Source organism: Terriglobia bacterium, assembly GCA_020072785.1.
Lineage (GTDB): Bacteria > Acidobacteriota > Terriglobia > Acidiferrales > UBA7541 > Acidiferrum.
Genome location: JAIQGG010000003.1, coordinates 1 through 115,343 on the forward strand (window position 1 = coordinate 1; position 115,343 = coordinate 115,343).

At 63.4% G+C, this 115,343-nt stretch carries 97 protein-coding genes and 5 tRNA genes (1 of these 102 running past the window's edge); 42 read left to right on the forward strand and 60 right to left on the reverse strand.

All coding sequences use genetic code 11. The features are described from left to right. The 5 genes from LAN61_10265 to LAN61_10285 all read right to left on the reverse strand — a co-directional run. Nucleotides 1-552, reverse strand: a 552-nt coding sequence (locus tag LAN61_10265; GenBank protein ID MBZ5540891.1) for a GTP-binding protein, incomplete at its 3' end; no start/stop codon positions are given. A 51-nt stretch (nucleotides 553-603) separates the two neighbouring features. Next, nucleotides 604-678: transfer RNA gene (locus LAN61_10270), tRNA-Gly, on the reverse strand. A 44-nt stretch (nucleotides 679-722) separates the two neighbouring features. After that, nucleotides 723-798, reverse strand: a tRNA-Thr gene (locus tag LAN61_10275). Between the two features lie 165 nt (nucleotides 799-963). Next, nucleotides 964-1,052 (reverse strand) — tRNA-Tyr (locus LAN61_10280). Between the two features lie 192 nt (nucleotides 1,053-1,244). Then, nucleotides 1,245-1,317 (reverse strand) — tRNA-Thr (locus LAN61_10285). A 296-nt stretch (nucleotides 1,318-1,613) separates the two neighbouring features. Between LAN61_10285 and LAN61_10290 the strand changes: the two genes are divergently transcribed. Both LAN61_10290 and LAN61_10295 read left to right on the forward strand, forming a co-directional pair. Further along, complete coding sequence (locus LAN61_10290) at nucleotides 1,614-2,690, forward strand: hypothetical protein (GenBank protein MBZ5540892.1); 1,077 nt, start codon at nucleotides 1,614-1,616, stop codon at nucleotides 2,688-2,690. A 1,374-nt stretch (nucleotides 2,691-4,064) separates the two neighbouring features. Then, nucleotides 4,065-4,550 carry a nuclear transport factor 2 family protein gene (locus LAN61_10295; GenBank protein MBZ5540893.1) on the forward strand — a complete coding sequence of 162 codons (486 nt, stop codon included), beginning with the start codon at nucleotides 4,065-4,067 and terminating at the stop codon, nucleotides 4,548-4,550. A 99-nt stretch (nucleotides 4,551-4,649) separates the two neighbouring features. Here LAN61_10295 and LAN61_10300 read toward each other — a convergent pair whose 3' ends face one another. Both LAN61_10300 and LAN61_10305 read right to left on the reverse strand, forming a co-directional pair. Further along, a complete protein-coding gene (locus tag LAN61_10300) occupies nucleotides 4,650-5,144 on the reverse strand; it encodes a VOC family protein (GenBank protein ID MBZ5540894.1) in 495 nt (164 codons plus the stop codon). A 173-nt stretch (nucleotides 5,145-5,317) separates the two neighbouring features. After that, the gene (locus LAN61_10305) at nucleotides 5,318-6,211 is read right to left on the reverse strand and encodes a M23 family metallopeptidase (GenBank protein MBZ5540895.1); all 894 of its coding nucleotides are present in this window, start codon (nucleotides 6,209-6,211) and stop codon (nucleotides 5,318-5,320) included. A gap of 352 nt (nucleotides 6,212-6,563) precedes the next feature. Between LAN61_10305 and thiL the strand changes: the two genes are divergently transcribed. After that, nucleotides 6,564-7,589 (forward strand): thiamine-phosphate kinase, encoded by a 1,026-nt coding sequence (gene thiL / locus LAN61_10310; GenBank protein MBZ5540896.1) that lies wholly within the window; start codon nucleotides 6,564-6,566, stop codon nucleotides 7,587-7,589. 9 nt (nucleotides 7,590-7,598) lie between these two features. Here thiL and LAN61_10315 read toward each other — a convergent pair whose 3' ends face one another. From LAN61_10315 to LAN61_10330, 4 genes are all read right to left on the reverse strand, one after another. Further along, entirely contained in the window at nucleotides 7,599-9,803 is a 2,205-nt protein-coding gene (locus LAN61_10315; GenBank protein MBZ5540897.1) for a PBP1A family penicillin-binding protein, read from the reverse strand. A 126-nt stretch (nucleotides 9,804-9,929) separates the two neighbouring features. Then, nucleotides 9,930-10,505 (reverse strand): TraR/DksA C4-type zinc finger protein, encoded by a 576-nt coding sequence (locus LAN61_10320; GenBank protein ID MBZ5540898.1) that lies wholly within the window; start codon nucleotides 10,503-10,505, stop codon nucleotides 9,930-9,932. A gap of 165 nt (nucleotides 10,506-10,670) precedes the next feature. Further along, nucleotides 10,671-11,180, reverse strand: coding sequence for a DoxX family membrane protein (locus tag LAN61_10325; GenBank protein MBZ5540899.1), 510 nt, complete (start codon nucleotides 11,178-11,180; stop codon nucleotides 10,671-10,673). Nucleotides 11,181-11,203: 23 nt separating this feature from the next. Further along, entirely contained in the window at nucleotides 11,204-11,848 is a 645-nt protein-coding gene (locus LAN61_10330; protein MBZ5540900.1) for a thioredoxin domain-containing protein, read from the reverse strand. A gap of 389 nt (nucleotides 11,849-12,237) precedes the next feature. Here LAN61_10330 and dnaK point away from each other — a divergent pair, with 389 nt between their 5' ends. The 12 genes from dnaK (at nucleotide 12,238) to LAN61_10390 (ending at nucleotide 24,594) form a co-directional block, all read left to right on the forward strand. Continuing rightward, complete coding sequence (dnaK, locus tag LAN61_10335; GenBank protein ID MBZ5540901.1) at nucleotides 12,238-14,193, forward strand: molecular chaperone DnaK; 1,956 nt, start codon at nucleotides 12,238-12,240, stop codon at nucleotides 14,191-14,193. Nucleotides 14,194-14,251: 58 nt separating this feature from the next. Beyond that, complete coding sequence (locus LAN61_10340) at nucleotides 14,252-14,632, forward strand: hypothetical protein (GenBank protein ID MBZ5540902.1); 381 nt, start codon at nucleotides 14,252-14,254, stop codon at nucleotides 14,630-14,632. 85 nt (nucleotides 14,633-14,717) lie between these two features. After that, nucleotides 14,718-15,863 carry a molecular chaperone DnaJ gene (gene dnaJ / locus LAN61_10345; GenBank protein ID MBZ5540903.1) on the forward strand — a complete coding sequence of 382 codons (1,146 nt, stop codon included), beginning with the start codon at nucleotides 14,718-14,720 and terminating at the stop codon, nucleotides 15,861-15,863. Between the two features lie 17 nt (nucleotides 15,864-15,880). Further along, nucleotides 15,881-16,264: a helix-turn-helix transcriptional regulator gene (locus LAN61_10350; GenBank protein ID MBZ5540904.1), complete on the forward strand. Its 384-nt coding sequence runs from the start codon at nucleotides 15,881-15,883 to the stop codon at nucleotides 16,262-16,264. Between the two features lie 161 nt (nucleotides 16,265-16,425). Next, on the forward strand, nucleotides 16,426-17,250 hold the full coding sequence (locus LAN61_10355; GenBank protein ID MBZ5540905.1) for an ATP-binding protein: 825 nt from the start codon (nucleotides 16,426-16,428) through the stop codon (nucleotides 17,248-17,250). A 184-nt stretch (nucleotides 17,251-17,434) separates the two neighbouring features. Then, nucleotides 17,435-19,318: a 30S ribosomal protein S1 gene (locus LAN61_10360; GenBank protein ID MBZ5540906.1), complete on the forward strand. Its 1,884-nt coding sequence runs from the start codon at nucleotides 17,435-17,437 to the stop codon at nucleotides 19,316-19,318. A 162-nt stretch (nucleotides 19,319-19,480) separates the two neighbouring features. Then, nucleotides 19,481-19,834 (forward strand): integration host factor subunit beta, encoded by a 354-nt coding sequence (locus LAN61_10365; GenBank protein ID MBZ5540907.1) that lies wholly within the window; start codon nucleotides 19,481-19,483, stop codon nucleotides 19,832-19,834. Between the two features lie 154 nt (nucleotides 19,835-19,988). After that, complete coding sequence (locus LAN61_10370) at nucleotides 19,989-20,474, forward strand: HIT domain-containing protein (GenBank protein ID MBZ5540908.1); 486 nt, start codon at nucleotides 19,989-19,991, stop codon at nucleotides 20,472-20,474. A 154-nt stretch (nucleotides 20,475-20,628) separates the two neighbouring features. Then, nucleotides 20,629-20,808: a glutaredoxin family protein gene (locus LAN61_10375; GenBank protein MBZ5540909.1), complete on the forward strand. Its 180-nt coding sequence runs from the start codon at nucleotides 20,629-20,631 to the stop codon at nucleotides 20,806-20,808. Nucleotides 20,809-20,918: 110 nt separating this feature from the next. After that, entirely contained in the window at nucleotides 20,919-22,061 is a 1,143-nt protein-coding gene (locus LAN61_10380; GenBank protein ID MBZ5540910.1) for an acyl-CoA dehydrogenase, read from the forward strand. Nucleotides 22,062-22,169: 108 nt separating this feature from the next. Further along, complete coding sequence (locus LAN61_10385; protein ID MBZ5540911.1) at nucleotides 22,170-23,381, forward strand: hypothetical protein; 1,212 nt, start codon at nucleotides 22,170-22,172, stop codon at nucleotides 23,379-23,381. 91 nt (nucleotides 23,382-23,472) lie between these two features. Further along, on the forward strand, nucleotides 23,473-24,594 hold the full coding sequence (locus LAN61_10390) for an aldo/keto reductase (GenBank protein MBZ5540912.1): 1,122 nt from the start codon (nucleotides 23,473-23,475) through the stop codon (nucleotides 24,592-24,594). Between the two features lie 76 nt (nucleotides 24,595-24,670). Here LAN61_10390 and LAN61_10395 read toward each other — a convergent pair whose 3' ends face one another. Both LAN61_10395 and LAN61_10400 read right to left on the reverse strand, forming a co-directional pair. Next, a complete protein-coding gene (locus LAN61_10395; protein ID MBZ5540913.1) occupies nucleotides 24,671-25,330 on the reverse strand; it encodes an alpha/beta hydrolase in 660 nt (219 codons plus the stop codon). A 25-nt stretch (nucleotides 25,331-25,355) separates the two neighbouring features. After that, nucleotides 25,356-25,976 (reverse strand): PilZ domain-containing protein, encoded by a 621-nt coding sequence (locus tag LAN61_10400; GenBank protein MBZ5540914.1) that lies wholly within the window; start codon nucleotides 25,974-25,976, stop codon nucleotides 25,356-25,358. A gap of 157 nt (nucleotides 25,977-26,133) precedes the next feature. Between LAN61_10400 and LAN61_10405 the strand changes: the two genes are divergently transcribed. From LAN61_10405 to LAN61_10420, 4 genes are all read left to right on the forward strand, one after another. After that, on the forward strand, nucleotides 26,134-26,457 hold the full coding sequence (locus LAN61_10405) for a PilZ domain-containing protein (protein ID MBZ5540915.1): 324 nt from the start codon (nucleotides 26,134-26,136) through the stop codon (nucleotides 26,455-26,457). Nucleotides 26,458-26,636: 179 nt separating this feature from the next. Then, a complete protein-coding gene (locus LAN61_10410; GenBank protein MBZ5540916.1) occupies nucleotides 26,637-27,323 on the forward strand; it encodes an HAD family hydrolase in 687 nt (228 codons plus the stop codon). Between the two features lie 101 nt (nucleotides 27,324-27,424). Then, the gene (locus tag LAN61_10415) at nucleotides 27,425-28,585 is read left to right on the forward strand and encodes an aminotransferase class V-fold PLP-dependent enzyme (protein MBZ5540917.1); all 1,161 of its coding nucleotides are present in this window, start codon (nucleotides 27,425-27,427) and stop codon (nucleotides 28,583-28,585) included. Nucleotides 28,586-28,608: 23 nt separating this feature from the next. Then, the gene (locus LAN61_10420; GenBank protein ID MBZ5540918.1) at nucleotides 28,609-29,502 is read left to right on the forward strand and encodes a ketopantoate reductase family protein; all 894 of its coding nucleotides are present in this window, start codon (nucleotides 28,609-28,611) and stop codon (nucleotides 29,500-29,502) included. A gap of 240 nt (nucleotides 29,503-29,742) precedes the next feature. Here the strand turns inward: LAN61_10420 and LAN61_10425 are convergent, their stop codons facing one another. The 3 genes from LAN61_10425 to recG all read right to left on the reverse strand — a co-directional run bounded on the left by LAN61_10425 (nucleotide 29,743) and on the right by recG (nucleotide 34,495). Then, nucleotides 29,743-31,458, reverse strand: a complete 1,716-nt coding sequence (locus LAN61_10425) for a TonB family protein (protein MBZ5540919.1) — start codon at nucleotides 31,456-31,458, stop codon at nucleotides 29,743-29,745. A 100-nt stretch (nucleotides 31,459-31,558) separates the two neighbouring features. Then, a complete protein-coding gene (gene rsmD / locus LAN61_10430; protein ID MBZ5540920.1) occupies nucleotides 31,559-32,140 on the reverse strand; it encodes a 16S rRNA (guanine(966)-N(2))-methyltransferase RsmD in 582 nt (193 codons plus the stop codon). Nucleotides 32,141-32,143: 3 nt separating this feature from the next. Further along, on the reverse strand, nucleotides 32,144-34,495 hold the full coding sequence (gene recG / locus LAN61_10435) for an ATP-dependent DNA helicase RecG (protein ID MBZ5540921.1): 2,352 nt from the start codon (nucleotides 34,493-34,495) through the stop codon (nucleotides 32,144-32,146). Between the two features lie 75 nt (nucleotides 34,496-34,570). Between recG and LAN61_10440 the strand changes: the two genes are divergently transcribed. From LAN61_10440 to LAN61_10465, 6 genes are all read left to right on the forward strand, one after another. Beyond that, entirely contained in the window at nucleotides 34,571-37,846 is a 3,276-nt protein-coding gene (locus LAN61_10440; GenBank protein MBZ5540922.1) for a CPBP family intramembrane metalloprotease, read from the forward strand. A gap of 223 nt (nucleotides 37,847-38,069) precedes the next feature. Then, nucleotides 38,070-38,747, forward strand: a complete 678-nt coding sequence (locus tag LAN61_10445; GenBank protein MBZ5540923.1) for a sigma-70 family RNA polymerase sigma factor — start codon at nucleotides 38,070-38,072, stop codon at nucleotides 38,745-38,747. Next, nucleotides 38,744-39,895 carry a zf-HC2 domain-containing protein gene (locus LAN61_10450; protein MBZ5540924.1) on the forward strand — a complete coding sequence of 384 codons (1,152 nt, stop codon included), beginning with the start codon at nucleotides 38,744-38,746 and terminating at the stop codon, nucleotides 39,893-39,895. The genes LAN61_10445 and LAN61_10450 overlap by 4 nt, the downstream gene beginning before the upstream one ends. A gap of 21 nt (nucleotides 39,896-39,916) precedes the next feature. Further along, on the forward strand, nucleotides 39,917-41,737 hold the full coding sequence (locus LAN61_10455) for an energy transducer TonB (GenBank protein MBZ5540925.1): 1,821 nt from the start codon (nucleotides 39,917-39,919) through the stop codon (nucleotides 41,735-41,737). Nucleotides 41,738-41,829: 92 nt separating this feature from the next. Next, nucleotides 41,830-42,597, forward strand: a complete 768-nt coding sequence (locus tag LAN61_10460; GenBank protein MBZ5540926.1) for a DUF4097 domain-containing protein — start codon at nucleotides 41,830-41,832, stop codon at nucleotides 42,595-42,597. Between the two features lie 46 nt (nucleotides 42,598-42,643). Continuing rightward, complete coding sequence (locus LAN61_10465; GenBank protein MBZ5540927.1) at nucleotides 42,644-43,687, forward strand: PDZ domain-containing protein; 1,044 nt, start codon at nucleotides 42,644-42,646, stop codon at nucleotides 43,685-43,687. 26 nt (nucleotides 43,688-43,713) lie between these two features. On the opposite strand, the gene LAN61_10470 is transcribed toward LAN61_10465, so the two are convergent. From LAN61_10470 to LAN61_10485, 4 genes are all read right to left on the reverse strand, one after another. Then, nucleotides 43,714-44,952, reverse strand: a complete 1,239-nt coding sequence (locus LAN61_10470; GenBank protein ID MBZ5540928.1) for a nucleotidyltransferase family protein — start codon at nucleotides 44,950-44,952, stop codon at nucleotides 43,714-43,716. A 206-nt stretch (nucleotides 44,953-45,158) separates the two neighbouring features. Next, nucleotides 45,159-46,340 carry a tetratricopeptide repeat protein gene (locus LAN61_10475; GenBank protein ID MBZ5540929.1) on the reverse strand — a complete coding sequence of 394 codons (1,182 nt, stop codon included), beginning with the start codon at nucleotides 46,338-46,340 and terminating at the stop codon, nucleotides 45,159-45,161. Nucleotides 46,341-46,595: 255 nt separating this feature from the next. After that, the gene (locus LAN61_10480; protein MBZ5540930.1) at nucleotides 46,596-46,898 is read right to left on the reverse strand and encodes a hypothetical protein; all 303 of its coding nucleotides are present in this window, start codon (nucleotides 46,896-46,898) and stop codon (nucleotides 46,596-46,598) included. Between the two features lie 82 nt (nucleotides 46,899-46,980). Beyond that, entirely contained in the window at nucleotides 46,981-47,400 is a 420-nt protein-coding gene (locus tag LAN61_10485; GenBank protein MBZ5540931.1) for a hypothetical protein, read from the reverse strand. A 488-nt stretch (nucleotides 47,401-47,888) separates the two neighbouring features. Here LAN61_10485 and LAN61_10490 point away from each other — a divergent pair, with 488 nt between their 5' ends. After that, complete coding sequence (locus tag LAN61_10490) at nucleotides 47,889-48,179, forward strand: hypothetical protein (protein MBZ5540932.1); 291 nt, start codon at nucleotides 47,889-47,891, stop codon at nucleotides 48,177-48,179. Nucleotides 48,180-48,523: 344 nt separating this feature from the next. Here the strand turns inward: LAN61_10490 and LAN61_10495 are convergent, their stop codons facing one another. From LAN61_10495 to LAN61_10555, 13 genes are all read right to left on the reverse strand, one after another. Next, entirely contained in the window at nucleotides 48,524-48,742 is a 219-nt protein-coding gene (locus tag LAN61_10495; GenBank protein ID MBZ5540933.1) for a hypothetical protein, read from the reverse strand. A gap of 47 nt (nucleotides 48,743-48,789) precedes the next feature. Continuing rightward, nucleotides 48,790-48,981: a hypothetical protein gene (locus tag LAN61_10500; protein MBZ5540934.1), complete on the reverse strand. Its 192-nt coding sequence runs from the start codon at nucleotides 48,979-48,981 to the stop codon at nucleotides 48,790-48,792. A 20-nt stretch (nucleotides 48,982-49,001) separates the two neighbouring features. Beyond that, the gene (locus LAN61_10505) at nucleotides 49,002-49,163 is read right to left on the reverse strand and encodes a hypothetical protein (protein ID MBZ5540935.1); all 162 of its coding nucleotides are present in this window, start codon (nucleotides 49,161-49,163) and stop codon (nucleotides 49,002-49,004) included. Next, on the reverse strand, nucleotides 49,160-49,435 hold the full coding sequence (locus LAN61_10510; protein ID MBZ5540936.1) for a hypothetical protein: 276 nt from the start codon (nucleotides 49,433-49,435) through the stop codon (nucleotides 49,160-49,162). The genes LAN61_10505 and LAN61_10510 overlap by 4 nt, the downstream gene beginning before the upstream one ends. Before the next feature lie 94 nt (nucleotides 49,436-49,529). Further along, entirely contained in the window at nucleotides 49,530-49,751 is a 222-nt protein-coding gene (locus tag LAN61_10515) for a hypothetical protein (GenBank protein ID MBZ5540937.1), read from the reverse strand. 108 nt (nucleotides 49,752-49,859) lie between these two features. Then, complete coding sequence (locus LAN61_10520; protein MBZ5540938.1) at nucleotides 49,860-50,045, reverse strand: hypothetical protein; 186 nt, start codon at nucleotides 50,043-50,045, stop codon at nucleotides 49,860-49,862. Beyond that, the gene (locus LAN61_10525) at nucleotides 50,042-50,824 is read right to left on the reverse strand and encodes a site-specific integrase (protein MBZ5540939.1); all 783 of its coding nucleotides are present in this window, start codon (nucleotides 50,822-50,824) and stop codon (nucleotides 50,042-50,044) included. The genes LAN61_10520 and LAN61_10525 overlap by 4 nt, the downstream gene beginning before the upstream one ends. A gap of 8 nt (nucleotides 50,825-50,832) precedes the next feature. Next, the gene (locus LAN61_10530; GenBank protein ID MBZ5540940.1) at nucleotides 50,833-51,036 is read right to left on the reverse strand and encodes a hypothetical protein; all 204 of its coding nucleotides are present in this window, start codon (nucleotides 51,034-51,036) and stop codon (nucleotides 50,833-50,835) included. 101 nt (nucleotides 51,037-51,137) lie between these two features. Beyond that, nucleotides 51,138-52,019 carry a 7-cyano-7-deazaguanine synthase QueC gene (gene queC, locus LAN61_10535; GenBank protein ID MBZ5540941.1) on the reverse strand — a complete coding sequence of 294 codons (882 nt, stop codon included), beginning with the start codon at nucleotides 52,017-52,019 and terminating at the stop codon, nucleotides 51,138-51,140. Further along, nucleotides 51,935-52,630, reverse strand: a complete 696-nt coding sequence (locus LAN61_10540; protein MBZ5540942.1) for a radical SAM protein — start codon at nucleotides 52,628-52,630, stop codon at nucleotides 51,935-51,937. Before LAN61_10540 ends, queC begins: the two co-directional genes overlap by 85 nt. Nucleotides 52,631-52,635: 5 nt before the next feature. Beyond that, the gene (locus LAN61_10545) at nucleotides 52,636-52,824 is read right to left on the reverse strand and encodes a hypothetical protein (GenBank protein ID MBZ5540943.1); all 189 of its coding nucleotides are present in this window, start codon (nucleotides 52,822-52,824) and stop codon (nucleotides 52,636-52,638) included. A gap of 19 nt (nucleotides 52,825-52,843) precedes the next feature. Next, complete coding sequence (queD, locus tag LAN61_10550; GenBank protein ID MBZ5540944.1) at nucleotides 52,844-53,224, reverse strand: 6-carboxytetrahydropterin synthase QueD; 381 nt, start codon at nucleotides 53,222-53,224, stop codon at nucleotides 52,844-52,846. Nucleotides 53,225-53,303: 79 nt separating this feature from the next. After that, nucleotides 53,304-55,397, reverse strand: a complete 2,094-nt coding sequence (locus tag LAN61_10555) for a DEAD/DEAH box helicase (GenBank protein ID MBZ5540945.1) — start codon at nucleotides 55,395-55,397, stop codon at nucleotides 53,304-53,306. A 326-nt stretch (nucleotides 55,398-55,723) separates the two neighbouring features. Here LAN61_10555 and LAN61_10560 point away from each other — a divergent pair, with 326 nt between their 5' ends. Next, a complete protein-coding gene (locus LAN61_10560) occupies nucleotides 55,724-57,166 on the forward strand; it encodes a DUF4382 domain-containing protein (GenBank protein ID MBZ5540946.1) in 1,443 nt (480 codons plus the stop codon). Nucleotides 57,167-57,263: 97 nt separating this feature from the next. Here the strand turns inward: LAN61_10560 and LAN61_10565 are convergent, their stop codons facing one another. The 3 genes from LAN61_10565 to LAN61_10575 all read right to left on the reverse strand — a co-directional run bounded on the left by LAN61_10565 (nucleotide 57,264) and on the right by LAN61_10575 (nucleotide 63,110). After that, complete coding sequence (locus tag LAN61_10565) at nucleotides 57,264-58,928, reverse strand: zf-HC2 domain-containing protein (GenBank protein MBZ5540947.1); 1,665 nt, start codon at nucleotides 58,926-58,928, stop codon at nucleotides 57,264-57,266. After that, nucleotides 58,925-59,509 carry an RNA polymerase sigma factor gene (locus LAN61_10570; GenBank protein ID MBZ5540948.1) on the reverse strand — a complete coding sequence of 195 codons (585 nt, stop codon included), beginning with the start codon at nucleotides 59,507-59,509 and terminating at the stop codon, nucleotides 58,925-58,927. Before LAN61_10570 ends, LAN61_10565 begins: the two co-directional genes overlap by 4 nt. Before the next feature lie 217 nt (nucleotides 59,510-59,726). Further along, nucleotides 59,727-63,110: a TonB-dependent receptor gene (locus LAN61_10575; protein MBZ5540949.1), complete on the reverse strand. Its 3,384-nt coding sequence runs from the start codon at nucleotides 63,108-63,110 to the stop codon at nucleotides 59,727-59,729. A 259-nt stretch (nucleotides 63,111-63,369) separates the two neighbouring features. Between LAN61_10575 and der the strand changes: the two genes are divergently transcribed. From der to surE, 4 genes are all read left to right on the forward strand, one after another. Next, nucleotides 63,370-64,806: a ribosome biogenesis GTPase Der gene (der, locus tag LAN61_10580; protein MBZ5540950.1), complete on the forward strand. Its 1,437-nt coding sequence runs from the start codon at nucleotides 63,370-63,372 to the stop codon at nucleotides 64,804-64,806. 67 nt (nucleotides 64,807-64,873) lie between these two features. Continuing rightward, entirely contained in the window at nucleotides 64,874-65,260 is a 387-nt protein-coding gene (locus LAN61_10585) for a MerR family transcriptional regulator (GenBank protein MBZ5540951.1), read from the forward strand. 64 nt (nucleotides 65,261-65,324) lie between these two features. Further along, nucleotides 65,325-65,401, forward strand: a tRNA-Pro gene (locus LAN61_10590). Nucleotides 65,402-65,558: 157 nt separating this feature from the next. Continuing rightward, the gene (gene surE, locus LAN61_10595; protein MBZ5540952.1) at nucleotides 65,559-66,329 is read left to right on the forward strand and encodes a 5'/3'-nucleotidase SurE; all 771 of its coding nucleotides are present in this window, start codon (nucleotides 65,559-65,561) and stop codon (nucleotides 66,327-66,329) included. A gap of 129 nt (nucleotides 66,330-66,458) precedes the next feature. Here surE and LAN61_10600 read toward each other — a convergent pair whose 3' ends face one another. Beyond that, complete coding sequence (locus LAN61_10600; GenBank protein MBZ5540953.1) at nucleotides 66,459-69,494, reverse strand: glycosyl hydrolase; 3,036 nt, start codon at nucleotides 69,492-69,494, stop codon at nucleotides 66,459-66,461. A gap of 223 nt (nucleotides 69,495-69,717) precedes the next feature. Here LAN61_10600 and solA point away from each other — a divergent pair, with 223 nt between their 5' ends. The 4 genes from solA (at nucleotide 69,718) to LAN61_10620 (ending at nucleotide 75,496) form a co-directional block, all read left to right on the forward strand. Beyond that, on the forward strand, nucleotides 69,718-70,872 hold the full coding sequence (solA, locus tag LAN61_10605; GenBank protein ID MBZ5540954.1) for an N-methyl-L-tryptophan oxidase: 1,155 nt from the start codon (nucleotides 69,718-69,720) through the stop codon (nucleotides 70,870-70,872). A 164-nt stretch (nucleotides 70,873-71,036) separates the two neighbouring features. Next, the gene (locus LAN61_10610) at nucleotides 71,037-72,071 is read left to right on the forward strand and encodes a hypothetical protein (protein MBZ5540955.1); all 1,035 of its coding nucleotides are present in this window, start codon (nucleotides 71,037-71,039) and stop codon (nucleotides 72,069-72,071) included. A 531-nt stretch (nucleotides 72,072-72,602) separates the two neighbouring features. Next, nucleotides 72,603-74,063 carry an insulinase family protein gene (locus LAN61_10615; protein ID MBZ5540956.1) on the forward strand — a complete coding sequence of 487 codons (1,461 nt, stop codon included), beginning with the start codon at nucleotides 72,603-72,605 and terminating at the stop codon, nucleotides 74,061-74,063. A 17-nt stretch (nucleotides 74,064-74,080) separates the two neighbouring features. After that, a complete protein-coding gene (locus tag LAN61_10620) occupies nucleotides 74,081-75,496 on the forward strand; it encodes an insulinase family protein (GenBank protein MBZ5540957.1) in 1,416 nt (471 codons plus the stop codon). A gap of 21 nt (nucleotides 75,497-75,517) precedes the next feature. Here LAN61_10620 and LAN61_10625 read toward each other — a convergent pair whose 3' ends face one another. After that, nucleotides 75,518-76,834, reverse strand: coding sequence for a GGDEF domain-containing protein (locus tag LAN61_10625; protein ID MBZ5540958.1), 1,317 nt, complete (start codon nucleotides 76,832-76,834; stop codon nucleotides 75,518-75,520). Between the two features lie 194 nt (nucleotides 76,835-77,028). On the opposite strand from LAN61_10625, the gene LAN61_10630 reads away from it, so the two are divergent. From LAN61_10630 to LAN61_10640, 3 genes are all read left to right on the forward strand, one after another. Beyond that, entirely contained in the window at nucleotides 77,029-78,465 is a 1,437-nt protein-coding gene (locus tag LAN61_10630) for an APC family permease (protein MBZ5540959.1), read from the forward strand. Between the two features lie 107 nt (nucleotides 78,466-78,572). Continuing rightward, entirely contained in the window at nucleotides 78,573-80,096 is a 1,524-nt protein-coding gene (gene glpK, locus LAN61_10635) for a glycerol kinase GlpK (protein MBZ5540960.1), read from the forward strand. Nucleotides 80,097-80,115: 19 nt separating this feature from the next. Next, nucleotides 80,116-80,844: an aquaporin family protein gene (locus LAN61_10640; protein MBZ5540961.1), complete on the forward strand. Its 729-nt coding sequence runs from the start codon at nucleotides 80,116-80,118 to the stop codon at nucleotides 80,842-80,844. Between the two features lie 85 nt (nucleotides 80,845-80,929). Here LAN61_10640 and LAN61_10645 read toward each other — a convergent pair whose 3' ends face one another. Beyond that, the gene (locus tag LAN61_10645; GenBank protein ID MBZ5540962.1) at nucleotides 80,930-81,379 is read right to left on the reverse strand and encodes an Rrf2 family transcriptional regulator; all 450 of its coding nucleotides are present in this window, start codon (nucleotides 81,377-81,379) and stop codon (nucleotides 80,930-80,932) included. A gap of 203 nt (nucleotides 81,380-81,582) precedes the next feature. Between LAN61_10645 and LAN61_10650 the strand changes: the two genes are divergently transcribed. The 4 genes from LAN61_10650 to LAN61_10665 all read left to right on the forward strand — a co-directional run bounded on the left by LAN61_10650 (nucleotide 81,583) and on the right by LAN61_10665 (nucleotide 87,792). Further along, complete coding sequence (locus LAN61_10650; GenBank protein MBZ5540963.1) at nucleotides 81,583-82,071, forward strand: Rrf2 family transcriptional regulator; 489 nt, start codon at nucleotides 81,583-81,585, stop codon at nucleotides 82,069-82,071. Between the two features lie 180 nt (nucleotides 82,072-82,251). Next, nucleotides 82,252-85,029 (forward strand): tetratricopeptide repeat protein, encoded by a 2,778-nt coding sequence (locus tag LAN61_10655; protein ID MBZ5540964.1) that lies wholly within the window; start codon nucleotides 82,252-82,254, stop codon nucleotides 85,027-85,029. Beyond that, complete coding sequence (locus tag LAN61_10660) at nucleotides 85,026-86,738, forward strand: CRTAC1 family protein (GenBank protein ID MBZ5540965.1); 1,713 nt, start codon at nucleotides 85,026-85,028, stop codon at nucleotides 86,736-86,738. The genes LAN61_10655 and LAN61_10660 overlap by 4 nt, the downstream gene beginning before the upstream one ends. A gap of 124 nt (nucleotides 86,739-86,862) precedes the next feature. Continuing rightward, nucleotides 86,863-87,792, forward strand: coding sequence for a proline dehydrogenase family protein (locus LAN61_10665; protein ID MBZ5540966.1), 930 nt, complete (start codon nucleotides 86,863-86,865; stop codon nucleotides 87,790-87,792). Nucleotides 87,793-88,240: 448 nt separating this feature from the next. On the opposite strand, the gene LAN61_10670 is transcribed toward LAN61_10665, so the two are convergent. The 21 genes from LAN61_10670 to LAN61_10770 form a co-directional block, all read right to left on the reverse strand. Then, nucleotides 88,241-88,852, reverse strand: a complete 612-nt coding sequence (locus tag LAN61_10670) for an SIS domain-containing protein (protein MBZ5540967.1) — start codon at nucleotides 88,850-88,852, stop codon at nucleotides 88,241-88,243. 24 nt (nucleotides 88,853-88,876) lie between these two features. Beyond that, nucleotides 88,877-89,641 (reverse strand): class I SAM-dependent methyltransferase, encoded by a 765-nt coding sequence (locus tag LAN61_10675; protein ID MBZ5540968.1) that lies wholly within the window; start codon nucleotides 89,639-89,641, stop codon nucleotides 88,877-88,879. Between the two features lie 187 nt (nucleotides 89,642-89,828). Continuing rightward, nucleotides 89,829-90,467: an HAD-IIIA family hydrolase gene (locus tag LAN61_10680; protein MBZ5540969.1), complete on the reverse strand. Its 639-nt coding sequence runs from the start codon at nucleotides 90,465-90,467 to the stop codon at nucleotides 89,829-89,831. A 130-nt stretch (nucleotides 90,468-90,597) separates the two neighbouring features. After that, nucleotides 90,598-91,668 carry a galactokinase gene (locus LAN61_10685; protein ID MBZ5540970.1) on the reverse strand — a complete coding sequence of 357 codons (1,071 nt, stop codon included), beginning with the start codon at nucleotides 91,666-91,668 and terminating at the stop codon, nucleotides 90,598-90,600. A 69-nt stretch (nucleotides 91,669-91,737) separates the two neighbouring features. Further along, complete coding sequence (locus LAN61_10690) at nucleotides 91,738-92,697, reverse strand: NAD-dependent epimerase/dehydratase family protein (protein MBZ5540971.1); 960 nt, start codon at nucleotides 92,695-92,697, stop codon at nucleotides 91,738-91,740. Between the two features lie 14 nt (nucleotides 92,698-92,711). Further along, the gene (locus LAN61_10695) at nucleotides 92,712-94,214 is read right to left on the reverse strand and encodes an exopolysaccharide biosynthesis polyprenyl glycosylphosphotransferase (GenBank protein MBZ5540972.1); all 1,503 of its coding nucleotides are present in this window, start codon (nucleotides 94,212-94,214) and stop codon (nucleotides 92,712-92,714) included. Between the two features lie 27 nt (nucleotides 94,215-94,241). Beyond that, complete coding sequence (locus LAN61_10700; GenBank protein ID MBZ5540973.1) at nucleotides 94,242-94,949, reverse strand: transaldolase; 708 nt, start codon at nucleotides 94,947-94,949, stop codon at nucleotides 94,242-94,244. 207 nt (nucleotides 94,950-95,156) lie between these two features. Next, nucleotides 95,157-96,353: a glycosyltransferase family 4 protein gene (locus LAN61_10705; GenBank protein ID MBZ5540974.1), complete on the reverse strand. Its 1,197-nt coding sequence runs from the start codon at nucleotides 96,351-96,353 to the stop codon at nucleotides 95,157-95,159. 7 nt (nucleotides 96,354-96,360) lie between these two features. Beyond that, nucleotides 96,361-97,491 (reverse strand): glycosyltransferase family 4 protein, encoded by a 1,131-nt coding sequence (locus tag LAN61_10710; GenBank protein MBZ5540975.1) that lies wholly within the window; start codon nucleotides 97,489-97,491, stop codon nucleotides 96,361-96,363. Between the two features lie 55 nt (nucleotides 97,492-97,546). Beyond that, complete coding sequence (locus LAN61_10715) at nucleotides 97,547-98,557, reverse strand: NAD-dependent epimerase/dehydratase family protein (GenBank protein MBZ5540976.1); 1,011 nt, start codon at nucleotides 98,555-98,557, stop codon at nucleotides 97,547-97,549. A gap of 268 nt (nucleotides 98,558-98,825) precedes the next feature. Beyond that, nucleotides 98,826-99,785 (reverse strand): glycosyltransferase family 2 protein, encoded by a 960-nt coding sequence (locus LAN61_10720; protein MBZ5540977.1) that lies wholly within the window; start codon nucleotides 99,783-99,785, stop codon nucleotides 98,826-98,828. A gap of 74 nt (nucleotides 99,786-99,859) precedes the next feature. Further along, nucleotides 99,860-101,419: a polysaccharide biosynthesis C-terminal domain-containing protein gene (locus LAN61_10725; GenBank protein ID MBZ5540978.1), complete on the reverse strand. Its 1,560-nt coding sequence runs from the start codon at nucleotides 101,417-101,419 to the stop codon at nucleotides 99,860-99,862. Further along, complete coding sequence (locus tag LAN61_10730) at nucleotides 101,416-102,873, reverse strand: O-antigen ligase family protein (GenBank protein ID MBZ5540979.1); 1,458 nt, start codon at nucleotides 102,871-102,873, stop codon at nucleotides 101,416-101,418. The genes LAN61_10725 and LAN61_10730 overlap by 4 nt, the downstream gene beginning before the upstream one ends. Nucleotides 102,874-102,959: 86 nt before the next feature. Continuing rightward, entirely contained in the window at nucleotides 102,960-103,403 is a 444-nt protein-coding gene (locus tag LAN61_10735) for a UpxY family transcription antiterminator (GenBank protein ID MBZ5540980.1), read from the reverse strand. 225 nt (nucleotides 103,404-103,628) lie between these two features. Beyond that, nucleotides 103,629-105,020, reverse strand: a complete 1,392-nt coding sequence (locus LAN61_10740) for a lipopolysaccharide biosynthesis protein (GenBank protein ID MBZ5540981.1) — start codon at nucleotides 105,018-105,020, stop codon at nucleotides 103,629-103,631. A 129-nt stretch (nucleotides 105,021-105,149) separates the two neighbouring features. Continuing rightward, on the reverse strand, nucleotides 105,150-107,633 hold the full coding sequence (locus LAN61_10745) for a phosphatase PAP2 family protein (protein ID MBZ5540982.1): 2,484 nt from the start codon (nucleotides 107,631-107,633) through the stop codon (nucleotides 105,150-105,152). Nucleotides 107,634-107,645: 12 nt separating this feature from the next. After that, nucleotides 107,646-111,137, reverse strand: coding sequence for an SLBB domain-containing protein (locus LAN61_10750; GenBank protein MBZ5540983.1), 3,492 nt, complete (start codon nucleotides 111,135-111,137; stop codon nucleotides 107,646-107,648). Then, entirely contained in the window at nucleotides 111,134-111,514 is a 381-nt protein-coding gene (locus LAN61_10755) for a hypothetical protein (protein ID MBZ5540984.1), read from the reverse strand. The genes LAN61_10750 and LAN61_10755 overlap by 4 nt, the downstream gene beginning before the upstream one ends. A gap of 179 nt (nucleotides 111,515-111,693) precedes the next feature. Next, nucleotides 111,694-111,867 (reverse strand): LuxR C-terminal-related transcriptional regulator, encoded by a 174-nt coding sequence (locus tag LAN61_10760; GenBank protein ID MBZ5540985.1) that lies wholly within the window; start codon nucleotides 111,865-111,867, stop codon nucleotides 111,694-111,696. A gap of 79 nt (nucleotides 111,868-111,946) precedes the next feature. Beyond that, nucleotides 111,947-112,603, reverse strand: coding sequence for a PEP-CTERM sorting domain-containing protein (locus LAN61_10765; GenBank protein MBZ5540986.1), 657 nt, complete (start codon nucleotides 112,601-112,603; stop codon nucleotides 111,947-111,949). Between the two features lie 479 nt (nucleotides 112,604-113,082). After that, a protein-coding gene (locus tag LAN61_10770) for an efflux RND transporter permease subunit (protein ID MBZ5540987.1) crosses the window boundary here: on the reverse strand, nucleotides 113,083-115,343 show its 3' portion. 832 nt of this gene lie beyond the right edge of the window; 2,261 of the gene's 3,093 nt are visible here — the last part of the coding sequence; the start codon falls outside the window, past its right edge; its stop codon occupies nucleotides 113,083-113,085.

Consider the following 115,343-nt stretch of genomic DNA (forward strand, 5'->3'; position numbering starts at 1 on the left):
GGCGTCCCCGTTCAGCGCCCCCAGCGCCGACCCGCGCACCACCGGAATCTTGTCCCCCGGAAACTGGTAGCTCTTCAGCAGCTCGCGCACTTCCAGCTCCACCAGCTCCAGCAGCTCCGGATCCTCCACCATGTCGCACTTGTTCAGAAACACCACGATCGCCGGCACCCCCACCTGCCGCGCCAGCAAGATGTGTTCCCGCGTCTGCGGCATCGGCCCGTCCGTCGCCGCCACCACCAGAATCGCCCCGTCCATCTGCGCCGCGCCCGTGATCATGTTCTTGATGTAGTCCGCGTGCCCCGGACAATCAATGTGCGCGTAGTGCCGGTTCGCCGTCTCGTACTCCACGTGCGACACCGCAATGGTGATCCCGCGCTCCCGCTCTTCCGGCGCGTTGTCGATCGAATCGAACGCCCGGAACTGCACCTTCGGGTTGTGCTTGCTCAGCACCTTGGTGATCGCCGCCGTCAGCGTCGTCTTGCCGTGATCAATGTGCCCGATCGTCCCTATGTTCACGTGCGGCTTGCTGCGCTCGAATTTCTCCTTGGCCATGTTCTTGTATCCTCTGCTTCTGTCTTCGTTCCGCGCGTTCCGCGCAATTTCTGGAGCGGGGGACGGGATTTGAACCCGCAACCATCGCCTTGGAAGAGCGAGACTCTACCGTTGAGTTACCCCCGCCCGGTTGCTCCCGAAATCCGCCGCTACCCCGCACCTGCAATTTCTGGAGCCTGGGACCGGGATTGAACCGGTGACCTCGTCCTTACCAAGGACGCGCTCTACCAACTGAGCTACCCAGGCCGAACTCAGCGCATCCTCCGTTGACCGCTTCGCGGTCACAAAGTTCAAAGAAACGCTTTCCGCTGCGGCGCACAATCGCCTATCGGCCTTGCGCCTCGTCTTGCACCCGCATCCGAAGATCACTTCGAGCGATTGCCCTGCGGTTTCTTGCGCTCAACGAAACCATGGTGGACGGGGGAGGATTCGAACCTCCGTAGCCCGCAAGGAGCGGCAGATTTACAGTCTGCTGGTTTTAGCCACTCACCCACCCGTCCCGCGAATACTGCATCCGTCGCCGGCTCGCGTTGACCGCTTCGCGATCAAGCGAACAAACGTTTGCCACCTGGCGCCGCGTCTGCAAGGGACGCGAAGGAACGCAAAAACGGACTCGTGTCAAAAGACACCAGCCCGTCCATTTGTCCTGCGAGGTTTCGCTCCGCCTCACTCCCCTACGTAATTCATGGCTGAGCTGGCGGAGGGAATCGAACCCCCGACCCTCTGATTACAAATCAGATGCTCTACCAGCTGAGCTACGCCAGCACTGCTCAAACCACGCAAGATTACCAGAGAAGGCATAAAGATTGCAAGGACCCTCTGCGGCTTTCAAAGCACGTTAAAGACCAGCCTTGTGGATATCTTGCGGAAAGCTTTGGCTTCAGCAATACTCAACCTAAACAGTCTACCATAATCCAGTATCTCCTCGAGCTTCGGCTCATCGGCCGCCAGGGGGGCCGCCGGGAGGAAGTCCCTGCAGGCCGCGTCGCGCATTTTCATCTCGCGCCAGCCGTCGCGGAATGTAAGAATGGCGCTTCCGCAAATCACACGGAAGCCCTGGGGTGGAACACGCTATGCGGCTCGGCGGAAAAATCGCGATCACGGCCGGCGCCGCCGCACTCGCCCTCGCTGGATACTGGTTCTACCGGCAATCCGCGACCAACCGCGTGGAGCCCCCCGTGGAGCTGGTCCGTACCCTGCCGCCCGACGCTAGCACACTCATCTATATCGATCTCGCGGCCCTGCGCCAGTCTCCCCTGCTGGCCAGCCTGCGCGCCCTGGCGCCCAATCCGCAGGCCGACGCCGACTACGCGGAGTTCGTGCGCGAGACCGGCTTCGACTACGAACGGGATCTCGACCGCGCCGCCATCGCTACCGTAATGCGCGGCGGAACACGCATCCTCTTTGCCGTGGCCGACGGGCGTTTCGACGCCCGCAAAATCGTCGCCCAGGCGCTGCGCACCGGCACGCGCGAAACGCGCGGCGGCCGCGAAGTCTTCACCGCGCCAATCAGCGGCAGCGCGCGGAAGATCACCTTCGCCTTCCTGAAAAAAGACCGCATCGTCCTGACCGACGGCGGCGATCTTAGCCCGTTCTTTTCCGCGCTGGCCGCCCGCCCGGCCGGCGGCGAGCTCGAAGAACGCGCCCTGCGCCTCGCCGGCTCGCCCGTCTTCGCCGTGCTGCACCCCGAGCCCGGAACCCTCGCCGCGCTGGCCGCGCAGATTCCCGGAGGCCTGCGTTCGGAGCAGCTCGTGGCCCTCGCCGGAAGCCTGCGCTGGATCACCCTGGCGGCGCGCCCCGATGGCGAGCAGACGCGCCTGGTCGTCGAAGGCGAAGCGCTCTCCGAAGATGCCCCGCGGCAGATCGCGGAATTGCTGGATAACCTGCTGCTGCTCGCCCGCATGGCCCTGGACGACCCCAAAGCCCGCGCCCGCCTGGACCCCGCCGAGCGCGCGGCGCTTCTGGAAACGCTGAAAAGCGCCGACGTCTCGCGCCTGGACCGCGGCGACACCAAAGCGGTGCGGCTGATGCTCTTTGCCGGCCCCAGCCTCCTCGCGGCGCTGCAGAACTCCACGCCGCACGCGACCGCCGTTGCTCCCCTGCCGGCAACCCCCGGCGCAAATCCCCGGCGGCCCTGAAGCCCGCGCAACGAAGCGCCTGGCGCGGGCCGGGAGTTAACATAACAGCCCCCACCCCCCGGCACTTTTCTGTAATTGCAGATGGCAAAGGACTTTAAGTCCAATGATTTGTAAGTGCGGATTCTACGGGGCTTGCGGACGGGTTTTTCGGAACTGCAGATTCTGCAAGGGTTAGCGGGCGAGGGGTGGCGCGCGCAGAGTGGCTGCTGCGTAATCACGGCACATGTTAGCACAGTAGTACATGCGCTTCAAGAAGGGATGGGGAGAAATTGCGAGGGCGGGGAGGGGCTGGGCATTCGAATGACATTGTGCGCGGCATTGCCAGGCGTAAGAAGAAACCGCACCCAGTCCTTGCCAACTCATCAAGGGGCTGCCACCCGCCCTTGTGTGAATCAAACGCGATATACTCAGCCATGCGCGACTCCTTTCTTTCCGGTCTTCCCACCGACAGCGTATCGCTGTGAGTAGGAGTCGCGCTTTCATATTTTCATTCTGAACGAGCACAGTACACTTCCCTGCTGATTGAGGGGAGGAGACCACTCATGGCGTTGTGGGTGTGCTTGATGCCGTCTGCCGCTTTCTTCTGATCCAGTACCAGAGGCCTAGCCCTAGTGTCACAACCACAAACCACGAAATTAGATGATGCCAAAAGTAATAGGGGAAGTAGTTCAAGCTAAGACAGGTAGGTTTAGTCCAAGGGACTCGCCACCAACACCAAATATGAGTAGAAACCTCAACTCCGACCGCCAAGACTCCGGCAAGCAGCCAGAGCACGATTGGGGGAACGCGAGTGCGCATCGTGTACCAGCAAACGAGCCAGACTGACGTTCCAATCAAAAAGCACATCGCCCAGTATGGCAGCCGTGGTAATTCGAAGTCCCAGAAGTGAAGCGGTCCGCCATTCCAGTCGATCGGAGTACCACACCAGATCGAACCTGATGCGAGTACTTCGGCCACCCAGAGAAAACCGGCACACTTGAGGACTCGGAATGCCATGATGTCTTTCACTTCTTCCACCAGAACCGGGCGGGGGCCTGAACGGTAACAGCAAGCGAGAATCGGCTTGGAGGAGGGGCGGGTGGCGCATTCTTCCGAGCGCATTTCGGCCCTCGCGGCCCACGGCGAGGATACCACTGTCATACGTCACCCCGGAGTGATAAAAGGGCACATTCGCGGGTGGGCTTCGATAAGAGCGGAGCCACCACGAAATCGCTCTGTACTCCAGGTTTGGGAACTTCGTTCGTTCGCGCTGCATGGTTCTTGCAGCAGCAAACAAACGCCAAGTTTCAATGCGCTTTCCGCCCTGCGGAATTGCCGAAGCAATGGACACACCCTGTTGCGTGGGGTTACTCTCCCTCCGACGGAGAAAAAGAGATGAGTTCCCTGGAAGCCCGCCTGCAAGCGGTGGAAGAACGCCTGCAGCATCTCGAAAATTTGGACACAATCCGCCGGGTCATGGCCGGATATTGCCGGGCGATAGACACCGGGGATATCCAGAGCGTCGAGGCGCTCTTCAGCCGCGACGCCGAAGTGACCGTGGTTCCCTGGGGTCTGGAGTGCAAGGGCCGCGACGCCATCGTGGAATTTTATCGTCAGTTTTTCCAGTCAGAGATGAAGAATGGCCGGCACTATTTGGCCAACGAGATGATCGAACGCGATGGCGACGGCTATCGTTCGTTCTGCTATTTTCACGAAACCGTGGAACGCGGCGGAGACTCGCTGGTCGGATGGGGCACCTACGAGCACACCTTCCTGCACGAAGATGGCGCGTGGAAGATTGGCAAGAAGCGAGTCACCATCCTGGTGCTGGCCTCAATCCATAAAGGCTGGGCAGGGCCGGAAAAGATCGCCACCCTGTAAGAGAGGGTGGGCACTGCGAATCGAGCAGGCCTTTCGGCCGGCAACCAATCTCTTTCTATTTGCGTCCTTGCAAGCCGCTGAGGGAATGCTACGCCGATGTCACTTGCCGGCCGGATAGGTCGCTTCCGGCTCCGGCAAGGCGAAGTCCGGGTTGGTCTTGAAGATCTCCACAATCGTGCCTAATTGTTTGCGCGCATCCACATACATGAAAGTGGCGCCGCGCCAGGTGCCGCCCATCAGCGGCTGCATCCCCGCGGCCTTAAAGCCCGCGAGCGCCCGGTCGTAGTCGTCCACTACCGACAGCACGTGGTGGACTCCCTCGCCGCTTTGCTCCAAAAACTCCTTGTAGATGCTTTGTCCGGTGAGAGGCTGAATCAGCTCCCACTGGATATTGCCCACCTGCGCGAGGGCGATCCGCATGCTGTAGGGTTCCGGCTTTTCCCGGATGGTCATTTCGGTCATGAGGGGCGGAGCCATCGTGTACACCTGCCACGGTCCGATGCCGAACGTTTTCCAGTAACGCTCCATCGCTTCCTGGACATCCCGCACAACCACGCAGATCTGCGGTATCTGCTTCAACTCCACACTGGGCATGAAATTTCCTTTCTGCTCCGGCTCTCCCAGCAGGGCTCCAGACCGCGGTCGGCCCTGCTTTCTTGCACCAGATTCACAGAGAAAGTCTACATCACGGACAGGGGCTGTGAAATTGGATTTGGCGGCACGAAGGGCTACCGCCCGTCGTTACAAGATCTGGGAAAAGAAAGGGATCAGTCGCCGCCGGCGGAGGTGGGGACGGCGCGGAGGTAGCGCCAGGGATTGACCGGGGCGTTGTTCATGCGCACTTCGTAGTGCACGTGGGGGCCGGTGGTGCGGCCGCTGATGCCGGTGTAGCCGATGACCTGACCGCGCTTGACGTGGGCGCCGGTCATGGTGGCGAAGGCGGAGAGGTGGGCGTACCAGGTGGTGATGCCGAAGCCGTGGTCCACGACGACCAGGCGGCCGTAGCCGGCGTGATTTTCGGCGATGGTGACGAAGCCGTCGGCGGAGACGTGCACCGGGGCGCCGTAGTCGGACCCGATGTCCACGCCGGTGTGGAAGGCGCCTTCCCCGCTGAAGGGGTCGAGGCGCTCGCCAAAGGCGTCGGTGATGTGGCCAAGGACGGGCCAGATGGAAGGCGTATAGGCCGAGTCGGCGAAGCTGAGCGCGGGCATGAGGCGCAGGCCGTTGCTGGAGACGGTGATGGCGGAGGCGTTGCGCTTGAGAAAGGTGAACTGCTCGAGGGAGCGTTCAAAGACGGCTTCCGGGGTGGAGGCGGTGTCGCGCAAGTCGAACATGGCCGGCTTGTAGCGCAGCACACCGTAGGTCATGGCCACTTCCGTGGCCAGAGACTGCAGCGAATCGATACGCTGGTTGGTGTCGTTGACGGTGGTCTGCAGTTGCCGATACTGGAGCTTGAGGGTGTCCTGCTGGTGGCGCAGGGCGTTGTAGTTGCCGACTTTCCAGAGCATGCGGCTGTAGGAAGCGACGGCGGCGGCTACGGAAATGGAGCCGATCAGCGCGAGGACAGCGACGCCCTGCAGCACGTACGCCGAGACGGTCATCTTGCGGAGATGGCCCGGCGACGAGGCAACGTAAAATGTGTATGACTTTCCCTTGAACATGGCGCTTCAGGCCCCTCAGCCTTCTGCTGGATATCGCGCTTCTCCGAAGCAGCGGACGCAACCCCTATTTCTGTGACCGCGAAGCGGTCAACAAGTTGCCCGCGGTTGGCACACCGGAGGAGCTATCCTACCAGAAAGAGGCCGTCTTGCTCCTGCCACATATTAGTTTTTGTAGATTTGCGAAGTCAACCCTCGGATGGCCAGTTTCGGGGCAGGCGACCCGGAGTAGTCTCCTGTCCGGAAGGACAGGAGGCAGGAGGCCCAAAGCTCGCGCCGGGGGGCGGCGCTGGTTATACTGCCCGCAGCAGACGTGAAAAGAGAAAATAACGCAGAGACACAGAGAAGAGTAAAGTTGTCCAAGGCGATGAAAAGCGGGCACAAAGCGGGGAAAGGACGCGCGACGGGGGCGGAAGATGCGCTGCTGCGGCGGATCGCGGGCGCCGCCTGGGTGGGGAAAAACGCGGGGTTGCGCGTGGGCATCGGAGACGACGCGGCGCTGTTCGCGCCGTCGGCGGGGCACGAAACGGTGCTGACCTGCGACTGGTTCCTGGAGGGCGTGCATTTCCTGCGGGAAAAGCATCCCGCCAAGGCGGTGGGCTGGAAATGCCTGGCGCGCGCGGTGAGCGACATTGCGGCGATGGGCGGGGTGCCGCGCTGTTTCCTGTTGGGGCTGGCGCTGCCGGAGACACATACGGGGCGGTGGCTGAAAGAGTTTCTGGGGGGATTGCGGCGGGCTTCGCGGCGGCTGGGCTGCACGCTGGCGGGCGGGGACACGACGCGGACCGGGCAGATCCTCATTCACGTGACGGCGGTGGGCGAGGTACGGCGCGGCGAGGGGGTGTTGCGCGCGGGAGCGCGGCCGGGGGACACGATCTTCGTGAGCGGAGCGCTGGGCGGGGCGGAACTGGGGCTGCGGTTGCTGCAGAGCAAGAGGCAGCGGATAGAGAGCAACGACCCGCGGCTGCGGAGACACCTCTATCCGGAGCCGCGGCTGGCGCTGGGGCAGTGGCTGGCGGAAAAGCGGCTGGCCACGGCGATGATGGACATTTCCGACGGGCTGTCCACAGATCTGACGCGGCTGTGCGCGGCGAGCCAGGCGGGAGCGCGGATTGCGGCGGGGCAGATTCCGCTGGGCGCGGCCAGCGCGGAGGCGCGAGAGCTGCGGGTGGATGCGCTGGAGCTGGCGCTGCATGGCGGGGAGGATTACGAGCTGCTGTTCACGGCGCGCAAAGGGCAGGAGATTCCGCGGGCGTACCACGGAGTGCCGCTAACGGCCATCGGAGAGATTACGGCGAAGCGGGAGATTGTGCTGGTGCGCCGCGATGGCAAAATCGCCGCGCTGCGGGCGGGAGGCTGGGACCCGTTTGCGCGGAGATGAAGCAGGCGGCTAGTGAGCCGGAGGACGCTCGGGGGGCTCGTCCTCGGTGGGGGCGGTGTCCGGGGTGTCCACGATGACGTGATGCTCGCCCGCCTGCTGCTCGAGCGGGGTGACATTGGCGAAGTCGAGGACGGGCATGCCGGCCAGGGCGCCCTGCATGAACTGGAGCCAGATGGGGAGGGCGGCGCGCGCGCCGGTCTCCGCCTTGCCGAGGGAGATGGCCTTGTCGTCGTAGCCCACCCAGACTCCGGTGGTGATCTGCGGAGTAAACCCCATATACCAGGCGTCGGTGTAATCCTGCGTGGTGCCGGTCTTGCCGGCGCTGGGACGGCCGAGCTGCTTGGCCTGCACGCCGGTGCCGAACTGCACAACCTCTTCCAGCATGGCGGTCATAGTGCGGGCCACGTCGGGGGAGACGACGTCATGGACTTCGGGGTGGGCCTCCTCGAGGAGCGCGCCTTCGTAGGTGGTGACGCGGCGGATCAGGTGCGCGTCGATGCGGATGCCGTCGTTGGGGAAGGCGGTGAAGGCGGAGACATGCTCGAGCAGGCGCAGGTCGGCGGAGCCCAGCGCCAGGGGGAGATAAGGAGGCAGCGGCGAAGTGATGCCGAAGCGGCGGGCCATGTCCACGACAGTGTTGATGCCGATTTTTTCGGCGAGCTTGACGGCGGGAACGTTGCGCGAGCCGGCGAGGGCGCGGCGCAGGGTGATCATGCCTTCGAACTTTTCGTCGTAGTTGCGCGGGGAGTAGGGATTGCCGCCGCTGACGGTGGTGAAGGGAGCGTCGAGAATGGTGTCGAAGGGGGTGAGGCCCTTTTCGATGGCGGCGGCATAGACGTAGGGCTTGAAGGAGCTGCCGACCTGGCGGAGGGACTGCGTGGCGCGGTTGAACTTGGAGTCCTCAAAGCTGTAGCCGCCGACCATGGCTTTGATCTCGCCGCTGGAGTTGTCGATGGAGACGAGGGCGGCCTGGGCGGTGGGCTGCTGCTCGAGCTGGACGCGTGCGGTGGTTGCGCGCAAGTCGAGAATAGCGAACTGGGCGAGGTCGCCGGGCTGGAGGAGTTCGTTGGGGCGCTTGCGGCCGGTCCAAGCGAATTCGGAGGGGGAGAGAAAGGCGCGGTAGGGACCGATCTTGATGAGGGCGGTCTTGTCGTCGGAAGAGAGGACCAGGCCGGTGACGTAGCTGCCTTTTTCGATGGGGCGGCGCCAGTCGTCGTCTTCGTAGGAATCGAGCTTGCCGAGATGGTCCCGGAGGATGTTGGGGAGGCCGCCGCGCCAGCCGTGGCGGCGGTCGTAAGCGTGCAGGCCGTCGCGGACGGCCTGGTTGGCGGCGCGCTGCATGGGAACGCTGAGGGTGGTGTAGACGCGCAGGCCGCGCTCGTGGACGGCTTCGGTGCCGTAGGTAGACTCGAGATACTTGCGGATCTCTTCGAAGAAGTAGGGCGCGAGATCGTTGCGCGGGTACTGGATGTGCAGGCCCAGGGGGGATTTGCGGGCGGCGTCGGCTTCGGCGGGGGAGATCTTCCCTTCCTCGGCCATGCGCGAGAGGACGAGATTGCGGCGCTCGCGGGCGAGGTCGGGATTGTTGAGCGGGGAATATTTGGGGCCGTTGACCAGGCCGGCGAGGAGCGCGGCTTCGGGGAGCTTGAGGTCGGTGACGGGCTTGCCGAAATAGAAGAGCGAGGCGGCGGCGAAACCGTAGTTGCCGTGGGCGAGATAGATCTGGTTGGCGTACATGGTGAAGATCTGGGGCTTGGTGTAGCGGCGCTCGATCTGCAGGGCCAGGAGGATCTCCTGTATCTTGCGGCGGAAGCTGCGGTCGGAGCGGTCGAGGAAGAGAGTGCCGGCGAGCTGCATGGTGATGGTGCTGGCGCCTTCGGCGATGCGGCGGCGGCGGATGTTGCGCAGGGCGGCGCCGGCGACGCGGGGGAAATCGATGCCCCAGTGCTCCTGGAAGTGCTGGTCCTCGATGGCCACGACGGCGTTGAAGAGCACCTTGGGGGTCTGCTCCCAGGTCATCAGGACGCGGCGCTGCAGGGCAAAGCTGCCGACGAGCTGGCCGTCGTCGGCGTAGATTTCGGTGACCACGTTGGGGCGGTAGGTTTCGAGCGCGCGGATTTCCGGGAGGTCGCTGGCATAGACAAAGAGCAGGCCGCAGGCGGCGCCGAGGGTGATGGAGCAGAAGAGGAGAAAGGCGAGGGCGACGCGGTCCATCAGCTTCCAGCCGCGGAGGTGCAGGGTGATCGGAGGCAGGCTCAGCATCGAAAGCCGAGTTTATCGCAGATGAAGTGGATTGCGGAGAGGCGATGCGCGGGGGAGTTTCTATGTCGAGACGGGCGCCTACAGGCGCTCGTAATAGTGTTCGCCGGAGCAGGCACGGCAGAGAGTGCGGCCGTCCTTGACGATTTCGCGCTTGAAGTTGATGCCTTCGCCGCATTGCGCGCAGACGACGCGCGGGCCCTTGAAGCCGGGAAGATCTTCGGGGCGGACTTCGACTTTTACCCATTGTTTGGAGAAGAGGACGTCATCGGGAAGCGCGGCGTAGGCTTTCTGCTGGGCGGCTTCGCGTTGGAGATCGGGGAACATGGCGCGGGCGGCGTCTTTGGAGGATTCCCTGGCGGCGATGCGCACGGCGCGGCCGGTTTGCAGGTCCACGAAGGTGGCGGCGACCTTGCCCCAGTCGCGGAATTTGAGCGCGCGCTTGCCGAGGCGGCAGTTGGCGACAAGGGCGACGGCGTCGGTGACGCAGCGGTCGATTTCCACATAGGTGACGATGCGCTTGCGTTCGGCGATGGGGTCGGTGATGCCGAGTTCGCGCAGGCCGTGCATGGCCAGGCGCACGCCGAGGACCTGGCCGGCGCAGATGTGCCCGTGGGTCTGGGCGGCGAGGGCGAGGTATTCGTCGAGGGATTTCATGGCCAGAAGAAGTTTACAGTTGAGAGTTGAGAGTTGAAAGTCGAAAGAAAGAGCAAGAGATCCTGAGGGCGAAGGAGCGCAGCGCAAGAATTGAACCTGGCGGGGATTCAGTCGAGATCCTTCGCTTCGCTCAGGATGACAAAACCATCCAAGCTGAGCGGTCAACTATTGCGCTGGTTTCTCCGGTCCCGACCAGGGGTGGGGGGAGCGGGCTTCGAGGAAGGCCAGGACGGTCATGGCCAAGGAGAGGGCGAGAAGGAGGCCGTCGCGGAAGACGGTTTTGATGGTGAGGGGTTCGGGATTGGCGAAGCAGCCGCAGTTGATCGACAGGCCGAGGGCGTAGGAGCGGACGACGACGACAAAGAAGCCGAGCATGATCAGGCTGGCGAGGGAGGCCCAAATGCGCAGGCGCCAGCCGAGGAGAAGCAGCAGGCCCAAGGCGATTTCCGCGAAAGGCAGAGTGTGGGCGACGAAGTTCACGCCCCACGGGGGCAGCATCTGGTAGGAATCCACCTGCATGGCGAAGAAGGAGAGAGCCAGGGCGATGGGCGGACGGGGATGCATGGTGGGCAGGAAGATTTTGGCGTAGCCGGCGTAAATGAAGATGGCGGCGAGGACCAGGCGGCCCAGCCAGATGATGGAGCGGCGCAGATTGAGGGGAAAGGATTGCATCATGAATTTATCCTGGCTGCACCAAACTATTTCTGGTTGAGGAGCTGGTTAAGGAACTGGCGGAGGATGTCATAGCTCATGACCCCGCCGTAGGGATAGGTCTGGCCGTTGGCGAAAAAGACGGTGGTGGGCGTTTGCGAGACGTTGTAGAAATGGCCGAGGGCGATGTCTTTCTCGATGGCCTCATCGAGGGTACCGCTCTTGACCAGGGCGCGGACCTTGACCATCTGCGCAGGAGTGAGGACTTTGGCGACCGTGCCGTCGATGTCGCCGCTGGCCGCCCAGGAGTCCTGATTCTCGAAGAGCACGCGCTCGACCTGCTCGTATTTGCCGAGGCGCGCGGCGGCGCTGGCATATTGCGCGGCGACGCGGGAGTGGGCGTGCATGGGCAGCGGGAAATCGCGATGGATGAGATAGACCTTGCCGGTGCTGACGTAATCATCGAAGAGCTGGCGCCAGATGGTCATGTAGAGGGTGCGGCAGGCCGGACATTGAAAATCGCTGAAGACCTCCATAGTAATGGGAGCGGACTTCGAGCCGAAGGCCTTGTGAGGATCGACAGGGGCGGCGGCGGATTTGGCCTGCGGCAGAGCGGCGGTGTAGGCCAGTGAGCCCGCCAGACCCACAACTACCGTAAGAATGATTGCCGGCAACAGTCGCAGTCGAAGCACGCACGCCTCCCGAAAGTTCCTCGCTGCTTAGACCAAGGCAAGCAAGGTAATGATAGCAAAGGCCGAAATTGTACCCCGAAACCGGGGCGGATGGAGCGGTCGAGGAGAAAAAGCCGCCCGGGGGGCCAGCCAGTTGAAGGTGAGATGCAGAAAATGGATGGGAGTTTGCGTAGAGGTGGAAGAAGATAATAGGGGAGTCAGAAATATTTTTTAATCTGTAAGTATAAGAATATAATAATCTTACAACTGCAATCAACCATCTTGACAAGAAGACACTCAACTCGTATACTCGCGCAGGACTGAGGGCGTAAGAGGTACAGGGGTTCCCGGGCGGCATGGCCGCCGCACTGTACTGGCAAAATTATAGAGATTTCGGAGGGCAAGGGGCAATGAGCAAGATTATAGGTATTGACCTGGGGACAACGAACTCGGTGGTGGCGGTGATGCAGGGCGGCGAGCCGGTAGTGATCCCGAACCAGGAAGGCGGGCGGACGACGCCCTCGGTGGTAGCCATCACCAAAACCGGGGAGCGGCTGGTGGGGCAGGTGGCCAAGCGCCAGGCGGTAACCAACCCGGAGAATACGGTCTATTCGATCAAGCGCTTCATGGGCCGGCACTACAACGAAGTGAGCGAAGAGATGAAGCGGGTACCCTACAAGGTGGTCAAGGGCACGCACGACGACGCCCGCATCGAGATTTTCGACAAGGTGTACAGCGCGCCGGAGATCTCCGCGATGATCCTAACCAAACTGAAGACCGCGGCGGAAGATTTTCTGGGCGAAAAGGTGAGCAAGGCGGTGATCACCGTGCCGGCGTATTTCAACGACGCGCAGCGGCAGGCCACCAAGCAGGCGGGAGAGATCGCCGGGCTGGAAGTGGTGCGGATCATCAACGAGCCGACGGCGGCGGCGCTGGCCTACGGGCTCGACAAGAAGAGCGACGAGACGATCGCGGTCTATGACCTGGGCGGCGGGACGTTCGACATCTCGGTGCTGGAAGTGGGCAGCGGGGTGGTGGAAGTGAAGTCCACGAACGGGGACACGCACCTGGGCGGGGACGACGTGGACCAGCGGATCATGGACTGGATGATCGAGGTCTTCAAGAAGGAAGACGGAATTGACGTGAGCAAGGATCGCATGGCGCTGCAGCGGCTGAAGGAAGCGGCGGAGAAGGCCAAGATCGAGCTCTCGCAGCTGATGGAGACGGAGATCAACCTGCCGTTCTTGACGGCGGACGCCACGGGGCCGAAGCATTTCCAGAAGAAGCTGACGCGCATCCGGCTGGAGCAGATGATCGGAGACCTGCTGGACCGCTCGATGCGCCCGGTAAAGCAGGCGCTGGAAGACGCGAAGATGTCGCCGACGAACATCCAGGAAGTGGTGCTGGTGGGCGGGTCGACGCGGATCCCCAAGGTGCAGGCGCTGGTGCGCGAATTCTTCGGAGGCAAGGAGCCGCACAAGGGAGTGAACCCGGACGAAGTGGTGGCCGTGGGCGCGGCGATTCAGGGCGCGGTGCTGGCGGGCGAGGTGAAGGACATCCTGCTGCTGGACGTGACGCCGCTGTCGCTGGGCGTGGAAACGCTGGGCGGGGTGATGACGGTGCAGATCCAGCGAAACACGACGATCCCGACGCGCAAAGTGGAGACGTACTCGACCGCTTCGGACAACCAGTCAGGGGTGGAGATCCACGTCATGCAGGGGGAGCGTAAATTCGCCAAGGACAATCGCTCGCTGGGGACGTTCAAGCTGGACGGGATTCCGCCGGCACCGCGCGGGGTGCCGCAGATCGAAGTGACGTTTGATATCGATGCCAACGGCATCCTGAACGTGACGGCGAAAGACAAGGCCAGCAACAAGGAACAGAAGATCACCATCACCGCGTCCACGGGGCTGACCAAGGACGAAGCGGAGAAGATGCGCGTGGAAGCGGAATCGCACGCCGAAGAAGACCGGCGGCGGCTGGAGGAAGTGGACGCGCGCAACCGCCTGGACGGGCTGCTCTACCAGGCCGAGAAGATGCTGCGGGAAAACCGCGAGAAGCTGGCCGAGGGGGACGTGAAGGCGGCGGAAACGGCCATCGAAGAGGCCAAGAAGGCCATGGCCGTGACCGACGGTGGCACGGCGGCGCTGCGGACAGCGACAGAAAACCTGGAGCGCGCCCTGCACAAGATCGCCGAGACGCTGTACCAGGCGGGACAAGCGGCGGGAGCGGCGGGCGGCGCGGAACCTGGCGCAGCGGGTCCGGCGGGCGGGGCCGCACCCGGCGCGGCGGCGGGCGGAAAGAAGGAAGGCGAAGTGATTGACGCCGAGTACGTGGACGTGGATGAGAAGAAGCGGCCGAATTGAAGGCGGCTTGCGCGAATTGGTGTGACAAGGATTTAGAAATTGGGTAGAGGAGACGCGAGTGACGGCGATTGACGGGGTAAAGCGCGTGGGGCCACCGCAGGCAGTGCAGAAGCTGCGGGAGAATTTCTACCTGGTGCAGGTGCCGGTGAACGAAGTGCCGACGGCGGACTGGAAGCGGCTTTTTTATGATACGCAGCAGGCGCCGCCGGCGGATTTTCCGCCCCGGTCGGTAGAAATGCTGGGGTTGTCGCTGCGTTTCCGCTCCGAGGGTACGCTGGTGGAGCAACGGATCACGCTGATCGACAAGTGGATCGAGCGCGCCAACCAGAAAGAAGCGGCGATGGGCGGGCGCAGCGAAGAGCGGCAGAAGCGGCGCGAGGAACTGGGGCGGGAACAGACGGAGCTCGCGGAGTGGAATGGAAAGTGGGCGAAGCTGTGAAGCGAGTGGAAAGCGGGCGCGCAGCGGGAAGGTTCTCTTCCCTTTCCACTTTTGACGGTTAATTTTTGCCGCGGTCCGGACATCGATGCCGCCAACATCTAAAACCGATTTCTACGAACTGCTGGGGGTCCCGCGCAAGGCGGGAGCCAAGGATATTCGCGCCGCGTTCCGCAAGCTGGCGCGCAAGTACCATCCTGACCTGAATCCCGGCGACAAAGCCGCAGAAGAAAAATTCAAGCAAATCCAGGAAGCCTACGACGTTCTCTCCGATACGAAGAAGCGGCAGATGTACGACCAGCACGGCTTCTACAGCGAGAATTATCAGGGCGGGCCGGGGCCGGGCGCGGGGGAAGGACCGGGCGGAGTGCAGTTCGATTTCGGGGGCTTCGATTTCGGAGGCGCGGGCAGCGGCGCGAGCTTTCGCGATCTGTTCAGCCAGTTTTTCCGCGGCGGCGCGGGGGTAGAACACGCAGAAGCAGGGCGCGAGCCGGGCGGAGACCTGGAATACCAGCTGGAGATCGACTTCCGGGATGCGGTGCGCGGGGTAGTAAAGAAGCTGTCGATCGTGCGCCTGGACGGGTGCGAGATCTGCCACGGCACGGGGGCCATCGGCACGCCGCAGACGTGCACGGGGTGCGGGGGCACGGGAGTGATCCAGCAGGCGGCGGGCAAGATGCGCTTCAACGTGCCGTGCACGCGGTGCGGAGGCACGGGCAAGCTGCACACGGCGTGCCGCGCGTGCGGCGGCGAAGGGCGCGTGCGGCGCACGGAAACGATCGACGTGCGCATCCCGGCGGGTGTGGCCAGCGGGTCGCGGGTGCGCGTGCCGGGCAAGGGCAATGCCGGAACGATGGGGGCGCCGCCGGGCGATCTGTATTTGCGGGTGGTGGTGAAGGAGCATGCGGTGTTCGAACGGCAAGGCAACGATCTGTACGTGAAAGTGCCGGTGACGGTGGCGGAGGCGACGCTGGGAGCGAAGATCGAAGTGCCCACGATCGACGGGCGGGCGCTGGTGCGCATCCCGCCGGGCACGAACAGCGGGCAACGGCTGCGGCTGCGGGAGAAAGGCGTGGCCAGCGCGCGGAGCGGGGCGCGGGGGGACCAATACGTGGAAGTGCAGGTGGTGGTGCCGCAACCGACGGACGAGCGGGTGCGCAACCTGATGAAGGAACTGGAGAGTATTGCGCCGGAGGATCCGCGGAAGGAATTGTTCGGCAAAGCAGGCGTGTGAGAGGCGAAAAGAGAACGATGTCGCCGCGCGGAAAAAAACGGGCCAAGGCCGGGTACATGATCAGTGCGGTGGCGGAGCTGTATCAGCTGCACCCGCAGACGCTGCGGCTCTACGAGCGAGTGGGGCTGTTGAAGCCGTCGCGCTCGCAGGGAAATACGCGGCTGTACACGGACCGGGACCTGCAGCGGCTGGAAGTGATCCTGACGCTGGCGCGGGACATGGGCGTAAACCTGGCGGGGATCGAGATCATCCTGAACATGCGCGAGAAGATGGTGGAGATGGAGCAGCAGATGATGGAGTTCGCGCAGGTGGTGCAGGAAGAGCTGGGACGGATGGCGTCGGGCGTGGCGGAACGCGCGCCCCGGAACGCGATCGTGCCGGCGCGGCAGCGCGCGCGGTAGTGTTGCAACGCGGGGCGCCAGCCCCGCGGTTGGCACGCTGCCCAATACCAATAAGAAAAGCCGCAGGGCTTGCGCCCTGCGCTACAGGGCCGAACCCTTTCCACACATTTCCACACGCGAGGGAGCTTGCCGGGCGGGCGGCGGGCCCGTATGCTGTGGCCATGGCGAAGAAGGAAGAGTGCGCGAAGTGCCAGGGGACGGGCTGGCGGGTGGTGCCGCGGAACGACGGGACGCCGGGGAAAGTGGCGGTGGCGTGCGACTGCAGCGTGGCGGACCGCGCGGCGCACGTGGTGGAGCGGGCGCACATCCCCAAGCGCTACGAGCACTGCGATTTTGAAAGCTACGAGACGAATCTGGCTGGCGGCGCGTATACACCCGAGGCCGAGCGCGCGCTGAAGCAGGCCAAGCTGCAAGCCGAATGCTTTGCGCGGGACTATCCCGTGGTCGAAGAATCCGGCCTCCTCTTCATGGGCAATGCGGGCGTCGGAAAGACGCATCTGGCGGTAGCTATTTTGAGAGAGCTGTTGAAGCGCGGTCATAGCGGATACTTCTGTGAATACGGAAAACTGCTCCGAGAAATTCAGAACAGCTACAACGCCACCAGCCAGGCCACGGAGATGTCCATTCTTGAACCTGTGCTCAAAACAGAAGTCCTGGTTATCGACGACCTCGGAGTGATCAAGCCTTCGGATTGGGTTCGCGATGTAATCGGATTCATTCTGAACACTCGATATTCCGACGCCTCACGGGATCTCAACCACCGCCGCTGCACGATCATTACCACGAATTACCTGGACGAACCCCGGGACAAGAAGGCACCTGCCAAAGATCCTTCCGGCCGGTCCGTAGAGATTCGCGAGGACAAGCTGGCGGATCGGATCGGCGTACGTACGCGCTCACGCCTCTACGAAATGTGCAAGACGGTCGAAGTGGCCGCACCGGATTTCCGCCGGGAAGTCCGCCAAGCCGGCCACGTGAAGGCCTGACGGCGCGACGGGGCGGTTGATTGACAAGCTGAGCGAGCGGCGGGTATTCTTTATCCTGTTGTTGCAGCGTTTTTGACGCCCGCAGCACTTCTCTCCTTGCATAAGACCCAAGACGGGATACCGCAAGGGTATTTATCGTTAACTGACGCAAACTAACGCACGGATCATCCGGAGGCCATTAACCATGTCACACGACCACGACAACCCCACGTCGGCGGCTGCCGCCGAGCCCGCACCCGAACCCGAAACGAGTCCGGCTCCCAGCGCACCCGAGGCCACCCCCGAAGAGACTGCCAGCGCAGCGGCGCATGCGGCCGCCGCGGTGGAAGCCAATGCCGTCGAGACGCAAGCCGCGGAAGAAGCGGCGGGCGCGGAGGAACTGAGCAAGCTGATCGACCAGTACGGCGAGCAGCAGGAAGCGCACGCGCAGAACGAGATTGTGGAAGTGAAAGTGGTGGCGTACACGGAACACGGCGTGGTCGTGGACCTGGGCACGAAGACCGAGGGGCTGATCCCCGCGGCGGAATTTACGGAGACGGACGTGCCGCGGCCGGAGCCGGGCGCGACGATCGAAGTGCAGCGCACGGGCGAGCACAAAGAAGGCTACGTGGTGCTGTCGTACCAGAAGGTGCTGCGGCGGCGGATGTGGGAAAAGATCGACGCGGCGCACAAGGCCAAGGAGACGGTCACGGGCAAGATCGTGGACCGCATCAAGGGCGGGCTGGTAGTGGATATCGGAGTGCGGGCGTTTCTGCCGGGATCGCAGTACGACCTGCGGCCGACGCAGAATCTGGACGGCCTGGTGGGCCAGGAGATCCCGGTACGGATCACCAAGCTGAACCGGCGGCGCGGAAACGTGGTGGTGAGCCGGCGGGCGCTGCTGGAAGAAGAACAGCAGGCGAAGCGCGCGGCGCTGCTGGAGCAGTTGAGCGAAGGGCAGATCGTGCACGGGCACGTGAAGAACATCACCGATTACGGGGTGTTCGTGGACCTCGGAGGGATCGACGGGCTGCTGCACGTGACGGACCTGAGCTGGGGCCGGGTGAAGCATCCTTCGGAAGTGGTCAAGCCGGAGCAGGAACTGGACGTGCAGATTCTGAAGTTCGACAAGGAAAAGCAGCGGGTGTCGCTGGGGCTGAAGCAGCTGACGGTGGATCCGTGGCTGACGGCCGTGGAGAAATACCCGGCGGGAACGAAAGTGCAGGGCAAGGTCGCGGGCGTGGTGGACTACGGCTGCTTCGTGGAGCTGGAGCCGGGCGTGGAAGGGCTGGTGCACGTCACGGAGATGAGCTGGTCGAAGAAGCAACAGCATCCCTCGAAAGTGGTGAAGGTGGGCGACGGAGTCGAGGCGGTGGTGCTGGACATCAAGCCGAGCGACCGGCGAATTTCGCTGGGAATGAAGCAGGCGCAGCCGGATCCGTGGCTGCAGCTGGCGGCGAAGTATCCGGTGGGCACAGTGGTCACCGGGAAGGTGCGCAACATCGCGGAGTTCGGAGCGTTCGTGGAGATCGAGGACGGCTTCGACGGGCTGGTGCACGTCGGGGACGTGAGCTGGACGGGGCGGGTGAAGAATCCGCACGAGGTGTTCAAGAAGGGCGAGGCGGTAACGGCGCGAGTGCTGAAGATCGAGCCGGAGAACCGGCGGGTGTCGCTGGGAATCAAGCAGGTCAACGACATCTGGGGCGACTGGTTCAAGCAGCACAAGGTCGGGCAGGTGGTAAAGGGCAAGGTGTCGCGCATCGCGACCTTCGGGGCGTTCGTGGAGCTGGGGGAGAACATCGAAGGGCTCTGCCACAACACGGAGATCGAAGAGCGCAAGCGGCGCGATGAAGGGCCGGCACCGATGCACCGCACGGGCGGGCCGCTGAAGAGCGCGGGACCCCTGGAACCGGGCAAGGAATACGAGTTCAAGATCGTCAAGCTGAGCCCGGAGCAGCGGCGGATCGGGCTGAGCTACCGGGCGGCGGTGCGCCAGGCGGAGCGGCGGGAGATCGAGGAGTATCGCACGACGAAGTCGTCGGCAACGGCGACGATCGGGGATGCGATCAAGTCCAAACTGAAACAGTAAGCTGTCTGGCGCGAGCCAGATAGGGTGGAAATTTCGTTTTACCTACGGGTCAATTTAATGATATGGAGTGAGGCAGCGCCAGCGGGCGAGCGCTTGCTTTACTGCATTTGCCGGGGATTTGCGTCAAACGGTTCTACTGTGATGGAATGAGGCGCACGGACGATGACCAAACAACCCACATTAACGAAGGCCGACCTCATCGCCGAGGTCGAGCGCATCACCGAGCTAAAACGCACGGAATCGGAAACGATCGTGGAAACCATCTTCGAGAGCATCATTGAGGCGCTCCAGAAGGGGGACAAGATCGAGATTCGGGGCTTTGGCAGCTTTCGCACACGGCAGCGGCGCGGGCGCATCGGGCGGAACCCTAAGACCGGAGCAAAGGTGGAAGTGCCGCCGAAGAAGATCCCGTTTTTTAAGCCCAGCAAAGAGCTGAAGGACTTCGTGAACAACCCGGAGAATGCAGCGGCGGCGCAAGTCCCTGCGCCGGCTGCGGGCGAGACGCCGGGCAGTTGAAGGTCCACACAATTCGCAAGGATGGGAAACGCCGGCTGCTTGCCGGCGTTTTTCTTTGGGCCGCGAGAAAACACGGCCGGCAAGACACGGCCCTTGGGGCTGCGATTTTGCGATATGCTGTGCGGGCAGATTGCGCAGAGAGGCTGACGACGCGATGGATTACTTGTGGACACCGTGGCGGTTCAAATACATAACGGAGGCCGGGAAACAGCCGGAATGCTTTCTGTGCACGGCGCCCGCAGAGAGGAAGGACGCGGAGAAGCTGATCGTGCTGCGCGGGGCGAGAAATTTCGTGATTTTGAACCGCTACCCCTACACCTCGGGGCACGCGATGATCGCGCCGTACGCGCACGTGGCGGACTTGCAGGGCTGCGACGCGGAAACCCTGGCGGAGATGATGCAACTGGCGCGGCGCACGGAGGCGGCACTCACGGCCAGCTACAAGCCGGACGGGATGAACCTGGGGATGAACCTGGGACGGGCGGCGGGAGCGGGGGTGGCCGGACACGTGCACCTGCACATTCTGCCGCGCTGGTTCGGGGACACCAACTTCATGACCGTCACCGGCGAAACCCGCGTCCACCCGGAAGACCTGGCCACCACCTATCAGCGCCTGCGGAAAGCGCTGGCATCCGCATGAGGCGCTCTTCCCGGCTGCGCAAACAGAGACGCCCAGTTCCGTTTGCATTCCGGGAGAACCCTTCGGATTCTTGGAGGAAGGGCAGTTCAGAGGAGTTGCGCATATGCAAAAACCGATCGTCTACTCTCAGCCAGGCTGAATCTTTTGTGAGCGCGTGAAAGAGTATCTTTCACAGAAAAACATTTCCTTTGAAGAGCGCGATGTCGCAACCAATCCCATTGCTCTCGAAGATCTCAAACGCCTCCGGGCGATGACGACACCCGTGACGGTCATCGGCGACCAGGTCGTTATTGGGTTCGATCCTGAAAAGCTGGATGCGGCATTGGGGAATTAGGGGAACGCGAGGATCGTTTCCGGCACCAGTCCGTGCGTGCAAAGAAGCGTAAATCGCGATAAACTGGCTCGTTCAAACAACTGTTTGGTAATCGCCCAGGGAGAACCACAGTGAACCTGCAACTGACGGAAGAACAGCAATTACTGCAGAAGAGCGTGCGGGATTTCGCGGAAGCGGAAGTGCGGCCGCTGGCGAAAGAGCTGGACGAGACGGGTCACTTCCCGCGGGGACTGTTCCAGAAGGCGGCGGAGCTGGGGCTGACCGGCGTGGCCCTTCCGGAAGCGGAAGGCGGCGCGGGTTTCGACCACATCGCCTACACCATCGTGATCGAGGAGATTTCGCGCTGCTGCGCGTCGACGGGAGTGATCCTCTCCGTGCAGAATTCGCTGTACTGCGACCCCATCCACCGCGCGGGGACGGACGAACAGAAGAAGCGCTTGCTGGTGCCATTTGCACGCGGGGAAAAGATCGGGTGCTACGCGCTGACCGAGCCGCAGGCGGGGTCCAACGCTTCGGCGCTGCAGACCAAAGCGGTGAAGAAGGGCGACAAGTACATCCTCAACGGCACGAAGGCGTGGATCACCAACGGCGGGGCAGCGGATGCGGCGATCGTGTACGTGAACACGGACCCGGCGAAGGGCGAAAAAGGGATCACTGCGCTGGTGGTGGAAAAGGGCACGCCGGGGTTCCAGGTGGGCAAAGAAGAGAAGAAGCTGGGAATCAGCGCAACGGCGTGCAGCGAGCTGATCTTCACGGATTGCGAAGTGCCGGAGTCGAACCGCATCGGAGTGGAGGGCGAGGGCTATAAGGTGGCGCTGTCGACGCTGGACGGCGGGCGGATCGGGATCGCGGCGCAGGCGGTGGGGATCGCGCAGGGCGCGTTCGAAGCCGCGGTGAAGTACGCGCAGGAACGCATGGCCTTCGGGCACCCCATCGCGCAGTTCCAGGCGATTCAGTTCATGCTCGCGGACATGGGGACGGAGATCGACGCGGCGCGACTGCTGGTGCGCAAGGCGGCGTGGAAGCAGGACACGGGCGGGCGCTTCAGCATGGAAGCGGCGATGGCCAAGCTGTTCGCCAGCGAGATGTCCACGCGGGTGACGCACAAGGCGATCCAGGTGCACGGGGGGAACGGCTATAGCCGGGAGTATCCGGTGGAGCGGGCTTACCGCGACGCGCGGATCACGGAGATCTACGAAGGAACCAGCGAAATCCAGCGGCTGGTGATTTCCGCGTGGGTATTGAAGGGCTAGTTGGCGTGACGCGTGGCCGGTAAGACATCGAGCTATGCGCATGCGCCGGTTGTTCCAGTGGCCGGCCGCTCATCACCAGCCGCATTCCTCCCGTAGTATGCTGACGGAGTGCTGGAACTGGACTGCGGGCTCGAATTTGAAGCGGGACGCGACGCGGAGTTCTTCCCTGCCCTGCCGGCGCGCGCGGCCGTGTGCCTGATCGCGCCGCGCGACCCAAATGCCGAGGCATTTCTGATCCGCACAGCGGACCTGCGGCGGCGCCTGCAGCGGCTGCTGGGACCGCCGGATGCCGCGAGCAAGCGGCTGAACCTGCGGGAGTTTGCACGCGGGGTGCGCTACCGGCTGACGGGCTCGCCATTCGAACAGACCCTCACTTATTACCAGCATGCGAAAGAGCTGCTTCCGAAGCGCTACCGCGCGCTGCTGCGCCTGCGGCCGCCGGCAGTGCTGAAGGTGAGCCTGCGCAACGCCTACCCGCGCTGCTACGTGACACGGCGGATTTCCACGGACGCCGCGGGGGCGCCCATCGCCGGGGTGTACTACGGGCCGTTCGCTTCGCGGCGCGCGGCCGATGCGTTTGCGGAGAGCGCGCTGGATTTCTTCAAGGTGCGGCGCTGCCAGATCAAGATCCGGCGCGACCCAGCGTTTCCGGGGTGTATCTATTCGGAGATGAAGATGTGCCTGGCGCCGTGCTTTGCGGGCTGCACCAAGGAAGAGTACGACGCGGAGGTGGCGCGGCTGGTGCAGTTTCTGGAGACGAATGGGGGGTCGCTGCGCGCGGCCATCGAGCAGGAACGAGGGCAGGCCAGCGAAGCGCTGGACTTCGAGCGCGCGGCGGCGCTGCACAAGCGGCTGGAAAAGCTGGACGGGGTGCTGCGCGGGCGGCCGGAACTGGCCCGGCGGGTGCAGGACCTGGACGCAGTGATCCTGCAGCGCGCGGCGGAGGAACAGACGGTGGGGGCGTATCCCGTGCGCGAGGGCCGGCTGGGAGAGCCGTTTTTTCTGCGCTTCGGGGAGATGGCCAGCGAGCCGCGGTCGGCGGAGGAGCTTCTGCGCGAGCACCTAAATCTTCCAGATGGCACATACAAATCGGGAAATAGCGCGCAGAGCGGTTTCTCGACTGCAGCCCCGAATGCGTCCGGGCCTTCGTCCGGAATGGCCGAAAAAGGGGACTTGGGAGAGCACCTGGCGCTGCTGGCGCGGTGGTATTACGCGAACCCCAGAGTGGGGGAGATTTTCTTCCGGGAGAAGGAGTGGCCGTACCGGCGGATCTTGCGGGCCTGTGCGCGGCTGCTCGCGCCGGCGGTGGAAGAAGGCTAAGTCGCGCGGGGATGGCGGGCGGCAGGCCTGCTATACTGCGGCGCGGCGCCGCGCAGCGATGGTGCACATTCCCACGAGAGCCACACTTACGATGAACGCCTACGCCACACACGAAGGAACGCTGCACTACGCCGAACGATTTCGGGAGACGGCCGCGGACGGGCATTTCCGGCAGACGCCGGAATCGACGGGGCAGCTGATCCTGTCTTCGATCGGGATGGGGACGTATCTGGGGCAGCCGGATGCGGCCACGGATGCGGGGTACACGGCGGCAGTGGTGGCAGCGGTGGAGAGCGGGATCAACGTGCTGGACACGGCGATCAACTACCGCTTCCAGAAGAGCGAGCGGAACATCGGGGCGGCGCTGGCGCAACTGCGCGAGAACGGGTACGGGCGCGAGGAACTGGTGCTGTGCACGAAAGGCGGCTACCTGACGCCGGACGGGGCGATCTCCGGCGACCCGAACGAATATTTTTTCCGCGAGTACATCCAGAAGGGCGTGTTTACGGCGAAGGAGATCGTGGCGGGGTCGCACTGCATGACGCCGCGCTATCTGGAGGACCAGTTGGGGCGCAGCCTGGGGAATCTGGGGGTGCAGGCGATCGACGTCTATTATCTGCACAACCCGGAGACCCAGCTGGGGGAGATGCCGCGCAAAGAGTTTCTGGCGCGGGTGCAGGCGGCGTTCGCGTTTCTGGAATCGGCGGCGGCGGCGGGAAAGATTCAGTATTACGGCATGGCCACGTGGAACGGATTCCGGCAAGAGGCGAAGGAGCGGGACGCGATGCAGCTCGCGGAGATCGCGCAGCTGGCGCGGGATATCGCCGGGGAGAAGCACCGTTTCCGGTTCGTGCAGCTGCCGTTCAATCTGGCGATGACCGAGGCGCTGACGCTGGGCAACCAGACGGTCGAGGGGAAGGCGAGGACCATGGCGGAAGCGGCCGACGAGCTGGACGTAACCCTGATCGCCAGCGCGTCCCTGCTGCAGGGGCAGGTGGCGCGAAACCTGCCGGGGTTTGTGGGCGCAGCGTTCGGGCTGGGGAACGATGCGCAATGCGCGCTGCAGTTCGCGCGGTCGTCGCCAGGAATCACCACGGCGCTGGTGGGGATGGCCCAGGTGGAGCACGTGCGGGCCAACGCGCGGCTGGCGCAGGTGGCCTCGGCAACGGTGGATCAGTTCAGCAAGCTCTTCGAACGCGGGGACAGCAAATAAGAGGTCGCGCGGGGCTCCTGCCGGCGGTTTTCCAAGGAACCACGATAAAGAGAAATGCGCGGGCGGGAGACCGGCGCTACGCGCGGGATTCCGGGTGGCGTGTGCGGAACCACGCGGCGAGGGCCGCACTCATCTTTTCGAGGTGGCCGGCGAAGAAATGATCGGCGTGGTCGATGACGACGACGCGGTTTTCTCCGGGGAGCGCGGCGGCCAGCTGCTGGAGCTTCTCGGGGGCGCCGAATTCGTCGTTGGCGCCGTGCAGGAAGAGCTTGGGTTTGGCGCACGTCTGCAGGTAAGAAAAATCGGAATCGTTGACCGGGGCGCCAAGGGCGACGAGTTCGGTGACCCGGGGATCGGCGCAGCCCGCGCGCAAGCCCACCCAGCAGCCAAAACTGAACCCCGCAAGGAGCAGCGGCAGGCCGGGATATTTTCCGGCGAGGTAATCGAGAGCGGCGCGCACGTCGTCCAGCTCGCCGCGGCCCTTGTCGTGGGTACCGGCGCTGAGGCCGGCGCCGCGAAAATTGAAGCGCAGAACGGGCAGGCCCAGGCTGTCGAGAGTTTTCGCGGCCTGGTAGACGACTTTATTGTGCAGGGTGCCGCCGAAGAGCGGGTGGGGGTGGCAGACCAGCGCAGCCAGCGGCGGCGTGGCGCCGGCGGGCGGGGCCCAGAGGATGGCTTCGAGGCGCCCTGCGGGGCCGTCGAGAAACAGAGACTGCACTTCGTGTCGAGGGGTCATGGAGTGGCGGCCTGAATTTAGCAGTTTAGCGCAGGCGAGACGGAAGGTCGAAGGAGCCGATGCGGCAGACGGAAACGGTCACGGCGCCTGTGCCGTTCTCCGGTTGGACACGGACGACGCGGAACTCCTGGGCCGGGGCGGGTGCGGCGGGAGAGGTGGCGAAAGAGAGGAAAAGGCGTGCGCCGGGCTGGTAGTCGCGGGTGCTGCGAAAGCGCAGGCCCGCGGCGGAAACGTCGAGGGTCATGGCCTCTTCGAACCAGGGGAGATAGTCAGGGCGGACGCGCACAGGAAGGGCCAGCGGGCGGCGCGGATTGGCGCGGCGTTCTTCGGCGCGGGGGCGGCCGTTGCGCAGGGTGACGAATTCCAGGTGCACAGCGAGGGCTGCAAGGCCCTGTGGGCGGGGCTCGCAACGCACGACGCGCGCGGGCATTTCCGGCTGGCCGTCGGGCAGCGCGGAATCGTAAGGAAAAGTGACCCAGATGCGCGTGCCCGGAGAGAGCGAGGAAGAAAGGGTGAAGCGCAGGCCGCCGCGGGAAGCATCTTCGCTGGCGCGGAGTTCCGTCCGCTGCCCGAAGGGAGTGATCCAACGGATGCGTGCGGGCAGTTGCAGGCGCACCCGGCGATGCTGGCGGCGCTCCATCGGCACAAAGCCTCTTTCCGGCCATGCGCGGGGTAATTGAAATGTTACTCCCGGGGCGAGAACCCCGCAAGAAAAGAGGTAAAAAGTACTATAACCGACTTCAGCGTTGCAGTTTGCGCGGGCCGGTGCTAGCGTTGCCGGAAACCTGCAAGCCGAGGGCATTATGAATGAAGACTCCGAGCGCCGCGAAGCACGGCGATTCACGATGGCTTTGCCGATGCGAATTTTCCCGCAGAAAGCGGTGGAATCCGAGTTCCGGGGGCAGACGCAGGACGTCAGCTACCGCGGACTGTACTTTCTCGCGGATGCCCGGAAATTTACAGTAGGCAGCGAGATCGAGTTCATCATCACCCTGCCGGAACAGGTGCGGCAGAGCGGGGACGTGAACATCCGGTGCCGCGGGCAGATCGTGCGGGTGGAAGAGGTGAACGACCGCACGGGCATTGCCGCGAAGATCGACCGCTACGAATTTCTTCAGACCACCTGAGCATCCCAGGCCGCCGGAACCCGCCGAAACAAGAGCCGCGCGCGGCGCCAAGCTCCCCGCCCCGATTTCCGGCAGCGCCGCGGTTCCCTCCTGCATCCAATCAGCGGTACACTGTACTGCACGACCGCAAAGCGGTCGAAACGGTGCGCTTTTTACAGGGGCGCGCCACGCGGACCGCCATGCGACGCCACACACTGCTGATCGACGCCGACGACACACTCTGGGAGAACAACGTTTTTTTCGAGAAGCTGATCGAAGACTTCATCAGCTTCGTGGAGCCCTGCGGATATCCGCGCGCGTTCATCCGGCACGTGCTGAACGAGACAGAACGCAAGAACATCCGGCAGCACGGCTACGGGGTGCGCAGCTTCGGCCGCTCCCTCGAGGAGACCTACCTGCAGCTCGCCGGGGAGATGGTGCAGCACGAAACGCTGGCGCGGATCCACGAACGCGTGGTGGACCTGGAACGCACGCCGCCGAAGATTATGGATGGCGTCCCGGATACGCTGGCCTACCTGGTGCAGAAGCACCGGCTGATCCTGTTCACCAAGGGCGAGCCGGCGGAGCAGGCCGCGAAGGTGCAGCGCTCCGGACTACAGGGCTTTTTCGAGGCTATCGAGATCGTGCCGGAGAAGGACCAGGCCACCTACCACGGCCTGGTGCACAAACACAAAATCGTGAAAACGCAGGGCTGGATGATCGGCAACAGCCCGCGCAGCGACATCAATCCGGCAGTGCGCGTGGGATTGAACGCCGTCTACATCCCGCACGCCAACACCTGGGAGCTGGAGCATGAGCCAGTGGTCGGCGGAAGCGGCAAGCTGATGATCCTGCCGGCGTTCCGCGAGCTGCGCACGCACTTCTGAAGCGTCTTTCCCTGTTCCAATTTGGATGTTGTACCGGGACGGTTTCACTCGACATAGTCACACTTTCCCCGAAGAACGCGAACGGGAGGATGGTTTTGGCCATGGCAACAGCAACCGAGCCGAAAGCAACGGACTGGCGGCAGGAGTGGTTTGAATTCGAGGATGTCACCTATCTGAACACGGCGACGCACGGGCCGATGCCGAAGGCTTCCGTGCGCGCCACGCAGGCCGCTCTGGAATGGAAGAAATTTCCGCAGCTCATGCAGGATGCGGCCCTCTTCGAGACGCCCAACCGCGTTCGCGCCTCCCTTGCACGATTGATCGGCGCAAGACCCGAGGAGATCGCGCTGACTACCGGCGCCAGCAGCGGGATGGCCGCGGTGGCGTACGGACTCTCCTGGAAGCCGGGCGACGAAATCGTCACCGGGAGGAGCGAGTTTCCCGCGCAGTTCACCGCCTGGAAACCGCTGGAGGAACGCGAGGGCGTGCGGCTGCGGGTTGTCGCGCCCCGGGAGAGGTTCCACACGGCAGACGATTTCATCGCGGCGCTGACAGCGAAGACAAAACTCGTTTCGGTGAGCCTGGTGCGCTTCGACGATGGCTCGCTGCTGGACGCGGCGCGCCTCGCGGCGGCGTGCCATGCGCAGGCAGCGTACCTGATGCTCGATATCAGCCAGTGCTGCGGGGCGATTCCGCTGGATGTAGCGCAACTGGGCGCCGACTTCCTCGCCTGTGCAGGCTATAAATGGCTGCTCAGCCCGTACGGCACGGGATTTTTCTGGATCAAGAGCGCGCACATCGAAACGATGCGTCCCGGCCCCTTCTATTGGCAGGCGCTGCCCGGGGCGGACCGCTTTGCGACGCTGACCTTCGACGATCCGAAGCCGGGTCCGGGGGCGCGGCGGTGGGACTCGCCGGAAACAGCCAGCTATTTCAATCTGGCGGCGATGGACGCATCACTGGAGTTTGTGCTGCGGGTGGGGCCGGCGACGATCGCAGCGCACAACGCCAAGCTGATCGCGCAACTCTTCGAACGGCTGCCGCGCGACCGGTGTGTTGTGGCGAGCCCGCAGGATGCGGGGCGGCGCGGGCCGTACGGCTGCTTCGCGGCGCGCACCGCGGAGAAGACCGCGGCGCTGTACGAGCGGTTACGGGCGGAGAAGATCGTGGTGAGCCTGCGCGAGGGAAGCCTGCGCGTTTCGCCGCACCTGTTCAATTCGGAGCGGGACATCGACCGGCTGATCACGGCGGTGACGGCGTGACGCGCTGGCCGCGGATTGCGGTGATCGGCGCGGGAGCGGTGGGCGGGTATTTCGGCGGGTTGCTGGCGCGCGCAGGCGCGCCGGTGGTGTTCGTGGGGCGGGCGGGATTTGCCGAAGCCGTGAAGAAGAACGGGTTGATTCTCGACACGCTGAGCTTTCAGGAAAGCGTCCGGGTTGAGGCTTCCAGCGAACTGAGTGCGGCGCGCGGCGCGGAACTGGTGCTTTTCTGCGTGAAGACGACGGACACCGAGGCGGTGGCACGGGAGCTGGCTCCGCTGCTGGCGGCGGAGGCGATCGTCGTCAGCATGCAGAACGGAGCGGACAACGCGGAGCGCATTCGCGCCGCCTCCGGCATCGCGGCTTTGCCCGCTGCCGTCTACGTAGCAGCCGCGGTGCCGGAGCCCGGCCGGGTGAAGCACGCCGGGCGCGGCGATCTGGTCGTCGGGCCGCGCGACGCGCGCACGGAAAAGGTCGCGGCGGTTTTCGAACGCGCCGGAGTTCCCTGCCGCATTTCGGAGAACATCGAGGGCGAACTGTGGACGAAGCTGCTCATGAACTGCGCGGGCAACGCGATCTCGGCGCTGGCGCGCGTGACATACGGAACGATCGCCGCGGATGAAGATGCGCGCACGCTCGTCGCCGCGGTGGTGCGCGAAGTGCTGGAGGTCGCGCGGGCGGCGGGAGCGCAGGTGCCGGGAATGGAGACGCCGGAAGCGGTCATTGCCACAGCGCTGAAACTTTCCGCGCAGATGAGCCATGCGACGTCCTCGACGGCGCAGGACCTGGAGCGCGGCAAGCGCACGGAGATTGCTTCGCTGAACGGCTACGTGGCGCGGCGCGGGGCGGAGCTGGGCGTGGCCGCGCCGGTGAACCAGGCGCTATATGCGCTGGTGAAGCTGGCGGAAGCGCGCGGCTGAGCGGGCGGCGCGGGACGCACGGTTAACTGCAGGATTCATTCTGAACAACGAGCTGCTGGAGAAGATTGGGGCTAGGTGTGTGTTTGCAGATGGTTTCCCCGCGGTGACGGTGCAGCTGAGATCCTTCAGCGAACTTCGGTTTCGGGAGTCCGAGGGACTCCACCGGGGTCCTGACACCGGACCTCATCGATTCGCTTCAGAATGACAGCAGCCGATGGTTACGAGTCAAGCGACGCGGTTTCAGTAGATGGGGGCGATGGCGCGGAAGGGGATGCGCACGATGGCTTCGAGTTCAACGGGAGAGCCGGCGCGCTGCGCGGGATGGAAACGCCAATGGGCGAGGGCGTCCACGGCGTTGGCATCAAGGCGCCGGTCGATGCCGCGGACGAGCTGGATGCTGTCCACGGAGCCGTCGCGGCGGATCACTGCATAGAGAATCACTTCCCCTTCGATGCGCTCCTGAATGAGAGAGGGGGGATATTTCGGATCGACCTTGTGCAGGGGCACAGGGCCAACGAGGTCGCCGGCGGGCAGAGCGGGCGGGGCCTCGGGATCGCGGTGCAATTCGGAAAAATTGAGGACCCAGCTTCCAGTCACGCTGTTCAGGTTGGGCATGTTCACGTACAGGGTATAGACGCGCTTGGGACCGAACACCGCTTCGGGTTTGGCGCCGGGCGGGAGCGCGGCGAAATTGGGCGGGGTGTAGCGCGGCGGCGCAGCGGCGGCGTCCGCGCGCGGCTGGAGATGGCCAGGTAACGCGTGCACCGGCAGGACGCGCAAGGAAAGCGCCTTGCCGCCAAGGCCGGAAACGACGCTGGATTTTTCCGGATGGCCGCCGCTGATGCTCACGGCGGGCGAGTTGCCCGCGGCTGTTGTGCCGGCGGAGCCGTTGTTGCCGGGTGCGGCAGAGGAGCCGTTTATCGCCGTGGGGCGCGCGGCAGAGGGCGAGCCTTCCGGAGAGATGGACACGCGCGCCGAGAGATTCCCCTCGGGTACAAGGAAGGCCGGTGCGGGCGCCGCCGGGGTTGCGGAGAGCGCAATCAGCGTCTCGGAGTCACCCCCGGCAGCGCCGGGGAGAGCCGGGGCGAGTTCCGGTGCGGGTGCGGTGTCTCCGATTTGTCTGCGCGGGGCTGCGCGCGGCGCGCTGGCCGGGTTGATCTGCAGCTTGGGCCTCTGCGGAGCGGCGGAGGAGGCAAAACTCAGGTCACCGAGCTTCGGTTCGAGATTGGGAAGATCCGGCGCGGGCGCGTTTACCGTGGCCGCCGGGGCGCGCTGCTCGCGCGGGCGGAGCCTGGCAAGCGCCTCCGCGCTGATGGCGATGCGCGGACGCGCGGGCTGGGCGGCAGGAGCGAGCTGCACGATGTTGGGCAGGTTGGGGAGAAACTTCGGGGCCTCAGGTGGCGCGGCGGGACGCATGAGCGTCTGCCGCGGATGCGTGGGATGGGACGAATCGGTGAAGATGCGCTGGCGCGGATGAAAGGCGCCGGCGTGCTGCGGCGCTTCCGGCGCGGAGCGCGGACTGGGCCGGGGCTTTTCCGCAGGCCGCGCGGAGCGCTCCGGGAGATCGAGGAGCGGCAGGTCGTTGATGGGGCCGGACCAGACGAGCTGGGCGTTTTCAAATTCGGGCGAGTGGCGCCGGGCGGCGGGCAGGTTGGGCCACGGAAAAATAAAGAAGACCACGTGCCAGAGCGCGGCAGCCAGCACGGCGATAAACGGAATGCGGCGTTCGATCCAGCAATCGCGGAAGAATTCTCCGGAGAGAAACTTTCTGGGGGCGGCGGGTCCGGCCAGAAGAGCCACGACGCTGCTGGCAAGGCTTTGATGGAAACTGCCCCAGGGGACGTCGAACTGCGGCGGGGCGCCGGCGGGGAGAGACACGGCCGCGACGGGCTTCTGCGCCAGCCCGAGAAGATCGAACGCGCCGTGAACCTGTTGCCAGACCATTCCTTCGTTCATTATACCTTGCGGGATTAGACGCCCGGGCACGGCCAGATGCTGCCCGCATGACGCGTCTGCGGAAATCCAAAAAAGAAAGATGCCGGCCTAAAGGCCGGCGCTATACGGAGAGCGCCTCCATTTGGTAGAAGCTGAGGGCGGCGTCGCCTTGCTCGAGGAGACGCGTGCGGCGAAGCTTGCCAAAGCGCTCGGGGAGCGCGAGTTTGTTGCGGTGCTCGACGACGACGCGGGCGTCCGGCGCCAGGAAATTCGCGGCGCCGAGAAGCGCGAGGACGCGGGCGTATTCGGCTTCCTCGGCCCAGGGGGGATCGAGAAAAACGATGTCGGCGGCCCAGGCGGGATCGGCGGCGTGGCGCGCGGCGAGCATCTCGATACCGCGCAGGGCATCCACGGCTAGGACGGTGGCTCCGGTGGTGACGCCCAGGGCGTCGAGGTTCTGGCGGATGAGCGCGGCGGCGGGCGCATGCTTCTCGACGAAGACGGCGTGTGCGGCGCCGCGGCTGAGGGCTTCGATGCCCACGGCACCGGTGCCGGCGTAGAGGTCCACGAAGCGCGCGCCGGCGGTCTGCGGGCCGAGGATATTGAAGAGCGTTTCGCGCAGGCGGTCGCTGGTGGGACGCAGCTTCATCCCCCGGGAGCTCTTCAGGACACGGCTGCGATATTTTCCGGCGATGATGCGCATGGCCTAACCGATGCGAGCAAGATGATAGCGCTGATGCCAGTGCGGCGGGAGAACGCGCAGGACGGACTGCAGCGCGGCAGCCTGCGCGTGGTCTTCGACGAGAGCGAAGGCTTCGCCGCGCGCGAGTTCGAGCAGCTCGCGGTCGCGCAAGGGGTTGGCGATGTGGAAGCCGAGGTCGCCGTGCTGCCGGGTGCCGAAGAATTCGCCGGGGCCGCGGAGCTGCAGGTCGGTTTCGGCGATTTCGAAGCCGTTGGTCGTGCGCACCAGGGTCTCGAGGCGGAGGCGGGCCTCGTCGCTCATGCGCTGCGGGCCGACCAGGATGCAGAAGGATTTTTCGCCGCCGCGGCCGATGCGCCCGCGCAGCTGGTGGAGCTGGGAGAGGCCGAAGCGCTCGGCGTGCTCGATGACCATGACCGAAGCGTTGGGGACGTCCACGCCGACCTCCACGACAGTGGTGGCCACGAGGATCTGCAGCTCGTTGGCGCGGAAGCGCTGCATGACGCCGTCTTTCTCTTCGCTGGAGAGGCGGCCGTGGAGCAGGCCGAGGCGCAGCGTGGGGAAGACCTCTTTGGAAAGGCGCGCGTATTCAGCGATGGCGGCCTTCAATTCGAGCTTGGACTCCTCGATAACCGGATAGACGACGAAGGCCTGGCGCCCGCGGGCGATTTCACCGCGGAGAAATTCCCAGACGCCGGGGAGATGCGGCTCGCTGGTGAGGCGGGTCTCGATGGGGGTGCGGCCCGGGGGCAGCTCGTCGAGAAGCGAGACGTCGAGATCCCCGTAGAGGGTGAGGGAGAGCGTGCGCGGGATGGGCGTGGCGGTGAGGACGAGGACGTGCGGGGCGTGGCCGTGGCTGGCGGCTTTGTCCATCAGGCGCTTGCGCTGCAGGACGCCGAAGCGGTGCTGCTCGTCGATGCAGGCGAGGCCGAGGCGGGCGAACTCGGCGTCCTCCTCGATAAGGGCGTGGGTGCCGATGACCAGCTGGGCTTCGCCGCTGCGGATGCGCTCGCGGGCCGCGGCTTTTTCCTTGGGCTTGAGGCCGCTGATGAGGAGCTCGACGCGGTAGCCGGCACGGGCGAGGATGCGCCGCGCGGAGAGAAAATGCTGCACGGCGAGAATTTCCGTGGGAGCCATAAGCGCGGCCTGGCAGCCGTTTTCGATGGCGATCACCGCGGCCTCCAGGGCCACGATGGTCTTGCCGCTGCCGACGTCCCCCTGCAGGAGGCGGTTCATGGGGGCGGGCTTTTCGAGGTCGGCGGCGATCTCCGCGAGAACACGCTTCTGCGCGGCGGTGGGCTTGAAGGGGAGAATGCGCTTGAGGGCTTCGCGGACGCGCTCTTCGCGGACGGCGAAGGCGATGGCGTTTTGGCGGCGAGTGGCGCGGCGGTCAAGGGCCAGACTGAGCTGGTAGAGAAAGAACTCGTCGAAGATGAGGCGCCGCTGCGCGGGCGAGGAGAAGGCGTTGAGGGCGTCGATGGACTCCGTCGCGGGGGGGAAATGCGCGGCGATGAAGGCTTCGCGGCGTGGCGGGTAGCCGAGGCGCTGGCGCAGCGGGGCGGGGAGCGGATCGGGAAAATCCGCGGCGAGCTGCTGCAGGGCCATATACATGGCGCGGCGGATGCCGCGCGAGCCGAACGTGCCGATGGCTTCGTAGATGGGCACGATGCGCCCGACTTCCGTGGAGTCCTCACCCTCGCCGCTGAGCAGCTCCATCTGCGGGTTGACCATCTCGATGCGCGCGGGGCGCAGGCGGTCGATTTCGGCCTTGCCGTGGAGGATGACCAGCTGGCCCGGCTTGAGGCGGCCTTCCAGGTAGCCCCCGTGAAAAAACTTGCAGGGGAGCGAACCGGTGTCGTCCTGCACGAGGAGGTGATAGACGGCGTCGGCTTTGTGGAAGCCGCGGAGGGATTGCACGGCGCCGCCGCTCGCGACGCGGGCGCGGATGGTGTAGGTGCCGCCGGGCTGGATCTCGCGGATGGTGGAAAAGTGGATGCGGTCTTCGTAGCGAAAGGGGAGATAGGCGAGGAGATCCTCGAAGGTGCGGATGCCGCGCTTGGCGAGCATCTCGGCGCGCTGCGGGCCGACGCCCTTGAGCATGCGCACTTCGGTGGTGAGAGGCAGCGGCATGGCCCTGCATTTATACCATTGCCGCGGCCGGAACCCACGCTGCGGCGCTGCGGGCGCCAGGGATACTTGCGCGGCGCGGCTGCGTATAGCTAGAGTGGGCTGTCTGCGCCGCGCGCGGCGAGGAGGATTTTTGTGTCCAATGACCGACTGACGGGTTCGGACCGCCGGGCGCTGCTGCTGTGGCTGGTGCTGGCGGTGGTGGGCACGCTGTTCGCGTGGAAAAACTATTTCGCGGCGTTCCCCGAGGCCGCGGTGAATTTTCAGGTGTCGCGCGCGGAGGCCCTGGGACGCGCGCGGAGCTTTGTGAGCGGGCTGGGCGAAGACGTGAGCGGCTACCAGTCGTCGATCGTGTTCGAGGTGGCGGACGGCGAGGAGGACGGGCACGCCAAGACGTATCTGGAACGCGAGCTGGGGCTGGAGCAGGCGAACCGGTTGATGGCCGGCGAGGTCAGCATCTGGTACTGGCAGGTGCGCTTCTTCCGGCCGCAGCAGAAGGAAGAGTTTGAAGTGCGCGTGAGCCCGGCGGGGAAGATCGTGGGCTATGAGCACGTCATCGAAGAGGCGCGGGCGGGGGCGGCGCTGGAGCGCGCGGCGGCCGAGGCGGTGGCGCGGCAATTTTTGACGGCGCGCTACGGAGCGGTGTTGAGCGCCTGGGATTTTCTGCCGGAGGAAGCCAACTCGAACCAGCGGCCGAATCGGTTGGACTGGTCGTTCACCTGGGAGAAGCACGGGTTCCGGGCCAAGGACGCGCCGTACCGGCTGCGGGTGACCTTGCAGGGCGACCAAGTCGGCGGTGCCGAGGAGTATCTGCAGGTGCCGGAAGCGTGGCGGCGAAGCTACAAGGAGCTGCGCTCGAGCAACGAGTTCTACAACGTGGTGGCCATCGTGCCGTACGCGCTGCTGCTGGGCGGCGCGCTGTGGCTGGGCGTGGCCCTGACGCGGCGCGGGCAGACCAGCTGGAGCGGCGCGGTAAAGCTCGGGCTGGTGGTGGCGGCGCTGCTCTTTTTGATGCAGTTGAACGAATGGCCGCTGGCGCGGGCCGGCTACGACACCAAGGAGTCCTACGCAAGCTTCGTGGCGCTGAAGCTGGCGGGCGCGGTGCTGTTCGCGCTGGGCTCGGCGCTGACCGTGGCGCTGATTCTGCCCGCGGCGGAGCCGCTCTACCGGGTATCGCAGCCGGGGCGGCTGCGGCTGGCGGAAACGGTGACGCTGCGCGGACTGCGCAGCAAGGAATTCTTCAACGCGGCGTTTGTGGGGCTGTGCATGGCCGCGGCGCACATCGGGTTCATCGTGGCGTTTTACATGTACGGGCGGCGGGTGGGCGTGTGGGCGCCGCAGGAGCTGAACTACACGGACGCGGTGAACACGGCGTTTCCGTGGATCTCCGGAGTGGCCATCGGGCTGCTGGCGGCGACGAGTGAGGAATTTCTCTTTCGCCTGTTTGCGGTGCCGTACCTGGAAAAACTGACGCGTTCGCGCTGGCTGGCGGTGGTGCTGCCGGCGTTTGCCTGGGGCTTTCTGCACAGCGCCTACCCGCAGGAGCCGGGCTACATCCGCGGAATCGAAGTGGGAATCGTCGGCGTAGTGGCCGGGGTGGTGATGCTGCGCTGGGGCATTCTGGCGACGCTGATCTGGCACTACACGGTGGATGCGCTGCTGGTGGGCCTGCTGCTGATCCGCTCGGACAGCCTCTATTTCAAGGTTTCGGGAGCAGTAGTGGGGGCGGCGGCGGTCGCACCGCTGGTCTTCGCAGGGATCTCCTATCTTCTGCGCGGGCGCTTCGAGGAGGACGAAGGGCTGCTGAACCGCGCAACGCCGTTGCCGGACGTGCGAATTGCCAGCGAAGCCGCGCCGGAAAGCGCGGCGGCGCCGGTCTGGCGCTATGTGGCGCTGACGCCGGGGATGATCGCGTTTCTGGCGGTGTGCCTGGTGGCGGGCGGAGCGGCGGCCTGGAAGCTGAAGTCGGAAAGCATCGGCGACTACCTGCAAATGAACATTCACGCGCGGGAGGCGCGGGCCATCGCGGACGATGTGCTGCGCGCGCACGGCGTGCACCCGGAGGGCTACCGGACGGCAACCACGTTTGTCTCGGTGAGCGATCCTGTCACCAGCGAATATCTGCGGCGCACCGTGGGCATCGCGGAAGCCAACCGCATTTATGGCCAGGAGACGCCCGGCGCGCTCTGGCGCGTGCGTTACTTCCGCGAAGGGCAGGCCGAGGAGTACGCGGTGATCCTGCGGCCGGACGGCACGGTGCATTCGCTTCGGCACACGCTGGCGGAGGCCGCGCCCGGCGCGTCACTGAGCAAAGAGGAAGCAGTGGCGCGCGCGGAGAAGTTTTTGCGCGAGACGAAGAAGCTGGATCTGAGCCAGTGGCATCTGGTAGAGGCCACCAGCGACAAGCGGCCGCACCGCATCGACCACACCTTGACGTGGGAGCGTACGGCGGGCTTTGTGCCCCCTGCGGGCGCGCCGGGCGGATTGGCGGCCGAGCCACCGGCGCACGCGCGGTTCGAAGTGCAGGTGCTCGGGGAGGAAGTGGCCAACTACCGCACGTTCATCAAGATTCCCGACGAATGGCGGCGCGCGCAGGAAGAACTGACGCTGCCGCGCACGCTGTATATGATCGGACGGGGCGTCTTTCTGGGAGGGCTGGTACTCACGGCGCTGATCTTCTTCCTGATGCACCTGCGCGCGGCCGCCACCGGCGTGCCCTGGAGGACGCTGAAGATTTTGGGCCTCGCGGGGCTCGGGGCGTTTCTGCTGAAGTTCGCGTTGGGCACATCCATTCCGGATCTGCTGGCCAACTACCGAACGGAGGTGCCGTTTCCTTACGCGGCGGGAATCAGCGCCGTGGGGGCGCTCTTTGGCGCGATGTTTGTCTTCGGGGCGATTCTGCTGACTTTCGGCTTGGCCTGGGTGTATGCCAGCCGGGCCTTTGGCGCCGAACAACTGCCTGCGCTGAGCGGCTCGGGAGCGCCAGTGAGCCGGATGCCAGGAGCGTACTACCGGGATGCGCTGTGGGTCGGAATGGGGGGCACGGCGGCGCTCACCGGCCTGCACCAGGTCCTGGCTGTGGCCGCCGGGCACTGGCCGACGCTGCACCGCTCGCTGGCAGCCGCAGTGGGAGAGAGTTTTGACGCGGTTCTCCCGGCGGCCGCGGTGCTAAGCGGAGGGATTCTGCGCGGGCTGCTGCTGACGGGGTTGATTGCACTGGCGGCGGCGTTTGTGGCGGCGGAGGTTCGCCCCCGATGGCTGCGCGCGGCGCTGTTCCTGCTGACCGCGCTGTTTCTGGTGGGTGACTGGGGCAGCCCCGGGGACTTTGCGGGGCAGTTCCTGGCCCGGGGCATTCTGCTCGGGGTGCTGGTCTGGGGGGTGTGCCGGGTCGTACGGTTCAATCTCCTGGGCTATTTCCTGGTGGCGGCCAGTGGGATGCTCTTCAGCGGGGCTGTGGAGCTGCTGGCGCAGCCGAACCCTTTCTACCGGGCCAACGGCTATGCGCTGCTGCTGGCGCTGGCCATGCTGTACGCCTGGCCGTTTGTGAACTGGCGGTTACGCGCTGATTCTACAGGCACTTAAGAGAACTTCGCGGGACCCTGGAGAAAACCCAAGCAACCCCCGGGAAAGTCCCGGAGTCTAGAAACATTGCACCGCGAATTTGCGTTCTTATAAGGGGGGAAGGTTGCTCACTCCCGGGGGAATCAGCCGTCCATAGAGGGTGATGTTCGCGGGGCCAGCCCATGGGAAGGCGGGCGGGCACTTCTTCGGAGGGTTTTCGAAAACCGCGAATCGAAAGCGAGCTATGCCGCTTCCTCATTGGACCTTCGCTCTTGCGGATACATCTGGCCGGGCGGGCACGACCGAGGCCGCCCTGCCCACGGTGGCATCTTTGCCGGAACTCGACGAACGGTCGCTGGTGGCCGAAGCGCAAGCGGGCAGCCGTGCCGCGTTTGAGGAATTGGTGCGGCGCTACGACCGCGACGTGCTGCGCCTGGCGCTCAACCTGATGCGCCGGCCGGAGGACGCGCGCGATGTCTACCAGGAAAGTTTTCTGAAGGTCTACCGCAACCTGCACCGCTTCCGCTTCGAAAGCAGCTTCTACACCTGGCTCTACCGCATCGTCACCAACGTCTGCCTGGACCACCTGCGCCGGCGGCAGGCGCGCCCCGAGGACCAGGCGCCGGAGAGCAGCGCGGAGCTGCGCGAGGACGGCATCACGGACTTTTTCGAGAGGCAGCGGGAACATCGCGCCACGCTCGATCCGGAGCGGCAGCTGATGGGCAAAGAGATCCAGAGGCGGCTGGCGGCGGCCATGCTGAGGCTTTCGCCGCGCGAGCGGGTCGTTTTCGAAATGAAGCATTACCAGGGATTGAAGCTGCGGGCCATCGGCGACGCGCTGGGCACGACGGAGGAGACAGTGAAGAACTCGCTCTTCCGGGCGACACGCAAGCTGCGCAGCCAGCTGGGAGAATTGCGATGAGCCGGCCGGAAGAAAACGAGGCCGGACGCACGATGCCGTGCGCGGAAACGGCGCCGCTGCTTCCCTTCTACGCCTGCGACGAACTGGAGGCGCAGGAACGCGAGCGGGTGGCGGGGCACGTGGCAACCTGTGCACGATGCGCGGCGCAACTGGCGGAAGAACGCGCGTTACTGGACGCGCTGGCCGCGATGCCGCAGCCCGCGGACCGGCTGAACCCCTCGGACATGCTTCTGTCGCAGTGCCGCAGCGAGCTGGCCGAGTCGCTGGACGATCTGGCGGCGCCGCCGGAAAGGGTGCACTGGCAGCCGTTCGGATGGTTGCGGCAGCTGATCGTCTTCCGGCCGGCCTGGAGTGCGGCGGCACTGGTGCTGCTGGGAATCCTGGCGGGCACGCAGGCGCCGGATCTGCTGCACACCGGCGGCGCGCCGAATCCGGGGCGCATCGTGCGCGCCACGCCGCGGCTGAGCGACGAGCAGTTGTCGAAGATGGCCGTGGCGGGAATCAATTTTGCGCCGTCGCCGGACGCCGCGCCGGGCACCGTGCAGGTGCAGTTGCGCGCGGAAGAGCCGCTGGTGCTTTCCGGAAGCGTTGAGGATGCGGACGTGCGGCGCGTGCTGACGTACGTCGTGGAGAACGGGCAGCGTTTCGATGCCGGGGTACGGCTGGACTGCCTGGACGCGCTGAAGACGCACTCTGGCGATGCCGACGTGCGCCGCTCGCTGCGGGCCGCGGCGCGCCGGGACGCGAATCCCGCGGTGCGGCTGAAAGCGCTGGATGCGCTGCGCCTGGCGGTAGACGACGCCGAAGTGCGCGAGACGCTGCTCGATGCTCTGGAGAACGACCGGAACCCGGGCGTGCGCGTGGAAGCGGTGAATCTGCTGGCCGGTTCGCTCCAGCCGCAGGAAAAGGAATTTGCCGCGCTGCCGGTACCGCCTGTGCCGCCAGCGCCGCCGCGGGCTTTGCGTCCCCCGCGGCCGCCGCTCCCGAGCGGCACGAACCTCGTCATCGCCGCACCGCTGCCGGTTGATCCGTCCGTGGCGCGCGTGCTGCGTGCACTCGAGGAGCTGGCGCGCAAAGATCCCAATCCCTACGTCCGCCTGCGCAGCGCCGCGGCGCTGCGGCAGATCGGGCCGCGCGAGACACACTGAACTCCGGACACTGGCCCTGGAATGAGGACGCTATCTCCAAACCGCCCCTTTGCTCTCCGGAAAAAAAGAACCGCTTTTCCGCGCGCACTCACCGCGCTGCTGGCTGGCGTTCTGCTGGGCGCGGCGCCTGCAGCCTTCGGTGAGCCCGAGCCACGCGACCCGGCACCCGCTCCGGATTGGCCGCGCGCCTTCGTGGAGCGCCGGGGCGCGCTGCCGACCGAGGACGGGCTGAAGCTGCGGATCTCGGCGGATCTCGGCTCGGTACATGTCTTCACGCAGGGGCCGGGGGAAGCGCCTGCCGTGCGCTACCTGGTGCGCGTGGAAACCGATGTGCCGGAGCCGCTCGCGCAACAACTGCTGGCGCAGTATGCGCTGGCGGCGAAATCCACGCCGGGAGGCGTGCAGATCACGGGAGCGCTGCCGCCGCACAGCGCGCACGGACCCGCTGCGGAGGCGCAGTTCTGGGTGCGCTTCGAGGTGCGTGTGCCGCGAGGCTACAGCGTGGAGGTCACGACCGGAGCGGGGGACATCGAAACCGAGGACCTTGGCGGCACGGCAAGCTTGAGCACGCAGGGCGGGAACATTCGCTGCGGACGCATTGGCGGAAACGGCGGGCGCAGCGCGGGCGCAGGAAAGGTGGCGGCGCGGCTGGAAACCCAGGGCGGGCACATCCGCGTGCTGGACGTGGCGGGGGACCTCGAGGCCTCCACGGGCGGGGGGCACATCAACGCCGGCATTATCGCGGGGGATGCCAAACTGCACTCCGGCGGTGGCCACATCCACGCGGCGCAAATCGGCGGGCGGGCGGATCTGAGCACGGACGGCGGAAACATCGCCGTGGGCCAGGCCGGGAACACGGTAGCGGTGCGCACGGGCGGGGGACAGATTGATTTCGGGGAAGTGCGCGGGTCGGTGCACGCGCAGACCGCGGGCGGCGGAATCCGCATCGCCTATGTGGCCGGGCCGATGGAAGTGGAGACGAGCGCGGGCAGCATCTGCCTGACGCGCGTGGCCGGCGCCGTGCGCGCGGAAACCGCGGGGGGCACGATCACCGCGTTCATCAATCCGGATGCGCCGGCACAAGGCGGCGCGGTGCGGCTGGCCGCGGCTTCGCAGCTCATTTCCGGCGCCGGCGACATTCTGGTGTACCTGCCGCGGAATCTTGCGGCCACCATCGAGGCCACCGTGGAATCGGGCGGAGAGAACCGCATCCAGGCCGATCCCGCGCTGGCGCTGAAAATGCAGAGGGAGGACCCCTCCGGCGCGGGGCCGGTGCGCGCCAGCGCCACGCTCAACGGCGGCGGAGCGCTGCTGCGGCTGCGCACGGGAATGGGCAAGATCCGCCTGCAATATCTGGATGCGGACGTGGCGCTGCGCCAAGCCCTGCTGCGCGAGCAGGCCGGGCGGATGCAGGAGCGGATGCAGGAAATGCAGATGGAAACCGTGGCGCAGATAGAAGCGGCGCGCGCGGCGGCCGACGCACAAGCCGCCGCGGCCGACGAGACAAGCGGCTGGTTCGACGCCTGGATGGAAGCGATCGAGGAGAGACTGCGCGGCGGGGTGGGAGAAGATCCCGCGGAGCTGCAAAAACGCGCCAGCTATGCCCCTCCGCCGGCCTACCCGGCCCTGGCCAAGCAGGCCGGCGTGCAGGGAATCGTGCGGCTGCAGGTGCGCGTGGGGAAAGACGGACGCACTGAAGTGCTGAAGATTCTGGAAGGCGAGCCGGTGCTGGCGGATGCGGCGATTGCCGCGGTGCAGCGGTGGACCTACCGGCCGCGGCTGCTGAACGGCCGGCCGGTGAACGTGATTTCGGAAGTGACGTTCAACTTCCAATTGCGCTGACGGCGCCGCGCGCCGCGGACAGATTTCGGGGCCCCTCCTGCGCGCCTGCCGGGCGCGCGGGAAAAGATATTCGACGGAGGAGGATCGCGTCCATGTCACGAAACGTGCTTCGCGGGTCTCTGCTGCTAACCGTGGTTCTGAGCGTGACGCTGCTGGCCACGCCGTGCTTCGCCTTGCAGGACGATTTCGAGCGCACCTACCCGCTGCAGCCGGGCGGCTCGTTCGAGCTGCAGAACGTCAACGGCATGGTGCAGATCCAGGGCTGGGAGCGCAACGAGGTGGAAATTCACGCGGTGAAGACGACGCGGAGAAAACTTTCCGACCTGGACCGCGTCTCAATTGAAGTGAGCGCAAGGCCGGAGGCGATCGCCGTGGTGACGCGCTATCCCCAGGACGAAGGCGTGGAAGTGGCCGTGGAATACATCGTGCATGTGCCGCACAACGCGCGCATCGAGCACGTCGGAACGGTGAACGGCACACTGCGCATCTCCGGCGTCGACCGGCTGAACGACCTGCACACGGTGAACGGCAACGTGGAAGTCTACGAGGCCGCAGGCACAGTGCACGCGCGAACCACCAACGGAAACGTGCGCCTGGAGCTGGCGCATTTCCGCGAGGCTCAGGAAGCCAGCGCGGAGACGACCAACGGCTCTGTGCTGCTGGCGGTGCCCGCGGAAACGCAGGCGCAGCTCGAGGCACGCTGCCTGAACGGGGATTTCCGCTCGGAGCTGCCGCTGGCTCTGGAGAGTACGCTGCAGCCGCGCGAAGTGCATGGCCGGCTGGGAAGCGGCGGCGGGCCGATCCGCCTGCGCACGATCAATGGAAGCATTCGAGTGGTCGTTCTGCGGACGAGCGTCTAGGGTCCAGGCCCGGCGAGCGCCGCATAAAAAAGAGAGGACGACGAAGATGAATCACCGCACGATGTGGACCGCCGGAGGACTGGCCGCGCTGGGGTTGATGCTGGCCGCGCTGCCCGGACCATCCCGGGCAAAACTGGCTCCGGAAGAGCGCGCGCTGGAGCAGATGCAGCAGCGCATCCAGGCAAAGCTGGCCTGGGGCCAGGAAGAGATTGCCAGCCGCGCGGCGCGGCTGACGGAAGAGCCAGGGGTGCATATCGCCCTGGCCAAACAAGCCATCGCCAGAGCCGCGGCCGCCCTGCCGGACGGCGACGAGGCTGCGGCCATGGCCATGCCCGGCGAGGGCGCGGGGTGGCTGGGGGTGGAGATGCGCGAAATCACCGCCGAGAAGGCCAAGGAGCTGAAGCTGCCGGCGGAGCGCGGCGCGCTCTTGAGCCAAGTGATGGCGGACAGCCCGGCGGCCAAGGCGGGACTCAAGGAAAATGACGTGGTCACGGAGATCAACGGGCAGCCCATCGAAGGGACGCTGCAGTTCCGGCGGATGATCCGGGAGATCCCGGCGGGGCGCACGGCGCAGTTGACGGTGTGGCGCGGGGGCCGCGCGCAAAGCCTCAGCGTAACCCTCGGAGGCGCGATGGAGGCCCACAAAGCCTGGGCCAAGGGAATGCCGCCGCGGGAGTTTACGTTCCACATGCCGCCCATGCCGGAGATGCGGGACATGCCGCGGTTCGAATGGCATGGCGAGATGATGCAGAGCGGGCGTCCGCGGCTGGGGATTGACGGAGAAGACCTGAGCGGACAACTCGGTGCGTACTTCGGCGCGCCGGACGGTGAAGGCATCCTGGTGCACGAGGTGCACGAAGGCTCGCCGGCGGAGAAGGCGGGAATCAAGGCCGGAGACGTGCTGATCAAGTTCGATGGAGAGAGACTCCGCACGGTCGGAGACCTGCGGGAAAAGCTGGCCGGGGTGCGCGAGCAGAAGAAGGTGAAGCTGGGCGTGCTGCGCAACCGTAGTGAGATCACGGTAGAAGCCACAATCGAGCCGCCGGAAGCGCCGAAGCCGCGGAAGCCCGAGCATCCCACGAACATTTAGCGGCAACCTGAAACAAGGGCCCGGGCTTATGCCCGGGCCTTTTTTGTTTTGGGCGGGGATGCAGCGGCGTGGGAATCTTGTTCCGGCGCAGGCGTGTTCTGCGGGCCGCGCAGAACCCGGTATTTGCGCGCAAGCCGCAGCGGGCGCAGCAGAGGGCCGAGCCAGCCTGCGATCTTCTTGCGCTGCGGTGCAGCCCAGTCTTCCTCGGTGGGCGTAAAGGCCAGCCGCAGGAGATAGCGGGTGCTGCGCAAAGCTCCGCCACACATCTGCATGCGGATTCGCGCGCGCTGCGGAGCGCCGCGAGGGGCTTGCTCGGCGCAGGGCAGATGGCCGCAGATCTCTGCGGCGAGGCGTCCGGCCATCGCGTCCGCACGGACTTCCGCGGCCACTGCGGGAGGCAGCTCCGCGGCGAGCACGTCGCCGGCCAGGCGCAGGCCGAGATGCAACATGCGTTCCGTGCGGGTCGCGCGGGCCACGGCGAAGACGCGCGCCCAGTCCAGCGCCGGCTGGCGCGCCAGGAGTCCAGCCACGTCGGCAATCCACATCAGGCGGTCCCAGAAGTGTTTGGAGCCGTGGACGCAGAGGAAGACCAGGGTGTCCTCGGGAGAAAGCGCGAGAACGCCGCGGCCGTCGAGAGCGATGCTGGTGCGGCGGGCGAAGAAGGAGTCCAGGGGGAGCGGGCGGGGAAAATAGCGCAGGGTGCGCTCGGTGTGCAGCTCCACGACGGCGTGCGTGCGCTCGCCCAGAAAAAGAAACTGGCCGGGAATTTTTCCGGCGGCGGCCGCCGCGAAGGGAATCTCGGAGGCAAAACCGCAATCCTGCATGATGCGCGCGGCGCGCGGAATGTCGCGGTGGTGCACGAGGAAGTCGAGATCGCTGTATTGGCGGAGGCTGGCGTCGCCGAAGGCCTGCGCCGCAAGCACCGGGCCTTTGACCGCGACGCTCTCGATGCCCTCGGCCGCGAAACGCCCGGAGAGCAGGAAGAGCTCCGCGGACATGAAAAGTGTGAAGAGGAGATGCGCGCGGCGCGACTGCAGCAGGCTCTGGCGGACTCCGGGGGACAGATCGGCGAGCGCTGCGGCTTCGTGCAGCGCGCGAGCCAGAAGCGGGAGGACACCGTGTTCGCGGGCCCGAGCGAGAAACGCGGGCCCGCCTGTCGCGTGCTGCACAAGTTCGCGGATACGCGCGAGGTCGCATTGCGGCGCGGCGCAGAGGCGGAGCAATTCCCACTCTGCGGCAGCCGGGCTCTGTGTGGATGTGACCATTTCCTGCTGTAACCAGCCTTGCTGCGAATAGCGGATTCTCCGGCGGCACCATGGCCGCGGGGAGCACGGCCCCTACTCTACCGGGGAATGGCGCGCGCCGCCATCGCTCCGGAGAAGGATGGCGGGGACAAGAAAAAAGGCCGGCTCCGAAGAGCCGGCCTCTAGGGCGTGATCGCCGCAGGGCCGCGAGCGGCCCGGACGGGCGATCAGGGCTTCTTTTTCTTGCCCGTGCTGAATTTGGTCTGGATGCCCGGAGCGATTTGTTGGAGCATTTCCAGGCCCTGCTTGGCCTGCTGCCCGTAGACGCCGTTGGGATCGAGCTCCAGAGCCTTCTCGTAGGCTTCCGTGGTTCCCGGCGGGACGGTCACCTGCATCTTGTCGCCCACCTGCTTATACTCCATGGAACCGACGAGAGCGGCGCCGAGCAGATACCAGGCCTGGGCGCTCTTGGGATCGAGCTCGGTGGCCTTCTTCAGCGGCTCCACGGCCTCTTTCAAGCGGTTGGCGTTGTACAGCACGATGCCGAAATTGCGCCAGGCGGTTGCGGCGTTTGCGGGAAAGAGTTCCACGCTCTTGAGATAGGCCGCGTGCGCCTCTTCCACTTTGCCCGCGCGCGCCAGAACGTTACCAAGGTTGTTGTAGTAGCCGGCGCCGGCTTCGGGCTTTTCCTTCATCACCGGCTCAAAAGCGGTGATGGCCTGCTGATAGGCGTTGATGGCATCGTCGTTGCGGCCGCCGAGGTCATAGGCTTCCCCGAGCTTGGCCCACAGCAGGTGCTGGTTGGGATCCTTCTCCGGGGCGGATTTCTGGGCGGCGGTAAATTCGCTGGCGGCCTGGGCCGAGAGGTCGGCAAGCTTCTGCTTGGCGGCATCCTTCTGGTCCGCAGGAGCCCCCGGAGGAAGCTTCTGCAGATCGGCCTTTGCCAGGCGCACCTGCTCGAGAATCCTGGTTCCCTCGGCGAAGTGCGCTTTCATGCCTTCGAACTTTTGCTTTTCTTCTTCCTGCTTCTTGGTGGCCTCGGCGTACTCCGCGCCTTGCTTGGCAACGACGTCCTTGAAATTGACATTGGCGATGCCGTCCTGGCCACTGGCCACGCGCACCTGCACCACAAAGGGCTGCTGGTTCGGAAGCATGATATTGACGGTGTAGATCCCGGACCGCAGGCCGCGGATGACGAAATAGCCCTTCTCATCGGTCTTCGTGTCGGCCTTTACACCTTGTTCGCTGACGGCCTGAATCGCCAGACTCTGCCAAGGCTTTCCGGCGACATCCATGATCTGGCCGCGAATCACCCCGTCCATCTGCGCAGCAGCACGCGGCGCCATCACGCACAGCAGCGCCGCCACCAGCAACACTGCCCGCATCCCCAGCTTCGCAATTCGCTTCATACCCATCTCTCCTTGTAGGCCGCTTGCGTTGTTCCAGATTTTTGAGGCCTCGGTGTAGAAAAAAATGTCGCCCGGCTTCCCCGGGTTCTCGCGCCCCTTATTATCCTCTTTTGCGCCGGGATTCCAAGAACTACGAACGCGATGGGTTGTGCTGCGGCTCGGCTGCGGTCACCACTCCTAGACCCTCTATAGCAGAATGCGTGGCGGTCTCCAAGAGAATTATGGAGACCGGGGCCTCGCGGTCTCCACGGGCGGTTATCGGCTGTAGCGCGTGAGGATGCGGAGCAGGGCGGGTTTGCCCTTCTTGGCCTGGGCGATGGCCGGACGGATGAGCTTGCGCAGCTCGCTGAAGAGGTCCTCGCGGAAGTCGGCGAGGGCGGGGTCTTCGCTGCTCGAGCGGCGCAGGTCGGTTAAGGCTTTGGCGATGCGGTCCTCGGTCTTCGCGGCGCGGTGCCCCGCGCCGCGCTTCTTCGGGGTGCCGTGGGACCCCTTTTTTTTGAGGGCGCTTTTCACCAGCGCGCCCGTGGCGCTTCCGGCGATGGATTCGAGGATGGTCATTCGAGCTGCCTGCTGCCGCTGCCGCCGCTCACGCTGAAGGCCGCGATGCGGGGCGGCGGCGCGACGGCGGGGTTGGGGATGGTCAGCATGGGGTCTCCTTTGCGAGCCGGGCAATCAGCTGCTCGGCGGTCTCCCAGAATTCGGCGTGCACGCCGCCCTGCGGGTCAATCCACGTGAAGCGGGGCATGCGGGCGGTGCTCTTGCTCACCACGCTGAGGCCCTCGCGGATGGCGGCGCTCTTGGAGATGGACTTCGGCCAGCAGCGGTGCTTCTTCCGCTTCATCTTCGCCGCGTGCTTCTTCCACCAGCGGGCCGAGGCGCGGCGCGTGGCGGCGGCGCGCCGGGTGGCGCGCTCTTGGGGTGGCAGGGGCTTCCTGCCGCGCTTCCCGCTGTGATGACCTTTGGGCATGAAGGAGCGTGCGCCGTGGAAGCGGCGCACGCCGGGGCGCTGCAGCTCGGCGGGACTTGCGAGCAGTTTCCACCAGATGTTGGGGTTTGGCAACGAACGTGCGCGATTAGTAGGGGTGTGGTTCTCGGAAGAGAAACCTCACCCCTCACCGGGAGGGGGTGGGGTTTCTCTTCGCGGGGTTTTTCCGGTCGCACCCGTGCGATGCAGGCGCGGGGCCACGGACGCCTCGTGGCCTCGCGCCTGCCGGGCAGGAATCGCGGCGTGGATCTCTGACGTGGTTTTTCCGGGGGCTGCGCCGCCAGCGGCGGCGCGGTGGGGCGCGCGGATGCGCGCCAGCAATCCTCCTGACGGGCCGTGCGCCCGGCGCCCGGCCCGCTGCCCGATGAACGAAGCGTGGTGCCGGACTAGGACGCGGCACGGCCCGGCCCGACAAGGGACGGGCCGCGCCGCAACCGATAACGGACCCGGCAAGGGAGCGACCGCGCGGCGAACGCAGGAGCCGCGCGACTGGGAGCGACCGGACGCCGGGGACGCACCCGGCACACGCGAGACGGGCAAGGGCGCGGGGCCGCGCGCGACAGATGAGGGCGTGGCAAACGCGCGCGGCCCCGAGGGCGCACGGCCCGAAACGCGGCGCGCAGCGCGCCGCCCGCAGCGGCCCCGCCACGTTTACGCGGTCCGGCCGCGCCAGCGACGAAGGCCGCGTGTGGCGGGGCCGCGAGGACGGCAAGGCAGGGACCCGCCCGCGCGGTTTGTGGCGGGCGGGATGCCGCAGCCGCGATGACGCGCGAGGCGCGCGGCGGCAGACGCGGCAGGAAGCCGCGGCGGCCGACGCGCTGACCGCGAAGCGCCGAGCGCCACCGCATAAGTAAGACGCGAGCATCGATGCTCTGCGCGAGACGCGCCGGGGCGCGGCGAGCGCACGGTAGTGTGGTCGACACCCGGACGCAGCAGGCGCGCGACGTGCTCTTTCCGCTGGCACGGCGCGGGCCTGCGGTCCGCGGGGGTTCTCTGGTGCGCCGCGCCGAGTGGACCCGGAGCGCGCCGCGGCGCGGAGGGGCCACGAGTGGCCGCGCGCGGCGCTGTGGCCTAGCGACGGAGCGCAGCGACGGCGCGGGCCTGCGGTCCCGACTGCTGTCCGGGACGCGGTCCGCTCTGCCGGCGTCGGCGTGTACACGGCAAGTAGGATCCTCGCGTGTACACGCCGAGCTGCAGCTTAGTCGGCCTCGGCGCGGAGCGCGTCGAGGAAAGAGGTCTTCGCCGCGGCGAGGGCCTTGCGGTGCTGCGTCGAGTCGTAGTTGGTGTGCGGCGGCAAGCTCACCAGAAAGGCCCGGAGTTCGTAGGGGCCTCCGATTGCCAGCGTGGTGCCGCTGTTGAGATGCTTCTTGAGGTTGCCGCGCAGTTCGCGGATCGGGATGCGTGGTGTTTTCGGCATGGTGCTCCTTTCTTCAGCTGAGGTTTGTGTACACGGTTGCTCGATGGTCAGAGGGTGAGCTGGATGACGAGCGAGTTGCCTACGACGCTGACCGTTTTCGCGGCGGCGCGGGCGTTGAGTGTGGCTGCGGTAGCGGCGAGCGTCGCGGCTTCGGCGGCGTTCTCCGCTGTGACCGTGAGGGTTTGCGTCACGGGGTCCGCTGGGTTGTTGCTCCAGAGGGCTGCGCTTTGCTGGTACACGGTGTCCTCCTTTCTCTCGGCTACTGCTCGAGGTTTTGCCGGGCGGCGTGTGTGCGGCGCACGTGCTCGGCGAATTGCTGCTGCTCGCGCCGCGCAGCTTCGTGCACGCGGTTCACGTACCACGCCCAGAGTTTCAGGGTGGCAGCGAGGGCCACGACGGCTAGCACGACGGCGGCGGTCATGACGTTGGCGGCTCTTTCTGTTTGCCGTAGGGGTTGGGGCCGCTGCGGTCCGGGCGCGGGACATCGATGACGATTTCCGGCGCGCCGTCGATTTCCAGCGGTTCGGCGTAGATGAGCACTTGGTCGGCGGGGTCGATGGCGCAGGGCAGTTGGCGGCCGAGGACCGCTTCAATCGCGGTCATCTGGTCGGCGCGCTCGACCTGGTGCTCGACGCGGGCCTTGTTGGTGCTGCTCTCGTCGGCGACGACGACGACGACAATCCACTTACTCACGGTCTCCTCACTTTCTCGTTTTTGCCGGGTGTCCTACCCTCAGGGGGTTTGAGTTCGTGCGCCGTGGGGCTTCCTGGCGCGCTGTTTTTGTCGGCTAGAGCGCAGTGGGCTTCTTCAGCCGCCAGCAATGCACCCGCACCTCGGCGTGGGCGTCCGCGTGGGCGCTTCGCAGATTGGAGTTGGAGAAGAAGGAGAGCAGGGCCGCGTTGATGGCCCTGCGGATGCTGGTGGCCTCGGCTCCGGTTTTCTCCATCTGCGGGCCGTACTTCCGGTGCGTCCAGCTGATGACTGCGCGGTAGCGGTTTTGTCGGCTCATTTTTCATGGACTGCCTCTCTCGTAGCCAGAGGGCTGCGCGGTGGAAGGTTTGCCGCTGGCACTCGCTGCACCTGCAGCTGAGACCGTGCGGCCAGATTGCGAGCTGCTTCATCGCCCGCCCCGCCCTCGGCGGGGCCGGGTTGGTGGTTTGAGGAGTTCGGCTGCGGCGTAGTCGGCGAGGTACTGCATGGCCTCGGCGATGCGCGGCGGTATCCACTCGCGGCAGTGGAGTGCTTGGTTGGTGTTGCCTTTGAGAGCGCTGCGGACGGTGGCGACGGCTTCGGCGGTGGTCACTGTTTTACCTCGCTATGGAAGTTGAGGAGGCGGTGGTACTCGCGCAGCTGCTCCTCGGAGAGCGGCGCGAGGTAATGCGTGGTGGCGGCGAGAGAGCTGTGGCCGAGATATTGCTGCACGGCGCGCAGGTCTTTCGAGAGCCGGTAGAGGTTTGTCGCCGTGGTGCGGCGCAGGTCGTGGGGATGGAGACCGCGAATGCCGAGCTTGGCGGTGAGGCGGTTCCACGCATCGCTGATGCCCTTGTCGCTTCCGTGCCACGTGCCGTTCTTGGCTTTCTTGCGGCGCAGGAGCCAGACGTAGGGCGTTTGCTGCTCGCCGGGGTCGATGACGGCGGCGGCGAAGAGGGTTTCTATTTCGGGCGTGGTGGGGATGGTGCGGTGCTTCGCACCCTTCACCGGGACGGTGAGCAGGTGGCGCTCGGCGTCGTAGTTGGAGGGCGCGGCGCTCATGGCCTCGCGGTGGCGCAGCGCCGTCTGCCAGCAGAGCAGGACGAAGAGCCGGAGGAAGGGCGGCGCGGCGGCGAGGATGCGGGTGATTTGCTCCGGTGCGGCGGTGACGCCGCGTGGTTCGGGTTTGCGGAGGCGCGGGAGTTGTGGGGCCAGCTTCGGCGCGCCGTAGTCGTCGAGCATGCGTAGCAGACGCTTCAGGACGTTGCGGCGCGTGAAGGCGGTTGCCGGGGCGAGCCGTTGCTTCCAGCCGCTGAGGAGCGCGGCGGTGAGAAACGGCGTGAGTTGCCGGGGTTGCAGATGGCCCGCGACTTCGGAGAGGTCGCGGGCCACCTGGTGGTTTACGTGGTGGCGCGGCCAGCCTTCCGCCCACGTGCGACAGAGCGCGCCGACGTCGCCGAGGGCTGGTCTTTTTTTGCGGCGGCTTCGCGGCGCATCTTCGTAGAGAGTTGCGCGGCCGCTTTCTTCGAGGGGCAGGCTTTCATGTGCCGCTGGCCGTGCTCATCGCGCCAGTCGGCGTAAAACTTCCCGTACTTTTTGCGCATGGAGACTGGTTGGAGACCGTGTTGCTGCCGCCCGCGTCAGTGGCTCGGTTCCGGCAGTTGCGCCGGGATTCCAAGTGCAGGGGGCAGCTGCAGTTCCTTCGTCAGGGCCGGGCGGGGGCGGCGCGCTGGTACGGGATCGGGTCGGGGGTCCCGGCCTCGGCAAAGGCGCGCAGGCGCAGCAGACAACTGTCGCAAGTGCCGCAGGCGGCATCATCGCTCTGGTAGCACGACCAGGTTAGATGCAGGGGTGCGCCCAGGGCGATGCCCCGGCGGATGATCTCGTGCTTGTTCATGGTGATGACGGGGGTGACGATCTCGATGCGGGTCTCCGGGCGGGTGCCCACGCGCACCAGTTCCTGAAACGCGCGGTAGTATTCGGGGCGGCAATCCGGGTAGCCGGAACTGTCCTCGGCCACCGCGCCGATATAGACCGCGCCCGCGCCGATGGCCTCCGCCCAGCTCACGGCGATGGCGAGAAAATGGGCGTTGCGAAAGGGGACGTAGGTGACCGGAATAGCGCCGCCGCCCGGACCGGGGGCGCCCAGTTCGTTTTGCGGGACGGCGATCGTGGCGTCGGTCAGCGCGGACCCGCCGATGGCTCGGAAATAATCGAGTTGCACGACGAGGCGCTGGTGCACGCCGTAGAAATCGGCGATGGCGTCAAAAGAGCGGCGCTCGCGCTTTTCGGTGCGCTGGCCGTAGCCGGCATGGAGCAGAGCGACATTCTCCGAACCGTGGCGCTCGCGGGCGATCGCGGCGGTCACGCAGGAATCCATGCCCCCGCTCAGCAGCACCACGGCTTTTCGGTTGTCATTCACACTCAACTCCTCTTCTCTATCCTGCCTGGGCTCTTCGACCGCCCAAAAAATCCCTCCACACGAATGCGCCGGCACCGCCCTTACACACCCTTCGTCGCCGGGTCCCAGATGAACTTGTGCAATTGCAGGCCGAGGCGCACGGGCAGGCGGTCCTGCAGGATCCATTCGGTGAGGGTGCGCGCGCTCAGCCCGGGCCACTTCCCTGCCGGGTCTTCAGCGGCCGGGGAAAAGAAAACCTCATGCACGCGTTCGGCGAGGCGGTGCTGGCGGATGAAGTCGCGGGCAAATTCGTAATCGCGGCGCGTCGAGATGACGAACTTCACCTCGTCTTGAGCCGCGAGCGCCTCGAGGTTTTGCGGGGCAAACGTGCCGGGCTCGCCGGAATCAGGGCATTTCACGTCTACGATGCGCAGAACCCGGTGCGGCAGGCGGCCAATGAAGCGCTCGCCGCTGGTCTCGACCAGGACCGTATACCCAGCCGCGAGGAGTTGCTCCGCGAGCGGATAGACCTCCTCCTGGAGGAGCGGCTCCCCGCCGGTAATCTCCACCAGCGGAATCGCGGGCGGGGCGCCCGTGGCGGCGGCCTCCCGTCCGGACAGCTCATCGACGCGGCGCAGAACTTCTTCGACACTCATCTTCGTGCCGCCGTGGAAGGCGTAGGCGGTGTCGCACCAGGTGCAACGCAGGTTGCAGCCGGTGAGGCGCACGAAGATGCACGGCCGGCCGGCGCGCGTGCCCTCTCCCTGGATGGACGCGAAAATTTCGGTGATGACCATTGAAACTACTGCCCTGCGGACTTGGCGCTCTTCGTGGCCCTGCGCCGCACAAACCAGATCGCAGCCACGAAGCCGGCCGTGGCCATAACCAGGCGGAAATAGCCCGGTGCGATGCCCAGATGGCGCAGGATGACGATGTAACCGACCGCCACCAGGACGGGGGCCAAGAGAATGATGAAGATGGATTTGTTCATAGAGTGCCGCCGCGGCGGGTCAGGCTCCGGGCCGGTAGCGCGCCACGCTGGTGTCCGTCTCCCAGACGGTGATATCGGTGATGCGTGCGCCGGCCGGCAACTGCGTGAGTTTGCTCGCCGTCTCGTCGTAGAAATACCGGGCCATGTTCTCCGCGGAAGGATTGACGGTGCGGAAGGGCTCGAGATCATTGACAAACTGGTGGTCGAGGACGGCGATGACCTCGCGGATGGCGGCCTTGAGGTGCACGAAATCGATGAGCAGACCGATGGAATCGAGTTCCGGACCTTCTATCGTGATGCGCACCCGATAGTTGTGGCCGTGCGGGTTCTCGCACTTGCCTTTGTAGCCCCGCAGGGCGTGCCCGGCGGAAAACGTCTCTTCCACGCTGACCTGAAACATAGTGCTCCGGGAATCGCGCTTCGTTTCGAACACGGGCCCAGCGGGCGGTCAGGCTCAGGCGCCCGCTTCCGCCGCTATTTCAAATAACTGCTTCCTTGCCGAGGAACCGGGCAATGTCGGCCAGGTCCCGCGTCATACCGTAGTTCGGCAGCGATTCCATGAAAATTTTACCATAGCGCATGCGTTCGATGCGGGTATCCAGCAGGGCCAGGATGCCGCGGTCGGTTTTGGCGCGGATGAGCCGGCCGAAGCCCTGCTTTAGGGCCAGGACGGCCTGGGGCACCTGGTATTCGGAGAAGGCGTCGCGGCCGTCTTCCTTGAGGGAGTTGACGCGGGCGGCCACGATCGGATCGGAGGGCACGGCAAAGGGCAGGCGGTCCACGATGACGCAGGAGAGCTGCTCGCCGGGAACGTCCACGCCCTGCCAGAAGCTGGAGGTGGCGAAGAGAACGGCGTGGGGCGTGGTGCGGAAGCGCTCGAGGAGTGCGCTGCGCGGCGCGGTGCCCTGCAGCAGCAGGGGAAAGGAGACGCGTGAGCGCACGCGCTCGTAAACGTCGTTCATCTGCGAGTAGCTGGTGAAAAGGCAGAAGGCGCGGCCCTGGCTGTGCTCCAGCAATGCCACGATTTCGTCCGCGGCTTTCCCGGGGAAGGCGGCATCGCGCACGTCGGGCATGGCCCGCGGGAGATAGAAAAGGGTCTGGGAAGCGTAATCGAACTCCGGGGGCAGGGCGCGTTCCTTGGCGTGGTCCAGGCCCAGACGGTGGCGCATGAATTCGAAGCGGCCACCGACGGTGAGCGTGGCCGAGGTGAGGATCACCGTGTCGAAGGCTTCGAAGAGGCGCTCGCGCAGGATCTGGCTGACGTCGATGGGCGTGGCCGCGAGAAAAACACCTTTGCTGCGGCGCTCGTACCAGTAGACGAAATTGCGCTCGTTGGATTCGAAGAGGAAGGCCAGCTCCTGGCGCAACTCGAAGCTGCGGCGGGCGAGGCGGGTGAGCTCTTCGGGCTTCTGCGGGACGGCGGCCAGCTCGGTTTCCAGGGATTTGAGGGCGGCCGCGAGAGCGTCGTAGGACTCGCGGTGCTGCTCGAGGAAGGATTCGCGCTCGCCGCGGCTGAACGGGAAGCGGCCTTCGCGCGGGGGAAAGGATTCGAAGAAGGCCCGGGCGCGTTCGCGGATGCGCTGGGTGCGGCGCAGGAGCGCGGCGGAGCCCAGCTTGGAGAGGCGCAGGGCATGATCCACGTCGCGGGCCAGCTCTTCGAAGCGGAAATTGGAGATCTGACGGCCGAAATAGTCGCTGGCCACGTCCTCGATCTCATGCGCCTCGTCGAAGACCACGGCGGAGTATTCCGGGAGGATGCTGCCGAAATCATCCTGCTTGAGGGCCAGGTCGGCGAAGAAAAGATGGTGGTTGACGATGATGAGGTCGGCTTCACGGGCGCGCTGGTGCATGGCGGTGAGGAAGCACTGCTGAAAATCGGGGCATTTCTGGCCGGTGCAGGTGTCCCGGCGGGCGTCCAGGCGGCCCCAGAGGTCGGAATCGTCGGCCAGAAAATTGAGCTCGGCGCGGTCGCCGCTTTCGGTGACCTGGGCCCAGCCGCGGATCTGCCGGTAGGCGTCCAACTCCTCCATGCCCTTGAGCATGGGCTGGTCGGCCATCTGGTGCAGCTTCTGCTTGCAGAGAAAATTGCTGCGGCCCTTCATCACCGCGACTTTCAGCTCCGGTGCGAAGTGCTTCTGCAGGAAAGGCACGTCCTTCTGATAGAGCTGCTCCTGGAGCGACTTGGTGGCGGTGGAGATGACCACGCGGCGGCCGCTCATCAGCGCGGGAACCAGATAGGCGAGAGTCTTGCCCGTGCCGGTGCCGGCCTCGACAATAGCGTGGTGATGCGCGGTGAAGGCGCTGTGCACCAGTTCGGCCATCTCCAGTTGTGCGGGGCGGTGCTCATAGCCCTGGGGCATGGCCTTTTCGAGCAGGCCGCCGGGACCGAAGATTTCGGCCATGGCCGGAGCATCTGCCGGGGAGGCTTCCTGCCGGATGGGCGCGGCGGCTTCCTCTTCCAGCGGGGCGTAGTGCCGCCCGGGAACGGGCGCGCTGTCCGGTTGCCGCGCGGATGCAGCGGCGGCGGCTTTCTTGGAGACCCGTTTCGGCAGAGCGCTCACTCCTGGCTGCATCCGGCACTGGCAGCGAAGGCGTTACGATAACACACTCGGAAATCCCGCGCGCCGCGGAGCTGTCCGCCAGAAAGGTGCGCAAGCGCTAAACGGCGGCCCCGGATGAGAATCAACCGCGAGCGGGGATGGTTCTCTCTGCCCGGGGCCATTTCTCCTGCAACGTTTATCAGTTGCGCATCCACGTTGATCCGCACTAGCGCAGGCCATCACCGCCCAGATAGAGTAGTCTCGGGAAACGGGGCGGCCAGCGGCCGACCGAGACTTGGTGTGCCATGTGGGGTACTGGGATGAAGCGGAATTCTCTTTTCCTGTTTGTAGTAAGCGCAATGGCGCTGGCGCTTAGCTCCTGTAGCGGCTATTGGTACAATCCCGGTGGCGGCACGGGAGGCGGCGGCACGCCGCCTCCCCCGCCCACGACAACGCTGAACCTGACGTTGCAGGATGCGCCGCCGGCTAATACGTCGATCGCCTCGTTCAAGGTTACCATCACCGGCGTGGCTCTCAACCCGGTGGGTGGCGGGGCGGCGGTGAATCTGACGCTCAGTCCCAATCCTTACGTAGTGGAGCTGACGCGGCTCGCGAGCGACTCGGCATTCCTCGGGAGCTTCACGGTGCCGTCGGGAAGCTACAGCAGCATCACGGTGACGGTGGCCAATCCGGACATCACGTTTGCCAATCAAAGCGGGAGCACGGTGACCGGCTGCTTAACCGGCAGCGTGTGCGAAATCACGCCCGCAGCGGCGGGCAGTCTTACGGTTTCCACGTCTCCCTTCCCCCTGACACTGAGCGCCAGCGGGCAGAGCGGCCTGGCGCTGGACTTCAACCTGAACAACGCGCTGACCGCCACCGCGGGCGACCTGGGCGTGGACTTCACGGCGGCGGACGTTTTGAGCGCGAGCGCCCTGCCGCACACCGGTATGCCTTCCGGAACCCTCGATCTGCTCGAGGATTTCACGGGCACGGTCACAGCCGTGAGTTCCAGCAGCATCACCGTACAGTCCGAGACGCGCGGCACTCTTACCGGCACACTCAACTCCAGCACCGTCTATCACGATCCGTTGAGCACCTGCGTGGCGCTCGATTCCACCTGTCTGCACACCGGGCAGACCCTCAGCGTGGATGCGGCGCTGAACCTCAATGGAAGCCTCACCATTCGCAGCGTGGATCTGCTGGACACGACGTCGGTGGACGAGATCGAAGGCACGGTGGTCCTGACGGGACCGCCGCCTTCCACGCAATTTAATCTGGTCCTGTCCGACAAGGTAGTGGCCAGCGGAAACGCCTCGTTGAGCAGCGCCGTCGCAGGGAATATTGTCCTGGTCACCCTGAGTGCGACCCCGGCGTTTCAGGTGGATACTGGCGGGCTGACCGTGCCGCCCGCCTCGTTGAGCCTCTTTCAGGGCGGCTCGGATACCAGCGTGCTCTTTAACGGACAGACGGTGATGGTGCGGGTAACCGCTGCGGCCGGCAGCAGCGGCGCGGGAAATCTTACGGCCACGGTGGACCGCGTCTTGCTGCGCTACACGCGCACCACCGCCGCCGTGACCGGAGCGGTAGCCTCGCCCTACTTCTATCTGGACGCGGCGACACTCCCGCCGTACTTCGGCATCCTGAACACGGCGCAGGTGCAGATTTTCCCGAACGTCACCAACTATGACGGCGTGAACGATGTGACCGGGCTAGTTTCCGGGGACATTGTCTCCGTCCGCGCGCTGTACATCAAGAGTGCCGCACCACCTTTCCTCGCGGCCAAGGTTCGCAAGCACTAACGCGCCTTCACTCCGCCTCCGCAAGCGGAACGGGCCGCTCCGGCAAGCCGGAACGGCCCGTTTTGCTGTTCTGGCGCCAAAATGGAGCCGGCAACCGCTACGCCGCCGAGGGCGCGGCACCCGCAGGTCGTACACTCTCGAACTGCCGGTAGAGGACCAGGGAGATCGCGCCAAGACCCCAGAGCAGCACGGCCAGCCGCACCAAGCCGCCGACGAAGGGCACAGTGCCGGCCACTTTCAAGAGCGTCAGCCCCAGGGCCATGCGCGCAATCAGCGCCCAGGTGTCGCCCGCGGGGCCGAGCAGCCACTTACCCACAACGGCGCCAACCACGATCTGCGAAGAATAGATTGCGACACCCCACAGGATCACGGCGGCCACACCGAGGGGGATGCCCACGATGGTGACACATGCCAGGACGGCCGCGACAGGCACGCTGCAAAGCACCAGAATGCCCAAGCCCAGCGAGACGCCATAATGATCGGCGGAGTCCACGGTCTCCCGTGCGAAGCGCGGCACGAGCAGGAAGAGCACCAAGCCGAACAGCAAGGTGGCCGCGAGCCAGATGCCTCTCCAGATGAGATGCCCGGTGTGCCGGGCCCTGGCCTCCCTCTCGGCTTTGTGAAACTCGAGGGGAGAGGAGAGCTGGGCCTGTGAAGAAACTTCCGGCGCTCTTTCTCCGGAAAAGTACGCCTTGCCCTGAATCTGCGCGGTGGGTCCGACGCTCAGATAGTGCCCGCGCATCTTCAGATTGCCGCCGATGGAGCCGGTGAGTGAGGTACGGCCCACAAAGGCAAAAACATCGCGAGCGATCTTCCCGTCCAGGGAAGCGCTGCCGGTAAACATGGTCAAGCCGCCGCCGATCCTGGCGTTGGAATCCAGATCCAGGACATCCGTGGCCGAAGTGACGTTGCGACCCACGGTTCCGCTGAGCGTGAGCGTGTTCGTGGCCACGCGGACATTGCCGTCCACCTGGCCGGTGATGCGGACCGTGCGCACAAAAGCGAGGACGTCGCCGGTGACGTGGCCACTTACGTCCAGCGCTTCGCCGAACACTAGGAGGTCGCCGTCCACGGTGCCGTCAATGCGCGTGCGCCCGGCGGCGACGTACAGGTCGTTCTTGATGACTTCGTCCTTGCCGAGCGTGTAGGTCTGCTCGTGACGGATTTCCGCTGCGCCGGCGGGAGCCGGGAAGGCCGCCGCCGCGCACAGCCCGGTTAGGACCAGCGCCAGCGCGGAGCCACGGCGCATCCAGCGGCGCACGCAGAACAGGCCGGTTCCGGCCACGATCACAAGCGCGAGCATTTCAATCAGAGAAAACATGGATTGCCATCCTTTCCAGAAAGCACCCTGAAAGACCAGCAGGCCGAGCAGGTTGGTGCCGCCGAAACCCGCCTGATCGAGCTGCGTGATCCAGGGTTCGATATAACCGCTATAAAATGCGTAAGCGCCCGTGGCGGCCAGGCCGAAGACCGCCCCCCAGAGCCACTGCATGGAGCGAACGTGCCGGCCAGGAGCCGCCGCCAGGCGCGCCGGGAGAGGCTCGTCATCTTCCACCAGGGAGCGGGTCAGCAGGCGTGATTCGCGCTCGAGCGCGCGCAGCAGCGTGCGGCAGCCGGGGCACTCCTCGGTGTGCGCGGAGACCTGCCGCGCCCGCGCGGGCTCGAGCTGCCCCTCGAGGTAGAGCAGGCAGGTCATTTCATCCAGGTGGTCAGCCGCCCGCCCGTGCGGCTGGTCGTCGCGATCGTCTTCGCGCCGGCTCATGGGTTCCCTCCCGCCGCCAGGGCCGTGGTTTGGCCCAGCGCCTGGCGCAGTTCGTGGCGGGCGCGCAGCAGAACCACGCCAACAAAGGCGCGGCGCACGCCCAGCGCATCCGCAATTTCGTCATAGCTCATATCCGAGTAGTAGCGCAGGACCAGGGCCATGCGCGCGCGGGGAGCGAGATGGTCCAGGGCGCGGCGCACCTCCTGGCTGGTGCGCTGCTCGATGAGGCGCTCGAGCTGGCTGGGATCGGGATGTTCCAGCGGCAGCGCGCTTACGTCTTCGGTCTCTTTGCCCTGGCGGCCTTTGCGGCGGCGCAGCAGGTCCCAGCAGTGATTGGCGGCGACCTTGTAGAGCCAGGCGGAGAACGACCGCGTGGAGTCGTACTGGCCGAGCTTGCCGCGAATCTTCAGAAAGATCTCCATGGTGGCGTCTTCGGCGTCTTCCCGGGTCGGCAGCGCGCGGCGGCAGAAGCGGAAGATCGCGGGAGCGTACTCCTGATAGAGCTCCCCCCAGGCTTCGGCATTGCCTGCCTGGGCCCGGGCGATGGCTTCCGCGGGTTCCGTCTTGCCCAGCGTGCTCATACGACCTGGTCTCGAAGCATCCATAGGCTAATACGCAGGAGGGGGCCCGAAAATTTCATGCCCGGGAGTGGTACTTGTCCGGCTCAGCCGGGCGTCTCCCCGACTGTAGCAGAGAAAGGCCTGCCCCCTGAAGAGGACGGTTCCAGGGGGCAAAAGAGAAGCGGCCCCGGCCGAAGCCGGGGCCGCTGGGAAGTGCCTCTGCGGAGGCGGTAAAGGGTCAGAAGGTAAATTTCAGAGCGAGTTGCATACCTCGCGGACCGCCACTGCCCAGGAACGGGTAGCCAATGCCCACGTCGCCGGTGGCCGCCAGGCCCAGCGAACCGATTGACCGCCCGTTCGTACCGATGCCATTAGGAGCGGCATCGGCGATGAAAGTAGGCAGATAGGGGTTGGCAAAATTGGGATGGTTAAAGATGTTATAGACCTCGGCGCGCAGCTGCATCTTCAGGCGCTCGTTGATGGCCGTGTCCTTGAAAAGAGAGAAGTCGAACTGGCGGAAATCCGGTCCGCGAAGCGAATTGCGGCCGAGATTGCCGAAGTGGCGCGTGCCCGGGATGCAGGTGCCCGCAGTGCCGTCGCCGACACCCCCCGGATAGCTGCAGGGAATGCCAAAGGCGGAGAGGTCCAGGAAATTTCTGGGGTCGTTGCGATTGTAAGTGACCGTGCCGAGGAGATCGGGCCGGCCGAAGCCGCCGCCGCTGCCGTCGAAGTCGTCCTGGAAATTGTAGTTGAGATGGAAGGGCTGGCCGGACTGCAGGGTGACGATGCCGTTGACGCCCCATCCGTCGGTGAGGCGGCTCCAGTCGCCCTTGCGGTTGGGGAAGGTGTAGATGAAGTTCCAGGTGAAATGATTGCGCACGTCGAAGTTGGAATTGCCGCGGTTCATGCGGATGGGGGCTGTGCTGTCGTTGGGCTGAGCGGCGTTGGGCACGTAGTCCTCGCCATCGCTGGCATCATCAAGCGAATGCGACCAGTTGTAGCTCACGGTCGAATTCAGCCCGTGCCAGTCATTGATTTTCCAACTGACCTGCAGCGAGTTGTAAGTCGAATTCGCGGAGCTTTCCTGCCAGTTGATATACCAGAAGGGCGAGGAAGGCAGGCGCCGTGGCACGCCCCAATCGTTGATGCAGCCAACGGTGGCCGGTGGCGGCGTGGGATTGGGGCACGTGTGAACCAGGTCCTCCGCAGTGATCTGCGCCTGGGAGGGCTGGTTGATGTCGCGGAAGCGGAAGAGTTTGTGGCCATTCGAGCCAACATAGCCGATCTGCAGAACCATCTTCTTGGTCAGTTCCTGCTGCAGGTTGAGGTTGAAGTTCTGCATGTACGGGGTGCGGATATTGGGGTCCACGCCAAAAGCGTCCCACATGGGTCCGGTGTTGGGAAAAACGGGGTTCGCGGCGTTCAGCGGCGATCCGTCAACAGATGCAAAAATAATGGCGTTGGGGCCAACGCCGGAATAGGCCGGGCCGGGATCGAAAACGCTGTTCCAGGGCAGGTGGCCCAGGAACATGTCCTGCGAGAAAGCGTCGTAGAAAAAGCCGTAGCCGGCGCGCAGAACCGTCTTGCCCTTGCCGCTGACGTCCCAGGCGACACTGACGCGGGGAGAGAAATTGTTGCGGTCGGGTTTATAGAGGCCGGCGCCGTTCAAAAGGACGGGAGCGCCCGTGGTGGGATCCACGTTGGTGAAATTGCCGTGCTTCTCGGCGATCACGCCGAAGTAATCGTAGCGCACGCCATAATTGATGGTCAGGTTCTTGCGCCAGCGGAAACTATCCTGCAGGTAGAAAGCGTGGGAATTCTCGGAGGTGTTGCGATTGGTATTCCCCTGGCGCTGGAAGGAGTGGTAGGGGTCGGTATTGGGGACCCCGGTGATGAAACTGTCGAGAGATACGAAATTGAGGGCCCCGCGGAAGCCGCGGTTGAACATCTGCGAGATGGAAGTGCGGCGGAATTCGTAGCCGAACTTGATGTCGTGCCCGCCGCGCTTCCAGGAAATGTTGTCGATGAAATGCCAGTTGGTGTCCACGCGCTGGCGGGGATCGCCGTTGTCGGCGCCGAGCGGAGCAAGGGAACTCCCGCCGGGCGAGGAAACGCTGATCTTGGGCAGGCCGAAGTCGTAGGCGCTGACCCCGGTGTTGAGTCCGATGGAGGCCGGATCGAAACTGCGATCCTGCGGGAAGAAGCCTTCGGCAAAGCGGTTCCAGCCGAGGCGGGCTTCATTGACGACGGAAGGGTTGATCACCTTGACGTAGGAGATGGAGATGAGCTGAACGCGCGTCGGCGTAAAGGTGTTGTAGTTGGGCAGCAGGCCGCCGCCGACGAGAGCCAGCGGGAAGCTCTGGGAGCTGTCGCCGAAATAGTAGCGGCCGGTGAGGAGATCGTTGGCATTCACCTGGTGATCGATCTTGGCGATGACGTTGTCCACGCGGTTGGAGAAAGGCGTGGAGAGAGCGGCGTTGGTTCCACCGTTGGCGTAGCAGTCCGTATTAGGATCAGTGGCTGCGGGCCAGGGGTTGAGCGCCAGGAGATTGGCGATGACCGGATTGACGGAGCCTTCGTTGTTGGCGATGGCGGTCGCGATATCCGCGGCGGTGGGGACGCAGGCCGGGCTGCTCTGCGCGCCCTTTTCGCGGGTGCCTTCGTAGTCGGCAAAGAAGAACGTCTTATTCTTGATGATCGGGCCGCCCAGCGAACCGCCGAACTGGTTGTTGTGAAAAGGCTGCTGGGGACCCACGGAAGCGTCGTCGAAGTAGTTGCGCGCGTTCAGAACCGTGTTGCGGAAGTACTCCAGCGCCGAGCCGTGAAAATCGTTGGTGCCGCTCTTGGTGACGGTGTTGATGACCCCGCCGGCGCTGCGGCCATATTCGGGCTCGAAGTTGGAAAGAACGCGCAATTCGGCAATCGCTTCGACCGGGAGGATCGTCGCCGGGGTGCCGAAAACGCCGGCTTCGTTGATGGCCGGGTCGTTGCGGTAGCCGTCGTTCATGTCCGTGCCGTCGAGCAGGAAGTTGTTGGAGCGGCCGCGCGCGCCGTTCATGGAAAAGATGCCGTAGGAACCCGGAGAATCGGTGATCTGGTCCGGGGAGCCGGCCACGCCGGGAACGAGGAAAATCAGTTTCTGGTAATCGCGGCCGTTGACCGGGAGATTAGTCACGGTGCTGGCCTGAACGACGCCGCCAAGCGTATTGGAGGTGGTCTCGACCTGGGGCAGGGATTCGCCTGTGACTTCCACTTTCTGGGTGACCTCGCCGGGCTGCAGGGTCACATCGGCGCGGACCTGGGAGGAGACTTCGACGCGGATGCCGGTCACAACACCCATACGGAATCCGGCCTTTTCCACGGTCACGCTGTAGTTGCCGATGGGCAGCTCGGGCACGTTGTAGCTGCCGTCATCGCTGGTGGTCACTACGCGCGTCAGACCGGTATCCACGTTCTTCACCGTGACGTTGGCGCCGCTCACGGAGCCGCCGGAAGAATCCATGACCGTGCCCAGAATTGAGCCGCGGAAGGTTTGGGCCTCCGCGCTGAAAGTCAGTAGAAGCAGAAGCACCGCGGCACACACTACGGCCAGGCCGCGCAGCAAGCGAGCAGAACTCTTCATTGCAGTCTCCTTCGTATTTTGCGAACTCATGCGCCTCCCCCCGAGGAAGCGCCCAACTGGAAATGGCCAACGCCCGCCAGATTCGCCCGTGAGGCACGGCATGGCGCAGCACCCAGACTAGTGCTGAATACACTACCCGCCTCTTCCCGGGCCGTCAAGCGCGAGCGGCAGACCCTTGGGGCCATCGCCGGGTCCGGCCCGTCAGGCCGGAAAACCTCCCGGTAGAGCCGCAGATGCGGTACATTGAATAATTAGCTTTATGGCAACGAAACTTCCATCACTGGTCATTGTGGGGCGGCCGAACGTCGGCAAATCCACGCTTTTCAACCGCCTGACGGGGACGCGGCGCGCGATCGTCACCGACGAGCCGGGCATTACCCGCGACCGCATCTACGGGCAGGCGGAGTGGCGCGGGCGGGCCATCGAGATCGTGGATACCGGGGGCATCATCCCGGACGACAAAGCCTTGATTCCACGAGAGATCTTCCGCCAGGCCAAGGTGGCTATCGAGAAGGCCGGGATGCTGGTGCTGGTGGTGGACAGCCACGCCGGGCTCACCCCGCTGGATGCGGAATTGGCGCGGCTGCTGCGCGCCACCGGCAAGCCCTTCGTGGTGGCGGCGAACAAGGTGGACGCGCCGCGGCAGGAGATTCAGACCGGCGTGTTTCACGAGCTGGGCGCGCCGGTCTTTCCCATTGCCGCGGAACACGGCACGGGCGTGGACGACCTGCTGGACGCGGCGCTGGAGACGCTCTCGGCGGCCGCGGCCCCCGAGGAAAAGCCGCTCGAAGCCGAGAAAGAGATCGAGGTGGCCATCATCGGGCGGCCCAACGTGGGCAAGTCCACGCTGCTGAACCGCCTGGTGGGGGAAGAGCGAGTGATTGTCTCGCCGGAGGCGGGCACGACGCGGGACACGGTGGACATCGAAGTGCGCCACAACGGGCAACTCTTCCGCTTCGTGGATACCGCGGGCATCCGCAAGAAGGGCAAGACCAAACTGGTAGCGGAAAAGCTGAGCGTGGTGATGGCCAAGCGCAGCCTGGAGCGCTGCGACGTGGCCCTGCTGGTGGTGGACGCGGAGCACGGGGTGACCCAGGGCGACGCCACCATCGCCAGCTACGCCGACCAGTCCGGCCGCTCGATCATCATCGTGATGAACAAGTGGGATTTGGCGGTGGAGGCGGCGCGCAAGGCCGGCGAAGAGGGCGCGGCCGCGGCCAACAAGTCCCGGAAAGGCGTGGAGGGCCGGCGTCAGCCCCCTCCGTTCGACAAGGGCCGGCTGCTGGTGGAGTACGAAGAGATGGTTCGGGAAAAGCTGAAGTTCCTGAGCTACGCCCCGGTGCTCTTTCTCTCGGCCCTGTCCGGCGAGCGCACCGACAAGCTCTTTCCGCTGATCCAGAAGGTGGCCGATGCGCGCCGCCGGCGCATTCCCACGCCGGAGCTGAATCGCTGGCTGGAACAGGTGGACCTGAGCCGCGGCACGACGCCCAAGGCGCGCCCGGTGAAGATCTTCTACATCACGCAGGCCAAGGCCTCGCCGCCGACGTTCCTGATCTTCACTAACCAGAAGACGCCGCTGCACTTCAGCTACGAGCGCTTCCTGGAGAACCAGCTGCGCGCGACGTTCGATTTCCTCGGCACGCCGGTGCGCTTCGTGCAGCGCATGCGCAAGCGCGACAAGAGAGACTCCGGCTGAAACGGCTGCGCGTTGACAGGCTGCGGATTTGGAATAGGATGAAGGGGTCCCCGCGGCAGCGTTTCCCATGGCCAACAACGGACAAGCCGCACAACCCGCGTCCGAGAACGAGCTCTATCGCATCGGCGAAGTGAGCCGCCTGACGGAAATCAAGCCCTTCGTCCTGCGCTACTGGGAAACGGAGTTTCCCATGCTGCAGCCGGTGAAAAGCCCGCGCGGCCACCGCCTCTATCGGCGGCACGATGTTGAGATGGTGCGGAGGATCAAGCGCCTGCTCTACGACGAGGGCTTCACCATTGCCGGGGCGCGGCGGCATCTGCGCGAGCAGAATGGCCACGGCGGAGGGGAAAGCGGCGGCGAAGCGGACGGGCCGCCGCAGATGCTGAGCCGGAAGATGCTGCTGGACCTCCGGGACACGCTGCGGGCTTTCTTGACGCTGCTGGAACGGCGGTGATAGCCTAGATTTGCCCGGTTGGAGAACGTCTTCGGACGTACCTGGCTCCAGCCGCTGCAGCGGTCGGGACGTAGCGCAGCCTGGTAGCGCGCACGCTTGGGGTGCGTGAGGTCGCTGGTTCAAATCCAGTCGTCCCGACCATTCTTTTCTATGAGTGACCGCAAAGCGGTCAAATTACTTGTGACCGCGAAGCGGTCAACTTCTTTCGGAAACGCCACCCGCGCAGCATCTGCCCCGCTGGACCAAGTTCGCGTAAACTGGATCTGTCGTGCTGGATGTATCTCCGGATCTGTTTGTGATGACCACGAAGACGCCGCACATACTGCTGACGAACGACGATGGGATCGAGGCCGCCGGACTGCGCGCGCTGGCCGCGGCTCTGGAAGGCTGGGCCACCGTCAGCATCGTGGCGCCTAGCCGGGAGCAAAGCGGTGCGGCGCAGTCGCTGACGCTGCGCACCCCCATCATCTGCCACCCGGTGGCCCCGCGGCAGTGGGCCATCGACGGCACGCCGGCGGACTGCGTGATCGTGGCGCTGCACAAGCTGCTCTCCGAGCCGCCGGACCTGGTGCTCTCGGGGATCAACTTCGGCGCGAACCTCGGGGAAAACGCCTACTACTCCGGAACGGTGGGAGCGGCGCGCGAAGCAGCGCTGCACCACATCCCCTCCTGCGCGATGTCGTTGTGTTCCAAAAGCCCCGCGGTGAGCTTCGACGGCGCGGCGCGCCTGGCGCGCACCATGGCCGAGCTGATCCTGCGCGAGGGCCTGCCCGACCAGGTGCTGCTCAACGTGAACGTGCCGCAACCGTGGGACGGCGCGGTGAAGTTCACGCGGCAGTCGCGGAAGATCACGCGCAACCAGTTGAAGGAAGGCCAGGACCCCAAGGGGCGCACGTATTACTGGCTGTTCGAGCAGAAGATCGACAAGGATTTCGAGCCGGACACGGACTACGCCGCGATCTCCGCGCGCGCCGCATCCGTCACCCCGCTGCACCTCGACCCCACACACGGCGAGTCGCTCAGCGATCTCTCGCGCTGGACCGAAGCGCTGCAGGGCGCCTTCCGCTGAGGATGGCTGTAGCCCCGGTCGGAATTTAACCCGGCCTGTTCAGGAAACCGCGTTTCTTTTTCGCACAACCAAACCGTCTTGCAGGTCAGAAAGAAAACCCCGCCCTCTAAAAAGCGCGGCTGCAGGATTTCAGTGGCTGCCTGCCGCGACCAGCGGTACGTTGGCCTTGCGCATCTCCTCGTTCAGCGCGGGCACGTCCTTGGCCAGAACTTCCCGCCAGCGGACCAGATACGGTTCGAGTTGCTGGTCGAAATGGACGAAGATGGCCGCCTCCGCCGCCGTTGGCGCGGCGTCGGCGCTGTCCACAGCTTCCTGCAGATAGCCGATCTTGCTGTTCAGCTTCGTCGGGTAATTCAGCTCATCTTCGGAGGCCTTGGACTGCACCTGAATCAGTTCTTCCTCGATCGCGGCTGCTTTCTTGCGCAGCGCGCCGGAAGCCGCGACGATGCTCTTCGCCGCTTCGTTCGCGGCGAACCGCTTTTCGATGGCTTCGAGCTGCGCGCGCAGGTCGCGGATCCCCAGTACGGCCTTGTTCAATTCATCCTGGCGGTCGCGTAATTTGAGCATCAGGTCGAACTGCTTGCGCAAATCCTCGGCTGAGGTCTTCACGCGGGGATCGAGCTTCACTTCGAGCGGCGCCATGTAGCTCTTGCCTCCGGCGGTGAGCCGCGCCTGATACGCACCGGGCAGGACGAGCGGGCCGGTGGGCTTGCCTTCGTCGTAGATCGCCTTGGGAATCTTCACCGGCGGTTCATAGCGCAGGTCCCAGGCGAAGCGGTTGAGTCCCGCCTCGGCGGGAATGTACTCGGCTTCCTCGTCCCGTTCCCACTCCTCGGGGGCTTCCTCCTTTTTCTTGACCTCGCTCGTGAACGTGCGCAGCACCTTGCCCTGGGCGTCGAGCAGCTCGAGCTTGGCCGGCTCCTTCGGCGCTTCCTTCAAGTAGTAGTAAAGAACTGCCCCGTCCGGCGGGTTTTCGCCGGCGGGATTGCGGCGCACAGTCGCGTGGCCCCTGCGCGTGCGGACGGCAACCGATGGCGTAAAGAGATGCGCCTCTTCTCCGGCAATGGAAGCGGTCATCTGGCGCAGCGGGCTGAGGTCGTCGAGCACCCAGAAGGAACGGCCGTGGGTGGCCACCGCCAGGTCGTCGCCGTGCACCAGCAGGTCGTGGACCGGCGTGGTGGGCAGGTTGAGCTGCAGCGGCTGCCAGTGGCCGCCGTCGTCAAACGAGACCCACACGCCCGTCTCCGTGCCGGCATAGAGCAGGCCCTTGCGCTTGGGATCCTCGCGCACCGCGTGGACGTAGGATTTGTCGGGAAGGCCGGTGACGAGCTTCGTCCAGGTCTTGCCGAAGTCGGTGGTCTTGAAGATATAGGGATGGAAATTGTCGAGCTTGTGGGCGTCCACGGCGGCGTAGGCCGTGCCGGCATCGAAGGGCGAGGCCTCGATCAGGCTGACCAGCGCCCACTCCGGCATCTCTTTCGGTGTGACGTTGTTCCAGCTCTTGCCGCCATCGCGCGTGAGCTGGATCAGGCCGTCATCCGTGCCGGCCCAGATCACGCCGGCCTGCTTCGGCGATTCCGCGACGCTGAAAATGACGTCGTAGAACTCCACGCTGGCCTGATCCTTGGTGATGGGTCCGCCGGAATCCTGCTGCTTGGATTTGTCGTTGCGCGTCAGGTCCGGGCTAATGATGGTCCAGCTCTGTCCGCCATCGGCGGAGCGGAAGAGCACATCGGCCGACTGGTACAGCACATTGGGATCGTGCGGCGAAAACAGGATCGGCGAGGTCCAGGTGAAGCGGTACTTCTGCTCCGCGGCGTTGTGGCCGTCGGCGTCGTCGGGCCACTGCTGGATGTTCTGCGCCTGGCCGGTGCGGCGGTCGAAGCGGGTGATAATGCCGAAATAGGAGCCGGCATAGACGATGTTGGAGTCGCGCGGGTCCACCGCGATGTAGCCGCTCTCCCCGCCGCCGACGGCATCCCAGTCGCCGCGCTCGATGGCGCCGTGGTCGCTGCTGGTCAGGATGCCCACGGTGGAGTTGTCCTGCTGCGCGCCGTAGAGGCGGTAGGGAAAATCGTTGTCCGCGGCGACGTGATAGAACTGCGCGGTGGGCTGGTTGCCCTGCGTGGTCCAGTTCTTGCCGCCATCCACGGTGATGGTTGCGCCTCCGTCATTGCCGTTGATCATGCGCAGCGGATTCTGCGGGTCGATCCACAGGCCGTGATGGTCGCCATGCGGCGCGCGAAGCCGTTCGAAGGTCTTGCCGCCGTCGATCGAGCGGTAGAGACCGGTATTGGCGATGTACACCGTGGAAGCGCTCTTGGGGTCGGCCCACACGTGAGTGAAATACCAGGCGCGCTGGCGGAAGCGGTGGTCGTCGTTGATCAGCGACCAGTGCTCGCCGCCATCGTCGCTGCGGTACAGCCCGCCCTTCTTCGCTTCGATGAGCGCGTAGACCACATTCGAATCGCCGCCGGAGACGGCCACGCCGATCTTTCCCAGCGGGCCTTCCGGCAGGCCGTTACCCTCAATGCGCTTCCAGGTGGTGCCGCCATCGGCGGAGCGGTACAGGCCGTCTTTGGCTCCGCCGCTGTTCAGCGACCACGGCGTGCGGTAGCCCTCCCACATGGCGGCGAAGAGGATGCGCGGATTCGCGGGGTCGAAGACGATGTCGGCGCCGCCGGTGCGCTCGTCAAGGTAGAGAACCTTTTCCCAGGTCTTGCCGCCGTCGCGCGTGCGGAAGATGCCGCGCTCGGCGTTGGCGCCGTAGGCGTGGCCCAGCGCCGCGACGTAGGCGATGTCCGGATCGTTGGGATGAACGATCACCGTGCCGATGTGCTGGCTGTCCTTGAGGCCAACGTTGGCCCAGGTCTTGCCGGCGTCGGTGGATTTGTAGACCCCGTCGCCGAAGGAGATATTGCCGCGGATGCAGGCTTCGCCGGTGCCGGCGTAAATCACATTGGGGTCGGAGGGGGCCACGGCGATGCTGCCGATGGACGAGACGCTCTGCTTATCAAAGAGCGGATCCCAGGTGTTGCCGCCGTCCGTGGTCTTCCAGACGCCGCCGGCCACCGCGCCGAAATAATAGGTGTTCGGCTGGCCGGGCACACCCGTCACGGCGAGCGCGCGGCCGCCGCGGAAGGGCCCTATGAGCCGCCACTTCATGCCCGCAAGGGCTTTGGGCTCGATCTGCTGCGCGCCGGCGGCGAACGCGGCGGCAAGAATCAGACAGCAAGCGAAAAGAACGGATAGCACGAACAGGCGAGACGTTTTCACAAACACCCCCGGCAGAGAAACCCCAAACGCGCATGCTACAGCGGCAGCGCGGCAAACGAAAGGGATTTTTCCAATTCCTGCGCCGCAAGAGGTGCGATAGGATGGCGCACCAATGGGATCCGGCAAGCGATACGACGTCGCGGTGATCGGCGCAGGAGTGTTCGGCGCGTGGACGGCGTGGCATCTGGCGCGGCGCGGCCGGCGCGTGCTGCTGCTGGAGGCCTACGGCCCGGCGCACACACGCGCCAGCTCCGGCGGCGAATCGCGCATCATCCGCATGGGCTATGGCCCGGACGAACTGTACACGCGCTGGTCGCTGCGCTCGCTGGCGCAGTGGAAAGAGTTTTTCGCAGCGACCCAGCAGCCGCTGTTCCAGGAGTCCGGCGTGCTGTGGCTGGCCGGCGAAGACACCGCCTATCTGCTGCAGACCGAAGAGACGCTGCGGCGCTGCGGGGTGCCGATCGAACACTTGGACTGCGCGGCACTGGAACGGCGCTACCCGCAGATAGCATTCGACAATGTGGGCGCGGGATTTCTCGAGCCGCAGAGCGGGCTGCTGCTGGCGCGGCGGGCGGTCGCGGCGGTGGTCGCGGACGCGGTGAAGCGCGGCGCGGAGTACCGGCTGGCGGCCGTGGAAACGCCGCGCGGTGCGGGGCGCCTGGACGTCATCGAGGCCTTCAGCGGCGAGCATTTTTCGGCCGGCGCCTATATCTTCGCCTGCGGCCCGTGGCTCGGCAAACTCTTTCCGGAAATTCTCGGCCCGCGCATCTTTCCCAGCCGCCAGGAAGTCTTTTTCTTCGGCGTTCCGGCGGGCGACGCGCGCTTTGCCGTGCCGGCCATGCCCACGTGGCTCTTCCAGGCCGACGAGGTCTACGGCATGCCGGACCTCGAGAGCCGCGGATTCAAGATCGCGCTGGACCATCACGGCGAGCGCGTGGACCCGGACACGCAGTCGCGCATGGTCACGCCCGAAGTGGCCGACTGGGTGCGCGGCTACGTGGCGCGGCGCTTCCCGGCCCTGGCCGGCGCGCCGATCATCGAGACGCGCGTCTGCCAGTACGAAAACACGTCCAACGGCGATTTCCTGATCGACCGTCACCCGGAGCTGGACAATGTATGGTTCGCCGGCGGCGGCTCGGGCCACGGCTTCAAACACGGCCCGGCGCTCGGCGAATATGTCGCGGCGCAGCTCGAAGGCAGCGCCAAGCCCGAGCCCCGTTTCTCCCTGGCCACCAAGCGCACCGTCCAGCACCGCTCTGTCCACTAAGACAAGTGCCCCTGCAAGTCTTTAGGCGTTTTCTCTGCTTGGGACACTTTGACGGTCAAGGCGGTGTCTAATTGGATGTGAGTGGTCGCAACCCACAGCAACCACGGTCAGCATTTTGCCTTGTTCTGCGGACGTTGATGATCTCTTGCCTCGTGGGCGTTGTCTTGACCCTTTCCTATCTTGCGATCTACAGCTTCAGCCTCCAGCGCAACGCTCGCGCCCTTCTCCGGGACATGCGAACCATTACCGTGGGCAAGAGCACAGGCGAAGAGGCCGTCCAAATCGCCAGGAAATGGCGCGGAATGATTTACATAGAGAAAGAAACCGCTGGCGCGTCATCCCTTGAGAACCCCGCTCATTATGAAGAAGCCCCGTTGAGCAATTGCATCGCGGATGACTGCAACCTCACGTTATATGTCCAGAACAAGTGGTCCCAGTGGCACTTCTCTTACTTGGACCAGCGTCCGATGCTTCGTCGCTGGCTGCCCCTCAAGGGCATGGTCGCCTCACTCAAGGTCAGAAAAGGAATTGTTACGGAAGAGTATGTAACCCTTGGTCTCGAGGAAGAAGAGCTCTCATACGAGGCGGACACGCAGATCAGCAGCGATCCGTCAATTCGCTCCACTTGGAACATCACACACCATACAGCCCACAATTCAGGCAGATCTGGCGGCACCCGGATGACAGATCACATCCGCGTACAGGCCACGCCTCTTGCGACTCCGGAACAACTTGCCATGGCCCTCGATTTTGATCTTCGCTGCATGCGTCTGGGCGTTCACTGCACCGAATGCCAGTTGCTGCCCAAGATTTGTGAGTACGAAAAGCATGGGGACTGGTATTACTTCACCATGCCGCCGGATCTGTTTGTGGCCTTTCAAAAGGCGGTAAACAGCCTGCCCCTCGGAATCACAAGCAAGGCTTTGCATACAAGGATCGGAGATGAGAACCCATTCAGAAATTCCGCGGCTCGGATAGACGATGGCAGCCGCCATAGGGGCGGTATCCTGCCTTTCGATTTCCCCGACTCTACGGTATTTGCGGACCTGGAACCTGCTCGTTTGACGTACTACCTGAAGAAATGGCGCGAAATCCGCCAGGAACCCCTCCGCGACCGCCGCGTCACCTTTGTCTTCGACAAAAATGACCGGCTCGCACAGATCGAATCCCACGCCGAAGGAATCCCCAGTCGCCCCTAACGCCGGCCTTCCCCGCTCCCCCGCCGCCTCTTCCGCAATCCCAAGTACCACCGCAAACCATTCGAAACTAGTACCACTCAGTAATAAGTATAGACACGCCATCAACGCCATGCTACCCTGCGCCATGTCGCTCGCACCTCACCCCCGCCAACTCTCCCCTCGCCGCCCACCCCCTCTCCTTACCTCGTTACCTCATTACCTCTTTTCCTCCCCTCGCTTTATCTCCTGCATTCTCAATAACCTGCGCACTCTTTCGCCCCACGGCCACCACGCAACTCCTTTGCAATCAAGCACAACCGCACTCTTTCTGTCGCAACGGCGCCGGTACACTCCCTCCCCCTCCGCCCCCCTCACAATGAGACAAAAAAATGCAGCATCCATCCCCATCGGCATGCTCTCCTCTGTCACGACTCTGCAAACCGTGAAACTTCCCCCCGGCTTATGCGTCTTTACCAAAAGGGTGCTATTTTTGTGTCTCCAGGTCCCGCCCGAATCACCGGCCATACCCGATCGTCCGTTCGTGGAGGAAACATGTACGTTCTGAAAGACAATCTTCTCCGTGGCTTCGCGGCCTTCGCCGCGTTCTTGATTTTCCTGCCCTCTCTGGCCCCGCCGGCCGCGGCCGCCCCGCCTGCCCCACCTGCCCCACCTGCCAAAGACGAGTTCCGCGTTCCGGTCGAGTATTTCAAGCTCCCCAACGGCCTGCGCGTGGTGCTCTCCCCGGACCACACCGCTCCTACCGTCTGCGTCGCCGTCTATTACCGCATCGGATTCCGCATCGAGCCGAAAGACCGCACCGGCTTCGCGCACCTCTTCGAACACATGATGTTCCAGGGCTCGCAGAACCTGGGCAAGATGGAGTTCATCAAGCTGGTGCAGCAGAACGGCGGGATCCTGAACGGCTCGACGCGCTTCGACTTCACCAACTATTTCGAAGTGCTCCCGGCAAACAAGCTGGAAACCGCGCTGTGGGCCGAGGCCGACCGCATGGGCGGGCTGGCCGTGACCGAAGAAAACCTGAAGAACCAGCAGGGCGTGGTGAGCAACGAAGTGAAGGTGAACGTGCTGAACCGGCCCTACGGCGGCTTCCCCTGGCTGGACATGCCCCAGTACGCCAATTCCAACTGGTATAACGCGCACAATTTTTACGGCGACCTGAAAGACATCGAGGCGGCCACGCTGGTGGACGTGCAGTCCTTCTTCAAGACCTACTACGCGCCGAATAACGCGGCGCTGGCGATCGTCGGGGACTTCGATCCGGCGGAGGCCAGGCGCTTCGTCGAGAAATATTTCGGCGCCCTCAAGCCCTCGCAGCTCCCCGCGCAGCCCGACCTGACCGAGCCCAAGCAGATCAAGGAAAAGCGCGCGACGAAGACCGACCGCATGGCCAACCGCCCCGCGCTGGCTTTCGCCTATCACATGCCGGAGCGCAACACCCCGGAATACTACGCCATGGGCGTGATCGACCAGCTGCTGCTGCAGGGCGACGACAGCCTGCTGCACCAGGAACTGGTGCAGAAGCGCGGGCTGACCGGCGATGTGAGCGGCGGCATCAACATGCTGGGTAACCTCTACGACTACAATGGGCCGATGCTGTGGATCGCCAGCCTCTTCTACGACCCTGCAACCAATCCCGACACGATCCTGGCCGCCACGGACAGCGCCATCGAGACGCTGCGCAGCAAGCCCGTGGACCAGAAGACGCTGGACCGCGCACGGGTCAAGCTGCGCTCCGACCTCTACGACAACATGGGCTACCTCGGCGGCTTCGGCCTGGCCGACCTGCTGGCGAGCTTCGCGCTGTTTGACGACAACCCGGCGCGGGTGAACTCGCTCGCCGCGGAATTCCAGAAAGTCACTCCGGCGCTGATTCAGAAGACGGCTCAGGAATATCTGACCCCGGCGAACCGCACCGTACTGATCGTCGAACCGCAGGCCAAACCGGCGGAGTCTCCCGCCAAAACCCCGGCCGCGCCGGCAACGAACCAGTAGGAAGAGGAGAACCGATCATGAAGCGCACTCGCACACCAAACGGATTGCTGGTTCTGGCTGCATTCTTTTTCGCCATTCCCCTCTTTGCGCAGGCGCCTGCCGCGCCAAAGCAGACGCCGCCGGCGGGCGGTCCGCCGAAAGCCTTTACCGTGCCGGCGCACGAAAGCTACGCGCTGCCGAACGGCATGCAGGTCACCCTGGTGCCCTACGGCAATCTGCCGAAGGTCACGGTCAGCCTGGTTCTGCGCGCCGGCCAGGCCAACCAGCCCGCGGAGAAGCTCGGCGTGGCCAGCCTGACCGGCGAGTTGCTGAAAGAGGGCACCGCCACGCGCAGCGCCAAACAGGTGGCCGAGGAAGCGGCGCAGATGGGCGGGGCGATGGAAATCGGCATGGGCGAGGACGAAAGCTCGATCGCCACGGACGTGCTCTCGGAATACGGCCCGGAGGCGGCGCGGCTGGTGGCGGACGTGGCCCGCCACGCCCTGCTGCCCGAGTCGGAACTACCGCGGCTGAAGAACGACGCCCTGCGGCACCTGGCGATTGCGCGCACCCAGCCGCAGCAAATCGCCTACGAACGCTTCCGCAAAATTCTCTACCCCGATCATCCTTACGGACGGGTGCTGCCGGAGGCGGAAACCCTCGAGAAACTGACCATCGCCGATGCCAAACAGTTCTACGCGGAGAATTTCGGCGCGGCCCGCGCGCACCTTTATGTGGCGGGGCGCTTCGACTCCGCAGCGATGAAGAAAGCCATCGCCGAGAGCTTCGGCGACTGGGCGCGCGGGCCGGCGTCCTCCGTGGCCGTACCGAAGCCGGCGCCGGAGCGCGTGCTGGACGTTACCGATCGCCCGGGCGCGGCGCAGTCCACGCTGTATGTGGGCCTGCCGGTGCCCCCGGCGGCCAGCCCCGACAATATCCCCCTGGTGGTGACCAACGCGCTGCTGGGCGGCTCGTTCGGCTCGCGCATCACTTCCAACATCCGCGAGCAGAAGGGCTATACCTACTCGCCGCACAGCGAAATTTCGCGCCGCTACCGGGACGCCTACTGGGTGGAGACCGCCGACGTCACCACGGGGGTGACCGGCCCGGCGCTCAAGGAGATCTTCGGCGAGATCGAGCGGCTGCAGAAGGAAGCGCCGCCCGCCGATGAATTGACCGGAATCCAGCGCTATCTCTCCGGGATCTTCGTCATCCAGAACTCCTCGCGGGGGGCGCTGATCAGCCAGTTGCGCTATGTGAACCTCCAGGGGCTGGGCGAGGAGTACCTGAAAACCTACGTGCAGAAGGTCAACGCCGTGACGCCGGCGGAAGTGCAGCACATCACCGCGCAGTACATCAAGCCGGAACAGATGACCATCGTGGTCGTGGGGGACAAGGCCAGGATCGGCGAACAGTTGGCGCCGTTCGCCCCGGCCGCACCCGCGGCCAGGTAGGGGCATCGCGCTCCCCGGGATTTACGGGATGCGCGGCGTGCGCCGCCGGTTCGCCGGGGCGGGAGGAGCGCCGCGCTTCTTGCGCTGCGCTTTTTCCGAATAGAGTTTTTCGTCGGCCTGCGAGAGCAGCTTTTGAATGCGCTCGCCGTCTCCCTGATAGACGCTGACGCCGATACTCGCGGAGATGGGTGGCTGCTCCGTGCCGCCGGCCATCACCGCGCGGATGCGCTCGACCACCCGCCGCGCTTCTTCCTCGCCCGTTTCCGGAAGTACCAGGGCAAATTCGTCGCCGCCGTAGCGCGCGGCCGTGTCCACGGCGCGGCAGTGCACGCGCAGGATGTCCGAGACGCGGACGATGGCGCGCGTGCCGGTCAGATGCCCGAACGTGTCGTTGATCTGCTTGAGGCCATCCAGGTCCAGGAGGAGGACGGAGAAAGGCCGGCCGCTGCGGTTGGTGCGCTCGGTCTCGGCCTCCAGGACGTCGAGCAGGCGGCGGTAGTTAGCCAGACCGGTGAGGGGATCGCTGGTGGCGAGATGGCGCACCTGCTGGAACAGGCGCGCGTTGTCGAGCAGCGCGCCGCCGAGCGCTACGGCGTAGCTGGTCACCTGCAGACCCTGGGCCAGCAGGAACGGCCCGTCCAGCAGGCGCACAGACTGCGAGGCCGCAAGCTGCGCGGCAAGGCACAGCCAGACTGCGGCGTAGATCGTGCGGTCGAAGGCGGAATCGGCGTAGAACAGGCGTCCGCGATAGCCGAACAGGGCCAGGAAAAACAGCGCTGCGGGAAGCAACTGCAGCGGATTGGGGACGAGCGCGCCGGGCTGCGCCGAAATTTCCGCGGGAAGATGCGGCAGCGCGGCAGTGATCAGATAAGTGAGACCCACGACGCTCAGAAGCGCGGCGGCGGTCTCTCCCTTGGGATGCCGCGATTTCGGAAGGAACCAGTCCACCAGATAGGCGGCGACGAAGAGCAGGCAAAGCAGCAGGCGGTTCACCCACCAGGACACCGGAGCCCAGAAAAGGTGCACCGCGGACTCGCGCGAAAACTGGAAAAAGAAGACGCTGGAGGCTATGAGGATGGCGCCCGAGAGCAGGAAGCCCGCGCCGAGGAGCAGCGAGACACGGTCCTGCGTGCCGTAAAAACGCACGATGGCCACGGCGGCGAAAACCACCGCCAGCAGCCCGGCAATGACCTGTATGTAGCCGTGCAGATCGGAATCGGGCTGCAGCGGCGTGTGGCGCAGCCACAAGGCCAGTCCGAGAATTGCCAGGAATCCGCCGGTGTGAAACAGAAATACCGAGAGCGTGGAAGGGCCCGCCGCCGGACGTTCCTCCCCCACGCTACGTGCGTCCGGGTTGGGTGGGCGTGCAGGTTTCGTATGCAGCGGAATCTCCTCCAGGACCGAGGGACCACTACCAGCATGCGCGAAACGCCAAGCTCTTGGAAACTGGTCGAAAGAACAGGTGTGGCCGGAGAGCGACCTCTGCCAGCCTCCGGCGGCTTGCGGCCTGAGCAGCACGTGCCGCAAAGTACATGCTTCGCAGGGCGTCCAGCGAGACGCGGGGTGGCTTCCACGCAAATTCCGCAATCTTGGCCTGGCAAAGAAGGGGCGCAGGAGAAACGTTCGTGACGGCCGAACCGAAATCCGGCGGAGGGCCGCGCCTGCGGCGCACGCTAACGCTGGGGGACCTGATCCTCTACGGCGTGATCGTGATCCAGCCGGTGGCGCCCATGTCCGTCTTCGGGGTGCTGAGCGAGCGCGGCCGCGGCCACGTGGTCACCGCGCTGCTCATCGCCATGGTGGCCATGCTCTTCACCGGCATCAGCTACGGGCGCATGGCGCGAGCCTACCCCAGCGCGGGCTCGGCCTTCACCTACGTGGCGCAGGAGATTCATCCTGGGGCGGGCTACGTCACCGGCTGGAGCATGGTGATGGACTACATACTGAACCCGTTGATCTGCACGATCTGGTGCGCGCAGCAGGCCCATCAGTTCGCCCCCGGCGTACCGGTCTTCGCCTGGAAGATTTTCTTCGCCGTAGTTTTTACGCTGCTGAACATCCGCGGGGTCAAGACCTCCGCGCGCATCAACGCCGGCATGGCCGCGGGAATGGGTGCGGTGATCGCGGTGATCTTCGTGGCCGCAGTGCGCTTCCTCTTCAGCCATCCGCACAGCGACCCGGCCTTTTTCACGCGGCCCTTCTACGACCCGCAGACGTTCAGCTACGGGGGCCTGTTCGGGTGCACTTCTATCGCCGTGCTCACCTACATCGGTTTCGACGGCATCTCCACGCTTTCCGAAGAGGCGGAAAATCCGCGGCGCAACATCCTGCTGGCCACGGTGCTCACCTGCGTGGTCATCGGCCTGCTTTCCGCCGTGGAAGTTTACGCGGCGCAACTGGTCTGGCCGGCTGCACAGCCCTTTCCGGATGTGGACACGGCGTATGTGCACGTGGCGGGGCGCATGTGGGCGCCGCTGTTCGGCGTGGTGGGCTTCACGCTGTTGCTGGCGAATTTCGGCTCGGGCATGGGCGCGCAACTGGGCGCGGCGCGGCTGCTCTACGGCATGGGCCGCAGCAACGCCCTGCCGAAATCATTTTTCGGCGCGGTGGACGCCAAGCACCGCGTTCCGCGAAACAACGTCTTCTTCATCGGCGCGATCGTGCTGCTCGGCTCGTTCAGGCTCTCCTACGGCCTAGGCGCGGAGATGCTCAATTTCGGCGCGCTGATCGCCTTCATGGGCGTCAACGCCGCGGCCTTCCTGCGCTATTACGTGCGCGAGCCGGAGAAGAAGCTGGCCCATCTGCTTCCGCCGGTGCTCGGTTTCCTCATCTGCCTGGGGTTGTGGCTGAACCTGAGCCGCCCGGCGATGATTGCGGGCTCGGTGTGGATGGCGCTAGGGATCGCCTTCGGGGTCTGGAAGACACGCGGGTTCCGCAATCCGCTGTCGTTCGAAATCCCCGAAGAATAATGCTCGCCGCCGGTCTTTCCCTCTGGGTAAGCAGGAAACCTTCGCTGGCGTTTTCGCGGAATTTTGCGTATGACGGAAGCTTGCTTCCGGCACCCGTTACCTGCCGGATGCGCGCCAGGATAGCAACCGTGACGCAGAACTACATCGCAGCGCTCGACCAGGGCACCACCAGCACCCGCTGCATGATCTTTGACCGCGCCGCACGGATCGTCGCCGTGGCCCAGAAAGAACACGAGCAGATCTTCCCCAAGCCCGGCTGGGTCGAACACGATCCGCTGGAGATCGTGCGCCGCACTCAGGAAGTGATCGCGGAAGCCCTGGAGCAGCGCGGCCTGCGCGCCACGGATCTCGCCGCCATTGGCATCACCAACCAGCGCGAAACCTCCATCGTCTGGGAGCGCCAGACCGGGCGGCCGGTCTATAACGCCATCGTCTGGCAGGACATGCGCGTCGCCGAGGACGTGGCGCGCTACTCCGCCGCGGGCGGGCAGGACCGCTTCCGTGCGCAGACGGGCCTGCCACTGAGCACCTATTTCAGCGGGCTGAAGTTGCGCTGGATCCTCCAAAATGTGCCGGGGGCACGAGCCCGCGCGGAAGCCGGCGAGCTGCTCTTTGGCACCGTGGACAGCTACCTGGCCTGGCACCTTACCGGCGGCCCGAATGGCGGCATGCACCTCACCGACGTAACCAACGCCAGCCGCACCCAGCTCCTGAACCTGGCCACGCTCGATTGGGACGAGGCCATCCTCGCCGCGTTCGAAATTCCCCGCGCCATCCTCCCGCGGGTCCGCTCGAGCAGCGAGGTCTACGGCACGGCCACGTTAGCGGAGATCGCCGGCGTGCCCGTGGCGGGCATTCTCGGCGACCAGCAGGCCGCCCTGGTGGGGCAAGCCTGCTTCCAGCCGGGCGATGTGAAAAACACCTACGGCACAGGCTGCTTCCTGCTGATGAACACCGGGGAGCGTATCGTGCCCTCGAAGTCCGGCCTGCTGACCACCGTGGCCTACCAGTTCGGCCAGGAGAAGCCACGCTATGCGCTGGAAGGCAGCGTGGCCATCACCGGCGCACTGGTGCAGTGGCTGCGCGACAATCTCGGACTCATCGAAAAAAGCAGCGACATCGAGGCCCTGGCTCGCACGGTTCCGGACAACGGTGGCGTCTATTTTGTGCCGGCTTTTTCCGGGCTCTACGCCCCCTACTGGAAGGCCAGCGCGCGCGGAGTTATCGCCGGGCTGACGCGCTACGCCAACCGCGGGCACCTGGCACGCGCGGCCCTGGAAGCCACCGCCTTCCAGACCCGCGAAGTCGTGGAAGCCATGGAGCAGGATTCGGGTATCGCGCTCGATTCCCTGCGCGTGGATGGCGGCATGGTCCGCAATGATCTGCTGATGCAGTTTCAGGCGGACATCCTCAATCGCGAAGTCCTGCGTCCGGCGATTCAGGAGACCACGGCGCTGGGCGCGGCCTACGCCGCGGGCCTGGCCGTGAAGTTTTTTGCGGATACGAAAGAACTGCGCGCCCACTGGGCCGTGGACCACACCTGGAAGCCGCAACTCGCGGAAGCGCGGCGCGCGGAAATGTACCGCCAGTGGAAGAAGGCGGTGACGCGCTCATTCGACTGGGTGGACTGATGCGAGGAGGAGTAGAACGATGACATCCCCGTTGGTGGGCGAATTCCTGGGCACCATGATGCTGATTCTGCTGGGCGACGGCGCGGTGGCCGGCGTTCTGCTGAAACGCTCGAAAGGGGAAGGCTCGGGCTGGATGGTGATCACCACCGGATGGGCGCTGGCGGTAATGACCGGCGTTTTTACGGCCATCGCCTGCGGCAGCGCCGACGCCCACCTGAATCCCGCGGTGACCCTGGGCATGGCCGTGCGCTCCGCCAATTTTGCGAAGTTCGCGCCGTATCTTGCGGCGCAACTGCTCGGCGCGCTGGCTGGCAGCGCCCTTGTCTGGCTGCACTATCTTCCGCACTGGAAAGAGACGCCGGATGCCGAACGGAAGCTGGCCTGCTTCTGCACCACGCCGGCGATCCGCAACTTCGCGGCGAATCTCTTGAGCGAAATCGTCGCCACGTTCGTCCTGGTATTCGTGGCGGGCGCGATCTTTTCGAAGGCCGTGGCCGCGGCGGGACCTGCTGCCGGACTCGGGCCGTATCTGGTGGGCAGCCTGGTCTGGGGTATCGGACTCTCGCTCGGCGGAACGACAGGCTATGCCATCAACCCCGCGCGCGATTTCGGCCCCCGCCTGGCGCACGCGCTTCTGCCCATCGCCGGCAAGGGGGGCTCGGACTGGGGCTATGCGCCGGTGCCGGTGCTGGGCCCTCTCGTGGGTGGCGCGCTCGCCGGCGTGCTGATGCGCTTCCTCGCGTTCTGAGCAAACACTGCGAGGAGACGGGGCGGAGGATATGCTGCGCAAACGGGGGCGCGGAAAGCACCGCGAATGACAAAGAGGTACGGGCTCAGGTCCGCGAAGTCTTCTTCAGATCCCGCAGCAATTCTTTCTTGCGTACCACGGTGCGCGCCATCACATCCAGCGTGGTGTCCTGGAGATACTCCAGAAAGCCCGCGCGCAAATCCTTCCACTGGTCGTGCAGCGGACAGGGGGCATCGTCCGAACAGCGCTCCAACCCCACAGCGCACTCCTGAAACTGATCAAGCCCGTCGGTCGCCGCCACCACGTCACGCAGGGTGATGAGTTCCGCGCGGCGCGCCAGTTGGAAGCCGCCGCCGGGCCCGCGCCGCGACTTGAGCAGCCCCTTTCGCACCAGTTCCTGCAGAATCTTGCTGAGCACCGGAGCCGGGAGGCTTTCCGCCGTGGCAATCTCATCGGCACGTGCCGTCCCGTCCTTGGCAGACGCCAGATTGGACAGGGCCCGGATTGCGTACTCACAAGGTTTTGAATAGATCATGGATGGGGCCCCGCTCGCGATTATTGCCTACCCGCCACGGCTCGTCAATACGGCTTTAACTGTCCTTCTGGTTATTACTTTTCAATTCGCCAGTGGGTCATCTCCGAAATCCGCAGCTGGCTGCGAGCAAGACGAAGATTTGGACTTGACATTTACTCTATTACAGAATATACGGTCTGTAATTCCTTTGTAGGGTGCTGCCGATGGTTTTCCAACACGCCTCGGAGCTCGCGGTCAGAGCCTCGCTGTTTCTCGCCAAACAGCCTCCCGGAAAACTGACCCCCGTGCATGAGATTGCCGCGCAGACCGGCGCCTCCGAAGCGTACTTGGCGAAAATCCTGCAACGGCTGACCAGCGGCGGCCTGTTGCGCTCCTTCCGCGGCCCCGGCAAGGGCATGGAGCTGGGCCGCGCGCCAGAGGCGATCACCCTTGCCGATCTGGTGCGCGTCGTTGAAGGTTCGCGGCTCTCCGACAACTGCATTTTCGGGCTGGGGGACTGCTCGCCCGAGCATCCCTGTCCTCTCCACAATGACTGGCTTCCCCTGCGCACGGCCATTTTCGACCTCATGGAAAAGACCACGCTGGCGGACCTGATTCGTGCCGCACCCGGGTGGCCAGCACCCGAAGGCGCTCGGCCGCTCGGAGTTGCGGCTCCTCCGATGGCGACAGACACCCGGCAGGAGAGGAAATAGCCCACATGCGTTAGGGCATTCCTGTGGTGCCCGGGGCGCTGCCTCGCGATGTGCCGGCGCAGCGCCGCGCCCGCCACGTGGATGCAGTTTCTTGGCGGTTGACATTATCCTCTAGAATTCAGAGAATCACTTTTCTCTCCGTAGCAGGGTCAAACTATTATCCTCTTCGAACGGGGCCAGATGAAGCGTCAGAGATCTCTCACCGTGTGGCTGCTGGCCGCCACAGGTCTCTATCTCTACGCCTTTCCGTCCCCCACCATCTTCTATTTCGGTATTGTTCTGCTGCACACCGCCATCGGCCTATTGCTCGCCGCCCTCCTCCTGCCGCTCCTCGCGCGTCTCACCACCATCGAGAGCCTCGCCGCGCGCCTCGCCTGGATCCTCCTCGCCGCGGGCGCGGCCATCGGCGTCGCCTTCCTCTTTGTGGGAACCCCGCACCGCCTGCATGCCTGGCTCCTGGCGCACATTGTTCTGTCCGTTGCCGGTACGCTGCTCCTAGCGGCCTCCTGGCTCGCTGCGCGCGGACAACCCGCCGGCGCGAGCCAATTCGCGCTTCGTTTCGCAAGCTTGCTGCTGTTCACGGCCGCCGTCGCCTACGGCGCCTGGTGGGCTCGCGAAATCCGCTGGCGCGACTCCAATCGCATCATCAATCCCCCCATCGCTCCCGCGACGATGGACCAGGAAGGCGATGGCTCCCAGGGCCCCTTCTTCCCCAGTTCCGCGCAGACCCTCCACGGCGGCACCATCCCCGCCCAATATTTCATGCAGTCCGAAGCCTGCCAGCGCTGCCACAAGGACATCTACGACCAGTGGAACAGCTCCGCGCACCACTTTTCTTCCTTCAACAATCAGTGGTACCGCAAGAGCGTCGAGTACATGCAGGACGTCAATGGCGTAAAGCCCTCGAAGTGGTGCGCCGGCTGCCATGATCCCGCCCTGCTCTTCAGCGGCGAGTTCGACAAGCCCATCAACCAGATCATCGACCTCCCCGAATCCAAGGCCGGCTTGAGCTGCCTGATGTGCCACAGCATCGTCCGGGTAAAAAGCACCATGGGCCAGGGCGATTTCGTCCTCGAATACCCGAAACTCCACAAACTCGCGGCCAGCAAGAATCCGCTTTTGCGCACCGTCCACGATTTCCTCGTCCGCCTGAATCCCGAGCCCCACCGCCGCACCTTCCTCAAGCCCTTCATGCAAACCCAGACCCCGGAGTTTTGCGCGAGCTGCCACAAGGTGCATCTCGACGTCCCGGTGAACAACTACCGCTGGCTGCGCGGCTTCAACGAGTACGACAACTGGCAGGCCAGCGGCGTTTCCGGCGAAGGCGCGCGCTCCTTCTACTATCCCACCGCTCCTCTGAAATGCCCCGATTGCCACATGCCGCTCGTTCCCTCCCAAGACGACGGCAACATCAACGGCTTCGTCCACTCCCACCGCTTTCCCGGCGCGAACACCGCCCTGCCCTTCGCCAACCAGGACCAGACGCAGCTCGACCTGAGCCGCGAATTCCTGCAGAACGGCAACCTTTCCGTGGATATCTTCGCGGTCTCCCCCGCAGGGCCGCAGCAGGCCGGCGGTGAAGCCCCCGGCCCCGAACTGGCCACCACTTTCGCTGTCGGCGAGGAAGCCGAACAGCCCCGCCTCGCCGGACCCGCCGGAGAAGCGCGCCCGCTCACCGCGCCGCTCGGCCGCGTCGACGCCGCCGTCCGCCGTGACGACGACGTGCGCGTGGATGTCGTCGTGCGCACCAAGAAAGTCGGCCACTTCTTCCCCGGCGGCACCGTGGACGCCTTCGACGTCTGGCTCGAGTTGCAAGCCACCGATGAAAAAGGCCAGACTCTCTTCTGGAGCGGCAAGGTCGAAGACGGCGGCAAGGGCCCCGTCGATCCCGGGGCGCATTTCTACCGCTCCCTGCAAATCGACGCTCACGGCAACCCCATCAACAAGCGCAATGCCTGGGCCACGCGTTCCGTCGTCTACGTCCACCTCATCCCACCCGGCGCCGCGGACACCGTTCACTACCGGCTGCATATCCCGGAGAACTCCGGCGAAAAAATCACGCTCCACGCCAAGCTCAACTACCGCAAGTTCGCCTGGTGGAACACGCAGTTTTCCTACGCCGGGGTCCGCGACCCCGGCGGTGCACATTCCGGCGTGACCAAGGATTATGATGACGGCAAGTGGGTCTTCACCGGCGACACCTCACACGTTTCCGGAAACCTCCACCAGGTCCCCGATCTCCCCATCATCACCCTCGCCGAAGACACCAAGTCGCTCCGCGTCCTCCCTCGCACCGCGCCCGCACCGCCGCCGCAACTCGCGCTCGCCAAGGAGGACTGGGTGCGCTGGAACGACTACGGCATCGGACTCTTCCTGCAGGGCGATCTCCGCGGCGCGGAATCCGCCTTCGAAACGCTGACCCAGCTGGACCCGCGGAATCCCGACGGCTGGGTAAACATTGGCCGCGTCCGCGTGCAGGAAGGCGCGATCCCCGGCGCACGCGCCGCGCTCGAAAAAGCGCTGGCCCTGCAGCCCGGCCTGGCCCGTGCCAACTACTTCTACGCCCGCGTTCTCAAGAGTGAGAGCCGCTTCGACGATGCCGCCGCACGCCTGCGCTCCGTCCTCGCGCAATACCCGCGCGACCGCGTCGTGCGCAACGAGCTTGGACGCGTCCTCTTCATCCAGAAGCGCTACGCCGGCGCCGTGCAGGAATTCCTGCAGGTTTTGCAGATCGATCCCGAAGACCTGCAAGCCAATTACAATCTGATGCTCTGCTATAACGGCCTCGGCGACGAACAACGCGCCAACGAGTACAAGGCGCTCTATCTCCGCTTCAAGGCCGATGAATCCGCACAGGCCATTACCGGCCCCTATCGCCAGGCGCATCCCCAGGACAACAACGAGCGCCAGCCGGTCCACGAACACGTTTCCGTGGCCCTGGGTCCCGCCCGCCAATGAAAAGAGGCCGCGTGAAAACGTTCCTTGCAGCGGTCCTCGTCTGGACCCTTGCTGCGTTTCTGCTCCTCCAAGCCGGGCAGGGTGCTACTTCCCTGTCCTCTCCGGTGGCCTTTCGCGACGTCACCCAGCAGGCCAGCATTCACTTTGTCCACAACACCGGAGCCTTCGGGAAAAAATTTCTCCCCGAAACGCTCGGCCCCGGCGTGGCCTTCCTCGACTACGACAACGACGGCTGGCCCGACATTTTCCTCGCCAACGGAATGGACTGGCCCGGCCATGTCCGGCAGCGCTCCACCCCGCGCCTCTACCACAACAATCACGACGGCACCTTCACCGACGTCACCCGCAAGGCCGGTCTGGCCATCGCGATGTACGGCATGGGAGTAACCGTCGGCGATTTCGACAACGACGGCTTCGACGATCTCTTCCTCACCGCCTTCGGCCAGAGCCGGCTCTTCCACAACAATGGCAACGGCACTTTCACCGATGTCACCCAGAAGGCCGGACTCGGCGGCATCAAGGAGTTCAGCACCAGCGCCGCCTGGGTCGATTACGACAAGGACGGGCACCTCGATCTCGTCGTCGCCAATTACGTCCAATGGTCCCCGGAGACCGACTTGTACTGCACGCTCACTGGAAAAACGAAGTCCTACTGCACGCCGGAATCCTACCAAGGCGTTTCCGTGCGCCTCTGGCGCAATCGCGGCAACGGCACCTTCGAAGACGCGACCCAGAAAGCCGGCCTCGCCGATCCCACCGCGAAAACCCTGGGCGTCACCGTTCTCGACTACGACAACGACGGCTGGCCCGATCTGCTCTTCGCCAACGACACCCAGCCCAACAAGCTCTACCGCAATAACGGCAACGGCACCTTCACCGAAAAAGGCGTCATCGCCGGCATCGCCTTCAGCGAAGACGGCGTGGCCCGCGCGGGCATGGGCATCGACGCCGCCGACTACGACCGCTCCGGCCATTCCAGCATCCTCATCAGCAATTTCTCCAATCAGATGCTCGCCCTCTATCACAACGAGGGCAACGGCCTCTTCGTCGACGTCGCTCCCGCCTCCGAGATCGGCCGCGCTTCCCTCCTCTCCCTCGGCTTCGCTTGCTTTTTCTTCGATTACGATCTTGACGGCTGGCCGGATATTTTCGTTGCCAACGGCCACCTGGACCCGGACATTCAGCGCGTCCAGGCCGACGTCCGCTACGCGCAGCCGCCGCATCTTTTCCGCAATCTCGGCAACGGGCAATTTCAGGAAGCCGCGCGTACCATGGGCGCCGCCTTCAACCGGCCCCGCGTCGCCCGCGGCGCCGCCTACGCCGACATCAATAATGACGGCCGGCTCGACCTCCTCGTCGCCACCAACGGCGGCTCTCCCGCCCTTTTCCTCAACCAGGGCGGCGGCAACAACAGCCTTCGCGTGAAGCTCGTGGGCACAAAATCCAATCGCGACGGGATCGGCGCCGTCGTCCGCCTCACCTCCGGCAGCGCTGTGCAGTCCCAGATGCTGCGCAGCGGCTCCAGTTATCTTTCCGCGAGCGAACTCGTTCTCACCTTTGGTCTCGGCACGCTGTCCCGGGCCGACGCCATCGAAATCCGCTGGCCCAGCGGCCAGACCGACAAACTCAGCAACATCGCCGCGGGACAGACCATCACCGTCACCGAAGAAAAAGGCATCACCGCGTCGCGGGCCTACGCCAGGAGATAGCTTGCGGCGCGGCGGTCCGCTTCGCAAGCGGCAGGCCCATCCCGCGCGCGGGAATCTCGTCTAGAATGGGGATGGTTCCGGCGCAAACAGGCCGCACTTTAACTGCAGGGAGATGGAGAACCTTATGAGTCTCATGCGTTCGCTGCTGCTGGCGGCTTCGCAAAATAGTTCGCTCCGCGAGCGCGCCTCGCGTTACCGTTTCGTCCGCCGCAGCGTCTCCCGCTTCATGCCCGGTGAAACCCTCGACGACGCCCTGCTGGCCGCACAGGCCCTGGGCCTCCGCAAGATCGGCGCGGTCTTCACGCATCTCGGCGAAAACATCAACGATGCGGGCGAAGCCAAGCAAGTCACCGAACACTACCTGGGCGCGCTCGAGCGCATCCACGGGCAGAACCTCCGTGCGGAGATTTCCGTCAAGCTCACCCAGCTCGGCTTGGACCTTTCTCCCGACCTCTGCTTCGCCAACCTGCAAGGGATCATCGCCCGCGAAAACAAAAACTCCACCGTGTGGATCGATATGGAAGCCAGCAACTATGTGGATGTGACGCTGGATCTCTACCGCCGCGCCCTCGCGGCCTTCCCCAACGTCGGCATCTGCCTGCAGGCCTATCTCTACCGCACCAAAGACGACCTCGCGAAGCTTCTGCCCCTGCGCCCCTCCATCCGCCTGGTCAAAGGCGCCTACAGCGAGCCGCCGGAGGTCGCTTTCCCCCGCAAGCGCGACGTCGACGAAAACTATTTCGCCCTGGCCCAGGAAATGCTCGGCGCCCAGGCCGCCAGGCAGTGCCTCCGCGCCGCCTTCGGCACCCATGACGTTACCCTCATCCGCCGCATCGCCGCTTTTGCCGCGCAGCAAGGCTTCCCCAAAGACGCCCTCGAAGTCCAGATGCTCTTCGGAATCCAGCGCGCCGAGCAGGAGCGTCTGGCCAGCGAAGGTTACCGCTCCATCGTTTTGGTTGCCTACGGTACCTACTGGTACGCCTGGTTCATGCGCCGCCTCGCCGAACGCCCCGCCAATCTGTGGTTTTTGATCCGCAACGTTTTTGCAGGTTGACCGATACCCAGAAATTTAGGAAGGACTCGTCGAGGCGAAAAGATTTGAACCTTCGGCCTCCTGTTCCCGAACAACAAAGCAACTTCACAAGCCGTTGTACGGGCGTCACTTACGGATCAGGAACCCTTCCAGTTGGGCTACTTGGGCAACCGCTCGCCCCGCAGACGAGAGCGCCAGAAAACACCAAGGGCTCCGAGACTGCATCTCGGAGCCCTTTCTTTGTGACCAGTGCGGACTGCCGTGATCTCCGTCTCCGCCCGCGCAACGCCGGGGACGACCTGCAGTGACATCTATTTACCCATGTGCGGTACGAGAACCTGGCAGGAAGGAATTACTGAGGGCGTTCGCGAGGCACGTGGGCGAAAGACGATTGGGCCCACAATTTACCATTGCTGGCAGGATGAAGCAGGGCAGGCGAAGATCTGCGTGGGAGTCGCGCCGCGAACCTTCAGGCCTTAGCGGCAGACTGCAGGGATTCCCATTTCATCTCCGCGACTCTCAGTTTCGGGTGGGAGACCAGGAGATGCCAAATCATCGCCTGAAAAGATTCCGTGTGCGGAGTCACCGTGGAGGAATTGACGACGGGAACAAGCACGCAGGCATTCGCCACCTGAGCCGTGTAGCCTCCGTCGCGGCCGACGACGCCGCAAATCGTGGCGCGCACCTCCCGCGCGTAGTCGAGCGCCCGCACCAGGTTCGCGCTGACATTCTTCTTGGCATCTCCGCCGCCGACGGAGATCACGAAGATCATGTCTTTTTCGTTCAACCGGCTCCCGCGCAGCCAATTGGCGTAGCACGTATCCCAGCCCTCGTCGTTCACCCGCGCTGTCAGTTCCGATACGTTGTCCGAGGGCGCGTACGCCTCGATCTGCGCGATCTTGCGGAAATCGCAGACCGCGTGGGACGCATGGCCCGCTCCGCCGCCCACGCCAAGCACAAAAAGCCGCCCCCCTCGCTGCCGTAATTCCACGAGCAGATCCACGGCCTCCTCAATGGCCCGCTGATCCACCTGCCGGAGAATCATTGTGGCTTCTTCGATATATTGCCTGACGTAACCCATCGCGATTGTCCTCCCCGAGTGACGTTAGTCCTGCTCTTTCCGCGCCAGCACCAGTGTGGAGTAGCCAACCAAAACTCGCCCCAAGGTGCCGTAATACAAAGCTTGCGACACCCAGCGCACCAGCATCTTCCCGAGATTCCGGCGCAACTCGGCGTTGAAGATGAGCGGGGCGTTTTCCAGCGCAACAATTCGGAACCCGCCGTGCTGCAATAAAGCGGCGATGGTGCACGGTTGAAATGAGCACAGGTGGTCCGGCAGCTTGAACCCGGCGAGGACACTCTTGGGCTGTTCCAGCCAATAGGGATTCCGCAGTCCGAGCCTGCGCCGCAGCCGTCCGAGCAAATCGTGAAAGCGCGCATCCGGGACCACGACGGCAAGAACGCCTCCGGGCGCCAGAATTTGCCGAAGCTGTTCAAGGGTGCGTGCCGGATCCGGGAGGTGTTCGAGCACGTTTAACAGGCTGATGACATCGAACTGCCGGCCGCCGCGGACCGCGAGGTATTCTTCAATCATTCCGTGATAGATCTCGATCCCGTGCTCCTCCCGCGCGAATTCCGAGCCGCTTTCCGACGGCTCAATGCCGAAGACGGAAAATCCTGCCTCTTTCATGCACCGCAGAAAATTCCCCGATCCGCACCCGATGTCAAGGACCGTCCCCGATCGCCTGATCCGCAGGATTGCCCGGCGCACCCCGCGATTGAAGTGCTCTTCCCTCTTCCGCCACTGCTCCCCGTCATCGTAGCTGGCGTAGAACTCGCGCAACTCTTCCGGCGCCGGTTGCGGATTCACGTACCAGAGCCCGCACTCCCGGCATTGCGCGATGCGGTATCCCCGCGCTTCCAGATACGGAACATGCTCGGTGCTTGAACAAACATGGCACGCTACTGTCTTGCGCACGCTGAGGGCACGACTTGTCGCATGAGTCGCCATTCCCCGTAGCTCCCAGAAGTCAAGATACGTTCCTGCTGCGCGCAGGCTAACAACCCGCCGCCGGGCATCTCCGCGGCAAAACACTCTTCAGACAATCGCTCCCCACTTCCGACTGGATAATCTGGCACGCTTCCCACAGATCCTTTGCTACCAGGTGAGGACGCACCTCGGGCCCCTCCGTAAACTGGCAGATCTCGCATTTCCAGCGGCCCGCAAAGATCGTGCGGCAGCCGGCGCGCAATCCCGCGACCAAGTCGGGAATCCCGTCGCCGATCATGTAGCATTCATCGAGTCCGACCTTCAGGCTCTGCGCGGCCTGTTCCAGCATTCCAATTTCCGGCTTACGGCACCGGCAGCGCTGCCGCAACTCTGGAACGCGCCCTTCCGGGTGATGCAGGCAATAATAGATCCGATCGACGCGCCCCCCGGCCTCGCCAATGCCCTCCAGCATCCTGCGTTCAAAAAGCTTCAGGGTATCCAGCTGGAGATGTCCCTTGGCGATTCCCGGCTGATTCGACACGATGGCGATTTTCATGCCTATGTCGTTCAGGACACGGATCGCCTCGGGAACACGAGGAAGCAGGGTGAATTGTGACGCGGTGAATGGCGCATCGATCACGCCGGCGTCCTGGTGATAGACGAGGGCATTGATCACACCATCGCGATCGAGAAGAACTGCTTTCATGTTTTGATTGCCTATGTGCCGGGCGATTTACCGCCTGCAACAATCGCTCGCAGCAGGTTCCGGCCCCGCAGGCACCCATGACCGCGGGAAAACTGGGGGATGAACAAGCAGAACTCTCCAACACGAATCGCTAGCCAGACGATTTTGCGGCCAGAACTAATCCGTTTTCGTGGTTGTTCTGCCGCTGGATATGCGCGAGACGCCCGTCGCGCGAAACGGCATCGAAAATGACCTTACTGCCTTCAAAATCGAACCGGAAGTTCAGTTCCCGCAAACCGGCATTTCGCATGGCCTCGCGCAATTGCGACTTCTTCTCCTCGCAGTAAAACATGAGAAATCCCCCGCCGCCGGCCCCAGAGATTTTCCCCCCGATGGCCCCGTTCTTCTTGGCCAGCTCATACCACGCGTCAATCTGCGGATTGGTAATCCCCGCGGAGAGCCGTTTCTTCGATTCCCAGTGCAGGTCCATTAATTCCCCAAAACGCCGCAGATTGCCCTTCGTGATTGCGCTGCAAATTTCGATCCCGACGTCCTTGATCTCGCGCAGGCTGCTTACGACGATCTGATCGTTGCCCCGGGTGGCCGCGTCCTGTTTCTGAAGAATCTTCGTGGCATCCCGTACGTCGTGAGTGTAGAAGAGCACAATATTCTGTTCCAGCCCCTCCAGCAGCTCCACGTTTAAGTTCATGCGCGCAACATCCACTTTGCCATCGTGGTCGATATTGAGCACCGTCAAGCCGCCGAAGGCCGCCATGTACTGGTCCTGCTTGCCAATAGGCTTTTGCAGCACTTCCAGTTCGAGGTAACACGCCTCTTCCGCTAGCTTCTGCGGGGTGGCCTGGTCCTGCCGCAGGACGTGCAGGGCATTGAGCAGCCCCACCAGGTACGAGCTCGAAGAACCCAGTCCGGTTCCCGCGGGTATGTCGGCGATCGAGACGATTTCCAGCCCGTTGGGGATGCCGAAGTAGCGCAACGCCTCGCGCGCCAGCGTGTGCTGCACTTCGTCCACATGGTCGACCATCTCGGATGTGCTGTAACGCACCCGAATCTTATCGTCCAGGATGGGCGTGTTCACGCTCAGAAACATGTACTTGTCGAGTGCCACCGCCAGAATCAGACCGCCATGCTCGCGGTAAAATGACGGGAGATCGGTGCCTCCCCCGCCAAGTGTGATCCGGAACGGCGTTCGTGTAATGATCATGCCCCCCCCTAACCGGATGAATTGCTGCAACTCTCATTGCCCGCAGAAACGTATTTCCGCTTGGTTTGGCTATGGCCTGGCGTGGGCCGCGGAAACATTTGCTAGCTCCGCTTCCCTCTGGAAGTAAGCCACCGTCATGCCTGCTCCTTCGGAAAGGGTTACTTGCGGCTCCCACTGGAGAATGGCTTTCGCCTTCGCGATGTCGAGACAGATCCTGTCGATTTCCCCCGGCCGTCGCGGAACAAAGTGCGGCTCGACCCGTTTGCCCAGGAGGTCGCGCACGCGCTCGAATACTTCCCGGTCCCTAGTCTCCACGCCGCTGCCGATATTGAATATCTCGTTGCTTCCCCGCTCCAGGGCCGCGACGTTCGCGGCGACGACATCAGAGATGTAGACATAGTCCCGTACTTTGTTTCCGTCTCCATAGATGACCGGCTGGACTCCCCCCAGCATCTGCTCGGAGAAGATGGCGAATACCCCGGCCTCGCCCTGCGAGCTCTGTCGCGGCCCATATACGTTTCCGTACCGCAAAACGGCATATTGCAGTCCGTAGAGAAACTGGAAGGTGAACAGGTAATGCTCTACGGTGTGTTTGCTGATGCCGTAGGGCGTGATGGGATTCATAGGGTAGCCTTCGGGAACGGGCGTCTTTTTGGGTTCTCCGTATCCTGCTCCCGCAGTGGCGGCATAGATAAACCTCTTTGTTCCGTGAGCCACAGCCGTTTCCAGTAAATTGATGGAGCCGAGAATGTTGACCTGGGCGTCGAAGAGAGGCTCCCGAACGCCGCGCCGCACGTCCATCTGCGCTGCATGGTGATTGACGATCGTCGGCTTTTCCGCGCGGAAGATCCTCTCCATAGCTTCCCGGTCCCGGATGTCGCATTCATAGAACCGGCACTTTGGATTCACATTTCTCTTCGAGCCCCGGGACAGATCGTCGACAACCACAACCTCGTGGCCTGCTTGCACGTAGGCGTCGGCGACGTGCGAGGCAATGAATCCTGCGGCTCCCGTGACCAGTATTTTCACACTTCCCCCTTCACTCAGTACGCCCCTTCGGCTTTCAGCACTTTCCAGAACGTTTTGGCGATGATCACCAGATCCAGCCAGATCGACCATTTGTCGATGTAGAACATGTCCATCTGCACCCGCTCCGCATAGGTGGTCGTTTGCCGGCCCATGACTTGCCAGAATCCAGTTACGCCGGGTTTGACGGAGAGCAACTTTTCCAGCAGCGGCCCGTAGTGCACCGCCTCCTCCTCGCGAATGGTTCGGGGGCCCACGAACGTCAGATCCCCTTTCAGGATGCTGAAGAATTGTGGAAATTCGTCCAGGCTGGACCGGCGCAACAAACGGCCGATTCGCGTGACCCGCGGATCGTCGATCAGCTTCTGCTTTTCGCGGAAACGAGAGCGCAGCGCTGCGTCCTGCTCCAATATCCGGTCGGCGTCCACATGCATGGTCCGGAATTTCAGGTAATAGCGGATGCTGCCGTCCTGCCCCAAATACGCGCTTCGGTAGAACAGCGGCCCGCGCTCTTCCAGATTCACGAGCACGAAGATAACGGGGGTGAGCAGCAGCGTCACCGCGCTGCCGATGAGCCCAATCACCAGGTCCAGCCCGCGCTTGATCACCCGCTGTACTGCGAGCGACCATTCCGGCTTGGCATAGAAACGGAAGCAGCCGGAGAATTCATCGTGTTCGTAGTTCAAATTGGCAGTGGCCAGAACGCTCGAATAGAGTTCCACGTCCACGCGCAGTTGCTTGCAGCGGAGCACGAGTTCCCGCAGCCATTCCTCGCCATCGGGAGCGGTAGGATAGGCCACGATAAGCAAGTTCGCTCCCGTACCTACCAGGGAGGCCTCCCAATCGTCTAGCGATCCCAGCACTGGAAGCGCGCGCATTTCCGCCGGGAGCGGCTCCGCCGCCGCGTCGAGCAGGATCCCGGCCACGTCGTAGCCTTGATGCCGCTGGATCGCAAGCAGCTGCTGGTATCCGCGCAGCCCGGCCGGAGAACCGATGAGCAGCGCGCGCCACCGGCACAGACCCGCCTTCCAAAGCTTTTCGTAGAGGGTTCGCAGCGTGAAGCGCAGCGCCAGCAACAGAAAACAAGCCAGCGCAAACCACATCAGCAGGAGGTACCGCGAAAACGCTTCCGCCCGGAAAACCACGAAGTTGAACAGCACCAGCCCCAGGAAACTCACCGTCAAGGCCTTGCAGCTCCGTTCCAGTTCCTGCTCCGGCCGGCGCAACTCCGGGCTCTTGTACCCTTCGAACAGGTACAGCACCACCGCGAAGAAGGGGATGTAGAAACGGTGGTACTCGGGGGGGTTGAGCCCGCTCAGGGGAATCTGCAGATAGTACTGCACAATGCGGACCGCAGCTATGTGCGCCAGCGTGATGGCCAGGACATCGCTCCCCAGATACGTCAGCTTGTGCAGTAGCGGCCATGCCAGTGGCCCGTAGGCAGGCCGCGCTTCGGCAGCTTCCGGCGCAAGCGTCAGCACTCCACTTTCCCGGTGCGCCATGGATTCGCGTGTGGACATGAACGACTCGCAGAACTGCGCGGGCTCCTAGCGGGCTCCCGTTGTCGCCACCTGGACTTTTGCTTTGCTCATTTGCGCCAGTGTTTTCTCCGCGTCCTGCACGAACTGGCGGACCGTCTCGCGGGTGTAGCGGTGATCCACCATCTTGGGCAGAAATTGCGGGGGAATCGTGATGATATGCGCCCCGGCCAGCGCCGCGTTCTGGATGTCCATGACCGTGCGGATGCTGCCCACGATGATGCGCGCCGGAAACTTCCACTCCTCCAGCCAGCTGCGCACGTTGCGGATTACCACCGCCGGGTCATTCCCTTCGTCGGCGACGCGACCGGCGAAAATACTCACATAGGTCGCTCCCGCCTTGGCGGCCAGAATCGCCTGGTTGAACGACAGAATCGCTGTGGCGTTGATCGCAATGCCTTCTTCCGTCAGCCGGTGCATGACCCCGAGGCAGGATTCCCCGTGTTCGTTGACCACGGGAATCTTCACCACGATGTTGCGGGCCCAGGTGGCAAATGTGCGTGCCTCCTGGAGCATGGTTTCGCGGTCATTGGTAGTGACTTCCACGCTGAGCGGGCGTTCCTGCAGCAGTGCCGCGAGTCTCCGCGCGCCTTCCTCGATGTCCGGCACGCCATCCTTAAACATGATGCTGGGATTCGTTGTCGCCCCGTCCACGACTCCCTCTTCCAGCCAGTGCTCGATTTGCTTGTAATCTGCGGAATCCACGAAGATTTGCATGTCCTGCTTCTCCTTTTCCAGAAATGGGCCTTCCACGAAGGGGGCCAGCACAACCGCACCGTGCCGGCGGATCTCCTGGCATTCTCCCCTGCGCTGCCGGACCGCAAGGGATCGCACCCGCACGAACGGTCTGCAATGCATCTCTCCCGCCACATCATGCGCCCAGCAGGGGGCCACCTCTTCCCCCAGACAGCGCCCCGGCAACGATCAGGATTTCGCTAATTGCTGGTAGGCACGCAGGCAGTTCTCCAGAGCCGCGCCGTCCCACGAGAACTGCTCCTGGATACGCTGCCGGGCATTGCGCCCCAGCCGTTCCCGCAAGGGCTCATTCTGCAGCAATCTTTCCAGTTCCTGCACAAACCGCATTTCATCCCCCGGCGGAGTCAGGATTCCACTCTCTCCATTCACAATGTAGTCCGTGTTCTGCCCCACGGCGGTGGTCAGCACCGCCTTTCCCATGGCCATGTAGTCGATGATGCGCACCGAGCACTTCGCGCGGTAGATCTCATTGTCCGGGTACGGAAAGGCGGCAACATCCGCCGCGGCAACGAGCCGCACGAACTTTTCATAGGGTAGCCGCGGGAAAAAGCGCACCGTTACCCCTGTCTCGCCGGAGAAAAACTCCCTCACCTGCACTAACTCCGGCCCCTCGCCGACAAACACGATCGTCGCCCCCGTGCGCCGCGCTACCGGCGCCGCACCCCGGCAAAAGAGCATGATGTCGTCCCCTGGCTCGAAGTGTCCGCTGTACAAAATCACGAGCGCATCGGAAAGCCCCAACGATTGTTTGGCACCGTTGCCGCTCGCAGCACGGATCCGTTCCTGCGCCGCAACGTTCGTTCGCGAGACCCCGCAGTTGGGTACATAAAAAACGCCGTTCGCCGACCCCCGCAGGGCCGCGGCTCTACGCGCCAGCACCTGGCTGGCCGCGGTTACTACCGGCGCTCGGCGCAGGAGCCATTTCTCCTGCCAGTCGATATACTCTTTCAGCAGCCAGGGATAGTCCTTGACCTCGTTCCACCCTCCCCATCCTTCCCAGTCGTCGCAGTCCAGCGCCACCGCGCGGCAGCCCCGCAGCAGCAGCCAGGTGCACGCCGCGCCCGCATACCCTTTTGGCTTGAACACGTGCACCACATCGGGCGCATACTTGCGAATCGCGAGACACAGCCTTCTCGCTATCAGCGGCGCGTGCCGTAACCCAGGCCTCGCCCCGACCTTCACGTTCACGATGTGCACACCTTCGAGTTCACGCTTCTGACTCGATTCGGCCGGGTTGTCGTAGGGTGCCAGGAAAATTGCAACTTCATGCCCTTTGTTTACAAGTTCTACGGCCAGCGGGAAAGCGCGCGCGCGGGCAGTCCCCTTCGGCTCCCAGGCAAATCCGCAAACAAAAGCAACCTTCATTCGTTTTTCAATCGGCCGCGCTGGCGGTTACGCGGTGCACTGCGGGAACATTGCCGGTCAAAACGTCATCCAGCAGGTCAACGAAGCGCGGCGCCCACACCTGCAATGAGTAGTGGGATTCGACGGTTTTGCGTCCTTCTTCGGCAAACCGCTGCCGCAGGTGTGCGTCCTTTACCAAATGATTCAACGCTTCAAACCAATCCTCGGGCATCCGCGCCCAGAGCCCGTTCACATTGTGCTGCACGACTTCCGTGGCCATGCCCACCGGCGAAGTCACCACGGGAATGCCCAGCGCCATGTACTGGATCGCCTTGAACGCGCACTTGCCTCGCGTCCAGTCGTTGTCCGGCATGGGCATGATGCCGATATCCAGGCTGCGGATGTCTTCGACTTCCGTAGCGAGGGAAAATGGCAGCGATTCGAAATTCGGTAAGTTCAATTTGCGTTGTGGGTGCCCGTAGAGCCGGAATCGGATCTTGCCCGGATACGCTTCGCTCAGCCGCCGCAATGCCGGTTCGATTTCCAGCAAGTACGGGCTGGTTGACCGGCTGCCCACCCAGCCAATCGTCAGGCAATCACCCGAGGTTGCCGGAGGACGGTACCTATATCGCTCTGTGTCCACAACCGTCGGAATTACGCTCACCCGCGAATTGAACCGCCGCGCATATCCCGCCAGTTTTTGGTTCCCGGCAATCACACGCGCGCTCTTGGCCAGCACTTCGTTTACGCCGGAACCGTACTTCAGCTTGTAAATCCAGGGGTATTTCTCCTTCTGCGTATCCCGGTGGCCAATGTAAATCGCGTCGTCGAAACTGAATATCACCTTGGAGTGGCGCCACTGAACCATCTTCTCAACGACCGGACAAAAGAATGGGAAGGCCTCTCGGTGTATTACCACGGCGTCGTAGCGCGGAATCAATGCCAAGTCGAGCGCCCGCAGCAGACAGGACAACGGTGTCAGAAGAAGTTTGGGCGCAAGTCGTTCATTCTGGATGGCGCGAAATAACTTGGGAGAAGCGAATGGACGAACCGTGCAAGCGTATCCCACTCGCTCCAGCTCCGGTAGAAACTGGTAGATCCTGTACCGCTCGCTTGCACTTTCTATCGGATTCGGCGTGATAAAGAGCAGTCTTTTCATTTAACGCCAAGTTGGAGGTGGCTGGTTTTGCGATCGCTGCCCAACGCTCAAAGGGTTAGACACGAGCAGTAATAACTTTGGCCCAGCTTGGAGGAAGATTCTTCGCAACTTCAATCCCTTGGAAGATACTGCTTTCCCTCGCGCCATGTTTTTTCACCCATTCTGCCATTGCGCGAAGCCCCCTTTTCAAGGAGGTCTTTTCGTCTCTTCCGAATATGGCCTCGGCCTTGCGATGGTCCGAAAAGGCAACCTTCGCTTCTTTCCGCGCGTCCAGGTAGGCCACTCGACACTTCTTGCCCATTGCATCTGCAACCATTTGCGCAAGATCGTTGACTGTATATGGGAGATCGGCACCTATGTTGAAAACTTGGTTCCGCGCAGAGGGGTAGTCCACGGATTTAGCAATGATGGGCGCGATGTCGTTGATGTGCGTGAACGCCCGCATCTGACTACCGTCGCCGAAAATCGTCATCGGTTCGCCTCGAAGCAGCTGGTTCATGAAAATGCCAACCACATTGCGGTATCGGTCTCCAATGTTCTGTTTTTCTCCGTAGACATTGTGTGGCCGAAAAACTACATAGTCTAATCCGAACATTTCGTGGCTTACCTTTAGCTCCTGCTCCACAGCCAGCTTTGCAATGCCATAAGAGTCTTCAGGGACGGGCGTCATCTCTTCCGTCATCGGAGACTGCCCTGCGCCGTACACTGCGATAGACGAGGTAAACACAAAGCGCTCGACGCCATGATTTATCGCTGCATTGATGAGATTAACGGAACCAATAAGATTATTTTGGTAGTTAAATCGCTTAATGAAATGGCTCAACCCTTCGGCGGCGTACGCTGCCAAGTGATAGACATAAAGAAATTTGTGTTTGTCGAACAGGCGCTCAATCACATCCTCTTCCAGAATGGACGCCTTGACGAAACCTGCGCCTTCGGGGATGTTGTCCACGAATCCGCCGCTTAGATCATCCAAGATGACGACCTCGTGGCCCTGTTTCAGCAAGTGTTCGGCAACATGGGAGCCCACAAACCCTGCACCACCGGTTACTAACGAAACAGGCATTTCACTACTCCTCTGGTTTTTCGAGAACTTGTTCTGAGCCAACTGACTGCGACTCCGAGACTGAGCGCTTCGACAAGCTCCAGCGACGGTCCCAGGATCCCTGAGAATCAAAGCTCCGACAGTTGTTGGGATACAGCGCGAGTAAAGCAGCCGACTATCTCTTACTCTCTCTTGCCGACGTTTCTTGGAGCCACGGTATATGTTTGGTACAAGAAGTCTTGCGCGCGCACGCCACGGGTGATTTGTGAGATTCTGGAGACGCTATCCTCTAGACACTGGCAGATGCCGCTTGACGTCCCGGTTGTCGCTGCTCCTTGCGTGGGGGGCCATACACGCCGAGAAAAAAATCTCGAATGCCCGCCCAAACCGCGGCCGCCAAGTTATGTCTACGGAACGAATATATTAATATCTTTGCCACCTTTCTCCCCAATGTAAAAGCCAGTGTAAACGGCTTGTACGGAAAGGGAACATGTTTGGCGATCCACGCCAGTTGATTCCTCGTGGAAAGATAGAGGGTAAAGCTGGATTCCAGGCCACAAGTCCGGGAAATCTTGTGCCATACGTGCGCCGCAGGCACGAAAACACGTCGGTAGCCCGCATTCCGCGCTCTCATGCAAAAGTCATTATCCTCCCAGTAGATGAAAAGCCTGCTGTCTAACAAGCCTATCTTTAGAAGAACTTCGGCTCTAATCATCATGGCGCAGCCGGTTATGAAAGCTGTGTCTTGTGTGTGGGAAAACTTACCATCTTGATCGAACTGATCCTTGCCAACGTGGTCGCAGGAACCTTTTCCATATCTCACGTTACCGCCGGCAAACCAAATCCGCGTCGGTTCGGATGCATAGAAAATCTTGGGGCCCAGGATGCCGATCCTTGGGTCAGTTTCCCCCATCTGAACGAGGTGCGAAAGAAAGCCGGGATCAACTAGAGTGTCGTTATTCAGCAATAGGACGTAAGCGGCGCCATGGTTCAACGCGTATTCGATCCCGAGGTTGTTTCCTCCCGCAAACCCGATATTCTCCTCGCTTCTAAGCAACGTAAAGCCGGGAAACTTCCCCTGAATACGCGCAGGGGAATCATCGGAGGACCCGTTGTCCACCACAATGACGTCAAAATTGGGATAGTGCACCTGTTGCAGTGAGTCCGAGCAATCTCGCGTATCCTCGTACGCATTCAGGTTTAAAAGAATTATGGAAACCTTAGGCGTGGCGTCGTTTGGCATTTCCATCTTCCTTTTCTATCCTGCGATCCCCTCACAAAAGACATTGACCGCAGGGAAAGCCTCTCACTTGGCGAGATCACTTACCCGGCGGGAACTATTCTCCTGGCTACTCGGGCGATCGGAAACACGCTCTCGATCTTGCTCCAGTCGTACTGATCGAAGAACTTTGTGGATACCAAGACTCCAGCATAAACAAGTCCAAAAACGCATCCCTGTAGGAACAACCCGAACCAAGAAAGACCAGCCGCCGGGCTGATCCGAAACTCTAATATCAGCAATGTCAGCGAATAGAATACTGGCTTGAAATAAGCCTCTCGGAGAAGTCTTGCGACTGAAGCTCGCTCTTGCCTATGAAACAAATAAAGGAAGAGTGCAGCCCCTGCCGTAAGCGACACGGACGTACCAGCGACAGCTCCTTGAAATCCGAAGAGACGGATCAATATGTAGCTCAGCGGAACGTTAATAGCGATGCCAACGAGGGCCGAATACATGCCGGGCCGTAAAATGCCCTTCCCTGCGAGGATCATGTACCCCGGGCCGGTCGTCAAATTGAAGATATTGATCAGAAGCAGGATTGCCAAGGGAAGAGCTACAACCTTGAAACTTGGCCCGATCCAGAGCTCAACAAAGCGCGCGGATACCGCAACGAGAAAAAAGACTACGGGCACGCTAACGAAGGCGAGATATTTATGTGCCCGGTAATAAAGTTCGACGAGTTTGTCGTGTTCCCCGAGAGCATCCAATTCTGCGGCTGCGGGCAGAACCGGCCCAAGCAATAACCCTGGGGCGCCGCGCACCTTCAGCGCGACATCACTTGCAATGTCATACCATCCGACACTTGTCACGCCAACAAAAAAAGCGAGGAATATTTTCTCGATATGGTTGTGAATTGCTACCGCGGCCTGCGTCAGGTATATCTGCAGGCTGAACGCAAAAATCTTCCTCACTTCGTCGAGGTCGGCAAGGAGCGGATTCATACTGACCTCGGGAAGAAGTTTTCGAAGCAGGCAGAAGTAAACCAGCAGGGTCAGCAACCCCGAGCCAATATTCGCGTAGAGAAGTCCTTGAATCCCCAATCCCTTGAGCAGAAGCGCTGCTCCAGCGAGCGCCGCGCACACAATGCTGAACGCCGTCATGACGTTCGTCAGATCAAGCCGTTGCAGGCCTGAAGTAACGGAAGAAAAAAGAAACGTCATAATATTGATCCAGACGAGCACCAAAGCGCAGTGGAAAAAGTGAAGGAGTTCGCCGTCCGTGAAAGGACTCCCTCGAAATAGCTGTTCGACGACCGTGTGCGAGGCAACCCACAAAATCGCAATTATTGTAGAGGCCAACAATCCGAAAACAACCAGGCCTGTGCTAAGCAACCGGCTCAGTTTGAGATAGTCTCGATGCGCATAGTATTCAGCCACATATTTACTCAGTGTGCCGAGCAGGCCCAGGTCAGCCAGAGAAGTCAAACTGTTAATCGTGACAAATAGAGCCCAAGTCCCGTAACCCCGGAGGCCGATCTTGCTTAAGATAAGCGGGGTCAATAGAAATGGAACTGGTAATACCAACAAAGCACGTAAGCCTCCGAATCCCACGTTGCGGATCATCCTGGTGCTCAGCGGTTTGTCGTCTTGGCTGAGGCGGATCATATCGAATTTTCACGCGCAGGGATCTGAGCGGTGATACTGCCACGGACGATAGCTAGATTGCATATCACTTCGCTTAAACCTACGAACAACCACACAAGGTAACTGGCATGTGGGCCAAAGAAAGATGAATCGTCCGAGAACCAACCGAACATGTTCGCCGATAGCGCAAAGGCCAGTGCCAAACCAATCAGCCCTAGCTCCCGATTAGTTTTCAAGTTCAGATTGTTCTTGATGCTTACCAGTATGACTATAAGGATGCTGACAAATCCAACCATACCCAACTGCACCAGCAGATAGAGATAGGTTTGGTGAGGAGAGCTTCCGGTGGGCGCCCACTCCGAATGGAGGAAATCATGGTCGAATTGGAGAAGCTGAAAACTCCCTATACCCACGCCCAGTAGAGGGTGAGTCCACCAGACCTGTAGTGCGAATAGCCATGCGTCCAAACGAAACACTATGTCCCACGCAAGGCTTCCAATGCCCGTCGTTCCTATCTTCTGCCCCATAAATGTGTGAAGTGGGCCGAGGACCAGCACTGCAGCGACCAGCGTGAAGATCAGGTTTCCTGCCAAGACCGTTTTCCATCGCTGTTCTCTCTTGAAAAGAAGAATGAACAAGACGGTTGTCACCGTTAGAGCCAGCCAGGCTCCAAAAGTGAACGTGAGCACCAGTCCGGCGAACATGGCAACCGTCGCCCACAGCCAACGGGACCCGAGGCGCTTGCGACCTTCTGTCAGCCAGAGAACAAACCCTATAGGGAGGCACAAATTAAAGTAGTGCCCTAATTCGAGTTCCGATGTCAGCACCGACGTGATGCGATTCCGCCATTCCCAGAAAGTGTCACGGCCGGGAGCCAGGCTGGTGTCAAGGCGAGCATTTACGATCCAGAACAACGACCCGTAATTCTGAATCGCAAACTGATAAAAACCGTAGCAGGCTACGAAGAAAGTCGAAAAAACTAGAATCCGGAATATTTGGAATATCTTTTCCCTGCTATCGACCAAGTTCAGAACCAGGTAACACAATCCGATGTTGGATCCGAGCCGCACGGACTCCTTAATAGTGAAGGGCAGATCGTTCGAACGAAAAAGCGATAAAAATAGGAGCCCGCCTAATACCGCAAAACACCAATTGTACTTACTTGTCTTGAAGGGCTGCTTTCGAGCGCTGAGATAGACGAGAACAGGAATCCACGCGAAAACCTTGAGCAGTTCTGCGGCTAGGGGAATTGGTCCGATGCGGAACACAAAGTTGAACGGAATCAGAAAAACCATCAAGAGCAGTAGTTCATAAGGTCGCGAGATAAAGTAGAAGAATGCCGGGAACGCGACCAGTACTACCAAGGGGATAGGGGTGTATAGCAGAGAGGCTGCCAGAATCGCACCCAGCAGAGCAATTGCTAATGCCAGGCGGCTATCTCCCCAAGCATTCCAACTTATTGTTGATGCCTGCAATTCGCTTCCCTCAGCTGCAGTTATCCGGTTGTTGTCTTCCTTAAATAAACTGAAGATCGCTGCTCAATTGTCAGAACAAGGAATCGCTAGCGAACCGGCTCCAATTCGGCCACGTCGATCTCGGCGGCCACCGAACGCATGATGAGGTCCAGCGAAATCACAAATCGCGATTCGTTCTTCTTGCGCACGAGGATGCCCTCCAGGCCTTGCAAGGGACCGCTCCTGACGCGCACGCGGTGGCCAACTTTCAGGTACGGGTGCGGCTGGAGGCACATTTCGCGCGCAAGTCCCTGGCGAAGCGCTTCCATTTCCTGATCCGGCAGGGCGGCCGGCTGGCCGCTAAATCCGACTAGCCGCACTACGCTGGGAGTCTGCAACACTCGTAACCGGTCGCGCAGCGCCAGGTGCACGAAAACGTAGCCCGGAAAGAGCGGCAGCTGTAGATGCACGCGCCGATCCTTCCAGCGACGCACGGACACATACAAGGGCAGATAAGCTTCGACGCTTCGCTGGCCCAACTGCTCCAACACGCGCTTTTCGTGATTTGCGCAAGTTTGCACAGCGTACCAGAGGGGCTGCAGGTACTCCGCCGGTGAGGCCGTAGCTTGCGCAAAGGTTGTGCCGCTAATCATCGTCGCAACCAAGTCGTTCCGCTCCTCAACAAGTGCAGAGCTGGCTCCGCCCCGTCACTTACAGGGCAATTTGTGACCTAACCCGTTTAATTACAAAACGTTACCGACAAACAATCTGCGGTCTTATTGCTCTTGCCGGGACCCACTCTGCTTGCCCAACTTCTTCCAAATTCGGACCTTCACGCCCCCGGGCCCGGAACCATTCGTTGTGTTCCAGGGAGCGTGCGCTTTCAGATCAACCCAAACTTCCGTCGCGAACCGTTTTCCAGGGTCCTGCGGATCGATTGCTTTCCAGCTCGCGGAGCCAAGCACAAAAAGCATTCCGAAGGAGCAGGCGAGAAACGTTCCCAGTAAAACGATAAGCGTCCGGGGTGGAAATGATTTCTTATCCGGAATATTGGCCACATCCAGCACTTTCACCGCCGGAATCTCTTTCACTTCCTGGACTTTTGCCATCTCGTACTCTTTCGTGAGGGTCTCGAGAACCGCTTCCTGAATCTTTGTCCGGCGGTACAGGTCTGCATACGTGACGCCGAGCAGCGGCAGTTTCCGGATGGAGGGATACATGGAGTCGCCTGGCTGGCTGGAGACACTAGCCGCACTCTCGCCTTTCCCTGCCAGTCTTTCGAGTTGGTGTTGCAGTTCGTTGACGCGGGCCTTCACGGACCGTACACGCACGTTGTTGTCGGTGTAGATCTGCTTGAGTCCCTCATATTCCGATTGAGCGGCAATGAGCTGACCTTGGAGCGTCGCCGCTGCTTCGACCATCGCCCTGCCTTGCTCCTTGATATCGATCGCCGTGTTCCTGCTTGCGAATTGACTGAAGTCTTTCTCCGCCGCTTCCAAATCCTGATTGACGGCTTGCAAACGCCCTTCGAGGAAGATCCGTTCGCGCCGTGCCGAGGACGTACTCAATTCGGCCACCAAGTGGTTCAGTTCTTCCACGTAGGCCTGAGACATTGCGGCCGCCCTTTGTGGACTCTTGTCCGTTACAGTGATCGCGATGATCTGGCTTTTGCGATCCACGGAAATGGCGGTATGTTCTGCCAGGTCCTTCCGCGCATCTTCCATGCGGCGGTCCCCATAGAGTTTCTTCAAGTCGAACTGCTGGATCAGCTTGTCTTGCACGGTGCGGCTGGTCAGGATGCCCACAAAGACGTCGCTATTGCTCTTGAGGCCCAAGAAATCACTGGCCATACCCCCAAGCCCGCCAGCGCTGCCCGACATCGCGGCAGCCGCCATGGCGAGGCCGGAACCAGACTGATTATCCGGCGGCATCAGGCGCGCCGTGGATTCGTATCGTGTGGGGATAAGAAAAGCGAGGAGCGCGCTGGCGAGCATCGCGTACAGCCCAGTGCGGGACAACAGCCCGCGATGTCCCCAGAGCAGCCGGAGGTACGCGACAGTTTTCTCGCTTCCTTGCGGCCTCTCCGGTGCCGCGGATTTTCCGGGAAAGTCGTTCTCCGGCAGCTCGGGTGCAGTCTGACGAGCGGCAGCGCTACTGGAGTAATTCACGAGCGCCCTCCGTTGCCGAACGCGCCCGTCGCGGTGCTGGAAACCTCCGGCTGATCGCCAAGCCTGGCTTCCGGATTGGACACTTTCTGCATCACTTTTCAAACACCTCTGTCGTGCTTCGTGCGCTCCTCATTTGCTCCACGACCGGGGCCAAAACGCGATCTCGACGGAAGATGTCCAGTTCGTCTGTGGAGTCGGCGCCAAGATCGGTGCGGTCCATTTCTCGTATTGAACGAACGTGGAAAGACTCATATCGTGGCGCACCCACCAATCCAGCTTTACGGAACCGTCGTTCACCGTCTCTCCGCCGGGGATAAAGTCACCATCGACTTTCGCGTGCCGGTATCCGAACTGCAGGCTATTCCGCGGACTAAACCGGTACGTGCTCCACGCCTGGTATCCCACGCCTTCTCTTCCGATCCAGCTTCCGATGAGGTTGTTCTTGTTCAGGTACAGGTTGTGGTAAAAGAAAATCTCCCAGTAAATAAATTTTCCACCCACGCTTCGGGAAGTCGAGGTGTCGGTGTATCCGGCCTCGACGCGCAAGTCCAATTTAGGCAAGCTCGGAAGCCGTGGCATGTAGAAGCCGGAAGTTATGGCCGCCCGCCGGGGAGCTGCAAGCGGCGATGGGTCGTCCGTGGAGATGGAATCGGCGTACACGGTCAGCCAATTGCGCACAAAGGGGACGCGATAGGAAAAATCGAAGCCGCCGGTGCGTTTTCCGGGATTGTCGTTCGCCCCATAATTTCCAGAGGATACGAAACTCACATAGCTATTTAAGATAGCGGCGGCAGTCAGCGGCCGGCCGACTCCGCCCATCTCGCTCGTCCGGCTGAAACCTAGTTCTAAGTTCGGTGTCGGCTTGAAACTAATTTTTTCCCCGTGAAGCACAGGCCGCGGGGGGAACTCATTCCCGGAGAGCTTGCCGAACAACAGATCCACTTTCACGGGGCCGAGCCGGCAAAAGATCCACGGGAGGCGGAACGGCGTAATCCGGCTGGCACGCGCCATGTACATAGGTTCCGCATTGTCACTGAGTATCAATGCTCCGCCTTCTCCCGGTCCCCACCACAGACTCTCCTTGCCGAAGGACAAATTCCAACCCGCGACATTGGCCGCCACATAAGTGTCCAGCAGGCGAAAGTGATTTTTGGCAGATACCGCTGTTGCGGGTTGAAGAGGAGTGCCGTCCACTGCGGCAATCCAGTTTTGAACCGAAGTTGAATTGCCGGGCGCCCACGGAGCGTGCTGGTATTCTCCCCGGACATAGATGGTAAAGGGTCCTTTGGTGCCCCAACCGGAAAAACCTTCGATTGCGTTGAATCCGCGCTGATAGGGCCGGCCATAATCGTTAATGATGCTTTGTCCGAAATGATAACTGTCATTTAATGGCGGGCCGGTAATCTGCATCGTGCGTGCGTAGAGTGACTCCATATGCAGGGAACGCTCGCGCCCGCTGGACGACGCTTCCCGCTCCCCGGCAAATTCCTTCGATAACTCATCGATCAGACGATTCGCTTCTCGCGAATCCGTCACTCCGTCCCTCATTTGGTCGCCAGCCTCATCTAATAAACGGGCGCATTCGACCCGAGTCCACGGGCGCATTCCAAGAAATCCGCTATTGATGTATCCGAGCGCCGCGAGCCGTTCGAACGCCGGGTAGATCCAACTGTCGAGCGGCACATACGGCGAACCCTGATTCGCTGGAGAGGAACTTCCCTCGCCGCGAAAGAATTCACCGATCGATCTCCACTCCCCGCCACCCAGATCAGGGTCGTGGTGCCGGCTATACACGCGCTGCGCGACGAGATTGCCGATCATGCTGCCGATGAATACGTCGGAGAGGAAATGCTGCCGGGAGCGCACGCGCGAAAAGCTCACTGCGGACGCCAGGCCGTAGGCCATCAGTTTCGTCAGCGGGCCGGGATACTCGTGCGCGATGACCCCGGCTATGGACCACGCCGCTGCGGCATGCTCGGAGGGAAAAGACGTGCCGCCACCCTGGAAAAACTGTCCGCTGCCATTCCCCTGGAAAGGACGCTCGCGCCGTAGCGAATACTTCGCCGTTTCCACTAACAGAAGGCTGTTTATCGCCGCCTCACCCGCCAGATAGCCCGTCTCGCGCCAGTGCGCATTGTGCGAGCGAAAGCTCCACAGCGACAGCCCGCCGGCCACGCCAATGAGCCCCGCCACGCCGGCGTTGGCAACGTTGTTGTAGCGGCGGATCGTCTGCGGATTCCGGGAGAGATGCCCGCTGCTGTCGCGATCCGTCACCAGCAGTCCGGCCGCGAAGCCGCCCACAGGCACGAGCCATTGCAGATCCGCAAAGCGCAGCCGCGCCGGGCTCGTCCAGATCTCCCGCTGATCGCGGGCGATGTTTTGCAGCAGAGAGAGCCCCAGCCGGGTCTCGCGGAACTCGCGCCCATCGAGAGATCCGTCGGTGCCTTCGCTCTTTTTTGCGCGAATCGTATCCGGCTTCCGGCTTACCTCCGGAGCCTTCGCCGCGGTGACGGACGCCGGCCGCAGCGCCGCTTCCTGCCCCGCCCAGACAGAATCAGGCATCGCGCTCAGCAGCACGAAGAGCAACGCCGAATTGAACCGCTCTGCCTTCATCCTCTCGTTCCTCTACCGCATCGCCAGGAGCGCAGTCAGCGCGCCACTTTGCGCAATCTGCGCGATCGCGAGCGTGTTCTTCCAGACCACCCCGCCGCCGATGGCCTTCTCCGGCACGACGATCGTGTCCCCGGGCCCCATCGGACGCGACAGCACCCCGCCGCTCCACAGGCTGCCGTGTCCGCTTTCCACGCTGCCGTTAGCGCGAATGATGAAAATGGCGCCGCGGTCGGCCATGTTCGTGGGGCCGCCCGCGCGCCGCAGGAACCACCCGGCGTTCTTGTGCGGCTGATAGGTGATGGCGTTCGAGTTGTAGACCTGCCCGACCACCAGGACGAATCCCGGCCGCTTGGGAATTTCGACGCTGTCCCCGGCGCGCACCTCGATGTCGCCGGAAGACTTCGCAAGAGCGCGCAGGTCGTTCGGCACATTCACCACCAGCCGCCCCGTCGCCGGCGCACTGCGCACGCCTTCCACCGCGCGCTCGCGCTGCTGATACGCCGCCTGCTGCAGAGCCGCCTGTTCGCTTGCCGATGCACCAACAGCGGATTTGGCGCTCGCGGCCTCCCGCTCGAGCCGCTGGATCAGCTCCTGCCGGGACTTCTCCTGCAGCTGCCGCACTTCGATCCGTTCGAACAGCGTGGCTCCGGGATACGCCGTCGGCAGGAGTCCCCCCGCGCGCTGCAATACCGAACTCAGCCGTTCGCCGGGCCGGATGCCGTATACCCCGGGATTCCGCACCTCCCCGCGCACGGTGATCGTCGCGCCGACGTCGTTCCATCCGGCAATCTGTGGAACGCTCAGCACGTCGCCGTCGCGCAACGGCAGATCCTGCGCGGTATCCCCGGCCAGCGCTGCCGCCAGGTTCACCGCGTGGTGCTCCCCCGCCACGGGTCCGGACTCCGAAAGCGGATAGCGCGTCAGGTCAACCGTCTCCGTGGCCGCGCTGCGCTTCACGCCGCCCGCCGAGCGGATCAGGTCCGACACGCGCATGTTCTCCGCCCAGGGATAGCGCCCCGGCTTGTCCACCTCGCCCTTGATCAGCACCGTCGGCGGATCCACGCGCTTCGCGTTGCGGTGCACCAGGATGCGGTCGCGCGGCTGCAGCAGAATGTTCTGCACCGGATCGCCCGCCAACGCCTCGCTCAGGTTCACACTCAGAATCTTCATCGTGCCGTCGGGCAGCGAGCGGAAAAGCTGCGCGGAATCCAGCAGCGCATCCGGCGTCACGCCGCCCGCCAGATAGATGGCGTCGCGCAGGTGGGCCTGCCCCGAGGTCCGGTACGGACCCGGCGCGCGCACTTCCCCGCCTACCCACACCGCCGGCGCGGGCTCGAAATCGAAGCGGCTGAAGATGCGCACGGTGTCCCGCGGCTCGAGTTTCGGCGCCGCGGCCGGATTGGCCAGCGCCGCCGCCAGGTCGAAGCTCTCCACACTGGGGTGGTTGTCCGGCGCGTTCAGCCGCACGATCTCCGCGTAATGCGGTGCGGGCTCGGGCAGCAGGTCGTTGTAGGAAGCGACCAGGTCCGTCAGCTTCATCCCCGCCTTGTAGGAGTAACGCCCGGGGCGCAGCACGTGGCCCTCGAGGTAGATCGTGTCTGCGTTGTACGGCGCGATGGGAAAGATGTGCACTTCGTCGCCGTCGTGCACCATGAAGCTGCTCAATTGCCCGGCAATCGCTTCCGCGTTGCTCCCCGCGGAGATGTCCAGGCTCAGCATGCTGCGCTTTTCGTGGGCGTCCAGCCGCTGCACTTCGATGTGTCGCAGCGCCGCCGCCGGCAGGATTCCTCCCGCCAGCTCCAGCACCTCCGCCAGCGATTTTTCTCCGTGCAGCTCGTACACCGCCGGACGCCGCACCATGCCCTCCACGGTTACCTGCGCGCCCAGCGGCGGCACCAGCAGCGTGTCACCGTTCTCCAGCCGCTTCGCGTCCCCGCGCACCCCGTGCAGCAGCAGGTCGTAGGCGTCCACTTCCTCCACCAGTTGTTTGCCGCGGTAATGCTTCAGCGCGCGCAGCGACCCGCGCTCCGTCACGCCCCCTGCCGCAACCAGCGCGTTCAGCGGTGTCGAGAGCGAGCTGATGTCGTAAGCCCCCGGCTCGGTCACGTCTCCCACCACATACACCCGGATCGTGCGCAGCCGCGACAGCGACACATCGGCGGAAACGTCGCGGAACTGCGAACGCAGCGCGTGCTGCACTGCATCCTGCACTTCCCCGAGCGTTCGCCCGCTCACCAGCAGCGGCCCCGCCTCCGGCAGCGACAGCCGCCCCTCGCGGTCCACCGTGCGCACCAGCCGCTGCGAGACTCCGCCCCACAAATCGATCGCCAGGCCGTCGCCCGGCCCGACCACGTAATCCGGCCCGACCGGAAGGTCCATCGGCACCGCATCCGTCTCGCGCGTCCCGGTGCGGAATATCTCCAGCCCAAAACGCTCCGGCGGCCGCTGCCGCGCCGACGCCTGCACGTACATGTCGTAAAGCGACGGAATGTCCGCGTACGGATTCGGCTGGTGCACCATCGCCACAGGCTGCAGCTCCGCTTCCGTCCGCCTTTCTGTGCGTACGCGATTTGCAGGAACCGTGCGCTCCATTCCTGCGTCGGGTCTTGCGGAGGACTCGCGTGCATACAGCTCGCTCCGTTCCATCGGCCCCCCGAGCGGCGCCAGCCCGTCCATCTCCGGAGCGCGTTTCCCCGTGCTCGAAGCCATTTCCAGGCCTGGCGGTCCGTTCAACCATCCGCGTAAGTCCGGCTCTGCTTCTCCGCCGCCGGCCTGCAGCGTCCGCGCGGTTCCTCCGGCGGGCGGAAATTCCGGCGATGCCGGGGGATTCCCTTCCGGACGCGGCGCCTCGCCGCCCGGCGCAACTCTCCGCAGCGGCATCCGCGGCGCTTGCGGCTCCCCGCAATCCGAATCGCGCCGCCCGTCGCACGCACGCGCCCGCTCCAGCGGCTCATTACTTTTTCCCCTGCTCAGCCCCTCGGCATCCTCTTGCGTTTCGATCTGCACCAGCCGCCGCGCGCGTTCCCTCCGCAGCAATTCCTGGTCCTTGGCAAACTCCGAGTTCGGATTCACGCTCGGTGTCAGGTAGCCGTAACGCTGCAGCAGCCGCGTGGCCACCGCGCGAAACGCCACGTCCCGCTGCAGCCGGTCGAAGATCGCCTCGTCGGTCAGATCTCCGTCTTCCACGATCTGCCCGTTGTCCGTCGCCTCCTTCGCCACCCAGCGCTTCAGTTCCACGAGCAGCCCCGCGTCCCGCCGCAACACTTCGGAGATCTCCGCGGCCCCCGCCGCTACGCGGTTCAAATTCTCAACCGCCAGCACCGACGGCGGGGCCTGCCGCACTTGTGAACCTTCCTCGCGCACGCTCTTGCGCTTCTCGTCCTGCCGCGCCGGCAAAGGCGCGCACAGCAGCAAGCTGAGAAAAAGAACGGCCGCTCTTCTTCCCCACACGCGAGCTTCCCGGATGACGTACATCGCTCTTCCCCCCTGCCAATCGACCTTCACGAAGGGCCCCCGGCAGAACGACTCTTGTCGCGCACCGTGCTCAAGATGCTCTCTTCCGACGCTTCCACGTCGTGGGAATGGATCTTCAATGACGCCCAGTAATAGACCGAATACTTATGATTCGGCGCCACCGCGATAATCCGCATCTCCGGATGCTGGTGCAGCACGGTGTCGCAGATGGCCGGCCGCCGCCCCGGATTCTCCAGCGCAATCACCACGAAGTCCGGGTGCGTGCGTTCCACCGCCGGGAGAATCTCCGCATCCTCCGCGACTTCGCCCACAATCTCGATGTCCGGCTGCCCGGCAAACGCTTCCAGAACCAGCTCGCGCATCAGCCGGGGACGGTTGGCCACCAACACCCGAATATTTTTTTCCATGATGCACTCCAAGCGACACGTGAGTATCGAAGGCGGCGGCGGCAAACGGTAGGCTCAAAGAGGAGTGGTTCTAGTACAGTACGAAGTACCGGGTTGGCGTACTCATTTTTTGGTACTCTTAATGGGGATACACAGTCCCAGGCATCCCCGCAGTACCTATTCCACGACAAACCAGCCGCCTATAAGGAAAAATCGCAGTTGCGCACCGTCTCCACGATTTCAGAGCGGCTGTGCGCGTGTACCTGCCGCGAGATCCGGTGAACGTGGTTCTTGACGGTCTGTTCTGAAAGATGCAGATGGCTGGCACTTTCTTTGTTTGTATTAGCTATTTTTCGCCGGGATCGGAAACGCAACGAATCGAGGAGATGAGGGAGTCGGAAACAGAGAAGCCACCTCGTGAGGCGGCTTCTTTGCTATCCAATGTTCAACAGTCTAGCTCGCGAATTGACGACGAGTTGTCAGAGCGAGACCGGCGAGCCCGCAACCGAGCAAGATGATCGTGCCCGGCTCGGGAACTGTGGTTGTCGTGAACGCACCGGCATAATCCAGACCGTAGGAGCTGCCGGCTTTTTGGTAGACCGTGAAAGAAATCGTATTGGAGCCATTCGAGTTGAGGTAAGGCTGCAACTGTGACAGGTTGAAAATCCCCGCCGTGCTCGTCAAGCAGCCAATGGCTACGGACGAACAGGTGGGGTAGGAACCGCCCATGTTAGCCCAGAAGATTGGCGTTCCATTCACGGCGACCGAGGCCGTATCGTCAGCCAGGACCGTCAGTGTGGCGGCTGTGATGGGACCAGACAGGCTGAAAGTATCAAAAAACGTGACGCCGGTCTCGTTGGGCACGGTGTAGAAATCCGGATCAGAAGGATTGCCGGTGTTTGTGAATGATACCCAATTAGACCCGGGTAGTGGCCCGGACCAGGCTGGATGTGGAGCAATGTCTTGGGTAGGACCAGCATTGGGAATACCCAAGGTGATCGAGTTGTTGGTTGTGTTGGCGGCAGAGCTGGCAATCTGAGTGACTGTATCTGCATTCACGGTCATCAGAGAACCACTCATGACCAAGATCAAAGCGAGTTTCTTTAACATTTTCTAATCTTTCTACAATTACAATTTCACGCGCCCACAATGCGAACAGATTGCGAGCCTGTAGCTAAACATCCGCTTAAGATAATGTGCAACTTCTTCGCCAGTTTATCCGAGTTAGAAACAAAAGACTTGGGGTGCAGGGCCACATAATGGCTGCAAGTAATTTTGCTCGTTCCGGAAAATCTTTTCTGAATTAGAGGAAATTGCTTGTGCAGTTTCATCAGTCAGGCAACTTGGGCAACCGGAAGGAACAACAAAAGCGGCGTAACTCGTTGAAGAAAATGGTCGGGGCGAAAGGATTTGAACCTCCGGCCTCCTGGTCCCGAACTATGAACACCAAATCCCATGAACGCTTTCTCTGGCGCCGCTTACCGGACGAAGGGCGTTATTTTTCCTTTCTTAGTTGTACCTAACTTGTCTCTAACGCATCATCTTATTACCATCGGTGTTGGACAGTGGACTTCTCCCCGTTCGCCTCTCTAAAGTTCGCGTTCCAGCCTCTCAAACCGGCCATAACGCAATGACAAGCTCGGTAGAACCAGCAAGTTCAGCGCGGTCGACGTCAATAAACCGCCAAGAATCACAATGGCCATCGGACCCTCGATCTCGCGGCCCGGTGCGCCACTGCCAAGCGCCAAAGGAAGCAGCCCCAAGCCGGTAACGAGCGCGGTCATCAGGATCGGTGCGAGGCGCTCACTTGCGCCCCGAAGTGCAGTTTTCAAGCCCCAATCCATTCCTTCCGCGCCCACAAGATGCTCATAATGAGAAATCATCATGATGGAATTTCGCAGCGTGATTCCAAAGAGGGTTACAAAACCGATGAGCGATCCGAGCGATAACGTCCCGCCCGTGGCTACGACAGCCAGGACGCCTCCCACAAGCGCAAAGGGCAGGTTCGCAAGGACCAGTAGCAGATTGCGGTAGTTCCCCATGACCACCGAGAGGAGCAGCACGATCCCCAGTCCCGCCAGCAGCGCGTGGACCAACAGATCATGGCGGGATTGAGACTGGGCGGCTGCCGTGCCAGCGAATTCCACATAAGTCCCGGGTGGAAATGATAGTTTGGAAATGTGGTTCCGGGCTTCGGTTACGAACGAAGTCGGGTCACGTCCCTGCACATTGCACGTCACTGTCTGCACTCGGCGTGCGCCTTGGTGCAGGACCATGTAGCGCCCGGAGGTTTCGTAGATGTCAGCAAGCTGCCGAAGTGGCACATAGTTCCCGTCAGGTCCTCGCAGCGGAAGGGCGCCTATTTCCTGCACGCTATTGCGTTCAGACGGCGCGAGAATTACGGAGACGTCGAACACTCGATTATCTTGATAGACTTGGCCAACGATGTCTCCGCCAAAGGAGGTTTGCACCACATCAAGGACATGCACTGCGTCGAAGCCCCAGCGTGCAAGATCATCCTTCCGCAAGCGGACGACAACCTGCGGCATTCCCGGCGGCGACTGAAGCTGAACTCCGGTAGCACCTTTAATACGGCTCAACGTGCGAGTGACTTCTCGTGCTTCGTGGTCAAGCCGGTCGAGATCGTTGCCAAAGATATTGATCACGATTCCGCCGGTGTAGCCGGAGAGTGTCTCGTTAATGCGTTCCGTGAGGAAGCTGTTCGCCGAGAAGGTCGCGCCGGCAAACTTTGAGAGCGCGCTCCTGATGTCCTTCTGTGCGGCTGCCATTCGCGTTCCGTTGAGAGCGTTAAGACTCACGTCAAACTCGCTTGAGTGGGTTCCGGCAACATCATCGGCAAGTTCAGCCCTTCCCACCCGCTGAGCTACCGAGCGCACACCAGGAATACCCAAGAGCGCGTGAGTGACGCGGTCGCCCAAACGCGATGATTCTTCAACGGAAGTCCCCGGAACCGTCGTCATATGCACCGTGAGGTTTCCCTCTTGTAGACGCGGAAGGAAGGAACCTTCCAGAAAAGGCAGAATGGCAACGCCGAGAACAATCATAACGGCAACGACCGCAATCACGAGTCGCGGCGACTTTTCGACTCCTAGCAACAGCTTTTGATATCTAGCCCTTGACCAGCGAACGATGGGCGGCTCCTGAGGCGGAAGATCACGATCACCTAACAAAAGAAAACAAAGAGCAGGCGTCACGGTCAAAGCCACCACCAAAGAGGCCAAGATTGCCAAGATGTAGGCTGTGCCAAGAGGAGCAAAAATGCGGCCCGCGAGGCCCGACATCGTGAGCACCGGGAAGAAAACAAGAATCACCGCGAAAGTGGCATAAACGACGGCGCTGCGTACTTCGAGTGAAGCATCGAACACGACCTGTAACACGGATCGGGGAGATTCGGATGCGCGATTTTCGCGCAGTCGCCGATAGATGTTCTCCACGTCGATAACAGCGTCGTCCACGACCTCTCCGATGGCGATCACCAATCCACCCAGAGTCATGGTGTTCAGGCTGAAACCGAGCTTTTCGAGCACGATCACCGCCGCCAGCAGCGAAAGGGGAATGGCAGTGCAGGAGATCGCCGCCGTACGCAGGTTGAAGAGGAACAAGAACAACACCACGACAATCAGCGCGGCCCCGATGAGCAAGGATGATCGGACGTTGCGCAGCGCCGTCTCGATGAAGTCAGCCGGACGAAAAATATCGGGATGTACGACGATTCCCTGTTTCGAAAGAGCGGGACGAAGCTCCGCGAGCGCCTGGTCGAGTCCCCGCGTAACTTCGAGCATGTTGGCTCCGTACTGCGAGGAAACCATCAATATGAGGCCGCGCTCGG

What these genes read in the sequence shown, in the direction of transcription:
- dnaJ (MBZ5540903.1), top strand. Translation starts at nt 14,718, where the DNA reads ATGCCGCCAACATCTAAAACCGATTTCTACGAACTGCTGGGGGTCCCG.
- LAN61_10765 (MBZ5540986.1), bottom strand. Translation starts at nt 112,603, where the DNA reads ATGTTAAAGAAACTCGCTTTGATCTTGGTCATGAGTGGTTCTCTGATG.
- LAN61_10725 (MBZ5540978.1), bottom strand. Translation starts at nt 101,419, where the DNA reads ATGATCCGCCTCAGCCAAGACGACAAACCGCTGAGCACCAGGATGATC.
- LAN61_10715 (MBZ5540976.1), bottom strand. Translation starts at nt 98,557, where the DNA reads ATGCCTGTTTCGTTAGTAACCGGTGGTGCAGGGTTTGTGGGCTCCCAT.
- LAN61_10325 (MBZ5540899.1), bottom strand. Translation starts at nt 11,180, where the DNA reads ATGATGCAATCCTTTCCCCTCAATCTGCGCCGCTCCATCATCTGGCTG.
- LAN61_10650 (MBZ5540963.1), top strand. Translation starts at nt 81,583, where the DNA reads ATGGTTTTCCAACACGCCTCGGAGCTCGCGGTCAGAGCCTCGCTGTTT.
- surE (MBZ5540952.1), top strand. Translation starts at nt 65,559, where the DNA reads ATGACCACGAAGACGCCGCACATACTGCTGACGAACGACGATGGGATC.
- LAN61_10660 (MBZ5540965.1), top strand. Translation starts at nt 85,026, where the DNA reads ATGAAAAGAGGCCGCGTGAAAACGTTCCTTGCAGCGGTCCTCGTCTGG.
- LAN61_10700 (MBZ5540973.1), bottom strand. Translation starts at nt 94,949, where the DNA reads ATGCAAATCTTCGTGGATTCCGCAGATTACAAGCAAATCGAGCACTGG.
- LAN61_10480 (MBZ5540930.1), bottom strand. Translation starts at nt 46,898, where the DNA reads ATGACCATCCTCGAATCCATCGCCGGAAGCGCCACGGGCGCGCTGGTG.
- LAN61_10320 (MBZ5540898.1), bottom strand. Translation starts at nt 10,505, where the DNA reads ATGAAATCCCTCGACGAATACCTCGCCCTCGCCGCCCAGACCCACGGG.
- LAN61_10455 (MBZ5540925.1), top strand. Translation starts at nt 39,917, where the DNA reads ATGAGGACGCTATCTCCAAACCGCCCCTTTGCTCTCCGGAAAAAAAGA.
- LAN61_10545 (MBZ5540943.1), bottom strand. Translation starts at nt 52,824, where the DNA reads ATGAACAAATCCATCTTCATCATTCTCTTGGCCCCCGTCCTGGTGGCG.
- LAN61_10365 (MBZ5540907.1), top strand. Translation starts at nt 19,481, where the DNA reads ATGACCAAACAACCCACATTAACGAAGGCCGACCTCATCGCCGAGGTC.
- LAN61_10685 (MBZ5540970.1), bottom strand. Translation starts at nt 91,668, where the DNA reads ATGATCATTACACGAACGCCGTTCCGGATCACACTTGGCGGGGGAGGC.
- LAN61_10530 (MBZ5540940.1), bottom strand. Translation starts at nt 51,036, where the DNA reads ATGCGCAAAAAGTACGGGAAGTTTTACGCCGACTGGCGCGATGAGCAC.
- LAN61_10665 (MBZ5540966.1), top strand. Translation starts at nt 86,863, where the DNA reads ATGAGTCTCATGCGTTCGCTGCTGCTGGCGGCTTCGCAAAATAGTTCG.
- LAN61_10710 (MBZ5540975.1), bottom strand. Translation starts at nt 97,491, where the DNA reads ATGAAAAGACTGCTCTTTATCACGCCGAATCCGATAGAAAGTGCAAGC.
- LAN61_10315 (MBZ5540897.1), bottom strand. Translation starts at nt 9,803, where the DNA reads ATGGACCGCGTCGCCCTCGCCTTTCTCCTCTTCTGCTCCATCACCCTC.
- LAN61_10555 (MBZ5540945.1), bottom strand. Translation starts at nt 55,397, where the DNA reads ATGCAGCCAGGAGTGAGCGCTCTGCCGAAACGGGTCTCCAAGAAAGCC.
- LAN61_10405 (MBZ5540915.1), top strand. Translation starts at nt 26,134, where the DNA reads ATGAATGAAGACTCCGAGCGCCGCGAAGCACGGCGATTCACGATGGCT.
- LAN61_10670 (MBZ5540967.1), bottom strand. Translation starts at nt 88,852, where the DNA reads ATGGGTTACGTCAGGCAATATATCGAAGAAGCCACAATGATTCTCCGG.
- LAN61_10465 (MBZ5540927.1), top strand. Translation starts at nt 42,644, where the DNA reads ATGAATCACCGCACGATGTGGACCGCCGGAGGACTGGCCGCGCTGGGG.
- LAN61_10395 (MBZ5540913.1), bottom strand. Translation starts at nt 25,330, where the DNA reads ATGACCCCTCGACACGAAGTGCAGTCTCTGTTTCTCGACGGCCCCGCA.
- LAN61_10745 (MBZ5540982.1), bottom strand. Translation starts at nt 107,633, where the DNA reads ATGAAGGCAGAGCGGTTCAATTCGGCGTTGCTCTTCGTGCTGCTGAGC.
- LAN61_10495 (MBZ5540933.1), bottom strand. Translation starts at nt 48,742, where the DNA reads ATGCCGAAAACACCACGCATCCCGATCCGCGAACTGCGCGGCAACCTC.
- LAN61_10450 (MBZ5540924.1), top strand. Translation starts at nt 38,744, where the DNA reads ATGAGCCGGCCGGAAGAAAACGAGGCCGGACGCACGATGCCGTGCGCG.
- LAN61_10410 (MBZ5540916.1), top strand. Translation starts at nt 26,637, where the DNA reads ATGCGACGCCACACACTGCTGATCGACGCCGACGACACACTCTGGGAG.
- LAN61_10305 (MBZ5540895.1), bottom strand. Translation starts at nt 6,211, where the DNA reads ATGTTCAAGGGAAAGTCATACACATTTTACGTTGCCTCGTCGCCGGGC.
- LAN61_10695 (MBZ5540972.1), bottom strand. Translation starts at nt 94,214, where the DNA reads ATGTCCACACGCGAATCCATGGCGCACCGGGAAAGTGGAGTGCTGACG.
- LAN61_10515 (MBZ5540937.1), bottom strand. Translation starts at nt 49,751, where the DNA reads ATGAGCCGACAAAACCGCTACCGCGCAGTCATCAGCTGGACGCACCGG.
- LAN61_10390 (MBZ5540912.1), top strand. Translation starts at nt 23,473, where the DNA reads ATGAACGCCTACGCCACACACGAAGGAACGCTGCACTACGCCGAACGA.
- LAN61_10415 (MBZ5540917.1), top strand. Translation starts at nt 27,425, where the DNA reads ATGGCAACAGCAACCGAGCCGAAAGCAACGGACTGGCGGCAGGAGTGG.
- LAN61_10540 (MBZ5540942.1), bottom strand. Translation starts at nt 52,630, where the DNA reads ATGGTCATCACCGAAATTTTCGCGTCCATCCAGGGAGAGGGCACGCGC.
- LAN61_10680 (MBZ5540969.1), bottom strand. Translation starts at nt 90,467, where the DNA reads ATGAAAGCAGTTCTTCTCGATCGCGATGGTGTGATCAATGCCCTCGTC.
- LAN61_10445 (MBZ5540923.1), top strand. Translation starts at nt 38,070, where the DNA reads ATGCCGCTTCCTCATTGGACCTTCGCTCTTGCGGATACATCTGGCCGG.
- rsmD (MBZ5540920.1), bottom strand. Translation starts at nt 32,140, where the DNA reads ATGCGCATCATCGCCGGAAAATATCGCAGCCGTGTCCTGAAGAGCTCC.
- LAN61_10475 (MBZ5540929.1), bottom strand. Translation starts at nt 46,340, where the DNA reads ATGAAGCGAATTGCGAAGCTGGGGATGCGGGCAGTGTTGCTGGTGGCG.
- LAN61_10460 (MBZ5540926.1), top strand. Translation starts at nt 41,830, where the DNA reads ATGTCACGAAACGTGCTTCGCGGGTCTCTGCTGCTAACCGTGGTTCTG.
- LAN61_10615 (MBZ5540956.1), top strand. Translation starts at nt 72,603, where the DNA reads ATGTACGTTCTGAAAGACAATCTTCTCCGTGGCTTCGCGGCCTTCGCC.
- queD (MBZ5540944.1), bottom strand. Translation starts at nt 53,224, where the DNA reads ATGTTTCAGGTCAGCGTGGAAGAGACGTTTTCCGCCGGGCACGCCCTG.
- LAN61_10755 (MBZ5540984.1), bottom strand. Translation starts at nt 111,514, where the DNA reads ATGGAAAAAAATATTCGGGTGTTGGTGGCCAACCGTCCCCGGCTGATG.
- LAN61_10470 (MBZ5540928.1), bottom strand. Translation starts at nt 44,952, where the DNA reads ATGGTCACATCCACACAGAGCCCGGCTGCCGCAGAGTGGGAATTGCTC.
- glpK (MBZ5540960.1), top strand. Translation starts at nt 78,573, where the DNA reads ATGCGCGCCAGGATAGCAACCGTGACGCAGAACTACATCGCAGCGCTC.
- queC (MBZ5540941.1), bottom strand. Translation starts at nt 52,019, where the DNA reads ATGGATCCTGCAGGACCGCCTGCCCGTGCGCCTCGGCCTGCAATTGCA.
- LAN61_10630 (MBZ5540959.1), top strand. Translation starts at nt 77,029, where the DNA reads ATGCTTCGCAGGGCGTCCAGCGAGACGCGGGGTGGCTTCCACGCAAAT.
- LAN61_10350 (MBZ5540904.1), top strand. Translation starts at nt 15,881, where the DNA reads ATGTCGCCGCGCGGAAAAAAACGGGCCAAGGCCGGGTACATGATCAGT.
- der (MBZ5540950.1), top strand. Translation starts at nt 63,370, where the DNA reads ATGGCAACGAAACTTCCATCACTGGTCATTGTGGGGCGGCCGAACGTC.
- LAN61_10655 (MBZ5540964.1), top strand. Translation starts at nt 82,252, where the DNA reads ATGAAGCGTCAGAGATCTCTCACCGTGTGGCTGCTGGCCGCCACAGGT.
- LAN61_10490 (MBZ5540932.1), top strand. Translation starts at nt 47,889, where the DNA reads ATGAGGGCGTGGCAAACGCGCGCGGCCCCGAGGGCGCACGGCCCGAAA.
- LAN61_10600 (MBZ5540953.1), bottom strand. Translation starts at nt 69,494, where the DNA reads ATGAAGTGGCGGCTCATAGGGCCCTTCCGCGGCGGCCGCGCGCTCGCC.
- LAN61_10620 (MBZ5540957.1), top strand. Translation starts at nt 74,081, where the DNA reads ATGAAGCGCACTCGCACACCAAACGGATTGCTGGTTCTGGCTGCATTC.
- LAN61_10585 (MBZ5540951.1), top strand. Translation starts at nt 64,874, where the DNA reads ATGGCCAACAACGGACAAGCCGCACAACCCGCGTCCGAGAACGAGCTC.
- LAN61_10560 (MBZ5540946.1), top strand. Translation starts at nt 55,724, where the DNA reads ATGGCGCTGGCGCTTAGCTCCTGTAGCGGCTATTGGTACAATCCCGGT.
- LAN61_10570 (MBZ5540948.1), bottom strand. Translation starts at nt 59,509, where the DNA reads ATGAGCACGCTGGGCAAGACGGAACCCGCGGAAGCCATCGCCCGGGCC.
- LAN61_10360 (MBZ5540906.1), top strand. Translation starts at nt 17,435, where the DNA reads ATGTCACACGACCACGACAACCCCACGTCGGCGGCTGCCGCCGAGCCC.
- LAN61_10705 (MBZ5540974.1), bottom strand. Translation starts at nt 96,353, where the DNA reads ATGAAGGTTGCTTTTGTTTGCGGATTTGCCTGGGAGCCGAAGGGGACT.
- LAN61_10300 (MBZ5540894.1), bottom strand. Translation starts at nt 5,144, where the DNA reads ATGCCCAGTGTGGAGTTGAAGCAGATACCGCAGATCTGCGTGGTTGTG.
- LAN61_10355 (MBZ5540905.1), top strand. Translation starts at nt 16,426, where the DNA reads ATGGCGAAGAAGGAAGAGTGCGCGAAGTGCCAGGGGACGGGCTGGCGG.
- LAN61_10505 (MBZ5540935.1), bottom strand. Translation starts at nt 49,163, where the DNA reads ATGACCGCCGCCGTCGTGCTAGCCGTCGTGGCCCTCGCTGCCACCCTG.
- dnaK (MBZ5540901.1), top strand. Translation starts at nt 12,238, where the DNA reads ATGAGCAAGATTATAGGTATTGACCTGGGGACAACGAACTCGGTGGTG.
- LAN61_10370 (MBZ5540908.1), top strand. Translation starts at nt 19,989, where the DNA reads ATGGATTACTTGTGGACACCGTGGCGGTTCAAATACATAACGGAGGCC.
- LAN61_10720 (MBZ5540977.1), bottom strand. Translation starts at nt 99,785, where the DNA reads ATGGAAATGCCAAACGACGCCACGCCTAAGGTTTCCATAATTCTTTTA.
- LAN61_10565 (MBZ5540947.1), bottom strand. Translation starts at nt 58,928, where the DNA reads ATGAGCCGGCGCGAAGACGATCGCGACGACCAGCCGCACGGGCGGGCG.
- LAN61_10645 (MBZ5540962.1), bottom strand. Translation starts at nt 81,379, where the DNA reads ATGATCTATTCAAAACCTTGTGAGTACGCAATCCGGGCCCTGTCCAAT.
- LAN61_10295 (MBZ5540893.1), top strand. Translation starts at nt 4,065, where the DNA reads ATGAGTTCCCTGGAAGCCCGCCTGCAAGCGGTGGAAGAACGCCTGCAG.
- LAN61_10425 (MBZ5540919.1), bottom strand. Translation starts at nt 31,458, where the DNA reads ATGAACGAAGGAATGGTCTGGCAACAGGTTCACGGCGCGTTCGATCTT.
- LAN61_10640 (MBZ5540961.1), top strand. Translation starts at nt 80,116, where the DNA reads ATGACATCCCCGTTGGTGGGCGAATTCCTGGGCACCATGATGCTGATT.
- LAN61_10575 (MBZ5540949.1), bottom strand. Translation starts at nt 63,110, where the DNA reads ATGAAGAGTTCTGCTCGCTTGCTGCGCGGCCTGGCCGTAGTGTGTGCC.
- solA (MBZ5540954.1), top strand. Translation starts at nt 69,718, where the DNA reads ATGGGATCCGGCAAGCGATACGACGTCGCGGTGATCGGCGCAGGAGTG.